This window comes from Acinetobacter sp. 24-47-62 (assembly GCF_056779765.1).
The window spans coordinates 1-115,343 of the sequence record NZ_JBWYIN010000013.1 but is presented as its reverse complement, the minus strand read 5'-3'; the positions used below and the strand labels follow the sequence as shown (position 1 = coordinate 115,343).

Below are 115,343 nucleotides of genomic sequence, written 5' to 3'. Positions count from 1 at the left end.
GCGCTATTGTTAATTCATTAAACATCCTTTATTTCATCTTTCTTTAACCAAGAATATTAAATAAGGGGTGGTTTGTAATTCGAAAAAAATGCTCAAAAGGCCATTTCTGATTCAAACAACAAAATTTTAATGGTATGCAATTACTTGCGAGATAACATCAACAATAGCAGTAAGCGTGTACCCATTTACGGATTAGGTACTATATGACAGCTTCACGTGAAAATTGGAGCGCCAGATCAGGTTTTATTATTGCAGCTATTGGTTCTGCAGTAGGTTTAGGCAATATTTGGCGTTTTCCCTATGTCGCATATGAAAATGGTGGCGGGGCATTTTTAATCCCTTATCTGGTTGCAATTTTTGCTGCCGGTCTTCCACTTTTATTTTTAGATTATGCAGTTGGACATAAATACCGTAAGGCCCCACCTACAGCTTACAAGAAGTTGATGAATGGTGAATCATTGGGTTGGTGGCAAGTCGCTGTGACATTAATTATTGGTATTTACTATGCCAGTGTATTGTCATGGGCGGGTAGTTATATGTTCTACTCATTTGGTCAACAGTGGGGAAGTGATACAGAAAAATTCTTTTTCACCACCTATCTTCAGAATGGTGAAGGCTTAGCATTTGGATTTGTTCCGACCTTATTTATAGGTTTGGTTGTCGTTTGGGCGATCGTTATGTTCATCCTGTATGGTGGGGTGAAGAAAGGCGTGGAATTGTCGAATAAGATCTTTATGCCCTTGTTGGTGGTTTTATTTACGATTCTCGTGATTCAAGCTATTCGTTTACCAGGTGCTGTCCAAGGTTTAAATGCATTCTTTACACCAAACTGGGAAGCGATGGGCAACTATAAAGTGTGGTTAGCTGCATTTGGCCATATCTTTTTCTCGTTATCCGTTGGTTTCGGGATTATGTTGACCTACGCTTCGTATTTGAAGAAAAAAACGAATTTAACTGGTTCTGGACTAGTCGTTGCTCTTGCAAATTCATCTTTTGAAATTTTAGCTGGTATTGGGGTATTTGCAGCATTAGGTTTCATGGCCTACAGTGCGGGTGCTTCAGTTGATGATGTGGTATCTGGTGGTATTGGTTTAGCTTTTATCGCTTTCCCTAAAATCATTTCAAGCATGGGGGCTGGCGGAGACTTATTTGGCTTCTTGTTCTTTGCATCTTTAACAGTTGCAGGGATTACATCCATGGTCAGTATTCTTCAAGTTCCAATCGCAGGTTTTCAAGACAAGTTAGGATGGTCTCGTAAGAAGGCTGTGACAATTATTGCAGGTGGTTCAGCAATTGTTTCAACTTTATTGTTCTCAACTCACAGCGCGATTACCTTTGTCGATATTATCGATTACTTTGCCAATAATATTGGTATTGTCGCGGGTGGCTTATTATCAATTGTATTGGTGTCATGGTTCCGTCGACCATTGTTAAAGCAACTTCAAGAGCATGTAAATCAATATTCTAGTATTAAGCTAGGTGTTGGTTGGAACTTCATGTTGACGATAGTCACGCCAATTTCATTGTTAGCTGCGTTATTGCTAACTTTGAACTCAATATTTACTGAAGGTTATGGCGGTTATCCAATTGAGATTCTATTGCCAATTGGTGGCGGTGTAGTTGCAATCTTTGTATTCTGTGCGGTTGTTTTTAGTCGTCTAAAAGACAATGGACCTGAGGAGAAATAAGATGAATACTTCTGCTTTAATGATGCTTATTATCTCAACAGTGCTGTTATGGGGTGGTCTTATTTTAGCCATGATTCATTTGGCAAAAAACCCAGATGAGCTTGAAGATTAAACTACTTCAGATCAATATTAAAAAAGCCATGACACGAGTCATGGCTTTTTTATATGTCGGTAAATTAGAAATAAACTATCTTAAAAAATAGCATTAAATCTTTTGAATTAAACAATAATAGAATCCATCACCATGACCTTGTTGTGGCAATAACTGACGGCCGTGGATTTGTTCAATTCCCCAATTTACATTTAATTTGATTTCTTGAGCATCTGCATGCGTGTTGAAGAAATCAATCATTTGGTGTTCATTTTCAGCTTTCAAAATCGAGCAGGTAATATAAAGCATTGATCCGCCAACTTTGAGTTGTAGCCACATGTGATTCAGAATTTGTTTTTGAAGTTCAACCGTTTGTTGAATATCGGTAGATTGGCGAAGTAAACGAATATCTGGATGACGTCTTACAACTCCAATAGCAGAACACGGTGCATCAAGAATAATACAGTCAGCCTGTTCAGGTGCAGACCATACCGTAGCATCAGCAGTCAGTATTTCCACTGGTGCATACTGATTAAGAGCAAGACGCTCTAAGTTTTCACTTAGGCGGCTTAAACGTTTTGTATCGTGATCGACCGCATACAGCTTTTTAGGGCGATAACACTCTAAAATATGTGCTGTTTTTCCACCTGGAGCCGCACATGCATCAATTACGATTTTATCATCAAGATTTGGCAATAAGGTCGCGCAAAGTTGAGCATGTTCATCCTGAACAGAAAAACCACCTTCTTCAAAGCCAGGGAGGTGAGGAATATGCACGGATTGATCTAAGATAATGCCGACATCGGACCATTCACATGGATGAGCATCAATCCCTTCTTCATCAAGAATATCTAAATATTCCTCACGGCTTACCTGTCGTTCATTTACACGTAGTGTCAAAGGCGCAGCCAGTTTAAGCTCAGCTGAAAGCATTTCAAGATACTCTGGCCAATCTTTTTTCAAACGCTTAAATAGCCAACTAGGTAAACCATGGGCTTGGTCTAATGCTTCGCCGAATTCTTCAGTTTCACGTGAAACACGACGTAGAATCGCATTCACGACGCCACTTAAAGCCTCAAAACCAAGTTGTTTGGTGGCTGTTACCGTTTCTGAGATAGCCGCATGTGCTGGAATACGCGTGCAAAGCAGTTGATATAAACCTAAATATAGGCAGCTTTCAACGGTTTCATTGTTGAGCGGTTTAGTCAAAAGAGGGAGAGTAATTGCTTTAAGTGCATGCCATTGGCGTAAAGTGCCTAAAGTCAATTCATGAAATAAGGCCCGATCACGCTCACCAACCAATGAAAGATGTTGGGAAAGAACAGAGGTGAGGGATTGCCCATTCTGAACGGCTAGTAATGTTTTAATCACATGTCCGCGTAAATTTAAATGAGAAGATTGTTGGCTCATGCGAAGATCTGTCCTGGCTGCAATTTTTGACTTTGTAGAATTTGTGCAGCATTGAGCGCTTTACCGCCTGGCCACTGAAGTTGAGTGAGGCAAATCACTTGATGATCACCACACACAACGTGAACACCATCCTGATCGACAGCGATGATTTCACCGATTTGTTGAGTTGATGGAGTGAGTGAAGAAAGTTTCGAATTCCAAATACGTAAATTGTTGGTTTCATCAATAGGAGTGAAAGCTACGGGCCAAGGATTGAAAGCACGGATATTTCGATCAATCGTCACAGCATCATTTGCCCAGTTAATTTGAGCTTCAGCCTTCGACAGTTTATGTGCATACACTGTAAGTGATTCATCTTGAACTTCACGTGTATCTAAATAATGCTTTAAAGTGTCTTCACTTTCTAAAACAGCGAGAGTGGCTTCAGCCCCTTGTTGAGCCAGTTTATCATGTAAGGTTGCGGAAGTATCTTCAGCCGTAATAGGACAGATCGTTTTAAACATCATATCACCAGTGTCTAGACCAGCTGCCATTTTCATGATCGTAATACCTGTTTCAGTATCACCTGTCGCGATAGCACGTTGAATAGGGGCTGCACCTCGCCAGCGAGGCAATAAGGAACCATGAATATTCAAGCAGCCGTATTTAGGTGTATCCAAAACGACTTGAGGCAAGATTAAACCGTATGCTGCGACCACCATCACATCAGCATTGAAAGACTTGAGTTCAGCTTGAGCAGCCAAACCGTCCTCAGTCGACGATTTAAAATGTAAAGGTTGGTAAACAGGAATATTGTGCTCAAGCGCCAATTGCTTTACCGCTGACGCTGTCAGTTTTTGTCCACGTCCTGCTTTACGGTCTGGCTGCGTATACACAGCAACAATTTCATGAGAAGTCTTTAGCAAAGCTGCTAATGCACTCGCTGCAAATTCAGGGGTTCCCGCAAAGATGATTTTCACTCAGACACTTCCAAAACAATATAAAGAACATTATATGCCAAAAGCGATTTTCGCCCAAATAAGGTCGTAATTTGAAACGTTTTCATGTGCATTTTGTGCTTAAGGTGTGATTAATAAAATTTATGTATTTTTAAAAAAAGATTCATGAAAGTTTTGTATTACGATTTCAGATAAGGGTTTATAGTAGATCACATCTCTTACATCGATTTAGATCGTTGAGGGCAAATCAGACCTATACGAACAATTGCAAGCAATGGTTAACTGTTAATCAGAAAGCTGTCATAATAGAAGTAAGGTTCAACTGATTTAGCCTTATATTTCAGTATCATTTAGCCAGATTGAATATATATTCATCGAGCTCAGCTTAAGTTGGAAATAAAAATGCCTGACTATCGTTCGAAAACATCAACACACGGAAGAAATATGGCGGGTGCACGTGGCTTATGGCGTGCAACTGGAATGAAAGACGAAGATTTTGGCAAACCAATTATTGCAGTAGTCAACTCATTCACACAATTCGTACCGGGTCATGTGCATCTTAAAGACTTAGGTCAGCTTGTTGCACGTCAGATTGAACAAGCGGGTGGTGTAGCTAAAGAATTTAATACAATCGCAGTAGACGACGGTATTGCAATGGGTCACGACGGAATGTTGTATTCATTACCATCGCGTGACTTGATTGCTGACTCAGTCGAATACATGGTCAATGCACACTGTGCAGATGCAATGGTTTGTATCTCGAACTGTGACAAAATCACACCAGGGATGTTGATGGCGGCAATGCGCTTAAACATTCCTGTGGTGTTTGTTTCAGGCGGCCCGATGGAAGCTGGTAAAGTCCAAATTCGTGGTGGTGAACAAGCGATTGACCTTGTGGATGCCATGATTGTTGCTGCAGATGACAACTACACAGATGAAGAAGTAAAAGCATACGAACGTTCTGCATGTCCAACTTGTGGTTCATGTTCAGGGATGTTTACTGCAAACTCAATGAATTGTTTGACAGAAGCATTAGGTTTATCATTACCGGGTAATGGTTCAACACTTGCAACGCATGCCAACCGTAAAAAACTATTTGAGCGTGCGGGTCAGTTGATTGTTGAAATCACAAAACGCCATTACGAACAAAATGATTACAGCGTATTACCACGCAACATTGCCCCTAAAGCTGCTTATGAAAATGCCATGACTTTAGATATCGCGATGGGTGGTTCTACCAATACAGTACTTCACTTATTAGCGGCTGCGCATGAAGCAGAAGTTGATTTTACAATGGACGATATCGATCGTTTATCACGTAAAGTGCCTGTACTGTGTAAAGTTGCACCTGCGGTTAAAAATGTTCACATGGAAGATGTCCACCGTGCAGGCGGTATCATGTCGATCCTTGGCGAACTAGACCGTGCAGGTTTGTTAGATACTTCTGTACCAACCGTACACGAAAAAACATTAAAAGACGCTTTAGATAAGTGGGACATTATTCGTACTGAAAATGAAGAGGTATATAACTTCTATAAATCAGCACCGGGCGGTGTACCAACACAAACAGCATTCTCACAAGACCGTTACTACACACGTCTTGATGGTGACCGTGAGAAGGGTGTGATTCGTAATGCAGAACATGCATTCTCTAAAGACGGTGGTTTAGCAGTCCTTTACGGTAACATCGCACTTGATGGTTGTATCGTAAAAACTGCGGGTGTAGATGATTCTATCCTTAAATTCAACGGTACAGCACGCGTATTTGAAAGCCAAGATGATGCAGTAGAAGCAATCTTAGGTGGCAAAATCGTTGCAGGTGATGTGGTGTTAATTCGCTACGAAGGCCCACAAGGTGGTCCGGGTATGCAGGAAATGTTGTACCCAACAAGTTACTTAAAATCTAAAGGTTTAGGTAAAGATTGTGCGCTTGTAACTGATGGTCGTTTCTCAGGTGGTTCATCAGGTCTTTCGATTGGTCACGTATCTCCAGAAGCAGCTGAAGGCGGTACAATTGCTTTAGTTGAAGATGGCGACCGTATCGAAATTGATATTCCAAACCGTACGATTCACTTAGCAGTTGCTGATGATGTATTGGCAGCGCGCCGTGAAGTGCAAGAAGCTAAAGGTTGGAAGCCTGCGAAAGAGCGTCCACGTAAAGTATCTAAAGCACTTAAAGCGTATGCAATGCATGCAACAAGTGCTGCAAAAGGTGCAGTACGCGATATCTAATCTGCTTATAAACTAGATCAATCATGATTCAAAAGCATCCTTCGGGATGCTTTTTTAATTACGAAATGTTTGAATTTCATCTGAAAGCGTCAATTACATTAATGACAATATTTGATAGAAAGGTCATAAATATTGATCAATTCTCTTTGTCTTGATATAAGTTTTGCTCGCGTTCAAACTTTTTTAGTTTTAGAAAAAGTGATGAATTCGATACTTTGAGCACATAATTTACCAGTAAAATCATCTGAGGCACATCTCATGTCATTGTTACGCCGTTGGTTTGATCCACTACGATCGAGTTGGTTTTATCAGAAACCAAATCGTCAAGAGGTCTTGTCAACTGAGCAGGGTTTAACGATCTATCTTCGTTTAGATGATGTGTATAGTTATCTTGCAGTCCAGCAATTGGCACAATTAAATGACATTTTAAAAGATGAAATTAAGCCGTTAAAAATTGTTATCTCAGATACTGCTGCTGAAGCTCCAAATGATATGAGTCCTGAAGAGTGGCGAGATTACAGTCTACGTGATGCCCAAATTTTAGCGTACCAGCATCGTTTCGGATTCGATAATGAAAAGCCTGAAATACCAAGTGCTGAAGCGATTCAACAGGCAGAAACGATTTTACGAAATACCCCATTAACAGGTGAAAATTTTCTCTATTTATTGGAAGATGTCTTCCATATGTTGTGGCAACAGCAGTATGGAAAATTACGTACTTTGTATGTCATGGCTAGTCGACATCGAAAAGAACAACAAATCGCTGAGCGAACTTTTGATCACACGCCAGTTTTAGCAAGTTTTTTTGAGCTCGGTAATCGTCGGTATCATGCGGTAGATGATTTATTAAGATTGACCCGCCGTTTAAAACAACAAAGACTCTTGACCGGTAATCCTATTTTTCTCATCAATCATATTGAGTGGCGGGAACACCTAATGAATGATGCTGAAGAATTATCTGAGATTCAGGCGATGAATCCTGAGTTAGACCTCTATATTGCATTAGAAGATCCGATCTCTTGGTTATTATTAGCTTATATTAAAGAGGAACTTGCCGATTATTACGATATCCAACTTACCGTTTATCCATTGCAATATCAGGGACGAGATTTATTTGATTGGAGTTTGGCAACGCGTTTATCTAAACGAACAGAAGTAAAATTTACGCCGTTTTGCCGACCGACTCAGCATGCGACATATGAAATAGCACGATTGTTTTACAGTGTGCCTGAGGATCAACGTCTTGATGCAATGTATGAAATTTTGCAGGCTGTATGGAGTAAAGGTAAAGATCTATCGTATCGACCTCATATTCAAGCCTTAAAACAGAACTTGAATATCACGACGCTCACTGAAGAGTCGATCAGTCAAAAGCTGGAAGAAAATCAATTACTCTGTGAGATGAAATCACAACCTGATTTACCAGTGCTTGAGCTTCGTATCGATGGTAAGAGTTATGTGTTTAATAGCTTATATCGTGTATGGATGATTGAAAGTATTTTCAGTAATGTGTTAGAACAAAAGTACAAAAGTGAAAATGAATCTGAACACAGGGATACCGAATCAATTGAAAATCAATAAAGAAAAATGCGAAACCCTTCAGCAAGCTCGAGCACAAATAGATTCAATTGATCAAGCCATAACAGAATTAATTGGTTTACGCCAATATTATGTAGATCAGGCAGTTCGTTTTAAAAGAACTATCCAAGATGTACAGTCACCTGAACGTGTTGAAATAGTGATTGAAAAAATACGTGAATTGGCTACAAAGAATGGTGTGGATCCATTACTGATGGAAAAAATATATCGAGAGATGATTCAACACTTTATTCAAAGAGAGTTAAAAGAAATACGACCATAACAGTCGGAATTCTTAATAAGAATGAGGAAATTAGTTTCCTCTTTTATTCATTGAAATTTACAAAATATATAGCCGATTTGTGAACTGGTTCAACAAAGCTTAGTGTTACAAAAAATAATATTAAGTTAACATTTGGATACATCACTTTTTAGACTGACGGTCGAAGGCGCTATGGATACCCAGTTACAATTAGAAAAAATAGTCAAGGATCTTGAAAACTATAAAGTAGCCATTGATGCACATTCAATTGTAGCCATAACAGATGCACGTGGCGTCATTACTCATGTCAATGAGAAGTTTTGTAATATCTCACAGTATTCTTATGAAGAGCTGGTCGGATCAACACATAAAATTATTAATTCAGGCTATCACCCGAGAAGTTTTTTTAAATATATGTGGAAAGCCATTTCGAGTGGAGAAATTTGGAAAGGCGAAATTTGTAACCGAGCTAAAAATGGTTCTTTATATTGGGTTGAAACCACGATTGTGCCGCTTAAAGATAATAATGGCGTTTTACAAAACTATATCTCCATTCGAACTGATATCACACAGCTAAAAAATTCCGAAGACCATGCACGTTATATGGCATTACATGATGAATTAACGGGATTGCCTAACCGCCGTTTTATGCAAGAACGCATGTTGGAGGTGATTGAATCATGTAAACAAAATGGTACACATAGTGCACTCATGATGTTGGATTTGGATAACTTCAAAAATATTAATGACACGTTAGGACACGATCGTGGAGATGACCTACTCAAAATGGTCTCGGTGCGCCTTATGGAGTGTGTGGCACAGCAGAATGCAATTGTCCGTCTTGGTGGAGACGAGTTTTTAATTATTCTTTCAGATTTAGATCCAGATGAAACGATTGCTAATCAAGCAGTGATGCAAATCGCTGATAAAGTTCGTGCTGCATTAAATGAGCCTTTCGTATTAAAGGATAATAAAATCCATACTAGCTCTAGTATCGGAATTTTTATTTTCCGTAATTCAAAATTGCCAAAAAATGAGTTGCTTAAGTACGCCGACATGGCGCTGTATCAAGCTAAAGAAAATGGTAAAAACTGCATATGTGTTTTTGATCCTGAAATGGAACAAAGTGTTATTGCTAAAGCTGCTTTATTAAATGATTTAAGATTAGCTTTATTACGAGATGAGTTCCAACTTTATTATCAGATTTTAGTAAATCGTGAAGAGGAAGTGATTGGGTATGAGGCCTTGCTACGTTGGAGTCATCCTGAACACGGTTTGATTTTACCAGGTCGATTTATTGAAGAAGTGGAGAAAACTGATCTCATACATGATGTTGGTAATCGTGTATTAGTATTAGCATGCCAACAGTTAAAAGATTGGAGCCAATACCCAGAATCTTCAAACTGGACGATTTCAGTCAATATTAGTGTCGAACAATTCCGTAAGACTGACTTTGATAAAAATGTGCTTCGGATTATTGATGAAGCAGGAATTGATCCAACATTATTACGTTTAGAACTTACTGAAAGTATGTTCTATACCGATATGCATAACTCAATTGAGAAAATGAAAAAGCTCATCGAGCGTGGATTAAGATTCTCTATGGATGATTTTGGAACAGGATATTCTTCATTGAATTACCTCAAAATGCTTCCACTGGATCAACTCAAAATTGATCGTTCATTTGTAGAAAATATTGTCGGTAATCCACGCGATATTGCTATTGTGAAAACGATTATTGATTTAGCACAAATTCTCGATCTGAATGTGGTGGCAGAGGGTGTAGAAACTGAAGAGCAGTTCCAAGTTCTGAAAGAAAATGGCTGTAATACGTTTCAAGGCTATTATTTTGGTCGACCTCAACCGATTGAAAAAAATCTTAAAATACTTAATTAGAATAAAAAATTAAAAAAGAGAGCATTAAGCTCTCTTTTTTTATATGCGATAGATTTTTAGTTAGACTTTCCACCTAAGCTAAAGAACCAATTCAGGAATAATGCAGCAAAGGTAGCCGTTCCAATACCACCTAAATTGAAGCTACCAAATTGAAGCGCAAAGTCACCAGTACCTAAGATCAGCGTGATCGCAGCAATCATGAGGTTTTTATTTTTAGAGAAATCGACACGATGTTCGATCCAAATTTTAGCACCAGCGATGGTAATTAAACCAAACACCACAATTGATGCACCTGCAAGAATCGCAGTTGGAATGGTTTGAATAATTGCACCAAATTTTGGTGATAAGCCAAGGAAAATTGCGAATACACCTGCGATGGCGAAAATAATCGTGGAATAGACACGTGTCACAGCCATCACGCCAATATTTTCCCCATAAGTGGTCATGCCTGGAGCACCTACACCACCGGCTAATGATGTTGCAACACCATCGGCTACAAACGCTTTACCAATATGTGGGTCTAGATTTTCACCAGTCATGGCAGAGACTGCTTTGATGTGACCTAAGTTTTCAGCCACTAAAATTAAAGCTACAGGAGCAATGATGAGCATCGCGTCCGTACTCAACTCAGGAGCATGAAAGTTAGGCAGACCAAACCATGCAGCTTGTGTAATCGGCGTGAAGTTAATTGGAGTACCGTAACCCATGATATTCGTAATAACAAAGTATACGATATAAGACAGCACCAAACCCACAAGTAAAAGTAGGCGTTGTAGCATCCCTTTGGTGAATACTGCAATTGAAGCCATACACATGACAGTAATCAATGCCATCCACATATTAAATGGATTACCCGCGACACTTTTTACCGTTACCGGTGCAAGATGCAGACCGATGATCATGACCACAGAACCTGTTACGACAGGAGGCATGAGCTTTTCAATCCATCGAGTACCTGTTGCCATCACCAGAAAACCAATTAAGGCATAAAGGACACCACAGGCAATAATTCCCCCAGCAGCTAATGCAATATTCGCATTTGCTCCAGCACCGGCATAGCCCGTTGCCGCGATGACTACACCAATAAAAGCAAAGCTTGAGCCTAAATAACTGGGCACTCGACCGCCAGTGATGAGGAAAAATAACAGGGTACAAATACCTGACATTAATATAGCAAGATTAGGATCAAAACCCATTAATAATGGTGCTAAAACTGTCGCACCAAACATGGCAAAAGCATGTTGAATGCCAAGAACTACACTTTGCGCAGGAGGTAAATATTCGGTCGTGCCAACAGGACGCGTATCAATATCATCCGTGAAGGGACGCCATTTAGGAAACCAACTGGTCATAAAGTGAGCACTCAATAGTTAAATTGTGCACATCATACGCCTGTTTTATGAGAAATCATCTGTTTCTTGAAAAATTATTAAAACTAATGGTCTGACTTTTATTGAATTTTTACCCATCGGTAAAAAAAATATGTTTTAAAAATAAAGTAAAATCAGCCTATTGCAATTCAGCTATATCAAAAAAATCTATATCCATATTGAGTAAAAAATTTATAGGTGCTTTGTTGTTATTACTGAAAATTAGAATAAAGTCTTTAAATTGCTCAAGCCCATAAAGGTACTTGAGCATAGACAGTCGTGAAATCAACCCGTATTACGTAATCCAGCAGCAATACCTGCAATACTTACCATTAATGCATGGTCAACCTCAGTTTGTTCGACAGTTCGTTCAGCTAAATATTCGCGACGTCTTTTCATGAGTTCTGCTTGTAACAGGTGTAATGGAAGAAGATAGGGTTTACGAATCTTCATGGCTTGATCAAGAACTTCATTAGAACTGAGTAATTTAGATTCACCTTTCATTGCCAATAAAGTTTGTACTGCGTCATGTAAGCGTTGGCGTAGTTCCGCACCCAATACTTTAAGATTTTCATCTTGGGTGAGATGAGATTCATAATACAATGCGACATTGCTATCTGATTTAGATAGCACCATCTCCAACATATCAATTAAAGTTTGGAAATAAGGCCATTGTTCTAACATTTCATCTAGCTCAGCTTTGTGACCTTCTGAAATGACTTGATTGATGGCTGCACCAGTACCTAACCATGCTGGAAGCATTAATCGAATTTGAGTCCATGCAAATACCCATGGAATTGCACGTAAGGATTCAATACCACCGCTGATTTTTCGTTTCGCTGGTCTTGAACCCAAAGGTAGCATCTGTAATTCAAGCTCTGGCGTCACGGTTCTTAAGTATTGGACAAAATGAGGGTTTTCGCGGACTGTTTGACGGTAAACATTCACAGAGAGTTCCGTCATTTTGTGCATCAACTCGCGCCATGCTGCCTTGGGTTCTGGTGGTGGGAGTAAAGTCGCTTCTAAGGTAGCTGCGGTATAAATTTCTAAATTTTGCAGTGCGATTTCTTCTAATCCAAATTTGAATCGGATCATTTCGCCTTGTTCGGTCACACGGATTGCACCTGAGATTGAGCCAGGTGGTTGTGAAAATAGTGCTTGTTGGGTTGGAGCACCACCACGACTAATTGAGCCACCACGACCATGGAACAAAGTGAGTTGTATACCATGTTGTTTGGCAATAGCTGTTAACTCTTCTTGTGCACGGTACTGAGCCCAATTCGCAGACATGAAACCTGCATCTTTTGCTGAGTCAGAGTAACCAATCATGACCTCGTGCTTGTTTTGAATATGTTGTTTGTACCAATGCATACTGAATAAAGTATTCATGGTCGAAGCTGCGCCATCTAAATCTTTTAACGTTTCAAATAATGGAACTACACGCAGAGGTTGCTTAATACCTGCTTCTTTTTGGAGTAATAGAACCGCCAAAACGTCACTTGGATATTCTGCCATTGAAATAATATAAGCACCTAGACTTTCAGCAGGTTGTTCTGCCAAAGTTCGCATGGTAGCGAATACTTCTTGAACATCAGGATGCTCAATAAGACTTTGAGCAGATTCATTAAGATGTTTAGGAAGTAAAGGGCGTTTGCTTTGCAGTTCTTGTAATAAGAAGTTTTGACGGGCTTGTTCAGTCCATGTCTCAAAATTGCCAAGTCCAAGATACTCAGTAATCGCTGAAATTGCTTGACGATGACGACCTGACTCTTGGCGAATATCTAGTTTTAATAACTCAATACCGAAACAATTCACGCGATAAATAAAATCGAGTAACTTTCCTTGAGCGATACCGGAAAGGTTTGAATCGACTAATGAGCGATAACATAACAATAATGGCTGCAACAACTCATCTTTGTGATGAATAATCTGGCTACGATCCACATCAGAATGTTGACCTTGTAATTTTGCAGTGAGCCATTCTCTTGTAATTTTTAAGCGTTCACGTGTTGTTCTTAAATATTCACGATAAGGCTCTGGATGAGGCTGACCTAAGGCAGTCTTTAGTTCATCACTGCACGCCTGAACAGAAAGCTCCCAACGTAAATCTTCAATATCTCGGAGGTAGAGATCCGCGGCTTTCCATCGAGATAACCATAAAACTTCTTGAGTCACTTTGTGTGTGACATTTGGGTTTCCATCCCGGTCACCACCCATCCAAGATGCAAACCGCACAGGTGCAATATCTAAAGGTAAAGCTTGAGAACAATGCTCTTGAACCAATTGATTCAATTCACGGACAAACTTAGGAATAGCGTTCCATAAAGTTTGCTCAATGGTAGTAAAACCCCATTTTGCTTCATCAATTGGGGTTGGACGATGTTGGCGAATTTCATCGGTTTGCCATGCTGAACAAACCAATTGTTTTAATTCAGAAAGAACTTGAGCGCGCTGTTTGGGGGTCAGCTTTTGCTGATCAAACTTAGATAAACACTCGTTGATCCCATCATATTTTTGGATCAAGGTGCGACGACTAACTTCCGTAGGATGTGCGGTGAGTACAAGCTCAATATTTAGCTCACAAATTTGTTGATAAAGGGTTTCCGCTGAAATCAGCTGTTGTTGAAATTTTTCAAAAAGGGGAATAAGGACATTTGCTGCAGCACCGTTTTCATCAAACTCATTTTGGCGACGGCTACGTACCACATGATATTGTTCTGCAATATTGGCAAAGTTCAGAAAATGTGAAAAAGCGCGTGTCAGTGGAAGAATCTCATCATCTTTTAAACTTAAAAATAAACTTTCTAATTGTTTTTCAGCTTCGCTATCACCATCACGTGCACCTTTCGCGAGTGCACGAATTTGTTCAACTTGATTAAACAAATCTTGTCCAGCTTGTTCTTTTAAAGTCTCTCCTAAAAGATTACCGAGTAAGCGTACGTCTTCACGTAATGGAGCATCAATTTGTTGAATCATTTTTTTCTCCTTTTCTTGTTCTTTTGACTATACCGCTTATTCATGACATGCCAAGCGATTGCAAAATAATTTAAAGAAAATTAGGTGAAAAATACGCCATTTAAGAATGGAGAGAGCTATTTTTTGTATTTCAGCATAAATAATTCGATGGCTTGATGAATAATTTCATCACATTCTGCTTCACTGGGAACCTGACGAACACCTAATAATACTTCATGATGTCGATGCCCTAAGAGTAAAGAAAGGAGCAAATGTGTTTGCTTTTCAGCATCATCTTTCTGGATAAATCCGTGCTCAATCGCTTGAGCAAAAAAATCAGTCCATACCACAAATAACCGCTTATGAGATGCATTATAAAAAGGTTCAGCCAAAGGATTTTGCTCTGCTGCCAATTCTAATAATAAATGCTCAAGCTTAATGGCTTCAGGAAGATTGACAATTTGCAGCGCTAAACTACATACCTGATAGAAGTCTTCTAAAAAATTGGATTCAGGGTGTAATTGGATTCGCCGAGCATTGATTGATTCTTCGCACGTTTCTGCAATTGCATAGGTAAATAACGATTCTTTATCTTGAAAATGGTTATACACCGTCAGTTTAGTCACGCCAGCTTCTTTGGCAATTTGATTCATGCTTGAACCATGAAAGCCCTGTTTTAGAAACAAACGTTTAGCTGCCTCTAATATTTGTTTCTTTTTAACTAAATCCTTAGGACGTCCAATATTCATTTGCACAAAAAAATCCAAAAAAAACAGTTTAGGTCATACCTTGAAAAATGATTTTTAATTACTGTACCATGCGGTATATTAATTAAAAAATAATCAAATTAATATCCCTAATTTGATTTGCCTAAAAATTGACATAAGAGCAGTGCACATGAGTCCTCAAAAATTTGCCACATACAGTCTAATGCTCATTTGTAGCGTGATACTCACCGCGTGTAGTAAGGATAAACCCACAGAGGAACAAATTCCATTTGTGATGGTTGCCCAGCCGAATACTTCCCAAGATGAACTGAAAAGTTATGCAGGAGAAGTTCAGGCGAGACAGCAAACGGCATTGGCTTTCCGTGTTGGAGGACAAATTACTGAACGCTATGTTGATGTAGGGGATCGAGTCAAAGTCGGGCAAGTCTTAGCAAAATTAGATGTGAAAGATGCTCAACTGCAGTTAAATGCTTCAAAAGCTCAGTTAGAAAGCGCGCAATCTGCAGCCAAAATTGCCGAAGAAGAATACAAACGCTTTAAGCAGTTATTACCTATTAATGCGGTGAGTCGTTCGCAATATGATGCCGTAGAAAATCAATATAAATCGGCCATGTCCAATTTAAAACAAGCACAATCAAATTATGCAGTGAGTAGTAATCAGACGGGATATAACCAACTCATTGCCAATAAAAATGGCGTCATCACTGAGCGTAGTATTGAAGTTGGTCAAGTGATCGCAGCAGGGCAGGCAGCATATCAACTGGCGATAGATGGTGATCGTGAAGTGGTGATTGGTGTGCCAGAACAAGCAGTATCAGAAATTAAAACAGGTCAAAAAGCTTGGGTTACGCTATGGTCAAAACCAGAGGAGCGTTTCGCCGCATATGTGCGTGAAATTTCACCTGCTGCCGACCAATCTAGAACATTTAGTGTCAAAGTTGCTTTGACTGAAGGGCGTTCAGCAATTCAACTTGGACAAAGTGCGCGAGTATTTTTTTCAAATACCAGTTCAAATGTGATTAATGTTCCTTTGACCAGTGTATCTGCAACAGAAGATCAGCCTTATGTTTGGGTTGTGAATCCAGATCACAGTATCCGTAAGGTGAATGTTCAAATAGGTGCTTATGGTCGTGATACGGTACCTGTGACCCAAGGTTTAAAAGCTTCTGATTGGATCGTGGTTGGCGGTGTACACTTACTGCGAGATAAACAAAAAATTAATCCGATTGACCGTCAAAACCGTGCAGTCAATGTGAAAGCAGGACAAGTTGGAGCGAAAATATGAACTTTAACTTGTCAGAATGGGCGTTAAAAAATAAGGGACTGATCCTTTATTTCATGATTTTGATGGGAATATTGGGTGTTTATTCCTACTCAAAACTATCACAAAGTGAAGACCCTCCATTTAGTTTCAAAGTAATGGTGGTTCAAACCTATTGGCCAGGTGCGACAGCGGAAGAAGTTTCATTGCAAGTAACTGATCGCATTGAAAAAGAATTAATGAGTACGGGGCTCTATGATCGTATTGCAGCCTATTCTCGTCCTGGTGAATCAATGGTGACCTTTGTTGCCAAAGACTCGCTGCGTTCCCATGAATTACCGAATGTTTGGTATCAGGTTAGAAAAAAAATTGGAGATATCAAACACCAACTTCCTAGCGGTGTTCAAGGTCCATTCTTTAACGATGAATTTGGTGACACCTTTGGGAACATTTATGTCTTAACGGGTAATGATTTTGATTATGCCATGATGAAGGAATATGCCGATCGCTTACAGCTGCAACTACAACGTGTACAAGATGTTGGTAAGGTTGATTTAGTTGGCTTGCAAGATCAAAAAATTTGGATAGAAATTTCAAATACGAAAACCGCTCAATTGGGTATTCCAGTTTCTGCAATTCAAGAAGCACTACAAAAACAAAATACCATGGCGAGCGCAGGTTTCTTTGAAACAAGCTCAGATCGTATTCAAGTGCGTGTCAGCGGACAATTGAAATCAGTCGAAGATCTCAAGAACATGCCATTACTGGTTGGTGATAAGACCATTCAATTGGGCGATGTGGCTGAAGTTTACCGTGGCTTTAGTGAGCCAGCTCAACCACGTATGCGCTTTATGGGCAAAAATGGTATTGGTATTGCGGTGTCTATGCGTAAGGGTGGTGACATCATTGCGCTAGGGAAAAATCTAGAAAAGACCTTTAATGATCTACAACAAACTTTACCTTTAGGGATGGAACTTAAAAAAGTTTCAGATCAGCCTGTAGCGGTGCAACGCAGTATTCACGAATTTATCAAAGTGCTCGCAGAGGCCGTGATTATTGTCTTATTGGTCAGCTTCTTCTCTTTAGGTTTCCGTACAGGATTAGTGGTCGCTTTCTCTATTCCCTTGGTCTTGGCAATGACGTTCGCAGGCATGAATTTCTTTGATGTTGGACTGCACAAGATTTCTTTAGGCGCATTAATCTTAGCACTTGGACTTTTGGTCGATGACGCCATCATTGCAGTTGAAATGATGGCCATTAAAATGGAACAAGGATATAGCAGATTAAAAGCCGCAGGTTTTGCTTGGAAGTCGACCGCATTTCCAATGTTAACGGGGACGCTGATCACTGCAGCTGGATTCTTGCCGATTGCCACTGCTGCGTCGAGCACAGGTGAATATACTCGCTCAATCTTCCAAGTTGTAACCATTGCTTTAGTGGTGTCATGGTTTGCAGCGGTACTGTTTGTTCCTTATTTAGGTGACAAATTACTGCCTGATTTTAATCAAATGAATCAGAAAGCTCCGTGGTATCAACGCTTATGGGCAAGATTACGTCAACAACCAGAGCCACAACCCGTCGTTCAACACCATGGTGAGCATCACGATCCATATCAAACTAAGATGTATCAAAAATTTAGATCTTGGGTTGAGTTATGTATTACTTATCGTAAAACCGTCATTGCTGCGACGGTTGCGATATTTGTCTTGTCAATTTTGATGTTTAAATTTGTTCCACAACAATTTTTCCCACCATCAAACCGTGCTGAAATATTAGTGGATCTAAAACTAGAGGAAGGTGCTTCTCTAACAGCGACAGAAAATGCGGTTAAAAAAGTAGAAAAATTCTTGTCGACTCAAAAAGGGATCGATAATTACGTCGCTTATGTTGGTACAGGTTCTCCACGTTTCTATTTACCACTTGATCAACAATTGCCTCAGGCGAGTTTTGCACAATTTGTGGTTTTGGCTTCCTCATTAGATGAGCGAGATGAGATTAGAAAGAATCTGAGTGAAGAAATTAGTAAGTTATTGCCTGAAGTACGGACACGTGTATCGCTATTGGAAAATGGGCCACCAGTCGGTTATCCAATTCAATACCGTGTTTCTGGAGAAGATTTAAATACTGTTCGCCAACGAGCACAATTAGTGTCACAAGCAATCAGTGAAAATCCAAATACCGCCAATGTTCATTTAGATTGGGGTGAGCCGAGTAAAATTATTTCACTTGAAATTGATCAAGATCGTGCGCGTCAGTTAGGCGTATCTAGCTTAGATTTGGCGAATTTCTTAAATAGCTCAATAACAGGGGCTGCGATTAATCAGTATCGTGAGAAACGGGAGTTGATTGATATTCGTTTACGTGGCGATCAAGCGGAACGTGTTGATGTGGCATCGTTACAAAGTCTCGCTGTACCGACGAGTCAAGGTACAACAGTTCCATTGGCACAGATTGCGAATATTCAATATAAGTTTGAAGATGGTCTGATTTGGCATCGTAACCGTTTGCCGACCATTACTGTGCGCGCAGATATTCGGACTAAACTCCAACCAGCTACTGTGGTTGGTGAATTAACTGAATCTATTGAGAAAATTCGTGCCGAACTTCCAAGTGGTTATCTGGTAGAAGTGGGAGGCACTGTGGAGGAATCTGCACGTGGACAAACTTCAGTAAATGCTGGCATGCCGTTATTTTTGGCCGTGGTCTTTACCTTGCTCATGATTCAGCTCAAGAGTATTCCACGTTCGTTTATTGTTTTCTTGACCGCGCCTTTGGGTTTAATTGGCGTGGTATTGTTCCTGTTGATATTCAATAAGCCTTTCGGATTTGTGGCGATGCTAGGTACCATTGCTTTATCTGGAATGATTATGCGTAATTCGCTTATCTTGATTGATCAGATTGAGCAAGATATCAAAGCGGGTCATTCTCAATGGGAAGCGATTTTAGAAGCGACAGTACGCCGTGCCCGTCCAATTATTTTGACTGCATTGGCTGCTGTGTTGGCGATGATTCCGCTTTCACGCAGTATCTTCTTTGGTCCAATGGCAGTAGCAATTATGGGTGGACTCATTATCGCAACATTATTAACGCTGTTCTTCTTGCCAGCACTCTATGCGGCATGGTTTAAAGTAAAAAAAGAGTCAAAAACCGCGTAGTTTTATGTGAATACTAGGTGCGAAGCATTGAAAAATTCAATATAGTAGTCCCTAGTTTTTAACACAAAATAACACAGTGGGCTGAGTACATAAAAAAACTGAATGTGCACTCGGTTGAGGTATAAAAAAGCATCCATGGGGCGAGACAATTTAACAAGACATCGTCGATTAATTACGATGTCTTATGTATTCATGTTTCTTGCATTGTTCACTGGTATCAGTGCTGCAATCGCCTATTTTTTAGCGCAAAAAGTGGCTCAAGCGCAAGACGCTGAAGTCTGGATCCATGCTCAAGCATTATGGATTGCACGAAATGTTGTGCTATTCATGATGATGGCCGCATTTGCTGCTCTTTGGTTTATTCCTGCCTGCTTTATCTATTGGGATAGTGTGTTATGGGTGAAAGGGTGTACGGTGATTGGTGTCATTTTTACCACAATTGCATGGCTATTTCTCCTAAATGCATGGCTTAAAGGCTTAGTTAAATATCTCCAGAAAAAAGCCGCTTTTTAAAATAATGATTTAATTTACTTGTAATCTCGGAATATGACCCCAACATATTCCGCAGAGCAGTCATATCAAATTTTTTTGTGGAGCATCGCCAGACATGGCTAAACGTGATTATTATGAGGTTTTAGGGCTTTCTAAAACAGCTAGTGATGATGAAATTAAAAAAGCCTACCGTAAGTTGGCGATGAAATATCATCCAGACCGTAACCCTGATAATGCTGAAGCAGAAGAAAAATTCAAAGAAGCTGCTGAAGCGTATGAAGTTTTATCTGATAGTGAAAAACGCAGCATGTATGACCGCATGGGACATAATGCATTTGAAGGCGGCTTCGGTGGCGGCGGCGGTGGTTTCGGTGGCGGTTTTAGCGCTGAAGACATTTTTAGTCAGTTTGGCGACATTTTCGGTGGTGCGTTTGGTGGTGGCGGTCGCCAACAGCGTCAAAGACGTGGTTCAGACCTACGTTATGTGCTTGAGCTCAGCTTAGAAGAAGCTGTACGTGGCGTAAAGAAAACAATCACTTTTACTGCGCCAGCACCATGTGAAGTGTGTGATGGTAAAGGTTCTAAAAACCCGAATGATGTTGAAACCTGTAAAACTTGTCACGGGGCTGGCCAAGTCCGTATGCAACAAGGTTTCTTCTCAGTTCAGCAAACGTGTAGCACTTGTCGCGGACAAGGTAAGATTATTAAAAATCCTTGTGGCACTTGTCATGGTTCAGGTGTTAAAGATCGTCAACAGACACTTGAAGTTACCATTCCTGCAGGCGTGGATAATGGCGATCGCGTTCGTTTAACTGGAAAAGGTGAAGCGATTCGTGATGGTCAATCAGGTGATCTATACGTAGAAGTTAATGTTCGTGAACATGAAATCTTCCAACGTGATGGCGCGGACTTGTATATGGATGTGCCGATTAGTATCGCTGATGCTGCATTGGGTAAAGAAATTGAGATTCCAACCCTTGATGGTCGTGTGAACTTGAAAGTACCTGAGGGAACACAAACAGGTAAAATGTTCCGTCTACGTGGCAAGGGTGTAAAACCAGTACGCACAAGTATGCAAGGTGATTTACTTTGCCGTATCGTGATTGAAACACCAGTCAACTTAACTGCACGTCAACGTGAACTTTTAAAAGAGTTACAAGAATCTTTAGATGGTGCGGACAGTAAATCTTCACCTAAAAAGAAATCATTCTTCGATCGTTTATTTGACTGATCAGAATGAAATAAAAACCCGACATTATTGTCGGGTTTTTTATTGAGTGATATAAGTTTCAGATATTTAAAGCTAGATAAGTGATACTACCATTAGACAATTTCTTAGTTTATGGGTGTATTCAAGAATTGTTGTAATTCATCTGGTTAAGCCTTTAAGGCCGGAAGTTGAATTTTTAATAGGTTTTATTGGAACTATAATTAAAAAAAGAGGATCTGACGATCCTCATCATGTAATTTTGAAAAAACTAATCCTGAGCATCAATACTCTGACCATTCATCCCTATACTGTCTTCGCCCATTAAATATAAATAAGCTGGCATGATTTGTTCAGGCGTTGCCAATACTTTCGGATCTTCATCAGGATATGCTTTAGCACGCATAGCTGTTCGTGTTGCACCAGGATTAATGCAGTTGTAGCGAATGTTTGGATAGACATTTTCTTTTGCAAAAATTTGACTGACCGCTTCAATGGCAATTTTTGAAACTGAGTATGCGCCCCATTTCGCACGTGCTTCACGACCGACACCTGAGCTTGCAAAAACAACAGAGGCATTTTGAGATTTTTCTAATAATGGAAGTAAATGTTGAGTAAGAACAAAAGGTGCTCTTAAATTTACAGCCATTACATCATCCCACACTTCAGCAGGGTAGTGGGCCAATTCAACGCGCTCACCTAAAATCCCAGCATTGTGCAAAATCCCATCTAAACGACCAAATTGTTGGTCAAGCGTTTCCACAAGACGTTCGTAATCATATGCTGTTGCAGTAGAAAGTTGCAGTGGCAAAATTGCAGGTTGAGGAGCACCTAAACTTTCAATTTCGTCATAGATCACTTCTAACTTGTTCAGCGTTCTACCATGAAGAACGACGGTCGCACCATGTAAAGCATAGCTCAACGCTGCTGCGCGTCCAATGCCATCACCTGCACCCGTAATTAAAATTACTTTATCTTTCAATAAATCTGGGCGAGGTTGATATTCTGAATATTTCATGTGCGACCTCCTTCATTGTTCTAATTAAGCTGTTTTTTGGTGAGATTCGATCAATTCGATTAAGTGTTGATGTAATTCTTGTACATCATTCACTATACAATCTGCCTGCCAAGAATCTAAGTCATCTTTGTGTTCTAATGGTAAATATCCGTAAGCAGCCAAAATCGTGTACATATTTGCGCTTCGACCTGCATCAATATCACGTGGATGATCACCAACATAAATGCATTGTTCAGCTGGAACATTAATTTGTTGAGCAGCGAGATACATTGGTTCTGGGTCAGGTTTAGTGTGCTTAACATCTTCTGGGCATACGAGAACGGCACAACGTTCAGTTAAGTTTAAGGCTTGAAGTAGTGCCTCACTCAGCCAACGAGGTTTGTTTGTCACAATTCCCCATGGAATATCCCGTTGTTCCAAGTTCTCAATTAAAGGATACATTCCTGCAAAAAGGTCTGTATCCACAGCAATATCAGCACCATAGATATCTAGAAAGCGCTGACGATGTGCAAGGAAAATAGGATCATCAACCTGTAATTCAGGATAAACCAATTTCACCATCGCCCGAGCCCCCTCGGAGACCTGAGTTCGGATCAGGGCTGCATCTACGATCTCTCGACCTTCTTCACGACACATTGCTTGAATAATACGAATAAAATCCGCAGCAGTGTCAATTAAAGTCCCATCTAGGTCGAAAAGTACGGCCTTCATTCATTCACCTCATTATGGGTGTAAACCATATAGTTCACATCGACATTTGGGGCTAACCAATAATGTTTAGTTAATGGGTTGTAATGTAAGCCTGTCATATCTTTAAGTTTTAAACCTGCGTTACGAATATCATGCGCTAATTCAGAAGGTTTAATAAATTTATGATAGTCATGAGTTCCTTTTTTCAAAAGACGTAACACATACTCTGCACCGATAATCGCAAATAAATATGATTTTGGATTACGGTTAATTGTGGAGAAGAATACATGACCGTTTGGTTTCACCAGTTTTTGGCATGCTTGAATGATTGACGCTGGATCTGGTACATGTTCCAACATTTCCATACAAGTTACGACATCGTATTGACCAGCTTGTTCTTCAGCCAATTGCTCAACTGGAATTTGACGATATTCGATATTGGTGACGTTTTCTTGTTCTGCATGCAGACGTGCGACATTTAATGGTGCTGCGCCCATATCGATACCGAGGACATCGGCACCACGGCGTGCCATACTTTCAGCTAAAATGCCGCCGCCACAGCCAACATCTAGTACTTTCTTGCCACTAAGACCACCTGCATGTTCATCAATCCAATTCAATCGTAATGGATTGATTTGATGGAGAGGGCGAAACTCAGAGTGTTGATCCCACCATACCGCAGCAAGTGCTTCAAATTTAGCAATTTCTTGTGGGTCAACATTCAGTTGAGTCATTACAGCCACCTTAGCAAAGTTCGTTTTAATGGGTAAAATTTATATCAGATCTTAGTGTATCGCTAATTCCAAAAAAAGCGATAAATCTTGTAAAAAAGTTCACAGAATCAAAACGATTTTCTCATATTTGTTTTATAGTGAAACCATATGCTAATCAGAATGATTTAGAGGATAAAAACTTAATGAAAAAGGTGGTTTTTAGTGGCGTTGCCGCTGCAGTGCTGATGGCACTTTCAACAGGTGCAATGGCGAACTTTGTTGAAGGCAAAGATTATACGGTCGTGCAAAACCCAGGTAAGGTTGATGTCGCTGGTAAATTGGAAGTACGTGAGTTCTTTTGGTATGGCTGTGGTCATTGCTTTACTTTAGAACCTCATATGCAATCTTGGTTACGTAAAATTCCAAAAGATGTGAATTTTGTCCGTACACCTGCTGCAATGAACAAAGTATGGGAACAGAATGCGCGTGGTTACTACGTTTCTGAAGCACTTGGTGTTCGTAAACGTACCCATTTGCCTTTATTCCACGCGATCCATGACAAAGGTCAGCAGATTTTTGACCAAAAATCACAAGCACAATTCTTTACGAAGTATGGTATCCCAGAAGCTAAATTCAATAGTTTATATAATTCTTTCGCAATTACTGCCAAAGTCTCTCAAGCGAATAAATTAGCGCAACAATATCAATTGACGGGTGTGCCAGCTGTTGTAGTAAATGGGAAATATGTCGTACAAGGTGATAATGGCCGTGTGTTACAAGTGGTCGATTATCTATTGGATAAAGAGCGCAAAGCTAAATAATAGAAAACCCGCATTGAGCGGGTTTTTTTTATGCCTCAGTATTATTCCAATTCAAAATCCCTTTAAAGATTAATCGTATTTGGGTAATGGACTGTTTTTTGAGTACTAATTTTTGTAATTCAAGCTCCATACCTGAATATTGACGGCCCAAGCTAATCCAAGACATTGCCCATGTGAAACATAAATTAATTAAAATATTCGACAACATTTTTAGATCATCAGCTTGATGAAAATTTTGTACGATTTCAAATTTTTGTAGGTCATTGGCCAAATCAGAATTTAGAAACTCAATTTCACGAGCAATCGCACGTCTTACCACTTCAGCCCCCCCCCAGCGCTCTGCGATCATAAAAATCCAAGGTTGAGTATTTAAATCGATGGCTTCAAAAAAAAGTTCCATGCTGGTTTCGGCTTTCGCATCAGGGTGGGCCAAACCTTGACCGAGCTGATGAAGCACGGTTTTCAAATATAACGCGACTTGATCCACCAACTCTTGGCCTAATTCATCCATATCTTGAAAATGTCGATAAAAGGCTGTTGGCACCAAACCAACCTCACGTGCAACTTCACGCAGACTAATACTGCTAAATGAACGGCCAGATGTGCTTAAGCGCAAAGCGGCATCCAGTAAAGCCTGACGACTTTGTTGTTTACGTTCATCGCGTATAGACATCTTAAAACCTGAGAAGTGAAGTCGAGATGAGTCTATCAAAAAAATATAAAAATTAAACGACGAATGTCAGTGAACATGTGTTGACTCAATTTCAAAATCAATATAGTGTACACATGTTCACTATTAGAACACTTGTTCACTCAATTAAATTGAAATACAAAAAGAGGAACGTTTGAGATGAGTAGTTATCTGCAATATCGTCCTGAATGGATTCGAGAAGATTTCGTCGATTTTATCGCTGAAAAAATACATCCCACTTTGGCTTGGAAAAAAGTCAAAGCATCGCTCGTGAGTCGTCAGGTACTTAGTCACGATTTCTATGAAATTCATTTATGTCCAAATCACAATTTCGATTTTCAACAGATTGAGGCAGGGCAAAGTGTTTTAGTCACAGTCGTAGTTGCAGGCGTGCGTCTACAACGTAGTTATTCGATTGTGGAAATTTCTGCGACAGGCAATGTGGTGATTGCTGTCCGAGCTCAAGGATTAGTGTCGAATTGTTTAAGCCAATTGGAGATAGGTTCTGTCGTGGAAATTTCTCAAGCGCAAGGTGAGTTTACGCTTGAGCCGACTCAACAGCCAATTGTGTTGTTGGCGTCAGGGAGTGGCATTACCGCCATTTATGCATTGCTTACGAAGGCTTTAAACACATTATCTGTACCTATCTATTTAATTTATTTCTGTCGAGATGATGCGTTCCACGTGAAACTACAACAGCTCGCTTCAAAACATGATCATTTTAATTATCACTATTTTAATACACGACAACATAAACAATATCTGACATTGGCGTTGTTAGAGCAGTTAATGCCAAGTTTTAGGCAAGCACAGATTTATGCATGCGGTGCAACTTCGATGATGCAAGCTGTAAATCAAATTTGTCATGAAACGGGGATCAGCAATCAGCTCAAACAAGAGTTTTTTCAAATCCGTGTAGATGAAGAAATTGAAAAACAATCCGTCACGTTTATCCGTAGTCAGAAATCGTTTGAAGCTCAAAAAAGTTTATTGGTGAGTGCTGAAGAGGCTGGATTAAGACCCGCTCATGGATGCCGAATGGGTATTTGTAATGCATGTGTCTGTAACAAAGTGAGTGGCGCTACTAAAAATATGCTCACAGGTGAAATTGAACATGAGCCAAATCGACAAATTAAATTATGTATTAGTCAGGCAGTAAGCCCTGTTGTGATTAATTTGTAATTTAACGGTATCGTATAAGACTGGAGAAAAATAATGAATATGTCACTTAATACAACATGGCAATCAAAATCTAAACATCTGACCGCTGAGCAAATTGAAGCGTTTGGACAACGCGTTGAGCAGATTAGACTCAGTATTATGAATGATTTGGGTGAACAAGATGCCAAATATATTTATAAGATTCGCAACTTTGTTCGCTATAGCGAGATTGGCTCACGTGCATTGCTGATGTTTGGTGGTTGGATTCCACCTGTTTGGTTGGTGGGTACAGGATTACTGGGCGTGTCCAAAATTGTTGAAAATATGGAACTTGGACATAATGTGATGCATGGTCAATTTGACTGGTTGAATGATCCTAGTTTAAACGGTGCGACATATGACTGGGACACTATCTCAACAGGCGATGACTGGAAATATACCCATAACTATGTACATCACACCTATACCAATATTGTGGGGATGGATCATGATGTAGGTTATGGTCTACTTCGTGTTTCAGCATCTCAACCTTGGGAACCAAGATTTTTGTTTAATATTCCATTAGCGATTCAATTGATGGTGTTTTTTGAATGGTATGTCGGTGTTCAAAACCTACACTTGGAAGACGCGCTTGTTTATAAAACCAAATCTTGGAAACAAGTGTGGAAAGATGCTGAAAAATTAAGAAAAAAAGTAAGACGTCAGGTGGTGAAGGATTATGTCTTTTTCCCGATTATCGCTGGTCCAAATGCGCTTCCTGTCTTCGCAGGAAATGCAGTTGCAAATGTGATTAGAAGTTTATGGTCATCTGCAGTGATTTTTAATGGTCATTTTACTGAAGATGCAGAAACATTTGAGATGGATAATACCGAAAATGAAACGCGAGCAGAATGGTATTTACGTCAAATTCGAGGTTCAAGTAACTTTACGGGAACATCATGGCTGCATATTTTGAGTGGTAATTTGAGTCATCAAATCGAGCATCATTTATTCCCTGATATGCCTGCAAATCGCTATGCAGAAGCTGCGCCAAAAATTAAAGCATTATGTGAGGAATATGGCATTCACTATAATGAAGCTAACTTTATGAAACAATTCTGGAGCGTTTGGGTTCGTTTAGCTAAATGTTCTTTACCAAATGATAAGACAGCTAAAATTTCTCAATCTATAAGAAAATTAATAGGAATATTTGCTTGAGTACCACTATTTAGTTTAATTCATGAAAGGCATGGAGCATTGATCTGCAAGAATAAAAGCACCTTTAGGAATCTGATTCAGGTTGCGTTTGAAAAGCTCGAAATCATGTACTGCACCACGACTCGTGCATAAACTCAGAACTTGCTGTGTTCTATAATGGATAATGGCTTGTACTTTAAAAGTATGTGCCTTCTTCTTACCACCATGGCTTTTCTTCTGTTTTTTTAGGTCTTTGTATTGGAATTTCTGTGGCATCTACGATCACCACATTCCAGTCGATACCTTCGCCGTATTTCATTCGCAAATTATGCATGAATATTTAAAATTATTCGGTACAAATAGTCAGCAAGGGATAGATCTTTTTTTGATTTATGAAAGAGATCTAGTATCTTCTTTCTGAGTACTATTATTTCGAAAATTAAAAGTATAGATGTGAAAAAATGAATATTGGAATCTTATTATTTGATGAGGTTGAGGTCTTAGATTTTGCAGGGCCCTATGAAGTCTTTGCTATTACTACAGATAATCATAATAAAAAGCTTTTTAATGTGTTTACTGTGGCACAAAAACATGAAATTAAAGCAAGAAATGGTCTTGCAGTAAAAAGTGATTACCTCTTAGACAACTGTCCATCTATAGACATTCTCGTGATCCCTGGAGGATATGGTGCTGAAACAGTCGAGCTATATAATACTCATCTATTGAATTGGATAAAATTAAAACACGAAACGTCAAATATCACATTCTCTATTTGCACGGGAGCATTCATCTTAGCGGAGGCAGGGCTACTAGATGGGCTAAATGCTACTACTCATTGGATGGATATTTCACGTCTAGAGGCAGAATACCCTAAAATTACAGTTATGAAAGATGTTAGGTTTGTAGATGAAAATAAGATAATAACTTCTGCTGGGATATCATCAGGGATCAATGCTTCTCTATATGTCGTATCTAAAGTAACGAATAGAGATGTTGCATTGAATACAGCAAGAAGAATGGAATTTGAAACTGACTTATAGATTTTCTAAAATTAAAATAAGACACCTTATGCGAAGTTGGATTAAATCGCTTTTTCTTTTGCTCTCAATGAGCTTTTAGCTATGACTTAATTCTTTCAAAATTTAAGTTTGTCAGATTTAAAACACGGACTTATAACAAAGTCAGATGCCATCAATCTGCTATAATGTGCCCAATCTTTTTTTAAGTAAAAATTAGGACGTATTATGCGTATTGACCAGCGTGCATTAGACCAGTTACGTGACGTTAAAATTACTCGAAACTATACACGTTATGCAGAAGGTTCAGTTTTAGTTGAATTTGGTCATACCAAAGTTCTTTGTACTGCCAGTGTTGATAATTCAGTACCGCGCTTCTTGAAAGGAAAAGGCCAAGGTTGGGTGACTGCTGAATATGGCATGTTGCCACGTTCAACCCATACACGCAGTGACCGCGAGGCAGCTCGTGGTAAACAAAGTGGACGTACTCAAGAAATTCAACGCTTAATCGGCCGTAGTCTACGTGCCATGGTGGATTTGAAAAAATTGGGTGAGAACACGATTACAATCGACTGTGATGTTATTCAAGCCGATGGTGGTACACGTACAGCGTCTATTACAGGTGCTGCTGTAGCCTTGATTGATGCTATGAATTCATTACTTGAGAAAAAGAAAATCAAACAAGATCCACTCAAAGGTTTGGTGGCTGCAATTTCTGTTGGTATCTATCAAGACGAAGTACTACTCGACTTATGTTATGAAGAAGATTCAAACTGCCAAACAGACTTGAATGTGGTGATGACTCAGGGAGGGGAGTTTATTGAAATTCAAGGTACTGCAGAAGATAAACCTTTCACGCGTACGCAATGTAATGCAATGCTTGAAATGGCTGAGAAAGGCATTCAAGAGTTAATTCAAAAGCAACAACAAGCACTAGGTTGGTAATTCGCATCTGATAGCATGCGTTGATTGTAAAAAAGCACCTTGATAGAGGTGCTTTTTTTATTTCATAGATTTGCAATTGAAGCTTCATTGCAGCGTCACGAAAAAAGCGTATCACTGAGTTCGCATAAAACGAGAAGGATAACTACATGCGAGCTTATTTTTTTATACTCATCCTTACACCAAGTATTTTGTTAACAGCTTGTGGGGGAGATGATGATTACCAACCATCCAAACCGCAACCTTCAGATCCAAGCTGTGAAATCTATTGTGCTCCATAACCATAACAAGAATAAAAACAGGATAACTGTATGAATCGTCGTGACTTTATTTTAAATTCGACCAAGACATTATTGGGCGCATCTGCATTAGCGAGTTTTCCGCTGAGTATTCAAAAAGCTTTAGCAATTGATGCAAAAGTGGAAACTGGCACTATTCAAGATGTGAAACATGTGGTGATTTTGACTCAAGAAAATCGTTCTTTTGATAACTATTTTGGAACATTCAAAGGGGTACGTGGTTTTGGTGATCGATTCACCATTCCATTGAGTGGTAAAAGAGCGGTGTGGGAACAGTATGATGCCAACAAAAATAAAATTTTGCCTTATCACCTAGACAGTTCATTGGGCAATGCTCAACGTGTTTCGGGCACACCTCATTCATGGAAGGATGGTCAAGCCGCTTGGGATTGTGGGCGTATGGGTAATTGGGTGGAACATAAACAACCTCAATCCATGGGTTATTTTAAGAAACAAGAGCTCGAGTTCCAGTTTGCGGTGGCGGAAGCATTTACTTTATGTGATGCCTATCATTGCGCTATGCACGCGGGAACTAATCCCAATCGTAAATTTATTTGGACAGGGACCAACGGGCCAACTGCTGCAGGTGTCGCGAGTGTAGTCAATGAGTTTGATAGTATTGGCTCATCAATGATCGGTTACGACTGGACCACGTATCCTGAACGATTACAGCAGGCTGGGATCAGTTGGAAGGTTTATCAAAATATGCCAGATAATTTTACGGATAATCCTTTGGCGGGATTTAAGCAATATCGCAAAGCCAATGAATTATCTGGTAAGCCAGTTAGCCATGCCAATATTTTGTCGCCTGAATATGATGAGCGTATTGATCAACGACAACCTCTCTATAAGGGGATTGCCAATACGATGCCTAAGGACGGCGGTTTATTAGGACAATTTAAACAAGATATCTTAGAGGGTAAATTGCCGCAGGTGAGTTGGGTGGTCGCACCGGCAGCGTATAGTGAACATCCGGGACCATCAAGTCCTGTTCAAGGCGCGTGGTACATTCAAGAACTGTTAAACACTTTAACGGCAGATCCAGAGTTATGGAGTCAGACGGTTTTACTGGTCAATTTTGATGAAAATGATGGTTTTTTTGATCATGTACCATCGCCGTCTGCACCATCAAGAGAAATCAATGAAGCAGGTGATATCGTTAAAGTTCATGGTAAAACCACGTTATCAGAACAAGAGATATCATATGAATATTTCAATCACCCACGTGTATCAGGTTCGACAGCACAGCCTGAATTAAAATTTAAAAATGGTAAGAATGAAAACTTCTGGCATGGTGTGTATGGTCCAGGAGTACGTGTTCCAATGTATATCATTTCACCGTGGAGTCGTGGGGGATGGGTCAACTCTCAGGTATTTGATCATACTTCAATTATTCAATTTCTTGAGCAACGTTTTGGCGTGCAAGAGCCTAATGTTAGCCCTTATCGTAGAGCAGTCTGTGGTGACCTTACGTCGGCGTTTGACTTTAAGACACCTAACTTTAATATTCTGCCAACACTCAATGGGCAAAGAACAAAACAAGAAGCTGACAATACGCGTCGTTCGCAAGAGCAACTCAGCAAGGTTCCAGTCCCAGCAAATCAACAATTTCCTGTGCAAGAATCTGGAATACGTCATTCTCGAGCATTACCTTATTTATTACATACCAGCGCGCGCGTACAGGTTGCAACCCGAAACATACAATTGATTTTCGCAAATGGTGGAGAACAAGGTGCGGTTTTCCATGTCTATGACAAACTAGATTTAAATGCCATTCCTCGACGTTTTATGGTGGAGGCAGGGAAACAGCTGGAGGATGTTTGGGAGCTAGTAGATGATCAATATGATCTTTGGGTACTTGGACCAAATGGTTATCATCGAGCATTTAAAGGAAATCTTCACCATCAAATTGAAAGAGATCATTTGCCGGAAATTCGAATTTGCTATGAAGCCTGTCAACCTAAAATAATTTTAAAAATACGGCATGATGGGGCTGAAACTGTGGAGATGATGGTCAAGGACAATGCGTACTACAATCAAAAAGTGTGGACTGTCAAAACTCAAGCGAATGAGGCTGAACTTCATCTCGATTTAACGGAGTCTTGGGGATGGTATGATTTTAATGTGGTAATCGCCCAACAGCAGGGAGAGCAGGCTTATGAACGTCGATTTGCTGGACGTATTGAAACAGGGCAGCATACATGTACCGATCCTATGATGGGATTATTGCAACCTAAACCTTAAACATGAAGTAAAAAAAGCCGTGAATATTCACGGCTTTTTTCAGAATTGAAAAATTCAGGTATTAAGACAGTTGAAATGAATTAGAGATCCAACCCTTCGGAAGTTGAGGCATTATAAGCTCCTCAGGGCGATTTGGATCTTCATCCAGTTGCTTACCACCATAAATGACATCATTGATCTGTCCATTTTGATTTTGATAGGTTAACCAAGGATAGGTTTTACCAAACCCAACAGGATCTTGGGTGTAATCACAAACACCATCTGGAAAAACTTTTTGTAATCGAATCCATTGATCATCTGTAAAGTTAATATTGGGGTAAAGACGACGTGTGAGTGGTTGGAGTTTACATTTATTGGCGTAGGTACTAATTTGATCACCTGCTACCATTCGCGGTGTTTTATAGACCGGTACACGAAGGTTATTGCAGAACCCAGATCTTCGAATCGTTCCTAATGTGATACATGAGTCGTTAAGATTTACTTTATTGCGAGTGAGTTTCTGTGGCAGAGGTAAATTGCTTGTATCATTTTTTACGCGATCCAACCATTGGTTCATATCATCGAAACTGATTTCTAAACATTTAAGATCGCCAATCATAATGGTATCACCTCCATACAGAAGCTGATTGTGATGATGTCCGTGTGCTTTGTCTAAACGTGCTCTAATCGCGAATGCTCGGTAAGCATCATGGAAGATCGCTGGATCTGGACCACGACAATCAATAATCGCCACTTGATCTAAATTATTGGCAACATTGATTAAACCAGTTCGATAAGCATTTTTTAAACCTTGCTCCGTGGCATATAACCGTTCGGGAATTGGATTAATATCAATATCAACTCCACCGAGGCGTTCATTTAATAAAACAAATTTTTCAGCATTGATCACACCATCAAATAAGGTTTGAAGCCCGTATTGCACACCGACATTATCAATTGGTAGGTTAGCAAACCCAATATTTCGCTGGTTTTCGACAGGACTCCAAATTTGTCTAAGCTGTTGTGTATTTGGATCAACTTCAGTTGGATTTCTGAGACCCAACAAATTTACAGCAGCCTCTTGAATTGAACAGCGTGTCCCATTCGGATTTGAGGTGGCATTGTACAGTTGTGTTTCTGATATTCCGCTACAAATTGTATTTGGTCGAGCAACATCGAATTGCGCAAGTTCACTGACATAACCATTAATCTCAGAAATATGACCTTGAATATGGTTAATTTGATGAGGGAGGAAAGAGCGGCCTTCTGCTGTTTTAAAATAATTGATCATAATATGATAATCAGCAAACTGAGACGCTGTACTCCATGCATCAGGGAAGGAGCACGTTACTAACAAACCTTGGTATACACCTGGATAAGCGTTAGCTACCCATTGAGATGCGAGCGCGCCACCTGAGCAGCCTTGTCCAATCGTGTAGTCTAAAGTGCCGTATTGTTCGATAAAACGTTCTTTGGCCATAATGATTGATTCAGCTTGAACCGCCAAATTACAGTTATGTCCACTGTTGGATAGCGCCGTAGACATGACGCCATAACCTTTGCCCAAAGCCTTGATGGTAATATCTGGCAAAATAGAAGTTGATGTCGCAACCACGGTAGGCGCGGTTGCAGACTGATAATCATTTCCGCAACTTTGCCCATGGGTTACTAACAGCTTATTATTAAATTGGGGTTGTGGATTGAGCGCAGTCCAAGGCTGATTAGGATTAAACAATACAGCAAACCGATATTCATCGCGATTTTGATAGCCGACCTCCTCTCGAATGATAAATGGCACTTCTACGCCTGTATCGGTCTTAATTTTGGAAATCAGACCCGCCGAAGGTGGTTTATCAGGATTATAGGTTTGTAAAGTTCCGATTAAATTCCGATAGTAGTAATTATATTGAATAGGTTTACGGCAAAATAAATCAGTCGAGCCGTTGGTACAGGTCCATGGATTAATTTGAGGTCCAGATAAAAGAGGACCTGTGGTACTGAAATTTTTTAAATATAAATTTTGAATTGCGTTTGGTGTTTCAATTTTTAGTAGATTTTCCCCTAACTGTAATCCATCCAATAGCACTCTATTTTGAGCATTGGAAAAGCGAGATTTGATGTCCTGTCCATTTAAATGAATGCTTATATTTGCGTCATTAAAATTAATCGATGAGTCTAATTCGATCAATACATCATTATCTGTCACAAGATCGGGGCGAGTAGATAAAACAGTCACGAATTCTTTTTCAAGTTTATTCGTTGGATTGTCAGGATCAGTTGGATTGGTCGGAGTTGGCTGTGATCCATTACCACCGCCTGAATTCCCCCCAGATTCGTTGGAGCTTTTACAACCGACGAGTAAGCTGCTACTAATCGCGACGCTTAAAAGCGTATAGATCATTTGCGTTTTCATGTGATTTCCCTAATGTACAACATGGTGGATGCAATCGATCCGATGACTGCATTTCTTTTTATTTATTCACTGACATTCAGCATGGTCTATGCTCTGACACCCTCCTATTATTTAGACAATGCGAACTCATGGGATTAATTGTATTTATTGGCTTCACTATGAATGAAAATCGAACAGTATTCCATGACAGAAAATTGAATAATTGTAAAATTACGGCAAATAAATAATTGAAATTTAATGATTTACTTTGCATTCTATAGGTTTATTATGATTTTGATTAAAAAATAATCTGAAAGCGTGGAGGGTATCAACTAGGACCATATAAATTCAAATTTTTTTGTATTCTTGCGATAAAGTTAATGTAGCATCACAGTTTTAAGCAAATAAAAAAGGAGCAAAGCCCCTTTTTTATTGAGAGATAGGATTGAATCAATTAAGCGTTAAAGCGCATAGATAAATCGATGGCTTTTACATCTTTAGTCAGTACACCCATTGAAATAAAGTCGACGCCTGAAGTAGCAACTTCACGTAAGTTGTCGATGGTAATATTACCTGATGCTTCCAGTTTACAACGACCAGCCACATGCTTGACTGCATCAATCATTTGTTGTTGGGTGAAATTATCTAACATAACGATATCGGCACCAGCATCTAAAGCTTGGTTTAACTCATCCCAAGTTTCAACTTCGACTTCCACAGGTTTACCTGGTGCAATGGCATGCGCTTTGTCGATTGCTTGCTGAATGCCACCCGCAGCCATAATATGGTTTTCTTTAATTAAAAAAGCATCGAATAAACCTAAACGATGGTTTTGACCACCACCTACACCCACCGCATATTTTTGCGCAATACGTAAGCCTGGTAATGTTTTACGTGTATCCAGTAGTTTGGTATTTAAACCTTCCAAATGTTTCACATATTCAGCCGTTTTTGTAGCAACAGCAGAAAGGGTTTGTATAAAATTAAGTGCTGGGCGTTCAACGGTTAACAGACTGCGTGCTGAGCCGGCAAGTTTTAAAAATGCCTCATTGGCTTGAACTTGATCGCCATCTTGCTTTAACCAAATCACATCAACGCTTGGATCATAGGCTTTAATTAGAGCATTGACCCACGGTTGCCCTGCAAGAATCATCGTTTCGCGACTGATAATGGTTGCTGTTGCTTGTTCATCTTCAGGTGTCAGCAATGCGGTGATATCACGCTCACCAATATCTTCTTGCAATGCTTGTTGGATATTGATTTGAATTGATTGTTCAAGCAAAGATTGCGGTATGCTCATAAAATCCCTATTGTAGGCACCAGAAAAATGAGCAATATATTACCATTGCACCTCAAGTAATGGTGCTGTTTTTTTCGTCCAAGTCTTTTCCAAAGATGAGCGTGGATGAATTGTCATAAGTTGCAAACACGGATTGAGATCACACATGTCGAATGTACCCAAGCTTCAAGTGGTAGATGGTGTATTACAAGGTGCAAGATTTATTGCTTCACCAAATTTTAATCAAAGACCAGACCATACTGACATTCAACTGGTGGTCATCCACAATATTAGCTTACCGCCCTCACAGTTTGGAGGAGGCTATATTGAGCAGTTTTTCCAAAATAAATTAGATTGGGATGCACACCCTTATTTTAAAACCATTGAAGGGATGCAGGTCTCAGCACACTTATTGATTTTAAGGTCAGGCGAAATTTTACAGTTTGTTAATTTTAAAGACCGTGCTTGGCATGCAGGACGCTCTACGTACATGGCAAATCCAGAATGCAATGATTATTCGATTGGCATTGAACTCGAGGGTAGTGATGATCAAGATTATACGGAACAACAATATCAAGCTTTAGTTGAGGTCGTGGCAACACTTCAACACGCTTATCCTAAAATTAAAAGTCATATCGCAGGGCATTCAGATATTGCACCTGGACGAAAGACCGATCCAGGACCGCATTTTCAATGGTGTTATTTTAGAGCTCAATTAAAACAACGAAAATATAATGCTTTGTCGAATGAAATAACAATTTAAAAGCGAAGTTTTATTACAATATCGTCAATCTTTTTAAGTGGTGAATATGATGGCGCTTTGGCGATCCACCTTTATTGTGAGTGCAATGACCATGTTGTCTCGTGTCATGGGGCTTATTCGAGACATGGTGCTGTTAAATGTGTTCGGGGCAGGTAAAGACTTCGATACTTTTGTTGTAGCGTTTCGTATTCCCAACTTTTTTAGGCGTCTTTTTGCCGAAGGTGCATTTTCCCAAGCATTTATTCCTGTTCTCACAGAATATAAAACCACCAAACTCCATGCTGAAGTTCAGATCCTAATTAGTCGGGTATTTGGATGTTTGCTTACCGTGATGACTGTATTAACTTTGCTGTGTATGATTGTTGCACCTGCGATATTGTATGTTTATGCGCCAGGATTTCATGCCGATGCAGCCAAATTTGATTTATCAGTCGACTTATTCCGTCTCACCATTCCCTACCTGATGTTTATGTCGCTGACGGCATTTGCCAGCAGTATCTTAAACAGCTATGGCTCGTTCACCACACCGGCATTCGCGCCAGTATTGTTGAATATTGCAATGATTGCAGGGGCTTTGTGGCTGTCACCATATATGGAAACACCCATTATGGCATTGGGTTGGGCAGTGGTGTTTGCTGGTATTTTGCAATTAGCCCTACAAATTCCGGAGCTTTGGCGCAAAAAACTCCTGATTCCACCCAAAGTTGATTTTAAGCACGAAGGTGTCGAGCGTATTTTAAAACTAATGTTGCCTGCACTGTTTGGGGTTTCAGTCACACAAATTAATTTGCTGCTCAATACCATTTGGGCGTCTTTTATGCAAAATGGTTCTGTGTCATGGCTTTATACAGCAGAACGGATGACCGAATTGCCTTTAGGCTTAATTGGTGTAGCCATCGGAACGGTGATTCTGCCTGCACTCTCTGCGCGTAAAGCTGAACAGGATCAAACTAAATTTAAGGCTATGTTAGATTGGGCTGCACGTGTCATCGTATTTGCTGGTATCCCAGCCAGTATCGCTTTATTTATGTTGTCTACACCGATTATTCAAGCGCTGTTCCAACACGGTGCTTTTGATGCACGAGCGACAGAAATGACCGCTTTGGCATTACAATGTATGAGTGGTGGTGTCTTGGCATTTATGTTGATTAAAGTCTTTGCTCCTGGATTTTATGCGATTCAAGATACCAAAACCCCAGTACGTGTTGGCCTAATGGCAGTTGCAGCAAACGCCATCCTCAATGTGGTTTTTATTGGTATCTTCAAATGGATGGGCTGGGAAGAACTCCATATGGCATTGGCGTTGTCATCTACAGGTTCTGCTTTAGTCAATGCAGGGATGCTATATTTCTATTTACACAAACGTGAAATATTCCGATTTGGTCCGCATTGGAAAAAATTATTTTTCCAATTTATGGTGGGTAACGCCGTGATGATCGCAGCTTTATGGTATGGTCTCAGCTGGTATAACCCAGATGTAGCACCGTGGATGCGTGTATTTGAAGTGCTTGCTCTTTGTGTATTGGGTGTGGTTGCTTATGTATTGGGTTTATTTACGACTGGCTTTAGACCAAGACAGTTAAAACACGGCTAATGCTTCAAACAGACTCTCAATAAAAACATAAAAAAACATCGCGGAAGCGATGTTTTTTTATAAGTCATGTGAACATTAAGGCAAAACTTTTAAAAGTTCGACATCAAAGATTAAGGTGCTGTTCGGCTCAATCGCATCGCCCGAACCGATCTCACCATAGGCCAAATCAGCAGGAATAAAGAAGCGGTATTTAGCACCTTCCTTCATGAGTTGTAAGCCTTCAGTCCAACCCGGAATGACTTGACTCACTTGGAATTCAGCCGCTTGATTACGCGCGATCGAACTATCGAATACTGTGCCATCGATCAAACGCCCTTCATAATGAACTTTCACTTTTGACGTCGCTTTAGGTGTTTTGCCTTGACCTTGCTGAATCACTTGATATTGCAGCCCTGTTGGTCGTGTGACAATACCTGCTTTTTTGGCATTCTCTTGTAAAAATTGCTGCCCAGATTTTAAATTTTCTGCAGCCAATTTTTGAAATTCGATCAGCTGTTTGGATTCACTCTGCTTTTTGTATTTGGTTAAAGCCTGCGCCATTTCTTGATCGGTTAAACTCGATTTTTGACCAGTTGAGCCTTGTTTCAATCCTTCAATAAAGGCATCCAAATTAATATCTTTTAATGTATCCGCATTAGTGCGTCCCATCACATAGCCATAGCTATATCCGAGCTGATCTTTCTCAGTACTTTTATTGCTAATGTTTGCCGCAAATGAGCCAGAGCTGAGGATTAGCAGACTGCTTAATATAGAGATTTTTTTCATCTTTCAAATCCAAAAAAGGAGAGCTGAAGGCTCTCCTTTTGATTAATTTATTTGACTTCGATTAATTCAACATCAAAAATGAGTGTGCTGTTTGGTGGAATCGTACCAGGAACACCCTGTTCACCATAAGCCAGATTCGATGGAATATATAAGGTTGCTTTACCGCCTTCCTTCATCAATTGTAGGCCTTCTGTCCAACCAGGGATGACCTGATTCAACGGAAATTCAATTGGTTCGCCACGTTCAACCGAGCTATCAAAGACTTTGCCATCAAGTAATTTACCGGTGTAATGCACTTTAACCACAGAACTTGCAGCAGGTTGTTTGCCTGTACCTTCTTTGCTGACGAGATACTGCAAACCAGAGGCAGTTGTTTTAACATTCGGTTTTTTGGCATTTTCAGCAAGGAAGCTATTGCTTTGTGCATTGGCAGCTTTAGAGTCTTCGACTTTCTTTTCTTCTAATTCTTTTTGTAAAGCGACGTAGGCAGTTTGCAGTTCCTCATCGGTATAGGCACGTTCTTTTTTAGCATGCGCTTCACGGACACCGACAATAAATGGATCAATCGCGACTTCAGGAGGAGTTTGGCTGGCAACTTCATAACCGAGTGCATAACTGATTTTATCAATCGGTTTTGCATCAGCAGTCATGCTAGAAACTGTCGCAGATGTTGGATGTTGACTTGCATAATAAACAGGGACGAGCGCAGCACCGCCTAAAACGACAGCAACAGCGATGGGTAAAGCTTTACTCATGAGATTTCCAATTTTTTTCAATTATACGTGCGACATTCTAAAATCGCGGAACCAAAACAGCATAGCGTCAATTCACTTTCAGCGATATAGAATTTCAATGAAATCAACAAAATTTCACAAATATACAGTGCTTGATCGGCATAAAAAAAGCCTGAATAGATCAGGCTTTTAATCGACAATAATTAATCATTGTCCTTTGACGCTTTATACGCATACGCATAGTTATAACCATAGCCATAACCTGCTGCATTACGTTGAATGTCATTTAAGATAAAGCCATTCACTTTAACACCGGCTTGTTCGAAGCGATTGACTGTGATTTCGAGTTCTTTCATTTGTGTCTTCGCATAGCGAGCAATGACGATATTCACACCTGCATATTGCGAAATGATAATACCGTCAGTCACTGCAAGCACAGGTGGCGTGTCAATAATCACATGATCAAACTGTGTTGAAAGTTGTTCAAGCAATTGTTTGAATTTTTCAGAACTCAGCATTTCAGACGGATTAGTCGGACTCTTACCACGAGTGATCACACTTAAACCAGCGACTTCAGTGTCTCGAATAATATTTTGTAGAGAGTGCTGATCAGTCATGTAATCAGTCAAACCTGGCTGTGTTTCAATATTGAAATATTTGTGTAGATAACCACGACGTAAGTCAGCATCAATAATCAAAACACGTTTGTCAGCTTGCGCTAATATCGTGGCTAAATTGGTTGAAATAAATGATTTACCCACTTCAGGTGCAGGACCAGAAATCATAATCACATTATTTCGAGCTGAACTCAGCGCAAAATGAATCGCCGTGCGCATACTGCGTAAACTTTCAATCGCAATATCATCGCTATTCTTAATCGCCAGAATTGGGATTTTCTTATGCTTTTTTAGCATCTTAATTCGGCTTTCTTGCACTGGAGAACGCGGTACCGTTGCATAAACCGGCAGATCCAATTCATTTTCAATTTGACTAGAATCTTTGATGCCTGAACGCATCATATTACGTAACAGCGCCAGAAGTGTCCCGAGGAAACCACCAAGGAAAATGGACAGAATTAGGATCTGTAATTTTTTAGGCTTAATTGGTTCAATCGGTTCTACGGCAGTATCAACAATACGAACATTACCAATTTCTCCCGCTTTCGCAATGCGAAGTTGTTGGTACGAATTCAGCAAAGCTGTATACAACTGTTGTTTGACTTCAACTTCACGGAATAACTGTAGATAGCGACGTTGCAAGTCTGGGAGTTGTTTTAATGTGCCATCCAATTCATTAATTTTTTTATTGATCGCGCCGAGTTGAGCGTTCATTTGTTGCATGATCGGATGTTCGTTGGTGTATTTCGCACCCGCTTCAGCCACTTTTTGCTCAAGTTCAGCTTTTTGTGTTTCTAAGGCAACACTTTGTGTGAGATATAATTCAGATTCTTTGGTGACATCAACCGTATTAAAGCCTTGACGGAATTTGTTAAATTCGCGTTCTGCGACATCCAGTTGTTGTTTCAGTTCTGGGAGTTGTTCATCCAAGAATTTGAGCGTTTGCGCAGTTTCAGCAGAACGTCGCTCTACATTTTGCTGACTATACGCATTTAAAATCGTATTCAGAACTTTGGTAATATGCTCTTTATCTTGACCTTGATAGTTTAGCCCTAGCACACCAGTCATTTTCCCTTTTTCAGCCACTGAATAGTTGGCCAAAAGTGATTTCATCGCAGCAGGCAAAGACTGTTTGGTGATGAGATAGCGGTCATTTAATTGATCTTGTGTGCGAATCTCAACTTTCCATACGCCATCGCGGGTAGAGCGTTGATTAAGTTGGTTTACTGAACCTTTTAGCACCACTTCTTCGGTTTTTATATCCGTCAGGGTAAATTGTTTCTCAGTAAAATTAAGTGCCAATGCACGGTCACGAAATTTCTGAGGAATATGAAAATGAGGAATAGCAAAAGATTGTTCGTCATCGTTAAAAATCACAGATTGACGTGAATAATTGGTCGAATAGTCATGTGGCGAAAATAAACGATCAAAGAAAGAGTTTTGTGTACCAGATACTCTAAGATCTAGATTTAAATTCTCAATCACTGAACCGAGGACTAATCGAGATTTCAAGATTTCAATTTCTGCTTGAGCAGGTTGTTTCTGCTCAATCATACTTGAGAGATCACCCAAAAGTGCTGCTGAAGTCCCTTTGCTTTCCTCAACTTGAACCAAAGCATCAACAGCGTAGGTATCTGGTGTTGTACGTAAGTAGAGTAGGGCACAGACCAGACTCAAAATCACACACAAGGCAATCAGTTTCCATTGTGCGATTAATGAAAAAAATAATTCTTTTAAATCAATTGTATCTTCGGTATTCGCGGTTTGACTCATAATCTTTATTCAAAATATTAAAGGTGTTTTTTCCAATCAGCGATACAATCCTGAATCAACTGACAGGTGTCATTAAAGAATGCTTGATCGTGTTGGTAAGGATCCGCAATATTTTTTTCACGCCAGTGCCCCAAGCGAAAGGTTTTTCCTTTTGCGTATGGCCATGTTTGTTCGATATGCTTCTGTTGGTTCTGGCTCATGACAAGAATCAAATCCGCATTTTTGACCAATTCAGCATTCAGTTTACGCGCCACATGATCTTGCATATTTATACCGAAGTTTTGCATACATTGTAATGCTTTATCATCTGCTGGATGGCCAACTAGACCAGAAATACCAGCAGAGTGAATTTTTCGATCAGGGTATGCATCTTTTAGGAAATACTCTGCCATGGGGCTTCGACAGATATTTCCAATACAGACCACTAAGATATTTTTAAAATTCATCAATTCCCCAAACGATCTAAATTATATAAAGCATTGGAGAAAGGTATAACCTGGTTGACCACACGTTGCCAACGCGTTAGACCCGTTGCATCGACATAAACAATATCATTACTTTGCATTTTAAACTGATTGGCGAGACCAAAATTAGCAATGCTGGACAGATCCATATGGAAGATTTCAGTCATAGGTGAGTCACTTTGACTTCTGACGACGTAAATTTTACTGCTGCTTGCTGACAATGGATTCAGGCCTAAGCTCTCCCCAATCACATCACTCAAAGTCATGCCTTGATCACGCATCGGCAGGGACTGGTTTTTACCTGACTCACCCATGACATAGATTTTTTGGTTTTCGCGCGAGTTGACGTAGATCGTATCATTGGCTTGAACCAAAAGATTGTGTAGCGAAAACCCTGCTTTCTCCAGCTCAATCGAGTTTAAGTTATAGGTTTGACCATTTCGAACGAGGCTAATCGAGGTATTTGCACCAAATTGAGTGTTGATGCCACCTGCTAAACCAAGTGCAGTATAGATACTGGTGGGTTGGTCATTCAGTGAATATTGACCACCTTTCATGACATTGCCTTGAACTGAATAGCGTTGACCTTGGTAAGACAAAACTCGGGCGATGACATCTGGGGTTTTTAAATAGCGGGCAAGTAATTGACGAAGTTCTTGATTGACTTGATCTAAACTTTTGCCAGCCGCTTTATACCGTCCAATAATCGGAAATTGAATATAACCACGAGAGTCGATTTGAAAGCCATTCGCTTTAATGGCTTCTTCATTACTAATGGTATTTGTTGGTGGTGTAATTTCTGGATATGCCCATAGATAAATGGATAATACATCACCAGGACTAAGTAGATATTGTTTTTGATTTTGTAGGAACAAATGTCCCAAATCTTGGTGAACATTGACTTGTGCTGGTTGAACAGCAAAAAGGGACTCTTGAGTGAGTTTGATGACATTGACTTGCGTGCCTAAGACGGTCTGAAAAACACCTTCCTCTGGCAAATCATAAGTTTGCAGACCTGAAGTCACAGCGCAACCTGTAAAACTTAAGCTGAGTGCTAATAATAAACTATAGCGGTAGTAACTCACTCGAATTCCTATATTGTATACATTTATGATTATTCAAAAATTAATTTTAACTTAACTATATAAAGTTAAGGAGGATTTTATACTAAATATAACAATAAATATATATAATTGCATGGTGGAGAAGAGTTGTGTAGATACAATTTTTTAACGATAAAAGGAAAATTTGTGAATAATGTTGAATCTATTGTTGTATGTGCAAGACGAAGTGATATTGTGTTGTGCGCAATTTGAACTATCAATTAAATTTATCTAATGAGGTATAGCCTGAAGTATGAAATTTATATCAGGTAAAATTTTTTCAAATTCCTTATGGATGATGTTAGAGAAATTCATCGCAATATTTGGTCTAATCTTTGTAAACTCATATATGGCTAAATATATTGGTCCCGAAAATTTTGGAAAATTAGTCTTTACAACATCTATATTTGTTTTTGTACAAACTTTTGCTTGGTTTGGTGCACAAAATATTTTATTTAAGCGTTTAAGTGAAAAGGTTGTATCTGGAATTCGCCTGGCACTAGCAACTCAAATGATGCGTAATATTTTTTATGCTATTGCTTCTATAATAGCACTTATATATTTGTGGGTGAATACAGATGCTATAACTTTTATATTTGGTATTGGAAATTGTATAGCAAGTTATTTTATTGTTAATGATATTTATACTATACATAATAATAGTCAATTGATTTCTATAGTAAATGCGCTAACAAATACATTGGGGTTAGTTATAGCATTGATATTGCGTTTTTTTTTAGTTTTTTATGAAGCTAATGCATATACTATGATATTTCCTATTATTGTTTTTGCATTAATTCCTTATTTATTACGAAAAATTTATTTTTTTAAAAAAAGTAATTTTATTCCAGTCGTATTAAATAAGAAAAAATATAGTAAATATCTATTGTTAACGGGGGGTAGCCTTGTACTTTCGACATTATCGATTGTCCTATATACACAAATATCAAATATATTCTTAGCGAAATATGTTTCTTTCTCGGATTTGGCAATTTATAATGTGTCGCTTACATTAGGTGGTTCCTGGTGTTTTGTAAACGCTGCTTTAATTACTAGTTATTTTTCAAAAATATATACAGTTAAAGATGAAGTTCAAGAACTCAAATATCTGAAAAACATTCATTTGATTGTGATGGGTATTTCTATATGTGTATGTGTTGGTGTATTGTTATTAGGTGAGTGGATTATTCAGCAACTCTATGGGGCGGTATATTTAGAATCTGCAAAAATTTTACCATATATTGTTATTGGGTCTATGCTTTCTGCATTGGGGACGATTAGTTACCGTTATATGATTAAATTTAACGGGTATAAGTATTTATCCATTAAAATGTTTTTGGTTAGTTTATTGAGCATTCCTTTATCTTATTTTTTTATTCGTTCATATGGTATTTCAGGTGCTGCAATATGCTTTATTTTGACTGAATTGTTTTCTTTGACAATCGCGAATTATTTTTTTAAAAAACGCTTGATTCTAAATATGCATTTAAAGGTTATAGGTGGTTAATTAAAAAATGAAAATTTTTCTGAAATCTCTAATTGATTTTTTATGTAAAGGTCTACCTCCGACTTTAAAAATAAAAATGGATTATTTTAGACAGTATAAGAAATGGCCAAATACTATTTCACCTCAAACTTTTAATGAAAAAGTTTTAAAAAGGATTATTTATGATAGAAATGAACTTTATCCTATTTTTGCAGATAAATATCTTGTAAGAGATTTTATTGAAAAAAATATTGGTAATGATGTTCTAATTCCTTTGATTGCTGCAACTGAAAACCCAAAAGATTTATTAGAAATTAGTGATTGGTCAAATTGCGTTTTAAAGCCTAATCATGGTGCAGGTATGGTAAAAATATTTGATCAAAATCCTGATATTGAACTAAAAAAATCTACATTAAAACTTGCTGAATCTTGGTTGTTAGTAGATTTTTCTAGGGTTTCTGGTGAATGGCATTATTCTAAGATTAAACCTTTATTATTATTAGAGAAAAAAATAACTAAAGGTAAAGAAATTCCTAGAGATTATAAGTTTCACTGTTTTAAGCAAAAAGACGGTTCTTTAAAATATGTGCTTCAATTGGTAGATGGTCGTTTTGGCACAGAGTCTCGTGGATATTATAATAACTCATTTAAAGAGTGTGTGTGGTCTCACGGGGCAGGAAAGCATGAGTTAACTATTGATGAGCAAAGATTTTTACCAAAAATGCTTGAGTTTAATCAAAAGATATTAAATAAAGTGGATATTAACTATATACGTATAGATTGGTACTTAATTGATGGGAAAATTTATTTTGGAGAGTTAACATTAACACCAGGTGCGGGGCGATCTAAAGAGTTTGGTGACAACTTAGAAAATATTATGAGTGATTATTGGATTGATTAATATGAATATTACTGTTGTAGGTACAGGCTATGTAGGTTTATCAAATGCTGTGCTATTTGCACGTCAGCATAGAGTAACAAGCTTAGATATTAATGTTGATCGTGTAGAGTCAATTAATAACCTTAAATCGCCTATTGCTGATGAATATATTGAAAAAGCGTTGCAAGAAAATCAGCTTAATTTAGTAGCAACTGTAAATGCGAAAGATGCTTATGAAAAAGCTGATTACATCATCATAGCAACTCCTACGAACTATGATTCTGATACTAACTACTTTGATACATCTTCAATCGAAAGTGTCATTTCACAAATTTTACCAATTAATTCAACTGCTACCATAATAATTAAATCTACGATACCTGTAGGCTATACCGAGCAAATTAAAGCAAAATTTAAAACTGAACAGATCGTTTTCGCTCCAGAGTTTTTACGTGAAGGAAAAGCGCTTTACGATAATTTGTATCCATCGCGAATCATTGTAGGTGAGAAGTCGGAGCGAGGAGAAGCAATTGCTCGGCTTTATTTGAATGCTACTGTTAATCAAGATGCTCCAACACTTTGTATGAATGCAACTGAAGCTGAAGCTGTTAAGTTATTTTCAAATACATATCTAGCAATGCGAGTTGCATATTTTAATGAACTAGATACTTACTGTGCAAAGCAAGGTCTAAGCACTTTAGATATCGTCCAAGGTGTAAGTTTGGACCCTCGTATTGGTCAGCATTATAACAATCCATCGTTTGGGTATGGTGGTTATTGCTTACCAAAAGATACCAAGCAGTTATTGGCTAACTATAAAGATGTACCACAAAATTTAATCCAAGCAATTATTCACTCTAATAAGACTCGTAAACAATTTATTGTAAAAGAGATTTTGAAAAAACGTCCAAATATTGTAGGCGTTTACCGTCTAACAATGAAAGCTGGTTCAGATAATTTTAGAGATTCAGCTATTCAAGATATTATTCGTGAATTAGAGGAATATAATATTGAAATTCAAATTTATGAACCGACCCTAAATCAAGAAAAATTTGAAGCCTATGCGCTACAAAATGACTTAAATCAGTTCTTGTTAAGTTCGGATGTTATCCTTGCGAATAGAATGAGTGATGATCTGAAGCAAGATGCTGATAAGGTTTATACGCGAGATTTGTTCGGGGAGAATTAGGAATGACTGCATTGGTAAGTGTCGTTATCACTACTGTTGGAAATGAGTATGTTTATAGGAGTATAGAAAAAGTACTCAACCAATCATATAAAAATATAGAAATATTGGTAATGTATGATGGCGATAATTTTGAAAAATTCAAAATGGATTTTGAAGGAAAAGAGTATATTACTGCAAAGTTGTTTAATGTTGGACCATTCAATAATGCTAACCACGCTAGGAATCGTGGTATTGAATTATCTAAGGGTAATTATGTTGCACTGTTGGATGATGATGACTTTTGGGATGTAGATCATATTGAAAATTTGGTAAATTATTCCAAAAAAATTTCAAATGATAGGGTTTTATTAATCACTGGCTCTAAAGTTTATAGTGAAAAGAAAGGTGTAATTAAGAAAATTCCAGCTAAAACTTATCTAAATAATAGAAGAGATATTTCAAAAATCTTATTCTGTGAAAATGGTTTTATGCAAACATCATCATACTTTTTTACTAAGAAATTAGGTGAAGATATAAAGTTTGATGAAAATTTGCGGATGCACCAAGATTATGATTGGTTGATAAAAATACAAAATAGTGACCTCGATATTTATGTCAAGCAGTTAAATATCTATACAAACTATTATAGTGCTGATGCTAATAATAGTTCTATTTCAAAAAAATCTAAGATATTAGATTCATTAAATTGGTGTTTTTTAAAAATAAATATTGATTTTTATAAGTTTTATTTTTTGTATAATGTATCCACTAATTTTTTACATAATAGTAAACTGAAGGATCTCATTCGATTTTATATAAAGATTTTTAGCTATAAGGGGTTTTCCGCTAGTCAAAAATTATTTTTGATGTTGCGTGGTTCTTTTGTATATAGTAAATCAAAACTTAAACAAATTTTATCTGCAATTGGTGTGATTTAATGTATTTTAAGCTATTTAGTCCCTTTTTGATTTTACTTGTATATCAATTGATTGGTTTTTTTGTTTTAGATGATTTTGATTATGTAGGTAATGACTATATTAATTGTTTGGTAGTTTTTTCATATCTACTTTCAATTTTCTCTATTCTATTTTCATCTTTTTTTTATAAAAATGATAGAGCAGATTTTTTAAAAAATGAGAAAAAAAATAATCTTAAAAATATAAATTTTTTTGTTATATTTTTAACATTATTTTTTATTATAAAGCCGACATTAGTATTGATTGCTATGAATATTGAATTGGGTGCGGAGCAGGTGCGCCAAATTTACTATAATGAGCCGGGTATTTATAATAAAATCTATGGTATTGGCTTTCTCGGGTCTATAACAAATTTTTATCTAGTCCCATTTTTTTGGTTATACTCTTTATTAATATGTGATAGGCAAGATAAGTTGTCTGTCTTTACCTTTTATTTTTTGGTTATATCACTTGCAACTTATAATGCTAGTTATGCTGGTAGATTTTTTATGTATTTTGCTTTGTTAGTGATGTATATGAGATTTACTTTATTGGGTGTGAACTTTTTAAAATTTTTATCTAGGTTATTTTTAATAATAGCTATAATTTTTTATGTTTCTTTAATTATTGTAGCAAATAGAAGTGGTCGAGAGAACCTTCAATTATTAGAGTTATTCGAATCGGTTGGTATTTATCATTCTGGTGGTATATTCTTCTTAGCTCATAAGATGGAACAGTTTTCTCCGTATTTATCAACTGATTATTATCCTTTTAGAATTTTAATTGAGAATTTGATTGCACCAATAAAATTTATTTTGGGTGGATCAATAGCGGATATGACTTATGTAGATCATGTTTCAGGGACACTTGCTAATCCAACTTTGTATAACTTTGAAAGAGGGACATATTTTAATGCATTTTCAACTTTTTTTTACTTTTTGTATATAGACTTTTTAAATTTAACTCCTATATTTTCTTTTATTTACATATTTTACATTGTGCTTTCTGCAAAGCTTATAAGCAATAATACACTACGTTGGAAATATCTTTCTTTTGTGGCCTTAGTTCTATATTTCAGTTTGTTCCAGGCTCAATTATTCTCTCCAGGTTATACTTTTATAATATTTTTATTTCCAATTTTTATATTTCTGTTCAATAGTTTTAAATTGACTTATTCAAAAGGTTAAGTAATCCAAATGAAGTTGAATATTTATGTTGTCTCTTTAGCTAAATCTATTAGAAGATTAAGTATTAACAAAGAGCTTGCAGGACTAAATTTTAGTTTTTTAGATGCTGTTTATGGTAAAGATTTAGGTGAAAAATATCTAGAAAATGTCAACTCTCAACAATGGGTTAATGAGCGATATAAACGAGCTCTTACTTATGGTGAAATCGGTTGTTCTTTAAGCCATTTAAAAATTTATAAAGATATGTTGGATAAAGATATTCCTTGGGCTATCATTTTTGAAGATGATATATCTATTAAATCCCCATTTTATGATGTTTTACTAAATAATATAGATAAATTTAATCCAAATGATCTATATATATTGGGAGCTCAGGAAGGGTTAGCTTGTAATGACTATGTTATTTTATCTAATAAAAATTCAATAAATCTGAATGGTTTTATAAAATTTAATAAAACCATTGATAGTGAACGATATATCTATCGAACAGCAGCGTATCTGATATCGAAAAAAGTTGCAGAAAATATTTTAAATTTTACTGAAAAAAAATTCTGTTTAGCAGATGATTGGTCTTGTTTTAAGAAGCATAACTTATTTAATGAATTGTATATGAGTGATTTTATTTCACATCCTGTTGATTTGACACAGCAAAGTTTGTTGGAGTTGGAAAGAAGTAGTAAAATGAAAAAAAATTGGAAAAGTAATAACCCAGTAACTTATGAAATTTTGAAAAAATTTTATATTGGTTATCGTAAGTTTAAAAACTTTGGCAAATAAACTTTTTAGGAAATTTGAATGATTCCATTTTCAATAGTTATTCCATATTACAACTCTAGCAATTCACTAGATCGGCTTTTTATAACTTTAAATGATTATTTAAACCAAAATTGTGAAATAATTATTGTTGATGACTGTAGTCAGGAAAAAGAACTCGATCTTTTAAAAGAAAAAATTGATGTTTCTGGTGCAAAAAACATAATTTTAAAGGAATGCAAAATTAATAATGGTGCTGCTTTTGCTCGTCAATTGGGTGTTAATTATGCAACTGGTGAATATGTTGCTTTTTTAGATTCTGATGATGGTTGGGTATTAAATAGAATATATTTTCTTGTCGATTTTATGAAGGCTAACAAGGTGGATATAATTGGAGGAGCAACTATCATTATAAATGATTTAGATTTTTGTGAAAGACGTAATTCTGATATTTACACTAATGGTAAAGAAGTTAGTTTTACAAATTTTCTATTTAAAAATTTTTTTTCAACACCATCCGTAATTGTAAGGAAAGAGATTTTTCAAAAAAATAAATTTAATATCACTATGCGTTATTCGGAAGATTTTGAGTGTTGGCGCAGAATTGTGTATTCGTCTAAAAGTTTTTTAATGTATGAATCTGGATGTTATAGCTTTAAACATAGTTATATATCTAACAATAAAAATAGTTTAAGTGCTGCTACTAGAAAAATGTCTATAGGGGAAATAAAAGGTTTAATGTATTTATTTAAAAACAATAACATAAATTTAATATATAAACTCCTTTTGCCTTTTGCAATATTATATTCTTTTATAAAGGCATTGTATCGTGAAATTCGTATTTTGAAGGTGTCTAAATGAAAAAAATAATTTTAATAGGTACGGTTGCTTCAAGCTTTTACGGGTTTCGTTCAGATCTTATTAAAATGCTTTTAAAAAAAGGTTATGCTATATATGCATTCACTTCTGAATACACTCAAGATGATTTAATAAAAATTAAATCTCTTGGTGCGATTCCAGTTGCTTACGATTTGAACCGTGGAGGCCTAAATCCACTTTCAGATATTATATCGACTTATAAATTGTCAAAGAAAATAAGAGAAATTAAACCAGATTTGGTTTTCTCTTATTTTTCTAAACCAGTCATTTTTGGTACACTTGCAGCAAAATTTGCTAAAACTAGCAATGTATTTGGGATGTTGGAGGGTCTAGGTTATGCTTTTACTGAACAACCAAATGGTTTAACAAACAAGATTAAACTAATTAAGTATATCCAAGTATTCTTATATAAAATTTCACTACCATTTCTAAATAAAATTATTTTTTTGAATCCTGATGATCCAAGAGATTTATTAGAGAGATACAATATTCAGGTTAAGAAAACTGAAGTGCTAGGCGGTATTGGACTAAATTTATCCAATTATTCATATGAAGCTGTAAAGAATTATAATCAGGCTTTAAATTTTTTATTTATTGGGAGACTACTTAAAGAAAAGGGTATACATGAATTCGTTGCAGCAGCAAAAATTGTCAAATCTCTATATCCCACAACTACATTTACAGTCCTAGGCGCTATAGATCACTCCAATCTTGGTGCATTGACGCAGGATGAACTCAATGAGTTGGTTGATTCTGGCATAATTGAATACCCTGGTTATGTTTCAAATATTACAGATTGGATAGCTAAAAGCCACATTTTTGTTTTACCTTCGTATCGTGAAGGTGTGCCTCGGAGTACGCAAGAGGCAATGGCTATTGGTCGTGCTGTTATTACTACTGATGTACCAGGCTGTAGAGAAACAGTTGTTAATGGTTTAAATGGTTTCTTAGTGCCGAAGTGGAACCCTGAAGCATTGGCTGATAAAATGATTTACTTTATTAAGCATCCTGAACAAGTTGAAGCTATGGGTATTGAAAGTCATAAAATCGCTATTCAAAAGTTTGATGCGGATAAGGTAAATGAAAAACTGATAAAAATTTTGGATCTATAGATGTTAAAACGTTTTCTAGACATTACCATTGCTTCTACCGCCTTAATCTTACTTTCTCCTCTATATTTTTTTGTTGCTTATAAAGTACGTAAAAATTTAGGCTCTCCCGTATTGTTTCGTCAAGTACGCCCAGGTTTACATGGTAAACCATTTGAAATGGTTAAGTTTCGTACTATGACTGATGAGAGAGATGCTCAGGGTAATTTATTACCTAACGAACAACGTTTGCCAAAATTTGGAAAAATGCTGCGTGCAACAAGCCTAGATGAAATGCCAGAGCTTTGGAATGTAATTAAAGGTGATATGAGTATTGTTGGCCCCCGACCATTACTCATGGATTATTTGCCATTATATAATGAAGAGCAAGCGAAGCGTCATAATGTACGTCCTGGCATGACCGGTTATGCTCAGGTAAATGGAAGAAACTCTATCAGTTGGGAAGAAAAATTTAAGCTTGATACATGGTATGTCGAAAACCGTTCCACTTGGCTTGATTTTAAAATTATGTTTCAAACAGTAAAAAAAGTTTTGATTAAAGAAGGTATTAATCAATCTGAAGAGGTAACCATGACTCGTTTTACTGGAAACAAAAATGAGCAGTAATAAAATATTGTATGCGATTTATGGGGCCAGTGGCTTTGGTCGTGGTGTTATGCCCTTAGCTAGAAAACAATTGAGCCATCTAGCTATAAAAGATTATGAACTGGTTTTTATTGATGATGGTGAAAATAGCACCTTAATTAATGGTCATAAAGTATATAACTTTGAGGAATTTAAAAAATTACCTGCTCAAGATAAATATGTTGCTATAGCAATAGCCAATAGTAGAATTAGAGAAAAACTTGTCTTAAAGCTCGATTTGGTAGGAATTAAAGCTTGGTCTGTTTACGCAGATACAATGATTATGATGGATGAGGTAAAGATAGGTGAGGGTGCTGTTTTATGCAACCACGTCCACTTTACCTCAAATATCCAAATTGGTAAGTATTTTCATGCTAATTATTTTAGTTATGTCGCGCATGACTGTGTAATTGGTGACTATGTTACATTTGCTCCAGCGGTAAAATGTAATGGTAATATCCATATTGAAGACCATGTTTATATTGGAACAGGTGCGGTAATAAAACAGGGTACACCAGATCGACCATTGATTATTGGTAAAGGTGCAGTTGTCGGTATGGGTGCGGTGGTCACTAAAAGCGTACCCGCAGGCGTGACAGTTGTGGGTAATCCCGCACGAATTTTAGAGAAAAAATAAGTTTTATTTAGGAAGTATCATGTTAAACACTGCATTTGAACCATGGCCAAGCTTTAGTCAAGATGAGGCTACTGCTGTATCACAAGTCTTACTTTCCAATAAAGTCAACTATTGGACGGGACAAGAATGTCGTGAGTTTGAAAAAGAGTTCGCACAATTCGTTGGGACTCAATATGCAGTGGCACTTGCAAACGGTACCGTCGCGCTCGATGTTGCGTTAAAAGCATTAGGTATCGGGGCAGGGGATGATGTAATTGTCACCTCACGTACTTTTTTAGCATCAGCAAGTTCGATTGTAACCGCAGGTGCAAATCCAATTTTTGCCGATGTTGAGCTTGATTCACAAAATATCTCACGCCGCACCATTGAAGCAGTACTTACAGCAAATACGAAAGCCATTATTTGTGTACATTTGGCAGGTTGGATGTGCGATATGGATCCAATTATGCAGTTGGCTCAGGAAAAAGGTCTTTATGTGATCGAAGACTGCGCACAGGCACATGGTGCGAAGTATAAAGGTAAATCTGCTGGTTCAATTGGGCATATCGGTGCTTGGTCATTTTGCCAAGATAAAATTATGACCACAGGCGGTGAAGGTGGTATGGTCACCACCAATGATGAAACGCTTTGGAAAAAAATGTGGTCATATAAAGACCACGGTAAAAACTTCGACAGTATTTACAACAAACAACACCCACCAGGTTTCCGTTGGTTACATGATTCATTTGGTACTAACTGGCGCATGATGGAGATGCAAGCGGTCATTGGTCGTCTACAGTTAAAGCAAATGCCAGAATGGACTAGAAAACGTACGGCAAATATGCAAAAAATTTATAGTGCTTTTGCCAATAGCCATTACTTTACTGTGCATCAACCCTCAGAAGACTATCTACATGCAGCCTATAAGTGCTATGTACAAGTCAATCGCGATGTTCTACCTGAAGGATGGTCACGTGATCGAATTATGCAGGAGATCAATGCACTGGGCGTGCCATGTTATAGTGGTTCATGTTCTGAGGTATATTTGGAGCATGCATTTGATGATACACCGTGGCGTCCTGAACAGCGTTTAGCGAATGCTAAACGCTTAGGTGAAGAGAGTTTAATGTTCTTGGTTCATCCGACATTAAGCAAAGAGAGTATGCAAACAACAGTCAATGCCATAACGGAAGTGATTCAAAAAATATCGGGATAAAAGTGATATTGTAATATCTAAATTTGAAGGCATGGAGGGATATTCTCAATACCCTTCCTAAATAGCGATCATATAGAGTGATAAGATCTAGACTGTGAAATCAACGATTATAAATTTAGCATCAGCACCAAGGGGGACCAAACAGCTTTTTCTAGTCTGTTTGGATTTTTTAGTATTTCCAATTCTGATTTGGCTGTGTTATGCCATTCGCCAATTTGACTTGGGTGCTGAAGTAGTGCCGAATCTGGCTTTTGGATCTCTTTGGGTGTCGTTGATTGCAGTCTGCGCACTAGGTTTAGCACGGATCTACAGCTTTATTGTAAGAGCCTTCAATGAGGCCTTTATTTTCCAGTTGGGTTTAGCGACAACACTCACTGTTTTGGCACTATATGCTTTAGCTTATTTTACTCATGCATTTATTCCGACCTCAATTCCGTTGATGTTTGGGTTTATGATGTTTGCATGGATTTGGCTTAGTCGAGGGATCATTAGAGCTTTAGTTAAATATGTATTGCATGCAGATATTCCAAGAAAAAGAATTGCAATTTATGGGGCTGGTTTTGCGGGTCAACAAGTCGCGGCTATGCTGAATAATTCTGATGAACATTTACCTGTGCTTTTTTTAGATGATGATGTCACCCTTGCAGCAAAAAATATTGGTGGAATAAAAGTCTATCATGCAGAGGATGCACAAAAAGTGCTGAACAAGCATCAAGTCAATGAAATTCTGATTGCTTTGCCTTCGGTGGGTCGTCAACGTAAAACCGAAATTATTAAAAATTTAGAACCTGCACATTTAAAAATTACAGAGATTCCTGGCTTAACAAAACTGGTTGATGGCGAAATAAGACTGTCGGATATTCAAGAAGTCGATATTATTGACTTGCTCGGTCGCGATCCTGTGCCTCCTGTTGCCCATTTACTTTCAAAAAATATCACCAATAAGATTGTGATGGTTACGGGTGCGGGCGGATCGATTGGTTCTGAACTATGTCGTCAAATTATCAAAAACCAACCTAAGCTGTTGGTGTTATATGAACTGACAGAATTTGCATTGTATAGTATCGACAAAGAATTACGTCAAAAAACAGAGTTAACCATTATTCCAATCTTAGGCACAGTACTGGATCAGCAGAAGCTCGAGCGTGTCATCGCACAATATCAAGTACAAACCGTTTATCATGCAGCGGCTTACAAACATGTCCCTTTGGTGGAATGTAACCCGATTGCGGGTGTGAAAAATAATGCAGTCGGTACAGCCTTTAGTCTAAATGCTGCTGTACGAAATCAAGTGGAAACATTTGTGCTAATTTCAACGGATAAAGCAGTTCGCCCAACCAATGTGATGGGGGCAACTAAGCGTATGGCGGAGCTCTATTGTCAAGCGATGGCAGAGGCTCAAGATCACACTCAGGTGAGTATTGTGCGTTTTGGAAACGTGTTGGGATCATCGGGTTCAGTGGTTCCGCTCTTCAAGCAACAGATTGCCAAGGGTGGTCCAATTACAGTGACACATCCTGATGTTACACGTTACTTTATGACCATTCCAGAAGCTTCTCAGTTGGTGATTCAAGCCGGCGCTTTAGGTGAGGGTGGAGACGTATTCTTGTTGGATATGGGAGAGCCAGTCCGTATTCAAGATTTGGCGCGACAAATGATTTCACTCAGTGGATTAACGGTTCGTGAAGAAGGATCACAAACAGGTGATATTGCGATTCAATATTCAGGTTTACGTCCGGGTGAAAAGTTATATGAAGAACTATTGATCGATCAAGAGGATACACAGATTACCGAGCATAGTCGGATCCTCAGATCGTTTGAAAAATCGTATCCTTTGAATGAAATTTTACCTGTATTTGACCGTTTCTATGATTTAACTGCAACACATGAAGATGTTGATTGGGTGTTATCTCAATTAGAATACTATGTAGATGGATATCAACGCGGTGCTGAAATACGCGTTAACTAATTAAGTAAATTAAATATTTTGTAGAGCTTTAAATATGTCGATCAAAAAAGCGATTCTTCCTGTCGCAGGTCTTGGTACACGTTTTTTACCCGCTAGCAAGTCGATTCCTAAAGAAATGGTAACAGTAGTCGATCGTCCTGCAATTGAATATGTAGTCAAAGAAGCGATTGCTGCGGGTATTGAACAAATTATTTTAGTAACACATTCTTCAAAAGCATCCATTGAAAACTACTTCGACCGTAGTTTTGAGCTGGAAACGACCTTAGAACAAAAAAAGAAATTTGATTTATTGAAAGAAATTACCGAAATTTTACCTAAGCATGTCAGTGTGATCAGTGTGCGTCAGCCACAACCTTTAGGTTTAGGACATGCCGTACTCTGTGCAAAAGATGTGGTAGGTGATGATGATTTTGCCGTACTACTTCCTGATGTTTTAGTCAAAGATTCGTCAGCGACTAATGACTTGAGCTTAATGATTCAACGCTTTGATGAGACTCAAGCATCACAAATTATGGTCGAAGCTGTGCCTGATCATATGGTCGATCAATATGGGATTGTCGATGTTGCATCTACACCTGCAGAAGGTCAAAGTATCCCAATGCAAGGCATTGTAGAAAAACCACCAGTGGGTAGAGCACCATCAAATTTATCTGTGGTTGGTCGTTATATTTTGCCTGCAAAAATTATGCAATTGCTTGAGCAAACACCAAAAGGTGCGGGCAATGAAATCCAACTCACCGATGCGATCGCGATGCTTCAACAAACAGACGTGGTAGAAGCCTATCGTATGAAAGGTCAAACCTTTGACTGTGGAAGCAAGTTGGGTTATTTAAAAGCGGTATTGCATTACGGTATGGATCACCCAAGTTTAGGTGAAGCTTTTAAAGTCATGATTAAAGACTTAAAACTTTAAAACGAGTATCGCTATGAATATTGCAGTATTTGGTCAGACCTTGTATGCAGGGGTGATGGCAGCATTGTTGGCTGAATATGGTCATCAAGTCTTCTGGTGTGATCTTTTAAAAAAACCAGCATCGGAACAGGTATATGCTCAGGATCAATCTGTACAAGACTTGCTTGAGAAATTACATCAGACTGGTGCAATAAAATACTGCACATTTGCAGCGATTCCCCTTGATGTGGATGCCTATTTTTTTAGTTTTAATCCGACTGAGCAATTGCAAGGCATTGAAATAATCAAAGCCCTCAAACAACGCACAATCAGTCACCCTAAATTAATGATTAATGCATCCACATTGGGTTTACATGGAACTCAAAAATTTGCTGAACTGTTGCCTGAAGATGATTGGGTCTATGTACCAGATGTGATTCAAGAAGGAAATGCATTACGTAGCCTGACGCAAACATCACAACTGGTTGTTGGTTGTGAAAGTGATCGTGCTAAACGTGTATTACAAGAGTTATTGCGACCGCTCTTTCCACGTGAGCAACAATATCTATTTATGCCAGTGTTAGATGCGGAATTTACCAAGTTAAGCGTATCTGGCATGCTGGCGACCAGAATCAGCTATATCAATGATTTAGCTGTTGTTGCCGAAAAATTAGGCATCGATATCGAGCATGTACGCCAAGGCTTAGCGGCAGACAGCCGTATTGGTTCTTCTTATTTATATCCAGGTGCAGGGTTTGGTGGGGAAAATTTCTCGCATGATGTGCAAACCTTGGCGAGCACCGTTTCTGGTACTGGAGCTAAGAGTCAGCTTTTAGCACAAGTTTGGGAAATTAACGAACAACAAAAGGAAATCCTCTTTCGAAAATTATGGAATTATTTTCAGGGGGATCTGAAAGACAAAGTCGTGGCGGTTTGGGGGGCTTCTTTTAAAGAAAATACGGCTCGTATTCAACAATCCCCGATTCATGCCATGTTAAAAGCTTTATGGGCACAAGGGGTTGTGGTTAAACTTCATGATCCACAAGCCTTGAGTGAAATTAAAAAGGTGTATGGTCAGCGCGATGATTTAATTTATTGCCAAGATCAATATGAAGCAGTAGATGATGCGCATGCGCTTTGTATCCTCACAGCGTGGAAACAGTATTGGTGTCCAAACTATCAAATCCTTAAGAAAATCATGCAACATGCTTTAATTTTAGATGGTCGTAATATTTTAAATCCCGAATATGTGAAGTCGCAAGGCTTTGCTTATAAAGGAGTAGGGCGTTAATGGAACAGCCAAATCAGGAATGTAATCCAGTCTCTGTTGAACAAGCGCTTTCTAGTCTCGAGCTTTTAAAAAAACAACTTACACGTCAGCATTTACGTGATTTTTTTCAGCAAGATTCTAATCGCTTTCAAAATTGTGCGATTCATTTCGAGCCACTCATTTTTGATTATAGTAAGCAGCGTGTTGATCGCGCTGTACTGGATGCCTTAGTCAATCTAGCTCAAAGCTGTGACTTATCGGGTTGGATTAAGCGCTTATTTTCTGAAGAGCGGATCAACTACACTGAAAGTCGAGCAGCCATGCATTGGGCATTACGTTTGCCGCAAGATCATGCTGGACATTCACAGATCGCAAATCAAGTGCATCAGCAACTTGATCGTATGTATGCGTTGGTTGAGAAGATACATATGGGGCAGTATCGTGGTGCATCAGGTGAAGTGATTCAAGATGTTGTCAATATTGGGGTAGGGGGATCGGATCTGGGTCCACTGATGGTCAGCCATGCGCTCTCGGATTTTAAGCAAACCACTCAAAAACCATTGAATGTGCATTTTGTATCGACTATGGATGGAAGTCAGCTGTCTGACTTGCTGCATAAACTGCGCCCTGAGACCACGCTCTTTATTGTTTCTTCCAAGTCATTTGGTACCATTGATACCTTATCCAATGCACAGACGGCGCGCTTGTGGCTTGAAAAAGCATTGGGTGAAGAGCTTGCTATTCTTAAACACCATTTTATTGGGGTGTCAACCAAGCCTGAGAAAATGACCGAATGGGGAATTTCCCCTGAAAACCAGCTGTTGCTTTGGGATTGGGTGGGTGGTCGTTATTCACTGTGGTCATGTATTGGATTACCAATCGCATTAAGTATTGGCGTAGAGGGGTTCAAGCAACTGCTCGCAGGGGCCTATGCGATTGACCAACATTTTCAAAGCACCGCCTTTTCACATAATATTCCGGTGTTGATGGGATTGCTAGGAGTGTGGAATAGTAACTTTCTAGCAACGAAAACCCATGCAGTTTTACCCTACGATGGACGACTTAAATATTTTGCTGCGTATTTGCAACAATTGGAAATGGAGTCCAATGGTAAATCTGTACAACGCAATGGTGAGAAAACTACGTTAGATACCTGCCCGATTGTATGGGGTGAAGTCGGTCCGAATGCTCAACATGCTTTTTATCAGTTACTGCATCAGGGTACACAAGCGGTCAGCAGTGATTTTATAGCGCCTGTCAAACGTTATAATGGTGACCAATATACTTATGTAGATAATGCCGAGGCGCTTAAGCAACAGCATTATCTCGCATTATCCAATTGTTTGGCGCAGTCACGATTATTGGCCTTTGGCAATGATGCTTTAAATCCTCAAGAACTTGAAGGTTTACCGCTCTATAAACAATATGAAGGTAATCAGCCCAGCACGACAATATTGATGGATGAGCTCAATCCTTATAGTTTGGGTATGTTGATTGCTTTGTATGAGCATAAAGTGTTTGTGCAATCTGTCATTTGGAATATTAATCCTTTTGATCAATGGGGTGTTGAAAAAGGCAAGGAGATTGCCAATCAACTCTTGCCGATTTTAAGTGGAGAACAAACAGATGTATCGAATCTTGATGCGTCGACACAAGGTTTAATCCAAATATTAATGGGAAAAGACAATGTCTAAAGTTTTAGTGACGGGTGGTGCAGGTTATATTGGTTCACATACCTGTGTGGAGCTCCTCAATGCAGGACACGAGGTTGTCGTATTGGATAATTTATCCAATAGCTGTAAAGAATCCTTAAATCATGTTCAAGCTTTGACATCTAAATCTTTAGACTTTGTTGAAGGTGATATTCTTGATCAAGCGATTTTGGATCAAATTTTTCAAGATCATCAGATTGACGCCGTGATTCATTTTGCAGGCTTAAAAGCGGTCGGTGAAAGCCAGCAAATCCCGCTGAAATACTTTGAAAATAACATTTCAGGCTCGATTAGCTTAGTCAAAGCGATGGAGCGCGCCAATGTATTTAATTTGGTGTTTAGCTCGTCTGCAACCGTTTATGATGAAGCCAACGTCTCTCCACTCAATGAAGAGATGCCGACAGGCATGCCAAGCAATAACTATGGCTATACCAAACTGATTGTTGAGCAGTTATTGCAAAAACTTGCACAAGCTGATGCACGCTGGTCGATCGCATTACTACGTTACTTTAACCCTGTTGGCGCACACAAAAGTGGGCAGATTGGTGAAGATCCACAAGGCATTCCAAACAATTTAATGCCTTATGTGACCCAAGTGGCTGTGGGTCGTCGTGAAAAATTGTCGATTTTTGGTAATGATTACGATACGGTTGATGGTACTGGAGTGCGTGATTATATCCATGTGGTGGATTTGGCGAATGCCCATTTATGTGCACTGGAAAATCGTTTAAATGCACAAGGCTGTCGTGCTTGGAATATTGGGACAGGCAATGGCTGTTCGGTGCTAGAAATTAAAAATACCTTTGAGAAAGTCAATGGTATTGAGATACCTTTCGAATTTTCACCACGTCGTGCAGGGGATGTCGCAACATCATTTGCAGATAATGCGCGTGCAGTTGCTGAATTGGGTTGGACGCCAAAATTGAATTTGGAAGATATGTTGGCAGATAGTTGGAATTGGCAAAAACAAAATCCAAATGGCTATCATGAATAAAAAAATGGAGCGTTACAACGCTCCATTTTTTATGCGGTTTTAAGCCTGAATGAGTTGAGTGAGCTCATCGACATAAGCTTGCATCGGCTTTGGATTTTTGTCTTTACGGCTTTCAATATTTAAACGGAGTAAAGGCTCTGTATTTGAAGCACGTACATTTAAACGCCAAGCACCAAAATCTAAACTGACGCCATCCGTTTCATCTATGGCTGGATTTTGATTTGCGTAATGATTAAAGATTTTTTGAATGGTTTCTTTTGTATCCGCAACTTTAAAGTTAATCTCGCCAGAACATGGGAATTTTTCAATCATTTCCTCAACCAGAGTAGAGAGTGGTTTTGCCGTTTCAGAGACAACTGAGATTGCTAATAACCATGGAATCATGCCACTGTCGCAATAGGCAAAATCACGGAAGTAGTGGTGTGCTGACATTTCACCGCCATACACTGCATTGTGTTCACGCATTTTATCTTTAATGAAAGAATGGCCTGATTTCGATTGCACAGCTTCGCCTTGATATTGTTCAACGATATCGAAGGTATTCCACACCAAGCGCGGATCATGCACAATTTTTTCACCTTTTTGTTTCAGTAAAAAGGCTTGTGCCAAGAGACCGACGATGTAATACCCTTCAATAAATTGACCTTTTTCATCAAAAAGGAAACAACGATCAAAGTCACCATCCCAAGCGATGCCCATGTCAGCATGATGTTGCAGTACAGCATTGGAGGTACTTGCACGGTTTTCGACTAAGATGGGGTTGGGAATACCATTTGGGAAGTTGCCATCTGCTTCATGGTGAATTTTGATGAATTCAACTGGAATATTCAGGGTTCTAAATTTTTCTTCGATCGCATCGATCACATGACCTGCAGCACCATTCCCCGCATTGACCACGAGTTTTAAAGGTTTGATTTTTGTAGGGTCAATATAGGTCATCAAATGATCAATAAATTCGGGCAAGATATTATAATGCTGAGTTGTACCTTTGATTTCGACTTCTTTAAACTGATTTTTTTCAGCAAGAAGTTGGATATCTTTTAAACCTGAGTCTGCACCAATCGGACGAGCATTTTCGCGTACAAGCTTCATGCCGTTATAGTCCATTGGGTTATGGCTGGCTGTTATTTCGATCCCGCCTTGCACATCAAGATGGAATGCACCGAAATAAACTTCCTCAGTCCCCGTCATGCCTAAATCTAAAACATCAACGCCTGCATCATTCAGTCCATTGATGGTGGCTTGTTTCAGTGCTTCACTGGTTAAGCGAACATCGCAACCGACTACCACTTTTTGAGGTTGATAAATTTCGCCATAAGCGCGTCCAACACGGTATGCGATATCCTCATTGAGTTCTGTGCCCAATTTTCCGCGGATATCATAGGCTTTGAAACAGGTTAATTTTTCCATGTTAAGGTTCTAGTCTATTGAGCAAATTGAATACGAAAATTATAGCGATTTTATGTAAGTACGGCATGGGTTGAGATGAAAAATTACATTTAAATTCAGTAAATTAATTTACTTTATGATGCTTATTTTTAATTGTAAATAAAGCAGTGCTCATAAGTGGATGAATTTTTTTAGAAAAAGTGCAGTAAAAGTTTATTGGTTGTAAAAAATTGAATTTATAAAAAATTTTAATAATAAAAAAAACCCTGATCAATATCAGGGCTTTTTTGAATCTGGAGCGGGAAAGGAGACTCGAACTCCCGACCCCAACCTTGGCAAGGTTATGCTCTACCAACTGAGCTATTCCCGCGGAGTCTATCAATTTTTTAAGTGAAAAAACTGAATGAAAAAATTTTGAGCGGGAAAGGAGACTCGAACTCCCGACCCCAACCTTGGCAAGGTTATGCTCTACCAACTGAGCTATTCCCGCATGCCGTGTATAATACAGCATGAAAAATCAGGGTCAACAACTTTATAAAAAAATATCGTGTGATTGAATAAAATTAAAGCATTTCAATGTATTTCGCTTAATTTTTGATAGGTCTTAAGCTCAACATCAAAGCGCATCTATCCAATGGCTGTGTGGTTTATTTACTTTTTATTCTAAAACTTCACGGTATACTGCTGGCAACCAATGAATGCGTGTGGAATGTAAGCATGACTTTAGAGCAACAATTAATTGAACGTTTACAACAATTGTCTCCTGTGCACTTGGACGTGGTGAATGAGTCATCAGGTCATGGTGGCTATTTCCCTGGTAAAGAATCGCATTTTAAAGTCACTGTTGTAAGTGAAGTGTTTCAAGGCTTACGTTTAGTACAACGCCATCAAAAAGTATATGCACTGGCGGGTGACCTATTGAGTCCAGGAAAGATTCATGCTTTGGCGATTCATGCTTATGTGCCAACTGAATGGACTGGTCAAGCGCCAAATAGTCCTGAATGTGCACATGCACCGAAAGCTTAAATTTTAAAAGTAGGAGAGTGGCTGAAATGGATACACACTTAGTCATTAAAATCGTGCATATGTCGAGTTTGCTCTTGTTGATTATTGCTGTATTAGCACGTGCGACAACCTTATATGTTGGCGTCCAAAATCAACAACCCAACCCGAAAGGACGTAAGGCTTATGTTGCGCTTCAACATTTGGCATTTACTTTGGTTATTGGGACAGGCTTGATTTTATTGTTTTTGAATAATTTTCAAGTTCAACCTTGGTTCTATGCCAAAGTGGTCTTGGTGATCGTGATGTTATCTTCATTAATTAAAGCATATCGCCAAGATGCGTCTGTACTATTAATTCAACGTCGTGCGGGGGTATTGATTAGTTGTGTCGCATTTATGGCCATTATCGGCATCGTGATGATTAAGCCAACTTTCGGTTAATTGTTAGACACAATCGCTTAGGCTCTCACCCCTCTAGGTTAAACTTGATTCATATAATGAATTGAGCCTAGAGGGAATGATGCGTACACGTGTGGTGTTTAATCAAAAAGGTGGCGTTGGTAAATCCAGTATTACAGTAAACTTGGCTGCACTGAGTGCACATCAGGGTTTTAAGACGCTTGTCATTGACCTCGATGCTCAGGCCAATTCCAGTCAGTATCTATTGGGGGATGATGCGACTTATAATGCCGATAAACCTGCACTAGAACCCAATATTGAAAATTTTTTCGAAGATGTATTGGCGAATCAGTCGAGCAAAGGTTTGATTGGTCAAGCCATTGGAAATTTACTCAAAAATAAAAATAAAGGCTTAGAAGCCTATATACATCAGTCACCATTCCCATCTCTCGATGTTTTGCCTGCAAGTCCCTCGCTTGGTGCTTTAGAGCATAGCCTCGAATCCAAACATAAAATTTATAAGCTGCGTGATGCGATTCAGCATCTAGCAGGGACTTATGATCGGATCTATATCGATACACCGCCTGCATTTAATTTTTTTACTTTGTCGGCATTAATTGCAGCAGACCGAGTGTTGATTCCATTTGATTGTGATGTCTTTTCTAAGCGTGCTTTAAACACGTTGATTGAAAACATTATAGAAACTCAAGATGATCATAATGATCGCTTGGAAATTGAAGGTATCGTCGTTAACCAGTTTCAAGCGCAAGCAAAGCTTCCTCGTGAAGTGGTACAGCAGCTTAGAGATGAACAACTACCTGTGCTCAATGCGATGTTGCCACCGTCGGTATTAATGAAAGAGTCTCATCATAAAAATATGCCGTTAATCTATTTAAATACAGATCATAAATTGACGCAGGCCTACCAATCATTGTTCAATGAAATCGAGAATAAATAAGATTTGAGAAGAGTATGAACTCACGCGCGATGAAAATGGTCATGCAACTTAGTGCATTCGGTACGGTTGCTGTATTGATGACTGCTTGTGCGACAACGGTTAAACCGAGTTATGTTTCTCCGACGCAATATCAAGCATTGAACTGTGTACAACTTGGTGCTGAATTCAATCGTATTCAGCAGTACATCAATAATGGTGTACAACCGCCTAAACGTACAGGTGTTGGCGTTGGTCTAGGTGTTGGTGGTGGCTGGGGCCGTGGCGGTTGGGGCTTTGGTCCTTCAGTTTCCGTCAATATGGGACAGTCATCGAATACCAAAAATACTGAATTGTCGCGATTATATGGTGAGCAAGATGCGATCTCACAAGCGGCAACATTTAAAAATTGTCCTTATGTTCCTAAGCGTCAACAGCAAGCTCAGTAATTTAAAAGGGCTGTTCAATCTGAGCTTGAGCAGCTTTTTTTTTAGCAAAATGTTTCAATGTAAATTTATTAAAATCAACTCTTTAGAAAATTATTAACTGAAAATAGACGCGACATTCATCATTCTTTCACTTTAAAAACTTGTCTTTAAATTCGTTTTTCGTTTAAGGTGTGCCTCCTCTAAATCTCTGATTTTAATCTATGGTAGAAAGTTGGCTTTATATTTTTGCAGTGTTCGCGGTATTACTTATTCCCGGTCCAACCAATGCATTATTGGCTAGCGCAGCACATCACCATGGCGTATTAAAAGCATTCTATTTCGTACCTCTTGAATTACTGGGTTATATCTACGGCATTAGCATTTGGGCACTGTTGGTGCATTTAACCCTACCAATTTGGCCAATGCTGATTCATATCTTACATTTGGTGAGTGCAGTTTATGTGATTTGGATGGCTTTTCATTTATGGAAAGCTTCACACCTTAAGCAATTGAGCCAAAAAAACATTCGAATGAGTCGCAGTCATCTTTTTAAATCGACTCTGAAAAATCCAAAATCTATTTTGTTTGCAGTTGGTATTTTTCCAGCATGGACTTGGGATTCTTTTCAAAACTATTTTTTAGTTTTGGGTGTATTCACCTTATGTTTAATTCCATGTGCTTTATTTTGGATGTATTTTGGTCGTAAAGTCTTGGCAGGGAATCAGACGGTGGTCAGCGCAGATCGCTTATACAAAGGTTCTGCCATGTTACTTATGCTCAGTATGTTACCTGTCATTATTGGATTTTTCTAAGCCATTCAATATTTTGTAGTGATAAAAAAAGCAGATTCTTGGTGGAGAATCTGCTTTTTGAAGCCTAAGATCATTACATCATTTCGGGATTTTTCTTTGGGAAAAACTTGTGGCGAATAAAGCCAATGATCCCCGGCAATACGCTTAGAATAATGATTCCGAAAATTAAATGGGTGAAATTGTCTTTCACGATCGGCATATTACCGAACAAATAACCCAAGGTGATAAACGAAGAAATCCACAAGAAAGCACCAACGACATTGTAAGTAATGAAGTATTTGTAGTTCATGCTTCCTGCACCAGCGACGAAGGGTGCAAATGTACGCGCGAATGGGACAAAACGTGCAAAAATAATGGTTTTACCGCCGTGTTTTTCGAAGAATTTTTGCGTATAAACCAAATGTTTTTTATTGATAAATCGAGATTCAATCTCAAAAACACGTGGTCCGATATATTTTCCAATATGATAATTTAAGGTATCACCCAATACTGCTGCCGTGAATAACAACACGCCCAAAAGCCACGGATCCATTGCACCTGTTGAGGCTGCTAAAGCACCTGCTGCAAACAGTAAACTGTCCCCGGGTAGAAAAGGCATGACCACTAAGCCCGTTTCTACGAAAATAATCAGGAATAAAATTCCGTAAATCCAAATGCCATAATTGGTAATAAATTCAAGTAGATGATCATCTACATGCAGAATAAAATCGATTAAATCCATGAGGGGTGAACTGAGCAAAAATGTGTTCAAATGCTAACAGCCAACGGCGCTGATGTCAGTAGTCAATTGATTTAAATTATAGGTGAATGATTGTTCTGATTATGCAACGCTGATTCTTTATATTGATTATATATCCTAAAAATAAAAGCTACTAATCTAAGGTCATTATCAAAAACAAAACATAGATAGGTCAACCCAATGTTTAATCCAAATCAAGTGATTCAAAAAATTGTTACTCAACCCACAGTGCATGCAACTTTAACCCTCGTCGCACGTGTCCTTTTAGCATATATCTTTATCGTGGCGGGGTGGGGGCAAACTCGCAGGTTATAGCGCGACAGTTGGATATATGGAAGCAAGGGGTGTGCCAGGTGCATTATTGCCAATAACCATTTTGGTTGAACTGGGTGGAGGCTTAGCACTGTTGTTTGGGGTGCAAGCACGATTATTCGCAGCAGCTTTAGCTGGTTTTAGTTTAGTTACCGCATTTCTTTTTCATGGTACAACTGAAGATTCGATACATTTCATGAAAAACTTTGCTATGTCGGGTGGTCTAGTCTTCCTCGTATTGCATGGTGCAGGTCAATGGAGTGTTGATCAGCTTTTTGAAAAATAAATGACAAATAGGCAATGCAGGTGAAATGACAGAATTATTCGCCTGCTGCATCCTGATCTGAATGTAACTCCAAGGCTTATATGATCAGATCAATCGACTGAAATTGTTGAATAAAAAGACAATATTTAATAATAATGTATTGAAATATAGAAAGATTTGAATAGTGTGCGTAAGCTTAATAAAAATGATAGAATAGCGCGCTAATCCTTCGTTAGCCTTTCATAGTTGTTATCATGACTACCAATACTCAAATTACCGAAGATCGTATCCTGATTTTGGATTTCGGCTCTCAATATAGCCAATTGATCGCACGTCGTGTACGTGAATCAGGCGTATATTCTGAAATGTATGCTTTTGATATGTCGGAAGAGGACATCCGCGCATTTAATCCAAAAGGGATTATTCTTTCAGGTGGTCCTGAGAGTGTTCACGTTGAAGGCAGCCCACGTGCGCCAGAAGTTGTGTTTAACTTAGGCGTACCAGTATTGGGTATTTGTTACGGTTTACAAACGATGTCTGCTCAGTTGGGCGGTAAAGTTGAACCGGGTACAGTTCATGAGTTTGGCTATGCTGAAGTCGATATTAAAGTACGTGATGCTTTAATTGGCGATCTTGAAGATTCAGCAGACAAATTGAAAGTATGGATGAGCCATGGCGATAAAGTGACTCAAATTCCAGAAGGTTTCCAAATTACTGCAAGTACACCAAGCTGCCCAGTGGCAATGGTGTCTGACGAAGCTCGTCGTTTCTACGGTATCCAGTTCCACCCTGAAGTAACACATACTGCTAAAGGTAAAGAGTTACTTGAGAACTTTGTACAAAAGATCTGTGGTTGCCGTAGCCTATGGAATTCTGAAAACATCATTGATTTACGTGTTGAACAATTACGTGAACAGATTGGTGATCAGAAGGTTCTTCTTGGTCTTTCAGGTGGTGTAGATTCATCTGTTGTGGCTGCATTGCTTCACAAAGCAATTGGCGATCAATTGACATGTGTATTCGTTGACAATGGTCTTCTTCGTTTAAATGAAGGGGATCAAGTGATGGAAATGTTTGCGAAAAACATGGGTATCCGTGTGATTCGTGCTGATGCTGAACAACGTTTCCTTGACGCTTTGGCAGGTGAAGTTGATCCTGAAGCAAAACGTAAAATCATTGGTCGTGAGTTCATCGAAGTATTTGCTGAAGAAGCACGTAAGCTTGATGGCGTGAACTTCCTTGCGCAAGGTACGATTTATCCTGATGTGATTGAATCTGCTGCAAGCAAACAAGGTAAAGCACATGTGATTAAATCACACCATAACGTGGGTGGTTTACCAGAAGATCTCGCTTTTGAATTGGTTGAGCCAATTCGTGATTTATTTAAAGATGAAGTACGTCGTTTGGGTACAACTTTAGGTTTACCATTTGAGATGCTTTATCGTCATCCATTCCCAGGACCAGGTCTTGGTGTTCGTATTTTGGGTGAAGTGAAGAAAGAGTATGCTGATATTCTTCGTTTAGCCGATGACATCTTCATGCAAGAACTTCGTGCAAGTGGTTGGTATGATAAAACTGCACAAGCATTCGCTGTATTCCAACCAGTAAAATCTGTGGGTGTAGTCGGTGATGGCCGTCGTTATGCATGGGTGATTGCACTTCGTGCGGTTGAAACGGTTGACTTTATGACGGCTCGTTTCGCACATCTCCCTTATGATCTTGTTGATAAAATTTCGACGCGTATCATGAACGAGATTGCAGAAGTTTCACGTGTTGTTTATGACGTATCGTCTAAACCACCTGCAACGATTGAATGGGAGTAATTTAGGGCTTTCAAGAAACAACGTTTCTTGCCTAGATTACGCCAAGGGCTGTCCCAGCGGCAGTGAGGGATTTCGGACAGCATGGCTATCCGCTTGAATTACTCCAAGCGCTGCGTGCGCGGCAGTATCTGAATCAAGACATGTCCCAATAGAAAGGACGCTTAGGCGTCCTTTCTATTTATTATCTAAAATTTAATTTAGAAGAATTCTATGTTTGAAGGAATAGTCAAAATACGTAAAGCATAGGAAGTCATTAGCCCAAATAACGTTGTTTTAAGAAATTCCCCAAACTCTTGTTGTGGCAATGCAAGCAATTTGATTGCTACTTACTTAGAATCAAAAGGATATGGTGAATTCCAATATATTTTAGGAAAAAATATAAAGGAAACAGAAAGTCTGCTTGGCTTTTAAATGTACGAAGTAGATATATATAGTTGATCTAACAGCAGATCAATTTAGATTGGATAAAATTATTTATACGTTAGAGCATGAGTATCCTTTATCACAGTTATTTCCAAAACTATTAAATCAAGGGCAGGCAAGCATTCTATTTTTAATACATACAAAACTCTAATTGTCCTACCTATAGTATTCAGCGTATTAAGTCTAAGGTGGTTCAATTTGCATGACCTTGTTAATATCTATAACAAAGATAGCCATTTGCCAAACTTTTAGGATAACAACATGACCAATAATACTTATACCGAATTGTCTCATTCAGAAGACTGTGAAAAGCACGCCAACCAATTTATTCAGGAATTTCCACTGCGCCGTGCAGAAATTGGTCAAGGAACAGTGATCAAACGCGCTTTACCAAGTCGCCATAAGCGTATGATTGGCGCATGGTGCTTCTTAGATCATGCAGGTCCTGTGACATTTGAAGCTGGACAAGGTCTAGATGTTGGACCACATCCACACATTGGTCTACAAACCTTTACTTGGATGATTGAAGGGACCATGTTGCATAGCGACAGCTTAGGGACAACAGATCAGCTGATTCAGCCCAAGCAAGTCAACCTCATGACCGCAGGTCGAGGTATTTCACATACTGAAGTCGCGCCAGCGAATGAAACAAAAATGCATGCTGCACAACTTTGGATTGCATTGCCTGATGACAAACTTACCATCGATCCAGCTTTTAACCACTATCCAGAATTACCCGTGGTTAATCAGTCAGGTATCGAATTTACGGTATTGGTCGGTGAGTATCTAAATACCGTATCACCAGTCAAAGTACATACAGAGCTTTTAGGTGTTGATTTATTTGCGCAAGCAGCCACAAAAGCACGTTTACCTTTAAATCCAAAGTTTGAATATGGATTTATGGCGCTTGAAGGTACAGCAACCATCAATGGTCATCATTTAGATGAAGACAATATGGTAATTTTAGAGCCAGGGCTAGAATATGTGGAAGTAGATATCCATGACAATAGTCGTGTACTGCTTTTGGGCGGTGAGCCATTTGAATCACCAATTTTATTATGGTGGAATTTCGTTGGACGTACGCAAGAAGAAATCAAAATTGCACGTGATCAATGGATAGCAGAAGATCCACGTTTTGGGTCAATTCCATCATATCAAGGCGAACGTTTGAAAGCTCCGACATTGCCAGATAGCATGCGCCCATCTAAATAATAAGACACAGAAGGAAAATAAAATGGCAACGATCGCAAATGCAAAGGTCACCACACTACCTGAAAAATGGGGTGGTGAAATTCAATCTGGTCAGCACACATTTCTCACCGATAAACCTGAATCATTCCAAGGTTTAGATCGTGGGCCTGCACCGTATGATTTTATTTGTTCAGGATTAATTTCCTGCACAATGATCACATTACGGATGTATGCAGAGCATAAAGGACTGGATTTAGGCGAATTTAGTGTTGAGGCAGATTTTAAAGCCAATAAAGAAGGGCTGGAATGGATTGAGCGTCGTTTAAGTTTTAAAACTAACTTGGATGAAGCACTACAAGAAAAAGTTTTAAATGTGTGCCAAAAAACACCCGTCACTAAAACATTGCTCAGAAGCGTCGAAATTAAAACAACAATTGTTTAAATATAGACAACTTAATAGGCATCAACATTCTGTATTTTTGTAATTTACAGCTAAAAAGAAGACATTTTGTGTAAAGCAGGATGTCTTTTTTTTATTCAAAATGGCTATATAGAGAGAAATAAAATTAGGTGGTCTTATGCTGACATTACATCATTTAGAAAAATCACGTTCTTCAAGAATTATTTGGGCGCTAGAAGAGTTGGGTGCTGAATACCAAATTCAACATTATAAAAGATTGCCAACTTACGCCGCTCCACCAGAATTGAAGAAGGTTCATCCTTTGGGGAAATCACCAGTGATTACTGATGATAATTTAGTGATCGCAGAATCTGCGGTGATTTTAGACTATCTGGCAGATCGCTATGATACTCAGCATCAATTTAAACCCCAGTCACAGCCGGACTTAACACAATATCAGTATTGGATGCATTACGCTGAAGGCTCATTAATGCCACTTTTAGTGATGACCTTAGTTCTCTCGTTTGTACCTCCTAAAGTACCTTTTGTGATTCGACCAATTGCCAATAAAATTATTGATGGGGTGACTGATGGATTTATACAACCGCGTCTCGCTGAACATATTGAATTTTTAGAACAGCATTTGGCGCAACATGAATTTTTTATATCTCAGTTTTCATTTGCAGATATCCAAATGAGTTTTCCCTTGATCGCGATGGATGAGCGCTTAAATGGAAAATATCCGAACATTCATGCGTATGTAAAACGCATAAAACAAAGACCTGCTTATCAGCGAGCGGTCATCAAGGGTGGTGATTAAGATGGCAGATCAGGCAGTGAAATTAATCTTCCTGCCCGGAGCATCTGGCAGTACTGCATTTTGGAAACCTGTTCAATCACATTTTGAATCTGAGTACGACACGCACATCATTGCTTATCCCAGTTTTGGTGAATATCCTGATCATCCACATGTAAATTCAATGTCAGATTTACAAGATTATGTATTTGATCATCTTCAGCGCCCAAGTATTCTGATCGCTCAATCTATGGGTGGGGTCATTGCTGTTCAAGCGGCGTTGAGGTATCCAAAATTGATTCAAGGTTTGGTGTTGGTCGCTACGTCAGGTGGCGTTGATTTAACACCATTTCATGTTAAAGATTGGCGTGCAGAATATCAAAATGAATATGAAGTGCCGCACTGGTTTATTGATGATGAAACCAAATTAGATGAACGGCTTGCTGAAATTGAGTGTCCTGTACTATTAATCTGGGGCGGAGATGATGACATTAGTCCTGTTGCAGTAGGTGAGTACTTAAATCACGCTTTTAAGTATTCAGCGCTGAATGTGATCCCGAACGGACAACATGATTTAGCTAAAGTTTATGCGCCAGAGTGTATTTCTTTTATTCAGCGCTACTTAGCAAAATTTTAGGTTTGCTCTAGACTAAAAAAGGATGCTAATCGCATCCTTTTTTTTGATTATCGTTTTACAACGATTGAATCAATACCGCTGTGTTGTAGGGTTTGCTGAGCGATAACAGCTGCTTCTTGAGAGTCATAAGGTCCAGAGACAACACGATACCAAGTTTGTCCGCCTTCTGTGGTTTTAATGACATCTGCAGATAAGCCGTTGAGAATAATTTCAGCACGACGTGCATCAGCACTGTCTGGATCTGGATAACTTCTGACTTGTAAAAGGTAGCTACTCGCCACGGGTTGAGGTTCTGCATTTTCAATCAGTTCACCCTCGGTTGTTGTAGCATCAGTAACCACAGGTGCTTCCACGATGACAGGTGCGGTGTTCACTTGCTGATTTTCAGGTACAGCTTGATCGGGGATTGGAGTCACTTGTTGTTGAGGCAATAAATCGTAGAAGCGATAATCTTTATTCGTATCTTCTTGATAATGTTCAGATTGAATATCATTGCTTTTTGGTTGGACTGGCGCCCACGGTTTCCATAGCATTAAGGCTACGGCAAAACTCAGTACAATTAAAATCAGAACAAGCATACCTAACCATTTTGGTATTAATGGTTGTTTAGGTTTGTTAGGTCTTTCTGATACACCACGCTGCGTTTTTCCAAACACTTGGAAACCTCTCTTATTTTAAGATCATGCAATGGAAAATTGGATTACCATCACATGGAATTTTTATCTCATTTTTTTCAATAATAAAAGTCTAAAGAGGTGAATCTTTTAAAAAGATTCACCTTCGATGACTTACATACTTTCAGGTGCAGAAACGCCTAAAAGCTCTAAACCATTTTTCAAGACTTGACGAACATTTACCGATAACAACAAACGTGCTTGGGTCAGATCAGCATCATCACCGAGTACTTTATTTTCGTTGTACCAACCATGGAACAATGCTGCAAGTTCTTTTAAGTAGTTACCTACTTGATGCGGTTCATGGCTGTTTGCAGCACGTGCAATAATTTCAGGGTAGGCTGCAAGTTTTGCTAAGATTTCAGTTTCAGCTTCTAATTCAAGCTTTGCGGCAAAACCACGCGCAGTGGTCACATCGAAGTTGATGTTCAAGCTGCTTGCTTTTTCTAGCATACGACAAATACGTGCATGAGCATATTGAATGTAATACACCGCATTGTCTTTACTTTGAGAAACCGCGAGATCCAGATCAAAGTCGATGTGCTGTTCAGACTTACGCATGACATAGTAGAAGCGAGCAGCGTCGTTGCCGACTTCTTTACGTAGATCACGCAATGTGACAAATTGACCTGAACGAGATGACATTTGAACCATCTCACCACCACGCCATAGGCTGACGAATTGTACTAATAACACAGTCAGTTTTTTTGAGTCATATCCCATCGCATCAATCGCCGCTTTTACACGTGCGATATAACCGTGGTGGTCTGAACCCCAAATATCAATAATGTCAGTATAACCACGCTGAAGTTTATTCAGATGGTAAGCAATGTCAGAAGCGAAGTAAGTGGTTTGGCCATTACGACGTTTTACAACACGGTCTTTTTCATCACCAAATTCTGTTGATTTGAACCAAATGTTGCCATCTTTCTCATAGAGGAAGCCGCGTTGATCAAGTGTTTGTAATGCTTCTTCAATTTTTTCAGTCAATGATGCTTCACTGAACCATTGGTTGAAAGTCACACCAAATTCACCAAGATCATCTTTAATATCATCAAGAATTGCTTTTAACGCAGCTTGATGAAAAACGCGATAACCTTCACCTATTAACGTCTGCGAGTTAAAAATTAGACCATCAATGTGTTTTTCTTTATCGCCAGAAATTACAACCTTGTTGCCTTCGGCATCAAGTTCTTCAGCATACTGCACATCTTCTGGCACATCTTTAAAAACATCAGCTACAGGGCGAACATATGCATCGTCGTCTTGATCAATAATGCTTTGTGCAATTTCTTTAACGTAATCGCCTTGGTAAGCATTTTTAGGGAATACTAATGTTTGACCAGTTAACTCAAGGTAACGTAGATAAGTAGACGTCGCTAAAATGTCCATTTGACGACCAGCGTCATTCACATAGTATTCACGATCCACTGTAGCACCAGTTGCTTCAAGTAAATTCGCAACCGTCATGCCATATGCTGCGCCACGACCGTGACCCACATGTAAGCTTGATGTCGGGTTCGCAGAGACAAACTCAACTTGGATTTTTTTCGTAGCATTAACTTGCGTACGACCAAAATCATTAGCTTGTGCCTGAATAGCATCAAGAACAGCAAAACGTTGGTCTGCATTCAAGAAAAAGTTGATAAAACCAGGACCAGCGATTTCCGCTTTACTGATATCTGCAACTTCTGGGAGTGCAGCAAGAATTTTTTCTGCTAATTCACGAGGCTTCATACCTGCAGCTTTAGACGCGATCATTGCGATATTCGAAGCGAAGTCACCATGGCTTCGGTCTTTGGTTCGCGTTAAGTTTCCGCTGTTGTTAAAGTCAGATGGGAGGACCCCTTCAGCTTGAAGAGATTGCACTGCATGATCGAGAGCTGCTTGTATTGCCGTATTCATAATTTATCGAAAAATTAATGTCGCAGAAAAACGACAAATATAGCAAATTTAGCGCTCATTAGCGAAGCAGATTTGCGTTGAATAAAACTTATCCGACATAAAAAATAATAAAATCAGTTTTTTTAATCACTATGCGCTATTTGCAGAATTAACGATGATGAAATTAATCTTTTACATCTAATGCATATCGATGATTGAATTGAGCCTGATTGTCTTTATCTCATTTAATGTGAATTTAAATAGAAATCAGGCAATTTTATGACTCGAAATTAAGCCATACACGTGACAGGCTTATTTAGTAATTCTGCTTTACCATTTGGGAAAGTGTATAACTTAGATGCATGGAAGATTTTAATGGTTTTGGCCTTTTGAGCAGCAGTTTGAAATGTCGCTAAATTTTTTTGATTCGCCAAACTAAAAGGATTTCCGTAATTCTTATTGTCGAGTAGTACTTGGATCGTTCCAACTTCAGGCTGAAGACTATTTAAAATTTCCGAACCTTCCACATTTTGTATGCTGAGACTTGGTTTTTGGACACTATTCTTACAATTTAAACGCAGGAACAGCATGTGACCATCAACTGCTTTGTTTTGTAAGTCATAAATTCCTTGAAGGTCATTTTCGATATATACCCACTGACCAATCGGCATATTTTGTTTAAGTTTCTCAATTTGCTCGAGGGTGGTTTTACTAATATCAACAATGCCTTTTTTATCAATTTCAGGGGTTTTATCAGCGCGGGCTAAGCCCACCATTGAAAGTGCTTTATCACCGACCTTTGAGGTCGTGTCAGTGATGGTTTGACAACCCGTCACATTTAGCAATGAAATAATAGTCAATGGCAAAATGGCAATTTTAGCTGTAATTTTCATGTGGATCTAATAATGAAGTAAAATACGATTGAATCCGATATTAGCTGAATCGTTCAGATTAGTTTGCAAAAAAAAGTTAATAAGCATGAATAATACATTTGAAATGTGATAGTTTTATCTATTTCTCTATCAATAGAATGATGGATTGAAGTTATAAAATTTAAAAATACTGCCAATATTATTATCAATTTTATAAATATACATTTGTCTTCATTTCGGCTTAAGCTATTTCTTAAATAAATGGTAAAAATGAAATGAAAAGGGTCTGAATTTAGGCCTGATCCATGAGATTAGAGATGACAACTGAACACACTGAAGTGAAACACCCTCTTTATACCCCTTATGCTGGCTTTACTTTGCTTGAACTACCTCTCCTTAATAAAGGCTCTGCGTTCACTGAGGAGGAGCGAGCAAGTTTTAATCTCAATGGTTTACTACCTCATGTGATTGAAACGATTGAAGAGCAACACCAACGTTCATATCAACAATTTACGTCATTTCATGACGACATTAATAAGCATATTTATCTGAGAAATATACAAGACACCAATGAGACTTTGTTTTATCACCTCATAGAAAATCATTTATCAGAAATGATGCCGATTATTTATACCCCAACGGTAGGTGAGGCTTGTCAACGATTTTCTGATATTTACCGCCGTCATCGTGGTGTATTTATTTCATATCCTGATCGTGCCAACATTGACGATATTTTACAAAATGTGAATAAGAACAACGTCAAAGTCATTGTAATCACAGATGGTGAACGCATTCTTGGGTTAGGTGACCAAGGGATTGGTGGGATGGGAATCCCAATCGGAAAATTATCTCTCTATACCGCATGTGGTGGTATTAGCCCAGCGTATACACTACCCATTACATTGGATGTAGGTACCAATAATGCACAGTTGCTAAATGATCCAATTTATTTAGGTTGGAATCAGCCTCGTATTAGTGGCGATGAATACTATGACTTTGTGGATGACGTACTTCGTGCGATTAAACGTCGTTGGCCAAAAGCTTTAATTCAATTTGAAGATTTTGCTCAAAAAAATGCAATGCCATTGTTGGAAAAATATCGTGATCAATATTGTTGTTTTAATGATGATATTCAAGGTACTGCTGCTGTTGCGGTCGGCAGCTTAATCGCAGCAAGTCGAGCTGCAGGAAAACAATTACGTGACCAGAAAGTGGCATTCTTGGGTGCTGGTTCAGCGGGCTGTGGTATCGCTGAGCAAATCATTGCGCAAATGGTGGCTGAAGGTTTGAGTGATGCTGAGGCAAGATCACGAATTTATATGGTCGATCGTTTTGGATTATTGACCGATAATCAACCAAATCTTTTAGATTTTCAGCGTAAACTGGTTCAAAGTTCAGAAAATGTATCCGCGTGGGCTGATGCGGAAGGCATCATTTCATTGCTAGATGTTGTAAAAAATGCACACCCGACTGTGTTAATTGGTGTCTCTGGACAACCGGGTTTATTCACTGAAGAAATTATTCGAACTATGGCATCCAACTGCGAGCATCCTATTGTATTGCCATTGTCGAATCCAACGTCGCGTGTAGAAGCTGTACCAGCAGATATTATTCAGTGGACGGACGGTCGCGCTTTGATTGCAACTGGTAGTCCATTTATGCCAGTTAATTATCAAGATAAGCTACACAATATTTCTCAGTGTAATAACTCTTATATTTTCCCAGGGATTGGCTTAGGGGTGATTGCTGTGCAGGCAACGCGTGTTACAGACAATATGCTGATGGCATCAAGTATGGCGTTGGCAGATTGCTCTCCAAAATTGCAACACCCTGACGACGACTTACTTCCTGATCTCAATGATTTGCAGAAAGTCTCCCGAATCATCGCGTTCAAGGTTGCAAAAGCGGCGATTGAGGATGGTGTTGCCTTGCCATTGAGTGATGAGCTGATCGAAAAAAGTATTGAAGATAATTTCTGGAAACCGGAATATCGCCGTTATAAGCGAATTCCATTTTAAAAAACTTGAATTTTCAATATAAATTCATTGGAAATAAATAGGAATCAATATGTTGGTTCCTATTTTTTGTTTAGAATAATTACAATATTTAAAAGCAAGATTGAGCGGAATACGCTACAATTTTCAAAAATCATAATAATAGCTTTAATCATTCTATGCTCAATAATATCAATTCAATTATAGAAGGCTTGGGTCTGAGCCCGCAAAAGCGCGCGTTACATATTAAATTTTCTAATCCTATATTAGATAGCCAAGTTTTCATTCAACGAATTCAGGGTCAACACTTTATTAATCAAGGCTTAAAAGCTGAAGTATTATGCTTATCGACGAATGCGCATTTACAACTTAAGCAATTCATTGGTTGTTTAGTGGCTGTCGATCAAGTTACGGATCTTGGAAAATTAGCTCGGACTACTGGGATCGTGACAGGGGTGAGCCAAGGTCAAAGTGATGGAGCGTTGACCTTATATAAGTTGACTGTTGAAGATGCAACTTCACTTTGGCACAAACGCCGTAACAGTCGCGTATTTATGAACAAATCCGTGGTTGATATCACTGAGATTATTTTTAAAGAGTGGCAGACGAAAAGCGTGTTATTTAGTGCCGCTTTGAGTCTGTCAACGGCGGGTTTAAAAGCATCATATGATATACGTCCATTTGTGATGCAAGCCAACGAATCAGACTATGATTTTCTAACACGCTTATGGCGGAGTGAAGGCATTAATTGGTTGATTGATGAGACAGATCAAACTGTGCCATTTTCAGCGAAAGAAATTCAATCACAAAAATTAAGGCTAATAGATGAAAATAGCCAGTATGAGCCTTTAGATCGACGCACGCTCAGATTCCATCGCAGTCATGCAACAGAACGTTTTGATACGATTACCAGTTTTATTGCTCAACGCTCAATACAATCTACAGCAATTCAGGTGCAACGTTGGCAGGGCGATATACTTGCGCAAGATCAAGATGATTATCAACTCAGTGCTCATCAACATAGTGACCAGTTGGATAATGAAACGTTAAGTCTAGAACAAGCATGGACTGTGAGTCCTGCTTGGATTGCTGATTTAAAAGGTGAAGATCAAGCCACTCTATCAAACAATTCACAACTACAAAAACTGAATACACAACTCAATCAATACCAAGATTTGCAGGCTAAATACTTTACTGCGGTGAGTAGCGTTCGAGATGCCAATGTTGGGTATTGGTTTGAATTTATGGGTCATCCAGAAATAGATCAACATCAAGGGGCAGATCGCCAATTTATTATTTTAGGAAAACATTTTTTTAATCAAAATAATTTACCTAAAGATTTAAATAATCAAATTGAAACATTAATTGATTTAAGTCGTTGGAAAAAGACAAAAACAGATGAGCGTTTATCTACAGAACTGAGTTTAGTGCGCCGAGCTATACCTATTGTTCCAGAATATGATCCATTGAAACATCGTCCAGTTGCTTATCCTCAACGGGCAAAAGTGGTTGGTCCTGAAGGTGAAACGATCTATGTGGATCAATGGGGGCGTATTAAGGTTCGCTTCGTATTTACACGTAATGATGACCATCAACATGATGGTGGTGCAGGGTCGAATGATAATGATACAGACTCTGCGTGGGTTGATGTTTTAACTTCTTGGGCTGGGGAGGGTTATGGATCAAGATTTCATCCACGTATAGGTGAAATTGTTGTCATTGACTTCTTTGATGGAAATGTTGATCGACCTTTCGTTGTTGGGCGTTTACATGAAGCAGAACGTCATCAAACCATGTTTGATGTTAAGGGACAGTTACCGGACACCAAAAAACTCAGTGGGATTCGCACGGCAGAAGTTGGTGGTTCTGGATTTAACCAACTCCGATTTGATGATACGACAGGACAAATTAGTACTCAGTTGCAAAGTAGTCATGCGGCAACTCAATTGAATCTGGGTAATTTGAGTCATCCTAGGGATAAGGAAAAAAGTGATGGACGTGGAGAAGGATTTGAGCTGAGAACTGATGCTTTTGGTGCTGTTCGTGCAGGGAAAGGAATGCTCATTACGACTTATGCACAAGAAAAAGCAATTGCTGATCATCTTGAAGCTACACAGGCTCAATCTCTGTTGAGTCAGAGTGAGCAGAGTATGAAAATGCTCAGTGAAATTGCAGTAAAACAACAATCGGATGCATTAAATGTAATTAGTAGATTACCTAAATTTATTCAATCATTAGAAATCAAAAGTAGTGCTCAAGCTTTGCAGTCTACAGTGAATTTATTCAAAGAGGGAATAGCGAAGGATCCATTAAATGCACTGAAAGATTGTGGTGGTTTTATTAAGGATATTGGTACTTTAGGTGGTAATACTGCTGGAATTGTGGATGAGTTTAATAGTTACTTTGAGCATGCTCAAGAAGCGGTTGATAATCTCAAGGAATTTATTGATAACGTACAAGAATATGGTTCTGAAGCGATAAAGAGGAAATTTGAAAGTATTAAAAATGGGATTAAAGATAACCCATTTCAAGCACTTCAAGATGTGAGTAAAGCAATTTCGAGCGTTGACTTGAATATGGAAGATCAACTGGTGTTATGCACTGGTTTTGGTGGTGCAAACAAAAAAGATGATATTAATCCAGTAAAAGCCTTAAGCACACTGACAGGTTTTATGGAGGGATATACTCAAGGATTAGAAAATAGTTCTGATCAAAAAAAACAAGAGCAAGGACGTTTATTTAGACAGGCACTCATGCTTTTGGCTTCACCCAATGGGATTGCATTAACAACGCCTGAGGACATTATTCTTCAAGCATCACAAGATATTGCGGAGAGTGCACAGGGTTCAATTAATTTAAGTGCGCAAAAAAATATTGTAGGGCATGCTCAAGACAAGATCAGTTTGTTTGCTGCACAGAAAGGATTTCGAGCGTTCGCAGCTAAAGGTAAAGTTGAATTACAAGCGCAAGATGATGCGATTGAAGCTATTGCACGTAAGGTAATTAAGCTTATTTCAACCGAAGATAAAATTGAAATTACCAGCCCTAAAGAAATTGTACTGACCGCAGGTGGCTCGCAACTCAAGATTAATGCTAGTGGAGTATTTAGCACGACGGGTGGAAAATTTGAGAGTAAGGCAGGGCAACATTTGTTTACGGGTGGGGCAACTGTAAATGCGCAATTACCTAAGATGCCTGAGAGTGGGATATTTAGTAGAAGATTTGATTTTAGTGAACTAATTTCAAAAGAACTTTTAAAGAATGGCTATAAATATAAAGTCGTTAATCATGATAAAAAGACAGAATATATAGGTTTTCTTGATGAAAATGCTCGCACAGAGAGAATCTTTAGTGAGAACCCTGATAATGTTGAAATAGTACTATTGGGTAAATCTGAGGATGAATCAGATAAGTTGCTTCTAATTGAGGAAGAATTTACTCAAGATAAAAGTGATAGTTCAGATGAAGCATGTTGTGGAGGGCATGATGAAGATGATCATGACTATCATGATGAAGAATTTAATGATGAAAGTGATTTAGAAGCTGATTTCAACAGTTTTGGACTTTAAGGTGGATTTATGAAAAAACTAAAAAAAATAATGACTATGTTCGTGTGCTTAAGTAGCCCAACACTATATGCTGAAAGTTCGAAAGAGTGTATGAATTATTGGAATCAACCAATAAAAAAGATCACGGTATTAGAAGAAGTTGAATGTGATCATATCTGGGATTTTGGTAAAAGTAAAAATAGTTTGAATCGCTTCAAAGTGGTAAATAATTTAAATCTTAAAACAACTAATACACAATGGATGTCAACAGGGCAGTGTCAAAAAGTATCATACAATAAAAAACAGTTTAATATTTACAATTCAGAGTACAAAGAATATGGGCACAATATTTGGCTAATTTACGATGACAAAAATGCTTTTGCATATTTTAGAAAAGTGAATAGTAAAGATCAATCAGTGGAGGTGAGTTGTGCTCAAGAGGGGGCGGACACAAATTTGAAATTTATACTCAATACTTATTTAAAAAATAATACATCTGTAAGTATGCAAAAATATAAAGCAAATGATTGGTATAAAGAGTAATAAGAATGAAAAAAACAATAACTTTTAAAGATGGGACAACTAGAACGTTTGAAACAAATTTGGAGGGTTTTATTCAAGCTGTAAGTTTTAAAGAATCTTCATCAGATTTGTCTTTGCCATTAAGCAATCCAGTCAATATAAGGTGTGCAAGAAAAGTAAACGAGGCAGGTTATTTGGGCCTATTTCAATGGGGAGAGTCTGCTCTGTATGAGCTGGGGTATTATTTAGGGGATAAAGGAATTTCCTATGATGATATTAAAGATGCAAGAAGAGGATCTGCTTTACACAATAGTTGGAAGAGTCAATTTGACTCTAATAATTGGTCGGGTAAGTGGTCAGGTAAAAGAAATATAAATTCCAAATCTGATTTTTTAAATAATCCTAAGGTTCAGTATGAGGTTATCAAAGAATGGATTGGTTATTTATGTAAACAAATAAGAAATAATAATTTAAATGAGCATTTTGGTAGAACGATTCAAGGCGTTGAAGTCAATGAGTCTGGAGCAATTGCTGGGATGCATTTGGTTGGTATAGGAGGTTTGGGTGCTTTTTTAGGGTTTTCAAAATTTTCTGGTGAAAAACAAACGGATGGTAATGGAACACATATTAAGAAATATATTCAAGACTTTGGTGGCTTTGATCTGGAGCAGTGCTGTAATCGGAAAATATATATAAATTTGAAGGATAAAAATGATAATGTATTACCAGATAAGGAAGTTACAATTGTCTCAAAATATTCTGGAAAAAGTTTTTCTGGTGAGACCAAAGTTAAAATAAAAAGCGATGAAAATGGATATCTTCCTGTCATTGTTAGGCATCCATCAACTGAAATTAAAATTGTGGCTGATGGCAAAGAGTCAAATCCTATTATTCAGAAAGCTGACCAAAAACAACGTGCAATTTTAAAGGATTTTGAAGTTTCAAAATTTCCAGCAACCTTAGAGCAAAATAGTAATCCTCAGCCTAAACCTCAACCAGATAAAACACCTCAACAAGTAAGAAATGAGAAAAATCAATCTGAAGCTAAGCAAGAAGGAGCTGCTGAAAATAACAAAGATATTAGTTTCAATATTCAAATTGTAGAGGGTGATACAGGGAAACCAATCTCTAATATGAATTTTTTTCTTACATATAAAGAAAATAAGAAAAAACATACAGCGAATGATCAAGGTATTAAGCAAGGTATTATTGCTGAAGTTGGACAAGACATAGAAGTTTCAGTTTCAGGTGAAGTAGGAAATCAAAAAATACACCACTTTAAAGTCGAACAAACTTTGTCTAATCAGACAGTTAAAATTAAGTTACCAGTTCAAGCTTTCAAAATAATTGTAAAAAAAGACAATAGATTGGTGCCGAATTTACCAATAACATTATTTTATAGAGGGCGGGAGATTCCTAAAAAAACTAATGCATTAGGTGAAGTTTCTGTAAAAATGCTAGTTGGCTTTGTATATGGATTTGGTACTAGTAGTAAGTCTTTTATTAAAGTAAGGGCGATATATGGGAATACATCGCGAATATTTCGAATAAATGAAGGTTTTGAAAAACTTTCTAAACAAAATACTACAACTCAGACTAAACTGAATAATCAACAAACAAATTCAGGATCACAACCAAATAATACAACAACTCAAACTAAACAAGCTGAAGTCAAGCAGGAAACACCGAAAGCAATACAACAAAATACGCATACAGAAAACGGTGGTAAGCCTTTAACTAAAGTTAGTAATCAGTCCCCACCTACAAGTGATACAACGCGTTATCACATTTATCATGATGGGAAGATTAAAAGAGAGAACAAATCAGCTACAGGTTTCGCAGAATATATTTATTATGATTCTACAAGTAAGTCTCATAATTTAGGTAAATCAAAATATGTTGTAGCAAAAAGATGGTCTTCTAAGGGCGTCTTAGGCAGTGGGAATGTTTATTTAATCGATGTAAGACATTTTCAGAAATATCGCTCAGGTGTAGTCGGTTATAAAATGTTAATGAATTCTGGACAGCAACGATATTATTTAGGTGGTATAGAGTTAGCAGCATTTTTAGGAGCACTATGCAAATCCGGGTATGATGACATTTCCTTTAATGGTTTTAGCAGAGTCAATGGTGATCCTGGTGAAAGTAAATCTCATATTAATGGTGAAGCAGGAGATTTGAGATATTTAAGAACTGATAAGAAGGCTTTATCGGTTATTTTACAAGATGCTAATTATGACCATGAAAGAACTTTAAATTTGATTAATAACTTTATAAAATTTGGCTGGGGTAAATCAAAAAAAATGCTAAGTGAGTATTTCACAAACTCTAAGGCTGGAGTCAAAAGTAATTATATTTTCCCAAATTGCAATCATTTAGCTAAACCAAGGCACAATAATCACCTTCATTTACAAGGGCTGTCTCCAAATCTAGAGGATATTTAATTTATGAAAAAATTATATTATATTTTTTCTATTTTATTATGTTGTGGTTGTTCAAATAGTCAAAGTAATTCATCTGACTTACATAGTATTAAGAGTAAAGAAAATGAATTAAACGGTATTAAAATAGGAGATAATTTAGACGCGTTGAAGAGTAGATTTAAGGGGGATATAATTATTCAAAAATATAGTGATATTACAGACTTAAAAGAATGTCAAAACAGAAAAAATATTTTAGTTAATAATACTCTTACTAGTGTTGATGTTGATAATAATGAAATTGTCACCTCTATTCATACTCGAGATGTTAAAGCAGTTGATGCTAATAATATAAGTATTGGTAAGGGTGAAATTAATGTTGCGAAATTAAATAATAATATCAAACCAAAAAAAGTTTTTAGTGGGGATGAATCACTAGACCTATTTTTATATAAAATCCCTATGAAAGAAAGTAAAGGATATTTTATATATAATATCAATAATAATAAAATTGAGTCTATCTCAATTGAAAGCTTTGATCACATTTCCTGTAATTTGGAATGATTTGAAGTTGAGTCAAAATTTTCAAATCTAGTTTTAAATTTTAGAAATTAAAAATGAAATACTTTTTTAAAGTTAAATCTTAATAAAGCCGACTCTCGTCGGCTTTATTGATTAAACTTCTAAAATTTCTTCTAACAATTCTTCACTCGGAGCAAAGTAGTATGCTCCATCTAAAGGCGCAACAAAGTGCAATAAGCGATCATGAATACCATCGCCACTAGTTCCAAACATACGTGTCAGCATGCGATCAATACGTGTTAAATCTTTCGTATAAGCGATAAAATACAAACCTTGATCACCACGTCCATCGCCATACGGTAAAGAATGACGAAGAATTTCAAGCTCCTCACCTTCATCATCTTCAACAACGGTGCGAGCCACATGTGCATTGTCAGGTTTAACATCGTCATCAAGCTCTATGCTTTCGAGTTTGGTGCGCCCAATCACTTGCTCTTGTGCATCAACTTTAAGTTTTTTCCATTTATCTAGATCATGACGATAACGTTGAGCAAAAACGAATGAGCCATCAGTGAAAATTCCTGCATCTTCACCTAGTAAAGCTGTTTCAGCGCGATCATCTGGAAATTGAGGGTTTTCGGTGCCATCAATAAAACCAGTTAAATCTCGACCATCAAAATTTCGGAAGCACACGCGCTCATCTAAAACCTCAACCAAATCCTGAATTCCTTCAAAAAAAGCTTGGCTTAAGGCAAAGCAAATATCAGTACGCTGTGCTGCGATATGGATTAAAACATCAGCAGGGACCACAGGCATGGTGAAAGAGCCTTGAATTGGTTCAAGCTGTTTAAAACCTTCTGGTTGGTGAGGGTAAAGTTGTGACCAAAGTTCTGGTCCAAAAGCCACCGCAGTTTTAATTTGGGCATGATGATGTTGAGTAATTAAGCGATCACGAGTCGTAAAGAGATCTTCAAGTTTTTCTTTTAGTTGATCTATTGATAAATCTTTTAAACGCAAAGTGATAAAGCGAGCATGATCTGAGGGTAATGGTAAGATTACGGATTGGGAAGTCATTCATGGCTCCTGAAATTATAATATCCTAATTTTGCTGATCACATTGTGCCTGATCATCATAGTGCTGAACAGACAGACGTTTAAAAAAACATTCAAATTTTAAATCTTAAAAAAGTCGAATTGTCATATAATCTCATCAAAATAAATCTCCCAAATCGTTATGTCTTATCAAATGTGGTTTGCCTACATGCTTGCATGTTGGGTTATTAGTATTTCGCCTGGTGCAGGTGCTATTGCATCTATGTCTAGTGGTTTGAATTATGGATTCAAACGAGGTTATTGGAATGCAATTGGTCTGCAGCTTGCACTTTTGGTTCAAATTGGAGTTGTCGCTGCGGGAGCAGGCGTACTTTTTGCTACGACTCCTTTGGCATTTTTGATCGTCAAATGGTTTGGGGTTGGGTATTTATTATATTTGGCATATTTACAGTGGAAAGCCCCAGTGCAGTCCATAGAAATTCAGTCTGATTTAAAGCAAAAGTCAGCGATGAAGCTAGTAATCAGCGGTTTCTTTGTCAATATGAGTAATCCAAAAGCAATTGTATTCTTATTGGCAGTATTGCCACAGTTTCTGGATCTTTCAAAGCCTCAATGGCCACAATACCTCATCATGGCTTGTACAATGATTGCTATCGATCTTATCGTTATGGCTGGATATACAGGTCTTGCAGCGAAGGTATTGCGTTTACTTAAATCACCTCGTCAACAAAAAGTGATGAATCGTACCTTTGCAGGTTTATTTGCAGGTGCGGCTTTTTTATTGAGTTTAGTGCATCAATAAGACACAATAAAATAACGATTGAGGGTTATTTTATTGAAAATTATAATATTAATTTTGACTATTCTGTTAGGGCTTGGCTTAATCTCAACTCCCTATATCTGGGCGTATTTTTATTTACAGCCTGAAAGTGTGTGGGAATGGATCAAGTTTGTGATGTGGGGCGCGGGTGTTGGCATATGCGCCACATTTGGACTTACAGTGATTTTAATTTTGGTCACCACCCTTATAAAAAAAATGATTGTGGATGATACTTCGCGATATAAGATCTTTTTCAAACAAATGGTTTATTTGATGTGGATCAATGTGGTCTTATTTATGACGGCTGCAATCGGTTTACTATTCGAATGGTTACCTTTCTATATTGTTGAATCTTGGTTTATGCCCGAGACCTTTTTTGGCTTTTGGCATGTGTTATGGATAAAAGGCCTCATTAATTTATTGGTTATGGTGGTTTTTATATTCTCTTGTTATATCTTTCTCTGTCTTCATAAATATTTTACAAAGCAGCAAGATTAATGAATAGCCTAAATAATTCAGGCTATCTTTTTAAATTTTTGAATGATAAAAATCACAGCAAATACGATTGCCATGGTTAATACAATGCTTAAACCTGTCGCAATATTTAAACCTGCACTCGACCATAAACCCACAGTCACACCAATTTGAGCCACAAGAAAAGACCATAGCACCATGTGTTTAGGTGAGTGTGCTAAAAGTCTTGCAGTTAATGCAGGTATAACCAATAAAGCACCCATGAGTAATGAACCTACTGCACGTAACGCAAGTACTGTAAATAAGGCAAGAAGCAGCATAAAAATAAGGCGATGCCATTTCGCATTCACACCTTCGCTTACCGCAATATCAGGATCAATCGCTATTTGAATTTGAGATTGCCAACTTTTATAGAGTACAGTGAGTGCAATGACAATCACCATTGCAAATGTCGGTAAGTCGGACCAAGATATTGTTAAAAGATCGCCAAATAAATAACTGAGCAACTCTGGTCTTAGCGCAGGGAGGTGTTGGATGACCAATAGTCCTGAGCAAAGCAGCGTTGCTGAACATAACGCAAGTAATGCATCGTTGGGCAGGCGAGGATCATGCAATACCCAAAGGACTGCGACCAAGAGTAACGCGGTAAACGTAACCCCCATCCATAAGGGGAGGGTGAGTAAGCCAGCAATCGCCACACCCAAGAGAGTTCCATGCGCCATTGTGTCTGCAAAGAATGACATACGACGCCATAACATAAGACAACCAAGCGGTGCAGTTAGAAACACTAACAATGTTCCCATAATCCATGCAGGTAATAGAAGTTGTAACCATTCCATCATGATCTAAGCTTCCGGTTCTGGATGAATATGAGGACGAGGATCATGTTGACATGGCGTTGCTGTATCACCATGTGCACAATGATCGTGATGATGTTGGTAGAACACCCGATTAGTGCCGAAAATAGCCTGATACTCAGGGTCTTGTTGAATATTTTCAGGCAAACCGCTACAACATATATGTTTATTGAGGCATACCACACGCTGTGTACCTTGCATCACCCACTGCAAATCATGAGAGACGATTAAGATCGAGCAGCCGTAGCGCTCAGGTAGACTTCGAACATAATCATAAAGTTCAGCTTCAGATTGAATATCTAAGCCTTGCATCGGTTCATCGAGTACCAATAAGTTGGGTTGGCGCAGTAGAGCGCGTGCTAAAAGTACACGCTGGCGTTCCCCACCAGACAGCTGTTGGACTTTCGAATCTTGTAATTTTATGATCCCAGTATCTCGAATAATTTCTTGTTTAATCGCAAGATCACACTTTTCTAAATCGAGTAAATCTTTCACTCGAAGTGGCAAGCTGTGAGATGGATTGAACTTTTGAGGGACGTAAGCAAGCTTTAAGGCTTTATGATGTTTAATTTGACCAGAATTGGCCTTCACAATTCCGAGAATCACTTTGATAAGCGTAGATTTACCCGCCCCATTGGGACCAATGAGGGTAATAATTTCTTTGTCATGAATCTGAAAGTCAACATTCTTTAAAATGTCTCTTTCATCAATTCGCACATTAATTTGCTGCAATTCAATTAATGGCAATGCAGAACTTACTGAGAGCACTGCTGACATAATCCTGAAATCTCAATAATGCTATGTTGAGCCTGAAAATGATCAGAGGAAGCCAATTGATCAAGTTGTTGAATCAAACCAAGAGCTGAAGCCTCTTTCACTGTATTGCATTTAGAGCAAATGAGAAAAGCGGCTTGATGTCCAGCACGAGGATGGCAACATGGAATATAGGCATTAATTGAAGTTAAACGATGAATAAAACCTTTTTCGAGCAAAAAATCGAGGGTGCGGTAAACAGTTGGAGGTGCTGCTGGACGTTCAGCATTACCTTTTAATTTCGCCAACAAGTCATAAGCGCCCATGGGCCCTGAGGCCGTTAAAATTAACTCTAAAACTTCTTTGCGAAGCGGAGTCAATTTAGCGCCTGAAGCAGCGCAGCTTGCTTCAGCTTCTAATAAACGAGCTTCAACATTCGGGTGATCATGCACACCGTGTAAAGTATCATGATGTTCGTGTGAACATGCGCTCATGGACTGACCTCAAGACTTCGAAAAGGGAAGGGGATATCTCATAAATAGTATCATGAGACCTTGCAACTTACGAACAGCATAGGCATTTTTAACTGTTTGTTATATTATAACGTCAAAATTCGAGTGGTAATTAATTTCATGTTGCGTCTGCTAGCACTATGCTTTACAGCATTATTCACAACCTTGGCTTGGGCACAAGCACCCTTGGTGGTTTCGACACACCCAGTGTATTTGATTGCAAAAGAAATCACTCAAGGAATTGAAGAACCAAAATTGTTGCTAGAAAATCAAACAGGGCATGATGTTCATCTGACCCCTGCGCACCGTAAATTAATTCAGGATGCTGGATTGGTTATTTGGCTTGGTAAAGCGCATGAAGCGCCATTAGAGAGTATTTTGGCGAAAAACTCTAAAGCAGTTGCCTTATTGAATACAGGAATATTGCAAACATTGCCGCTTAGAAATAGTCGAGGGGACGTAGTAAAAGGAACTGTCGATACTCATGTATGGTTAGAACCAAATAATGCAGTTCGTATTGGCTTTTTTATAGCGGCATTACGCTCACAACAACAACCTGAGTTTAAAGACAAGTATTGGAGTAATGCTAAACTTTTTGCACATGAGATGCTGAAAACCTCACAAAGTGTAAAACTCAATCATGGTGTTCAGCCGTATTGGTCATTACATGATGCATACCAATACTTGGAGCGTGCGCTGTTGCTAAAATTCGCTGGTGCGATGACAGAAGACCCACATATGGCACCTACAATTGCTCAAATCAAATATTTAAAAGACAGTCGCCCACAGCAAAAGATGTGTCTTTTGGCTGAAACTGTAGCTAATAAGAATCAATATAAGTCTCTAGGTCATGTGAATTTTCTCGCAGTTGATGAGAGTTTTGCTAAACACCAGAATTTTATAACAGCATGGCAGACTCTAGCGATACAAGTACGTGCATGTGTAGAAAAAGCACAAAAGTGATGTAAAAACAGCCGATAATTGTATAAGTGCTCAGCAATAAACGATCTAAAAATACCAGACTTAGGTCGGGAAAAGATTGCATGTTCAGGGGGCTAACTCTATAATGCCTGCGATAAAAAACGATCATCAGTTGAACTTGTCAAGCATTAATGCTGTGAGTGGATAAAAAAATGAGCCGAACTAGTCGCTTGATTGACCGACGATTAGCTAAAGCTTTGGTCTTCTTACAAGCATTCATGATTCCAGTTTCAGCCCTGATAGCGTGGGTCTTGAAAGACTCAACGGCTGCCTTAAGCGCTGCACTTGGTGCTAGTGTTTGTTGGTTGGCAAGTTGTTATTTTTCATGGCAGTCGTTTCGAGCAGCAGGTGCACGAGCGTCCAGACAGGTTCTTTCGAACATGTATAGAGGAATGCTCGGTAAGTTTGCAATCGTGATCGTAGGATTCATTTTAATTTTAAGCAATGTACAGCCGTTATCCCCGGTGGCATTGTTTTGTGGTTTTATGCTCGTTCAAAGCATGTCGTGGGTTGCGCCATTTTGGGTGTCACGATTACAAAAACGAGTCTAAACGCAGCAAAAATTGAAAAGTTTTTCAGGAATAGGCGAGATATCAAGCAGCACGCGATGTTCGTTTGTTCTATTAGTTTTTTTACATTGACCAGGTGTGATTTATGGCTGCTGAAGAACATGCCCTTACTTCGACCGAGTATATCAAGCATCACTTGACCAATATGACCTATGGCAAAATGCCAGACGGTTCATGGAAGTTGGCTGAGTCTGCTGAAGAAGCTCAACAGATGGGGTTCACTGCTATTCACTTGGATTCAATGGGTTGGTCTATCGGACTTGGTCTGATCTTCTGTTTATTGTTCTGGATTGTTGCGAAAGCTGCAAATTCAGGCGTGCCTGGTAAATTCCAGTCAGTAATTGAAGTGATTATCGAGTTTGTGGATTCAAGTGTACGTGATACCTTCCATGGGAAGTCTCGATTAATTGCACCCTTAGCATTAACCATTTTCGTGTGGATTTTCCTCATGAACTTGATGGATTTAATCCCTGTTGACTTTATTCCTTATGTAGCTCAACAGGCGATTGCATCTATGCTGGGTGTGGACCCTCATCAGGTTTACTTTAAAATTGTTCCGACTACAGATCCAAACATTACCTTAGGTATGTCTATTTCTGTATTCTTCTTAATTATTTTCTATAGTATTCGTGAGAAAGGTGTTGGCGGCTTCGTTGGTGAGTTGGCACTTAACCCATTCAACCCAAGTAATCCAGTTGCTAAAGTGCTTTTAATTCCATTCAACTTATTGTTGGAATTGACTACTTTCTTGGCGCGACCAGTTTCATTGGCTCTACGACTGTTCGGTAACATGTATGCGGGTGAGTTAATCTTCATTCTTATCGCGTTATTACCGTTCTGGATCCAGTGGGCATTGTCTGTGCCTTGGGCGATTTTCCACATTTTGATTATTACGCTACAAGCATTCATTTTCATGATGTTGACTATCGTGTACATGAGCATGGCAAGCGAAAAGCATTAATGGTATGGCCTAACTGTCATCGGGCGGTTGGGCACACAATTTTTTAACTTAATTTGGTATAAAACCTAACCTCTGAGGAATTATCATGGAACTCACTTTAGGTCTAGTTGCAATTGCATCTGCTATCTTGATCGCTTTCGGTGCTTTAGGTACTGCGATTGGTTTTGGTCTTTTAGGCGGTCGCTTCCTTGAAGCTGTTGCTCGTCAACCAGAATTGGCTCCACAACTTCAAACTCGTATGTTCTTAATCGCAGGTCTTCTTGATGCTGTGCCTATGATCGGTGTTGGTATTGGCTTGTTCTTCATCTTCGCTAATCCATTTGTAGGTTAATCAGCTTAATTCCGAAATTCACTATTTGAGGAATTTGCAATGAATATCAACCTCACATTGTTTGGCCAAGCGATTGCATTTGCGATTTTCGTCGCATTCTGCATGAAGTTTGTATGGCCACCACTAATCAATGCGATTAGTGAGCGTCAGCGTCGTATTGCTGACGGCTTAAATGCAGCTGAGAAAGCCAAAGCTGATCTTGCCGATGCGCAAGCTCAAGTGAAAGCTGAATTAGATGCAGCTAAAGCACAAGCGGCTCAATTGATCGAACAAGCGAATCGTCGTGCAGCACAATTGGTAGAAGAAGCGCGTACCCAAGCATCTGCTGAAGGTGAGCGTATTCGTCAACAAGCGAAAGAAGCTGTTGATACAGAAATCAATTCTGCTCGCGAAGAATTACGTCAACAAGTAGCTGCGCTTGCAGTAACTGGTGCAGAGAAAATTCTTAGCCAGCAAGTTGACGCAGAAGCTCACAATGCCATGCTGACTCAGCTGGCTGCTAAACTTTAAGAGAGAGGCAGATTATGGCTGAACTCTTGACGTTGGCACGCCCATACGCTAAAGCAGCATTTGCTTACGCTTCTGAGCAAGGTGCAACTGACAATTGGTCAACAGCACTTAACTTGCTCAGTGCTGCGGTGCAAGACGAAGCATTTTCAGCTTACTTAAATCGCCCTGAGCTTACGCCTGCTGAGCAGGTGAGTATTTTTGCCAAAGTTTTAGGTGAAGACCAAACTGCAGCAGTGTCAAACTTTTTGACATTGCTTGCTGAAAACAACCGTTTGGCTTTGCTTCCTGAAATTCAAGCAGAATACGAACAGCTCAAATCACAGAATAACAATACTGTGGATGTTGTGATTGAATCAGCATTCCCATTGACTTCTGTACAAGAACAAATTCTTGCTCAAGCGTTAGAAAAACGTTTCGCTGCGGCAGTAAATGTTTCTGTAGAAGTGAACCCAGCGTTAATTGCGGGTGTGGTTATTCGTGCAGGCGACCAAGTGATAGATGATTCTGCGCTTAACAAGCTTGAAAAAATGCGGACACGTCTTTTAGCTTAATTGCGAAGACTGAACTAATAAAAGATTGAGGTATAGCGCAATGCAACAACTGAATCCATCCGAGATCAGTGCGCTCATTAAACAGCGTATCGGCGATCTGGACACCAGCGCGACCGCTAAAAACGAAGGTACCATTGTTATGGTATCCGACGGTATTGTGCGCATTCACGGCCTTGCTGATGCAATGTACGGTGAAATGATCGAATTCGACGGCGGCTTATACGGTATGGCACTGAACCTAGAACAGGATTCAGTGGGCGTCGTTGTTTTAGGTAACTACTTAAGCCTTCAAGAAGGTCAAAAAGCTCGTTGCACAGGTCGTGTATTAGAAGTTCCAGTTGGTCCAGAACTTTTAGGCCGTGTAGTAGATGCTCTGGGTAACCCAATTGATGGTAAAGGCCCAATTGATGCAAAATTATCTGATGCAGTTGAAAAAGTTGCACCAGGCGTAATTTGGCGTCAATCGGTAGATGAGCCTGTACAAACTGGTTATAAATCAGTTGATACAATGATTCCAGTTGGTCGTGGCCAACGTGAATTAATCATCGGTGACCGTCAAACTGGTAAAACAGCAATGGCGATCGATGCGATCATCGCACAGAAGAATTCTGGCATTAAATGTATCTACGTTGCAGTTGGTCAAAAACAATCAACTATCGCAAACGTTGTACGTAAGTTAGAAGAAACTGGCGCTATGGCGTATACGACTGTTGTAGCAGCAGCGGCAGCGGATCCAGCAGCAATGCTTTTCCTTGCTCCGTACTCTGGCTGTACAATGGGCGAATACTTCCGTGACCGCGGTGAAGATGCGTTAATCATTTATGATGACTTATCTAAACAAGCAGTTGCGTATCGTCAAATTTCATTGCTTTTACGCCGTCCACCAGGTCGTGAAGCTTACCCAGGTGACGTATTCTATCTTCATAGTCGTCTACTTGAACGTGCTTCTCGTGTATCTGCTGACTATGTTGAGAAATTCACTAACGGTGAAGTTAAAGGCCAAACTGGTTCATTAACTGCATTACCGATTATTGAAACTCAAGCGGGTGACGTATCTGCATTCGTACCAACGAACGTAATTTCGATTACTGATGGTCAGATCTTCTTAGAAACATCATTATTCAACGCAGGTATTCGTCCTGCTGTGAACGCGGGTATCTCTGTATCTCGTGTTGGTGGTTCTGCTCAAACTAAGATCATCAAAAAATTGTCTGGTGGTATCCGTACTGCTTTAGCACAATATCGTGAATTGGCTGCGTTTGCTCAGTTCGCTTCTGACCTTGATGAAGCAACTCGTAAGCAACTTGAGCATGGTCAACGTGTAACTGAATTAATGAAGCAAAAACAATATGCTCCATATTCAATTGCTGACCAAGCTGTGTCTGTATATGCATCTAACGAAGGCTACATGGCTGACGTAGAAGTGAAGAAAATTGTAGACTTTGATGCTGCATTAATTTCTTACTTCCGTTCTGAACATGCTGCGTTAATGCAACAGATCGATGAAACTGGTGATTGGAACAAAGACATCGAAGCAGCATTCAAAGCTGGTATTGAAAGCTTTAAAGCGACTCAAACTTACTAATTTTCAAACTGTTGAAATTTAGTGTCGGTTTGGTTCACGGAATCAACCTTCGAGGGCTCGAAAGGGCCTTCGAATACTAGGTTAAGCGTATGGCAAATTTAAAAGAAATTCGCGCCAAAGTAGCTAGTATCAAAAGCACGCAGAAAATTACTCGCGCGATGCAGATGGTAGCAGCTTCTAAGATGCGTCGTGCGCAAGAGCGCATGGCTCAGGGCCGTCCGTATGCCGAAAATATGCACCGTGTAATTGCTCATTTAGTACAAGCGAACCCTGAATATAAACATCGTTATATGGTTGAACGCCCAGTTAAGCGCGTTGGCTATATCATCGTGTCATCAGATCGCGGTCTTGCTGGTGGTTTGAACATTAACTTGTTCAAGAAAGTGGTAAAACACGTTCAACAGCAACAAGAGCAGTCAATTGAAGTTCAATTTGCTTTGATTGGTCAAAAAGCGGTTTCGTTTTTTAAAAACTACGGCGGTAAAGTACTTGGTGCAACCACTCAAGTGGGTGACACTCCAAGTCTTGAACAGTTGTCTGGTTCTGTACAAGTCATGTTGGATGCATACGATAAAGGCGAATTAGATCGCATTTATTTGGTGTCTAACGGCTTTGTGAATGCCATGACTCAAAATCAAAAAATCGAACAACTTGTTCCTTTAGCAGCTGCTGAAGATGACAAGACTCTTAACCGCCAATACGGTTGGGATTATATCTATGAACCAGAAGCTGAAGAGCTTTTAAATGGTTTATTGGTTCGTTATATCGAGTCTGTGGTATACCAAGGTGTGATCGAAAACATCGCGTGTGAGCAATCTGCTCGTATGGTTGCAATGAAAGCTGCAACGGATAACGCGGGTGAATTGATCAAGAACCTACAACTTATTTATAACAAGCTGCGTCAAGCCGCGATTACTCAGGAAATTTCTGAGATCGTTGGTGGTGCCGCTGCCGTTTAACATTATTTTGAATTGAGGAGACAGCAATGAGTAGCGGTCGTATCATTCAGATCATCGGCGCGGTTATCGACGTCGAGTTTGAACGCAACAGTGTTCCTAAGATCTATGACGCTCTTCAGGTTGATGGCACTGAAACTACATTAGAAGTTCAGCAACAACTTGGTGACGGCGTTGTACGTACAATTGCGATGGGATCTACAGAAGGTCTTAAGCGTGGTTTGAACGTAACTAACACTAACGCTCCGATCTCTGTACCAGTTGGTCCAGCGACGCTTGGTCGTATCATGGACGTTCTTGGTCGTCCGATCGATGAAGCTGGTCCTGTTGCAACTGAAGAGCGTTTACCGATTCACCGTCAAGCGCCTTCTTATGCAGAACAAGCTGCTTCTACTGACCTTTTAGAAACTGGTATTAAAGTCATTGACTTACTTTGCCCGTTCGCGAAAGGTGGTAAAGTTGGTCTGTTCGGTGGTGCCGGTGTTGGTAAAACTGTAAACATGATGGAGTTGATCAACAACATCGCTAAAGCGCACTCAGGTTTATCTGTATTCGCTGGTGTTGGTGAGCGTACTCGTGAAGGTAACGACTTCTATCACGAGATGAAAGACTCTAACGTTCTTGACAAAGTAGCAATGGTTTACGGTCAGATGAACGAGCCACCAGGTAACCGTTTACGCGTAGCGTTAACTGGTCTTACTATGGCTGAGTATTTCCGTGATCAAAAAGACGAAAACGGTAAAGGCCGTGACGTATTATTGTTCGTAGACAACATCTACCGTTATACACTAGCAGGTACTGAAGTATCAGCACTTCTAGGTCGTATGCCATCTGCAGTAGGTTACCAACCGACACTTGCAGAAGAGATGGGTGTTCTTCAAGAACGTATTACTTCTACTAAGTCTGGTTCGATTACATCTATCCAAGCTGTATACGTACCTGCCGATGACTTAACGGATCCATCTCCAGCGACTACGTTCGCTCACTTGGATGCGACAGTTGTATTGAGCCGTGACATCGCTTCACAAGGTATTTACCCTGCGATCGATCCACTTGACTCTACTTCACGTCAATTAGATCCATTAGTTGTTGGTACTGAGCATTACGAAATCGCTCGTTCAGTTCAAAACGTTCTTCAACGTTATAAAGAATTGAAAGACATTATCGCAATTCTTGGTATGGACGAATTGTCAGAAGAAGACAAACTTACTGTATACCGTGCACGTAAGATTCAACGTTTCTTCTCTCAACCGTTCCACGTAGCAGAAGTGTTTACTGGTGCTCCTGGTAAACTTGTACCGCTTAAAGAAACTATTCGTGGCTTTAAAGGTCTTCTAGCTGGTGAATACGATCACATCCCAGAACAAGCGTTCTATATGGTTGGTGGTATTGACGAAGTTATTGCTAAAGCCGAGAAACTTTAATTAGCTACCTAATTTAGGAGGTTCTCATGGCGACTATGCAATGTGACGTTGTAAGTGTTAAAGAGTCTTTGTACTCAGGCACTGTAACTATGCTAATTGCTAAAGGTGCTGGTGGTGAGTTAGGTATTATGCCTGGCCATGCTCCACTAGTAACTTTACTTCAACCGGGCGCGATTCGCGTTCAGTTGGAGAATGGTACAGAAGAATTAATCTATGTATCTGGTGGTGTTCTTGAAGTTCAACCGCATGTTGTTACGGTTCTTGCAGATACTGCAGTCCGTGCAGAAAACTTAGATGAAGCTGCAATCGTTGAAGCACGTAAAAATGCTGAAACTTTGTTAGCAAATCAAAAGAGCGATTTGGACGCTGCTGCTGCTTTGGCTGCGCTTGCAGAAACAGCTGCACAGTTGGAAACCATCCGCAAAATCAAAAACCGCGCTCAATAAGAGACGGTTCGAGATTGAAAAACCACCCGAAAGGGTGGTTTTTTTATGGGTTATTGTAAGTTTGAAAAACTTGTGCTAAACATAATTTACTGATAATAAGTTAAGGGTTTTACAATGAAAACAATCAATGATTCTATTGTGGATAATCCTGTCATAAAAATAATTTCAATAATTGTACTAATGTTACAGTTAGTTTTTTTTATGTGTTTAGCAATATCTAATTTGACACAAGGAAATTTACATTTCATTTCAGATATTTCTAAGTTTTTTCTAGCATTTTATTTCATGTATCAGTTAATTGAAAATCCGAACTTTTTTAGAAAAACACATGATTTAAAATCACTAATTCGTTTTCTGAGAAAAAAAATTAATTTCATAATGGTAAATCAAATCAAAAACCTCGCTCAATAAAAGACAGTTCAAGATTGAAAAACCACCTGTAAGGGTGGTTTTTTTATAAATGTTATCTGAAATTCAATAGTTAAGTAACAGACTGAGAGATTGTGTAATATTCATCCTTTTTCAAAGATTTTAATGATAGCTTGGATAAGTAAGCATGAGGGTAATAAATTATTTTCATGTTTGATAATGAAGGATTGTTTTGATCCAAAGCATTAATAAATTTATTGGCATGAAGGGAAGAATTATGAGTTATAAATCCATTAACCCATTTACCAATACTGTATACAAAGAATATCCATCACACCAACAACAAGATATTGATCGTGCTTTGGATTCAGCCGAATCTATTCTTAAATCAGATTGGGTAAAAAATGTAGATGATCGCGTAAAAGTTTTACAACGTTTGGCAGCATTATTTAGAGAGAAAAAGAGTGAATTAGCCAAACTCATTACTTTAGATATGGGTAAGCTCATTGAGCAAAGTGAAGGTGAAATCGAATCCTGTGCTCAAATTGCTGAGTACTATGCAAAAAATACTGAACAATTTCTGAAATCAGTCCCCTATAAAACTGAGTTAGGTGAAGCTTGGGTGGAGCATCATCCATTAGGTATTATCATGGCTGTCGAACCATGGAATTTCCCATTTTATCAATTGGTCCGTGTATTTGCACCAAACTGTGGTATTGGAAATCCCGTATTGGCCAAACATGCAGGTATCGTTCCGCAATGTGCTGAAGCATTTGAAAAACTTGTATTAGAAGCAGGAGCGCCTAAAGGTGTTTGGACTAATCTATTTATCAATACCGATCAAGTCTCAGATATTATTGCAGACAAACGTGTGCGTGGTGTTGCATTAACTGGTTCAGAAGGAGCGGGTAGTGCGGTCGCTGCGCAAGCAGGTAAACACATTAAAAAGTCTACGCTTGAATTGGGTGGGAATGATGTCTTTATCGTGCTGGATGATGCGGACTTAAACAAAGCGATTGAGATTGGTTGTAAAGCACGTGTAAATAATACAGGGCAGGTGTGTACTGCAGCAAAACGATTTATTTTGCATAAAGACATCGCTGATCAGTTTAGAACGGGTTTAATTGAAGCATTTAAAGCGCTGAAAATTGGCGACCCATTAGACCGTAGTACCACACTGGGACCACTCTCATCGGAAAGTGCGCTTAAAAACTTGATTAAACAAGTGGATAAAGCAGTTCAGCAGGGTGCATCATTGGTTATTGGTGGAAAAGCAATTGATCATGATGGTTATTTCTATGAGCCGACAATTTTAGAAAATATTAGTCGAGATAATGAGGCTTGGTACGAAGAATTCTTTGGGCCAGTTGCTCAGATTTATGTTGCGGAAAATGAGGATGAAATCGTTGAAATCGCCAATGATTCTAATTATGGTCTTGGGGGTGTCATTCACTCTCAAGACATAGAGCGTGCAAAAAAATTAGCTTCGAGAATTGAAACAGGAATGGTGTGGATCAATTGGTTAACGGATACTGCTCCAGAATTACCATTTGGTGGCGTAAAGAATTCTGGTTATGGTCATGAACTGGCAGATTTAGGTTTTCATGAATTTGTACAAAAAAAATTAGTGGTGGTGAAACAATAGAGTCTTTGAAATAAAGCGATCTTCGGGTCGCTTTATTATTTGGAGTCTAAGATTAAATGGTGATATTCACCTGCACCTTTTATCTTAATATGATGTATTTCATCAAACCCTTCCTCAAAATCAGGTACTTCTAACTTCTTATATGTTGCTCGAACACCGACTTCAGGAATATTGGCTTTACCGCTTCGTTGACCATTGCGTTCTAGCGTACTTTTCAAATCTGTTTCAAAGTAATATGAAATCACTTCAAAACCTGCTGCTTTGGCACGTCGAATATAACGAGCGCGATCTGCTTTGGTTGGGTTGGTATTGTCGATCACCGTTTTGGTTTTAGAGGCTAGACAGGTTTCAAAGATCATGTTTTCCCGATGGCGAGTTTTTAGCATGTCTAAGTTAATTCTTAAATGTGAATGTGCCAAATGTAAAAGATAGTAGCTTGATTTGCCCGAAGCTTGAACTCCAGTGAAGATGATCAGTTGCATGGTTCAATTACATTAAAAGTATAAAGCTGAATTAAATCACGGCTTAGACTTTGCTACAATTCAGGTATAAGTCTAATAAATCCAAATAAAATAATGTATGGTCAAAGTCTAATTATCGCGCTAAGCATATTCACCTTCAGTCAGCTCACCGCATGTCAAAATTATTATTTAAGTCAGCCCAATGAACCTACTGAAGCGGCCTTGGTTGCCAACTCATATAAAAATGGTTTAAGTGCTGAAATTGAGTTGGATTATCTCAGCGTATTTCAAAATCTGAGACAAGCATATCGTCGATGTATCGGTTTCACACGTGATGATGATCTAGTCTTTACTGAAATAAGCTTGAAGAGCATATTGAAATGGCAACCCTATTTGCTCGAACAGAACGTGGTGAATATGTTCATAAGGCAACTGTAGAAAAGCTATCACCTACGTTGACAAGATTTACCTTGTATTTGCCTCAACGTTATCCTTTTCCCAATGCACGTTTTGAACAGGATAGTAAACGAGCATTGGGCAAAGATGAATACTGTAATATTTAAACCTTGTTAAGCCCCATCTGAACTCATTTGTTCAGGATATTCCTTGCGTTTACCACCTTCATAGCTGGCAAAACGAGGTGTTTCACGTGAAAACGTTGGAGCATCGCTTGGCCAAGGCCAGTCACCAAAATGGGTCTCACGATATCGTTTGAATGCAACATCAAGTTCTTCTTTGCTGTTCAATACAAAAGGCCCTCGCATTGCAACTGGTGCACCAATAGGTTCACCTTCTAACCATAAGATTCTAGCTTCTTGATCACCTGCTTCAAGTTGAATTTCGGTGTCAGCTTTAAGCTCTACAAGATGTTTAAATTGAATGGGTGAATCAGCAATATTTAAAGTTGAACCCTGATAAAAGTAAGCAAATCGAGTAGAGGTTGCGGTCGTGGCTGGAATTTCAAGGTGTGCGCCAGCTTCTAAAGTAATTAAGTATATATTCACTTTATTTTCTGCTGCAGCTGCCCAAGAGTGTGGTGGGCGACTTAATGCATTTTGATTTTGATATTGTCCTGAAATAACTCGTACATCAATGCTGCGAGACTGGTGATCAGTCACTTTCACATGAGTAATTTGTTCACGCCAAAACATTTTATAATCAGCAGGTTGTTTTTTTTGTTCTGGAGATGAGTTAAACCAAATTTGAAATAATTCAAAAGGATTCTCTCGATCCTGATGAATTAACGGGAACATTTCACAGTGTTCAACACCATTTCCCGTACTTAGCCATTGCACATCGCCTGCAGCATATCGTCCACCATTACCCAAGGAATCAAAATGGTCGACATAACCTTGTTCCACCAAAGTAATGGTTTCAAAACCCGTGTGCGGATGTTCGGGAAAGCCGGGAACAACACTACCATAATACATATTGAATTCTTGATTGATTGCAGGATGAACTGGTCCCATTTCAGCATTCCCGGCAGGGTAGTGATCAATATGATGAGCAGTAAAGATGAAAGGATCTTTTAAATCTAAACGAAAAGTAATAGGAGTTATATTATAGATGGGTGAGGTAGACATGCCGACTCCATGATATTTGAATTATTTAAGATTCAAATTAAAGAGAAATCCCTCACTCCACCGTGTCTATTTTGTGAGAATAATGTATATCAATCCTCGGCTTGATTATTTTCTGTAGATGATCCGGACTGAGTCAAAAGCATACTGGCTAATTTCACCATTTCACCTTGGATATTACCCATTTGCTTTTCTAAAGCTGCAAAATCGATGTTGTTTAAATTCACTTGGCCGTTTAGTAATGGTGAAGCTAATACATTTTGATTTGCCGTTAAAATATTCGAACGAATCTGGGAAATTTCTTGGCTTTTTAGATCAAGTCCTGTCAATGCCTCATTAAAGCCCAGTAATTGAGATTTTAAACTTTGCACTGACTGATCTAACTTTTGTGGATCTTTATTATTTACAGCTTCTTCTAAATCAGATTGTAGCTGTTGAATTTGCTCAATATATCCACCTGCTTTAAGTTGTACATCTGCCACATCACGCACAATATAAAACATATTGCCTGATTTTAAGTCAGTAGGATCAGTGACTTGGACAGGGGAAGATTCTTCAACATTAGCTGCTGTTGATTCCTTTTCTTGATCGGGTTGTGATTGCGGCTGACAACCTAACACCACGAGACCGAAGCCAAATAATGCAAAAGGGGTAACAATGCTTTGAAATACTTTCATTAATAAAACCAAATCGTTAATCACTTCATTCCAAGATACGATACAAATATGAGTTAAATCTGAATATTTGCAAAGCAATAACAAAAATTTTGATGTGAAAGAGTAACTTATGATTTTGACAGATTAATGAAGATATTTATTGAATTGAATAAGAAATAATCAAGTGACAAGATCGTCACTTGATCTTGATGAGATTATTTCGCCAGTTCAGCATTAATTGCATCAACAATACGCGCATCATCTGCAGTGATGTCTGGTGCAAAACGAGCAACGACTTCCCCTGTTTTTGAAACTAAGAATTTCTCAAAATTCCATAATACTTCAGGGGGATTATTAGGCGTTAAACCATAATCAACCAGATCTTTCCACCAAGGCCCCTCACCAATACGCTCTGGAATGGCATTTGTTAAAGTTTCATATAGCGGATGTTTATTCTCCCCAACCACTGGAATTTTCGCAAAAAGAGGGAAGTCCACTTGATAATTCACTGAACAAAATTGTTCAATCTCTTCATTGCTTCCTGGTTCTTGTTCAAGAAAGTCATTGGAAGGAAAGCCAAGAATTTCGAATCCTTGTTGTTTTTTTTCACTATAGAGTTTTTGCAGACCTTCGTACTGAGGGGTAAGGCCACATTTAGACGCTACATTCACGATCAATAATACTTTGCCTTCGTATTGCGATAAATCAACAGGCTGCCCCTGAATTGTATTTACTGGAATGTTATAAACTGAAGCCATTTCAATGTCCTAATCATAAAGTACTTAAAATATGTAGATTGAAAATACCATGGCATATAGATCTCACCAAGGTGTCTACAGTGAAAAAAAACAGGCCTGACGGCCTGCTTTATGAGTTAAGATTTTGTCCCGACTTGGTTTTTAAGATTCTGCATGTCCTGTAACAAGCTTTGTTGTAACTCAACAGCTTTCTTTTGAAGTTCAGTGATTTCATTCATATCAGGCTTTTCTTTAACACCTGCTTCTGCGAGGTCCAATCCAAGCTCATTCGATTCTTTCATTTTATCTCGAAGAGATGCACCTTCAATACTTTTGAGCGCAAGTTTGTCTAGATCATCATTAAATTGATCCACATAGTTATCCATCTTCTCAACCACTGCGTCTAATTCAGCTTTATTATTGTTTTGCGCAGCTTGTGTCACTTCGTTTTGAAATGCCAAAGCCTCTTGAGCTTTTGTATTTGAAATTTGATCCAGTAAATCTAAGTCATGTTGAATATCTGCATTTACATTGGTACTTAATGTATTGCTTTGAACCGTTTCAGCGGCAGTAGGTGAGGATTGATCGTTAGACTTTTTATCACAAGCGGTTAGAAAAACAGCTGTAGTGTATAGTGATGCAATGAGAAGTTTTTTCATAATTTATCCTTTTTATATGCTCGGTTCAATGCACTTACATTCACGATGAAGCACATTAAAAAATATTCAGTTAACCCGTTGATGGGAAAATTCAAGCATTTACGATCTCATAGCTCACACACAGCTTCTAGTGTTGTTTTGTAGAGGAATCCCTGTAAAAAAGTGAAAAGTGTTTTAAAATAGAACAGCACTCTACTTAATTTTTTAAGTAAAAATCTCAGACTTAGATGGCTGTTCTGCAGTCACTAACAATGAAGGGGAGTGTGTTTCATGGAATGAAAAAGTCTAAAAATTGATGAAAACTTGATCTTAACGATTAAATAAAAATTAGGATGAAAATATGACATTTGAAAAAAAGCATTTGCTCTGGGCTTTATCATTGCCAGTCATTGCTGTATTGATTTGGTCGTTGAATATAGCCATTACACGATATGTTGCAGAGTATATTTCACCTGTCAGTATTAGTTTTTATCGTTGGATTATTGCCTTTTTGATTTTAACACCCTTTATCCTGCCTAAAGTCATCAAACAGCGGAATCTGGTAAGACAAAATATAGTGAAATTAGCAGTGCTGAGTGCATTTGGTATGGTGCTTTATCAGGGGTTGGCTTACACCGCAGCACATTACACAACTGCAACCAATATGGGCATAATTAATGCCTTTATCCCAATTTTCACCATTTTTGTTTCATTGATGATTTTAAAAGAGTTTCCAACTCGATTTGCAGTGGTGGGTAGTATTTTATCATTTATCGGGCTGATTTATGTTATCGGTCAGGGGCGTCTAGATACACTGATGCATCTGGGTGGGCATTGGGGCGACATGATTATGATCGTCGCGGTATTCTTCTATGCTTTTTATGGTGTATTTCTCAAAAAGTGGCAACTCGAGCTCCCTTTAATGATTAGTCTTTATATTCAGATTGGTTTTGCAGTGTTGTACCACTTACCATTCGTTGCCGTATTGGGTCTCGATGCAATTGATCTGAATAACGGCTTAAGTGTGTTATATGCGGGAATTTTCCCTTCGATTATTGCGCCGTTAGTATGGATGTTGGCTGTTCAACATTTAGGCCCAAATCGAACCAGCATCTTTATGAACTTAATGCCAATCTTTACCGCCATTATTGCTTACGTTTGGTTAAAAGAAGCATGGACGATTTATCACAGTTTAGGCGGAATCATGATTTTGATAGGTATTGCTTTAGCACAGAAAAAAACTTCATTCATAAAGGCTAAGAGTGTTTAAAAAACAGACAATCGATTTATTTTTTTATTATACTTAAAATCTATAAAAGCTTATTGATCTAAATTAACTATCATTAGGCTTTTTAAAAAGTAAAATTAATAATTAAAAATAGGTACTTAATTATATCAATTGAACTAATAATTAATCTTTATAAGAAAAATGATGATTTGAAACTCTAAGTCTTAGTAATTGTGTAATATTTTTTTTTGTAGCATAATATGCGTACTGCAGAGAAAGCGATAATACACTCTTTTTCTGTACAGATGAATTTCTGAACCCTCTGGATGTGATTAGCACATCCTTTTATATGCTCAGTCAATACCTTTATGACTGAGCTTTTTTTTGTCTTAAATAATAAATTTTAAGTCTCAGCATATCATGCTTTTTAAGCACGAATGACATCACCAGTTTCTGCATCTAATATTCGGCTAGGTTCTTGGCTCAGGCCTAAATCTCCATTTAAATAATTTAATTCAGCACCAAAGTACTGATTGACTTCTTGCAATGAGCGAGCGGGGTCTAAACCAACAGGATTTGCACTGGTTGAAACAATAAACCCATCAAATGCGTTGCACAGTGCGATGCAAAGAGGGTGGTTGGTGACTCGAATAGCAACCCTAGGATGTTTGCCTCGAATCCAAAGTGGTATTTGCTCATCAGCAGGGAGAAGCCATGTTGTGGCGCGATCTTGATAAGATGTTTGTGACCAACTTTCAATTACCGCATCACGGCGGTCTTGAGGAAGCTTTGATAATAAATGTTCAACCTGACTGACTTGACCAGCCAGTAAGATCACCCCTTTTTCGATAGGGCGTTGTTTTAATCTTAAAATTTCTTTAAAAGCATTTTCATTAAAAGGGTCGCAACCTAAGCCCCATACTGCTTCTGTAGGATAAGCCAAAACTTGACCTTGTTTTAGACATTGAGCAGCCTCAGCAACTGAGGTTGTTAACATAAGCGTTCACCATTCTCTTGATTGAAAAGACTATTGTGAACCTTAATTTTAATTACGGCAACGAAGGTATAACCCAGATTGTTGAATACAGCGTCCTAAAAGTTCTAACTCCATCAAGTGACTGGTGAGTGTCGCTGTGTCTAAATTAAGGGTTGCAGCAATTTGATCGAGATCGCGTCCAACCCAATCTAATTGTTGAAATACAGCTAACAGATGTATAGGAATCGAATGCTCATCATCCTCATACTTACTTAACTTTGGATGGTCTACTGAATGAGCTATTTCGTCATTTTGGACTTCATTAGGATTGTTTTTTCGTGACAGTGATGCTTGTTGATGTTGCCATTGAGTCGGTAGGGCTAAATCTTCAATGATCTGCTCAGGATGATCAACTAAGATGGCACCTTCACGAATCAACTGATGGCAACCTTGATGAAATTCACTATAAATATGACCTGGAATTGCAAAGGTCGTTTTACCTTGATTTGCAGCAGCTTGGGCCGTAATTAATGAACCACTGCCCAATTGAGCTTCCGCTACCAATATCCCTAAACTTAAGCCACTTACGATTCTATTTCTGCGTGGAAAATTATGCTGAAGCGGTTTTGTACCGGGTAAAAACTCAGAAATGATGGTCCCGTTCTGCTTCAAGATTTGATCATGTAATGGGCGATTTTGTGATGGGTAAATTAAATCTAATCCTGTACCGATAACGGCGATTGTTCTGCCATGTTGCAAAGCACCCTGATGGGCTGCTGCATCAATGCCTTGTGCTAAGCCACTCGTGATATAAAAACCTTGATCACTCAGATAATACGCAAAATCATATGCGACTTGTTTGCCATGTGGACTTGGTTTACGGCTTCCAACAATGGCAATTTGTGCTTCAGATAAATGTTGTGCTTTACCTTTCCCAAATAAAATTGGGGGGCGGTCATGATAGGGCATCAATTGCTGAGGATAGTCTGGATCTTGCTCAGTGAGCATAAAATCAGAATGTTGATGAATTTGATGCAGAATTCGCTCAAATTCTTGTTGCTGTTGATCAGAGAAAAATTGAGATGCACGCTCGATATGGTTTTTATGTAGGTTGAGCTGATGCCATTGATGTAGATGATTTTTCTGTACAGCATCTTGAGCTGAACCAAAATGCTGAATAAGTTTTTGATAAGCACTGAGTGAATGTTGAACGAGATACCAGAGTTTAATATAAGCCAACTGATGGTCATTAATCTCGTTCAACATATCCGCACCTAATTTTAATTTTCAACCATTGGTGATGGTTCTAATACAGCACCTACTTTAATTGGAAGTGCGCTGTCTAGCACGTAAGCGTAACTTAGTTGATCGAAAGTTTTAAAAATCATTAAGTTGCCCACACGCTGATTAGGCAGTTGAATATTTTCTTTGGTCTTCGGGTCTTTAACCACTTCGCCTTGTTGGAAAATACTTAACACGTGACCATTTTTTGCACCGTGAACGCTTCCGCGGTTAATGGTGACAACACTATGTTGAGCTGCTGTACCAATAGAACCCATAACACGAATCACTTGACCGCCTGGCTGAATATCCGTTGTTGCCGTTGGATAGAAGAGGCTTGGTAATTCATTTTGAAATTTAGGTAAAACGTAATCACCGCGACGAACTTCAGCATTAAAACTTTGTTTAAGTTCTAAAGTTGAAATTTCATTTTCGTTGGCAACAGCGACTGCAGTAGCTACCTCAATCAGTTCAAGTGCACCTGTGTACTTTTTCCCTTTTTCATCTAAGAAAACATACGGTTCAGCTTCACGATAAACACCGTAGCTTTGTCCAGGATTAATCCCTTGACCACGTGCATATACTGTTTGGCCTTCCCCAGCAACGATACGACGATCTGCCGAACCGAGAATATAAGGTGTGCTTTGCAAAGCATCAGGCGCAACGATAATACTTCTTTCTAGCCAAGGTTGAATATCATCCAAGGGAATAATTGGAATGGTATTCCCTAAGCTTTCAACACGTACTTGAGGTTTTAGATTGATAGCACCAAGATGACGACGAATAACACCTTCACAACCGTCACCTTCGTCTTTACCAATCAGTGGACGCCCATCTAATGTACAGAGTAGTAAGCGATCACCTGGGTAGATCCAGTGTGGATTTTTGACATGTTTATTGGATGCCCAAATTTCTTTCCAACGCCAAGGTGAACGCAAAAATTTACCTGAAATGTCCCACAAAGTGTCGCCTTTTTTGACCACATAAACGTGAGGAGCACCGGCCTTAATTGATGGTGGGCTTACATTTGGACTGGCTTGTGTTATTTGCGCGGTAAACAAGCCCGCACTTATGCAAATTGCAAGTGAAAGGCAATGTTTCTTTAACCCCAGAGCATGTGAAAAAGCCATGCCATTGAAAACCTTTTTCATTATCATAATTCCTAAAATTATGTATCTATTTGCGCTATAATACGCATATTACACGTATTATTTGATGAAGCATTAACTTCATTTAATTTTTAAGATCAATGGCATAGCCGGTGAGGAGCAGCATGGCCTTATTACCAATTTTAAGTTTTCCTGATCCCCGTTTGCGTACTATTGCCAAACCTGTAGAGGAAGTGACGGATGAAATTCGTCAACTTGCTGCAGACATGTTTGAAACCATGTATGAAGCACCAGGTATTGGTCTAGCTGCAACCCAAGTTGATCATCATATTCAGCTTATCGTCATGGACTTGTCTGAAGATAAAAATCAGCCGATGGTTTTTATTAATCCTAAAGTCACCCCATTAACTGAAGATACCCAACCTTATGAAGAGGGTTGTCTATCAGTTCCACAAATATACGATAAAGTTGAGCGTCCGTCACGCGTCAAAATTGACGCAATTAATTTAGAAGGGCAAGCTTTTGAATTAGAAGCTGATGGTCTTTTGGCAGTATGTATCCAGCACGAAATGGATCATCTGAACGGGAAATTATTTGTTGATTATCTATCTCCTTTAAAACGCCAAAGAGCGCGTGAAAAGGTAGAAAAAGTCGTTCGTCAGCGTCAAAAAGAAAAAGTTGCTGTAAAGCGTTAATTTTCTAAGAACTTTAAATATATTGATAAAGCCCAATTTCGATTGGGCTTTGTTATAATTGCTCAAATTTTATTTGGAATGACAATTTGTTCCGCAATGGGTTGCTGCTGAGTTTCGCAGCAGTATTATTACAGATCGCTGTTTTTCTTCAGCCTTTGCTTCCAGCGCAATATCAAATTGCGCCGGTCTGCGAAACGATCACCCGTGCCTTATTCGAACAGCCTAATCATTCTAGTATTACAACGCTCGCTCATCATGGTTCCACTTCACATGCGTTACATGAACATCATGAGTCTAAGCGCTATGTTGAATCCTCGCATAGTGGGCACGATCATCATGACCCAAACCATCAATGCCAATACTGTACTGTATTTGGTAATTTGATTTTGCCACCTGAGCTGAATGTTAAAGAAGTTTTTGTACGTTTGAATATACGTTTGATCGCATTCCAAAAAGCGTTCAAACATATTTATTTCGACTTACAGCGTTTATTCCTTTTACCTCAAGGTCGGGCACCACCACTCTTTTCTTAAATATTGTCTTTATTTTAGGGTCTTGAATGACTCTAGCATTGTCATATTTAAATTTTGAGTGAATATATCATGGCTCAGCCAAAATTCTATTTACAGCCACTAGCGGCTGCGATTTATATTGCCTTTATTTCGCAAACTTCATTTGCTGAAGTCCAATCTACAACTTTAAATCCAACACCTGATACACGCACGACGAACTTAGCGCCAATTGTTGCTACAGCTCTACAAGGTAATGATGCTAATGGCTTGATTGTACGGGCAAACCCGAAGCAACCCATTCAGCCTATTCCTGCGTCGGATGGCGCAGATTACTTACAAAGTATTGTAGGGTTTAGCAGCGTAAATAGTGGTGCAGGTACGAACGGTGATGTGACCTTTCGTGGAATGTTTGGATCACGAATCAAAATTCTAACAGATGGAACTGAAAATTTAGGCGCATGCCCGAGTCGTATGGATTCACCGACTTCGTATATCTCACCTGAGAGCTATGATCGAATCTCGGTGATTAAAGGTCCCCAAACTGTCCAGTACGCCAACACAGGTTCAGCAGCAACAGTGATTTTCGAGCGACGCCCAGAACAATTGAATGATGAAAAAAATTATCGAGGTCAGGCAAGTGTATTAATGGGCTCTTTTGGGCGTTTAGACCAAAATATTGAGGCAGCGGTAGGAGATGAACAAAAATATATTCGAATCAATAGCAACCGATCAGTCTCAAATAGTTATCAAGATGGTAATGGGGCGACCGTACCATCAGATTGGAAACGATGGAATGCAGATTTAGCATTGGGCTGGACACCTAATGCAGATACATGGATCGAGTTAACTGGCGGTAAGGCTGATGGTGAGGCTGTATATGCTGGGCGAGATATGGATGGTTCTAAATTTGCCCGCGAGAGCTTGGGATTAAGATTTGAGAAAAAGAATCTCTCAGAGGTAGTTAAAAAAGTTGAGGCGCAAGTCAATTACAACTTTAATGATCATGTGATGGATAATTTTAGTTTGCGTGATGTCGATGGCGCAGATCGCGCTATGAATGTGACACGTCGTACTTTAAATGCACGTTTAGCCACAACGATGGAGTGGGATAAAGCAATATTCATTACGGGTGTTGATACTCAGAATAATCAACATGCTGGCGGAATGTATCATTCAAGCATGCCAATGATGAATACTCCACTGACAGAGGATATGAAGTTTCAATCTTATGGTGGGTTCACTGAATTATCATATCCATTGAATGATCATAATAGGTTGGTCACAGGTGTTCGGGTTGATCAAGTTAAGATTAAAAACTTAACAATGGTTCAAGAACGTCAGGAAACATTACCAAGTGGTTTTATACGGTTTGAAAATCAGCATCCAGAGCATGATGCTAAAACCTATGTTGGTCTAGGCTATGTAGAGCGCGTACCAGATTATTGGGAGTTGTTTAAGACAGATTATCAAGGCAATGCTGTTTCTACTTTCAAGGATTTAGAAACAGAAAAAACCTTACAGTTGGATGTTGGATACCAGCATAATCACGGGGCACTCAGTTCATGGGCATCAGCTTATGCCGGTTTGATTAATGATTTCATATTATTGAATTATGACCCAGCAAAAATGACTGGTCATGGTAAAAATGCTGCTGATTCTAGAAATGTCGATGCGACAATCGCAGGGGCAGAAGCTGGAATAGGTTATCAATTTACCGATGCTGTTCAGGCAGATCTTAGTGCGATGTATGCTTGGGGAAAAAACACAACTGATTATCAACCTTTACCTCAAATATCTCCGCTGGAAGCTCGTGTAAATTTAAGATATGTGCAAGAGCGCTTTAACTTAGGTTTATTGTGGCGTGTGGTAGATGGGCAGGATCGTGTCAGTATTAATCAAGGTAATATTGTAGGTAAGGACTTTAAAACGAGTTCAGGTTTCTCAACGCTGTCTTTAAATGGTACTTATCAAATTCATCAAGGTGTTGATTTGAGTATTGGAATTGATAATGTTCTGGATAAAGTTTATACGGAACACTTAAATAAAGCAGGTAGTGCTGGATTTGGTTTTGCACAGAATGAGCAATTTAATAATATAGGACGTAATTATTGGGCGCGTGTGAGTATGAAGTTCTAGTCATATTCAGTTTATTTGACGTATTAAGCCTAACACCCATTTAGATCGCCGTCTGAATGGGTGTTTTCTTTAAAATTGTCAGACATAAAATATGAATGTCCTTAAATGATATTGTGATGAGGTTATCATTATTTTAAAAATAATAAAAAAGATGTAATGGATAATAAAATGACAACAATGAGTCAAGTTCATCAACTACATGGTCGTAAAGTAAAATTTGATTTCAATCATATTCCAAAGCATTGGATTGAAAATGACCCTGTTTCCACCCATATGTTGAATACAGCACATATGATTTTACCTGCGGGTGAGTTTTGGTTTTGCCGTGTATTTAATAAAGCTTTACCGTTCGTCAAAGACGAACAATTAAAAGCTGACGTGAAAGGTTTTATTCAGCAAGAAGCGATTCATGGTCGTACTCATCAACATGCACAAGTTTATTTTGATCAACATGGATTAGATGTAAAGCCGTTCATTCAACGCATGCATTATCTTTTTGAAATCCTTTTGGGAGAAAATCCAGTAGGTATCAAAATGATGAAAAAAGTGGTTGGTGAAAAACGTTGGTTAATCTTCCGACTGGGTGTGATTGCAGCCATTGAGCACTATACTGGTGTGGCAGGGCAGTGGAGCTTGGACAATACTTCATTGGATAAAGCTGATCCAATCATGGCTGATCTATTCCGTTGGCATCTTGCTGAAGAAGTTGAACATCGTACGGTTGCGTATGATTTGTTTAAACATATGTTTGAATCAGAGTTTAATTTCCAAATTTCAAAAAATGCTTTGATGACCTTTATCTTCCCTATTATGGCAGCGGTTTGGGTTGAAGGCGGCAAAACAATTTTGAAACAAGATAAAGATGCAGGTAAGTTTAGACATATGGGTACTTTAAGACTCATTATGCAAATGGAAAAAATTAGTCGTAAGACCGATCATATTCCTACCTTCAGTCATTTAACTTTAGCTACCATCCGTTGGTTTAGTCCAAAGTTTCATCCTGTGCAAGAAGGTAATACTCAACAAGCTTTGGATTATCTAGCACGCTCTCCATCAGCACTTCGAGCTGAGCAAGAGGCAACATTAAAAATGGCTTAAAAATATACATGCAAAAAACCGAGCCTTAGCTCGGTTTTTTATTTATTGATGCATACTTGCCAGCTGTTTTCCTGCATTTTGATATAAATCGAGAGCTTGTTCTTGTTGTGATCGCCCTTTACGCTGTAAATAAAGATCAAGCTTTGGTATTTTTTTTGCGCCAGCATAAATCACAGTATTTTTGGTCAGTAGATACAGTGGATACCACGGCAGTATTCGAGGCTTAAGCCCTAAATTTTTCATTTTTTTACGGCCCATAAAGATTTGGGTAACATCTAAGTGATTCTGGTAGGCTTTCTTCTGCATGAAACGTTTAAAATGTTTATATTCGCGTTCAAATGGTTCTTTGGATAGGCTTACTGCAAGCTGACGACTACTTTCATCCACTTGAGGATGAGCATAATTCATCCATTGCAATAATTTCCAGCCTTCAGACTCTTTATCAATCAGCCATTGTTCGTCAACACCCATTAACCAGCCTGTATATTTCCAAAAATGCATAATCGCATCGACTTCAGTTTTAGTTGGAAAAATACCGATTGCTCGAATACCTAAAAGCATCACACCGCTGAAAGCAATATTTGTCATTGCCTGATCATATTGGTTAATCGGCATTCCCCAAATATCCCAGTCCCAATCTTTGGATTTTTTTAGATGGTAGCGAACTAAAGAATGGATGAAACGCACAAAAATTGTTGAAGTAAAGCCATCATTAAAGCGTTGAAATCCATTCGGCTTAGTAACATCTAGCCACCATTTATGCGTTTCTGCTAAGCGCTTGCCTGCATATTTGCTTAGAGCACCTGTTAAAATCAAAGGTTGATTAAAGCCAGGGTATTGATATCCAGTCATTAGCGCGAGATCACGCATAATAAAAGTGACATTTGCGCCTAAACGATGCGTGAATTGAATTGCACGATCAATTTTTTCTTGATCGAACCAAACAGGCTGTTGTTCCACGAGATCAAAGAATGCTTTGATTTCAGGGACTGGTTTGGGAAGAGCATCTAAGCCTTGATATAACGCCGTTTCAAAAAGCTTTCGATTTTCGCGTGGATTGGTCATCACCCAATCCATTAAGCGATCCATCGGCACATCACCCGTATGTAAACTTTCATTTAACTCTAAATATTCAGCATAAGTTGGAATGAAGTTTTGATCGGTCATTTTATGTAGAAGCTTAGACAATAGATCGCTACGCTTCATTCGCTCATATGAAGCCATACGTTTTGGAATGCTTAAATTTGACATGGTGTAATTAATCTGGTTATTGTTTGATCAAAGATTAATATGAATATTTATTCGCATTCAATTCGCATTATTAGAATGGCAGCTATGAGAAAAAGACCCCAACAACAAAGAGCAAAGCTGGTAGTCGATAGTATTTTGGAAGCGACTCTGATATGCATTTCTGAAATGGGCCTAGATCAAGTTACTACGCCAAAAATATCTGAAAAATCAGGGGTGAGCGTAGGCTCTATCTATCAATATTTCGAAAATAAAGATCAGATAATTTTAGAATTGTTACGCCGTAAGAGTGAAAACTTAGGTTTGTCACTTAAAGCGCTGGCGATGAATCAAGAAGAAATGGATTTAAAAACCTTAGTCGATGTTAGTCTTCAATTCGGATTTGATGTAATGAGAGAAGATAATGGTTTCTTCTTTGAAGTCCTGAAACATTGGCATGGCTACAACAATTCAGAAGCCGCAAAGGTTTTAGAAAAGCATTTTTTGGAAGTTGGTTTATATGTATTCAATCGTTTTTATCGTCATTGGGACTTTGAAACACTCAAGCATAAATCTTTTGTGATTATTAATAGTACCTTGTTCACAATGATGAGGTTTGTAAGCAATAATGATTTTCTTATTTCAGAACAACAGCTTAAGCGGGAATTAAGTGCAATGATTTTGTCTTATTTAGACAGCGACAAGAGTTAAAAGCTCACGCAAATAAAATTATATATAAAAAACATATAGTTAATTTATGGTTGGTTTATTAACTATACAAACAAATAGAAAATATTGAAAAAATAGTTGCGTAAGAAAATAAATGGCCTATAATGCACATCCATCGGCGGTGATGTTGATTAAAACTTGTTGAAAAACAAGGATTTAGCTGAATAGGTTGGATCTAGGTTTTGAGAATGGGTTGGAAAATAAATTAACATTTCTAGTTGACTTTCTGAAAAGAAAGGGTAATATAGCCGACCTAGCTTGATGCTGACGAAGCATTAAGAAGATCA

The 115,343-nt window shown here is 38.6% G+C and carries 105 protein-coding genes, 2 tRNA genes and 1 pseudogene; 71 read left to right on the top strand and 37 right to left on the bottom strand.

The features are described from left to right. Nucleotides 1-203: 203 nt before the first annotated feature. Together AC1M87_RS11560 and AC1M87_RS11555 are read left to right on the top strand one after the other, a co-directional pair. Entirely contained in the window at nt 204-1,688 is a 1,485-nt protein-coding gene (locus AC1M87_RS11560) for a sodium-dependent transporter (RefSeq protein ID WP_481589409.1), read from the top strand. Nucleotide 1,689: 1 nt separating this feature from the next. After that, nucleotides 1,690-1,800 carry a methionine/alanine import family NSS transporter small subunit gene (locus tag AC1M87_RS11555; protein ID WP_081403317.1) on the top strand — a complete coding sequence of 37 codons (111 nt, stop codon included), beginning with the start codon at nt 1,690-1,692 and terminating at the stop codon, nt 1,798-1,800. 93 nt (nt 1,801-1,893) lie between these two features. On the opposite strand, the gene rsmB is transcribed toward AC1M87_RS11555, so the two are convergent. Beyond that, nucleotides 1,894-3,189 carry a 16S rRNA (cytosine(967)-C(5))-methyltransferase RsmB gene (gene rsmB / locus AC1M87_RS11550; protein ID WP_481593776.1) on the bottom strand — a complete coding sequence of 432 codons (1,296 nt, stop codon included), beginning with the start codon at nt 3,187-3,189 and terminating at the stop codon, nt 1,894-1,896. Then, nucleotides 3,186-4,148, bottom strand: coding sequence for a methionyl-tRNA formyltransferase (gene fmt / locus AC1M87_RS11545; protein WP_481593775.1), 963 nt, complete (start codon nt 4,146-4,148; stop codon nt 3,186-3,188). Before fmt ends, rsmB begins: the two co-directional genes overlap by 4 nt. A gap of 381 nt (nt 4,149-4,529) precedes the next feature. On the opposite strand from fmt, the gene ilvD reads away from it, so the two are divergent. From ilvD to AC1M87_RS11525, 4 genes are all read left to right on the top strand, one after another. Continuing rightward, on the top strand, nt 4,530-6,359 hold the full coding sequence (gene ilvD / locus AC1M87_RS11540; protein WP_481593774.1) for a dihydroxy-acid dehydratase: 1,830 nt from the start codon (nt 4,530-4,532) through the stop codon (nt 6,357-6,359). Between the two features lie 258 nt (nt 6,360-6,617). After that, nucleotides 6,618-7,940, top strand: a complete 1,323-nt coding sequence (locus AC1M87_RS11535; protein WP_481593773.1) for a hypothetical protein — start codon at nt 6,618-6,620, stop codon at nt 7,938-7,940. Continuing rightward, nucleotides 7,933-8,220: a chorismate mutase gene (locus AC1M87_RS11530; protein WP_035270424.1), complete on the top strand. Its 288-nt coding sequence runs from the start codon at nt 7,933-7,935 to the stop codon at nt 8,218-8,220. The genes AC1M87_RS11535 and AC1M87_RS11530 overlap by 8 nt, the downstream gene beginning before the upstream one ends. 171 nt (nt 8,221-8,391) lie before the next feature. Then, entirely contained in the window at nt 8,392-10,095 is a 1,704-nt protein-coding gene (locus tag AC1M87_RS11525; RefSeq protein WP_092768001.1) for a putative bifunctional diguanylate cyclase/phosphodiesterase, read from the top strand. Between the two features lie 56 nt (nt 10,096-10,151). Here the strand turns inward: AC1M87_RS11525 and AC1M87_RS11520 are convergent, their stop codons facing one another. From AC1M87_RS11520 to AC1M87_RS11510, 3 genes are all read right to left on the bottom strand, one after another. Further along, complete coding sequence (locus tag AC1M87_RS11520) at nt 10,152-11,447, bottom strand: solute carrier family 23 protein (RefSeq protein WP_481593772.1); 1,296 nt, start codon at nt 11,445-11,447, stop codon at nt 10,152-10,154. A gap of 303 nt (nt 11,448-11,750) precedes the next feature. Then, entirely contained in the window at nt 11,751-14,441 is a 2,691-nt protein-coding gene (gene ppc, locus AC1M87_RS11515) for a phosphoenolpyruvate carboxylase (protein WP_481593771.1), read from the bottom strand. Between the two features lie 116 nt (nt 14,442-14,557). Further along, on the bottom strand, nt 14,558-15,175 hold the full coding sequence (locus tag AC1M87_RS11510) for a TetR/AcrR family transcriptional regulator (RefSeq protein WP_035268797.1): 618 nt from the start codon (nt 15,173-15,175) through the stop codon (nt 14,558-14,560). 142 nt (nt 15,176-15,317) lie between these two features. Here AC1M87_RS11510 and AC1M87_RS11505 point away from each other — a divergent pair, with 142 nt between their 5' ends. The 4 genes from AC1M87_RS11505 to dnaJ all read left to right on the top strand — a co-directional run bounded on the left by AC1M87_RS11505 (nt 15,318) and on the right by dnaJ (nt 21,287). Beyond that, on the top strand, nt 15,318-16,433 hold the full coding sequence (locus AC1M87_RS11505) for an efflux RND transporter periplasmic adaptor subunit (RefSeq protein ID WP_035268798.1): 1,116 nt from the start codon (nt 15,318-15,320) through the stop codon (nt 16,431-16,433). Next, the gene (locus tag AC1M87_RS11500; RefSeq protein ID WP_481593770.1) at nt 16,430-19,564 is read left to right on the top strand and encodes an efflux RND transporter permease subunit; all 3,135 of its coding nucleotides are present in this window, start codon (nt 16,430-16,432) and stop codon (nt 19,562-19,564) included. Before AC1M87_RS11505 ends, AC1M87_RS11500 begins: the two co-directional genes overlap by 4 nt. A gap of 135 nt (nt 19,565-19,699) precedes the next feature. Then, entirely contained in the window at nt 19,700-20,077 is a 378-nt protein-coding gene (locus tag AC1M87_RS11495) for a hypothetical protein (RefSeq protein WP_035268802.1), read from the top strand. Nucleotides 20,078-20,171: 94 nt separating this feature from the next. After that, entirely contained in the window at nt 20,172-21,287 is a 1,116-nt protein-coding gene (gene dnaJ, locus AC1M87_RS11490; protein ID WP_481593769.1) for a molecular chaperone DnaJ, read from the top strand. Nucleotides 21,288-21,534: 247 nt separating this feature from the next. Here the strand turns inward: dnaJ and AC1M87_RS11485 are convergent, their stop codons facing one another. Genes AC1M87_RS11485 through ubiG form a run of 3 tightly spaced genes read right to left on the bottom strand, consistent with a single transcriptional unit; the run spans nt 21,535 to nt 23,705 of the window. After that, nucleotides 21,535-22,281 (bottom strand): YciK family oxidoreductase, encoded by a 747-nt coding sequence (locus AC1M87_RS11485; protein ID WP_035268812.1) that lies wholly within the window; start codon nt 22,279-22,281, stop codon nt 21,535-21,537. 24 nt (nt 22,282-22,305) lie between these two features. Next, nucleotides 22,306-22,992, bottom strand: coding sequence for an HAD family hydrolase (locus tag AC1M87_RS11480; RefSeq protein WP_481593768.1), 687 nt, complete (start codon nt 22,990-22,992; stop codon nt 22,306-22,308). Continuing rightward, complete coding sequence (gene ubiG, locus AC1M87_RS11475) at nt 22,989-23,705, bottom strand: bifunctional 2-polyprenyl-6-hydroxyphenol methylase/3-demethylubiquinol 3-O-methyltransferase UbiG (protein WP_035268814.1); 717 nt, start codon at nt 23,703-23,705, stop codon at nt 22,989-22,991. The genes AC1M87_RS11480 and ubiG overlap by 4 nt, the downstream gene beginning before the upstream one ends. A 182-nt stretch (nt 23,706-23,887) precedes the next feature. Here ubiG and AC1M87_RS11470 point away from each other — a divergent pair, with 182 nt between their 5' ends. Beyond that, nucleotides 23,888-24,505: a thiol:disulfide interchange protein DsbA/DsbL gene (locus tag AC1M87_RS11470; protein WP_180000355.1), complete on the top strand. Its 618-nt coding sequence runs from the start codon at nt 23,888-23,890 to the stop codon at nt 24,503-24,505. A gap of 28 nt (nt 24,506-24,533) precedes the next feature. Here the strand turns inward: AC1M87_RS11470 and AC1M87_RS11465 are convergent, their stop codons facing one another. Next, nucleotides 24,534-25,178, bottom strand: coding sequence for a TetR family transcriptional regulator (locus AC1M87_RS11465; RefSeq protein ID WP_481593767.1), 645 nt, complete (start codon nt 25,176-25,178; stop codon nt 24,534-24,536). Between the two features lie 177 nt (nt 25,179-25,355). Between AC1M87_RS11465 and AC1M87_RS11460 the strand changes: the two genes are divergently transcribed. Next, the gene (locus tag AC1M87_RS11460) at nt 25,356-26,378 is read left to right on the top strand and encodes a flavin reductase family protein (RefSeq protein WP_481593766.1); all 1,023 of its coding nucleotides are present in this window, start codon (nt 25,356-25,358) and stop codon (nt 26,376-26,378) included. 33 nt (nt 26,379-26,411) lie between these two features. Continuing rightward, nucleotides 26,412-27,554, top strand: coding sequence for a fatty acid desaturase family protein (locus AC1M87_RS11455; protein ID WP_481593765.1), 1,143 nt, complete (start codon nt 26,412-26,414; stop codon nt 27,552-27,554). A 15-nt stretch (nt 27,555-27,569) separates the two neighbouring features. Here the strand turns inward: AC1M87_RS11455 and AC1M87_RS11450 are convergent, their stop codons facing one another. After that, nucleotides 27,570-27,809, bottom strand: a complete 240-nt coding sequence (locus AC1M87_RS11450) for a transposase (RefSeq protein WP_481593764.1) — start codon at nt 27,807-27,809, stop codon at nt 27,570-27,572. A gap of 185 nt (nt 27,810-27,994) precedes the next feature. Between AC1M87_RS11450 and AC1M87_RS11445 the strand changes: the two genes are divergently transcribed. The 4 genes from AC1M87_RS11445 to AC1M87_RS11430 all read left to right on the top strand — a co-directional run bounded on the left by AC1M87_RS11445 (nt 27,995) and on the right by AC1M87_RS11430 (nt 32,034). Continuing rightward, entirely contained in the window at nt 27,995-28,573 is a 579-nt protein-coding gene (locus tag AC1M87_RS11445; protein WP_481593763.1) for a DJ-1/PfpI family protein, read from the top strand. Nucleotides 28,574-28,777: 204 nt separating this feature from the next. Further along, on the top strand, nt 28,778-29,494 hold the full coding sequence (rph, locus tag AC1M87_RS11440) for a ribonuclease PH (RefSeq protein ID WP_481592138.1): 717 nt from the start codon (nt 28,778-28,780) through the stop codon (nt 29,492-29,494). 146 nt (nt 29,495-29,640) lie between these two features. Continuing rightward, on the top strand, nt 29,641-29,772 hold the full coding sequence (locus tag AC1M87_RS11435) for a hypothetical protein (RefSeq protein WP_481592139.1): 132 nt from the start codon (nt 29,641-29,643) through the stop codon (nt 29,770-29,772). 30 nt (nt 29,773-29,802) lie between these two features. Further along, complete coding sequence (locus tag AC1M87_RS11430; protein ID WP_481593762.1) at nt 29,803-32,034, top strand: phosphocholine-specific phospholipase C; 2,232 nt, start codon at nt 29,803-29,805, stop codon at nt 32,032-32,034. 61 nt (nt 32,035-32,095) lie between these two features. On the opposite strand, the gene AC1M87_RS11425 is transcribed toward AC1M87_RS11430, so the two are convergent. Both AC1M87_RS11425 and nadC read right to left on the bottom strand, forming a co-directional pair. Then, nucleotides 32,096-34,426, bottom strand: a complete 2,331-nt coding sequence (locus AC1M87_RS11425) for a DUF6351 family protein (protein WP_481593761.1) — start codon at nt 34,424-34,426, stop codon at nt 32,096-32,098. 433 nt (nt 34,427-34,859) lie between these two features. Continuing rightward, nucleotides 34,860-35,705, bottom strand: a complete 846-nt coding sequence (nadC, locus tag AC1M87_RS11420) for a carboxylating nicotinate-nucleotide diphosphorylase (protein ID WP_481593760.1) — start codon at nt 35,703-35,705, stop codon at nt 34,860-34,862. A 145-nt stretch (nt 35,706-35,850) separates the two neighbouring features. Between nadC and ampD the strand changes: the two genes are divergently transcribed. Together ampD and murJ are read left to right on the top strand one after the other, a co-directional pair. After that, nucleotides 35,851-36,447, top strand: a complete 597-nt coding sequence (ampD, locus tag AC1M87_RS11415) for a 1,6-anhydro-N-acetylmuramyl-L-alanine amidase AmpD (RefSeq protein ID WP_481593759.1) — start codon at nt 35,851-35,853, stop codon at nt 36,445-36,447. Nucleotides 36,448-36,487: 40 nt separating this feature from the next. Further along, nucleotides 36,488-38,041, top strand: coding sequence for a murein biosynthesis integral membrane protein MurJ (gene murJ, locus AC1M87_RS11410; protein ID WP_481593782.1), 1,554 nt, complete (start codon nt 36,488-36,490; stop codon nt 38,039-38,041). Nucleotides 38,042-38,116: 75 nt separating this feature from the next. Here murJ and bamJ (AC1M87_RS11405) read toward each other — a convergent pair whose 3' ends face one another. The 5 genes from bamJ (AC1M87_RS11405) to AC1M87_RS11385 all read right to left on the bottom strand — a co-directional run bounded on the left by bamJ (AC1M87_RS11405) (nt 38,117) and on the right by AC1M87_RS11385 (nt 43,479). After that, entirely contained in the window at nt 38,117-38,806 is a 690-nt protein-coding gene (gene bamJ / locus AC1M87_RS11405) for a BamJ family beta-barrel-assembly machinery protein (RefSeq protein WP_481593758.1), read from the bottom strand. 47 nt (nt 38,807-38,853) lie between these two features. Continuing rightward, nucleotides 38,854-39,561 carry a BamJ family beta-barrel-assembly machinery protein gene (gene bamJ, locus AC1M87_RS11400; protein ID WP_092767963.1) on the bottom strand — a complete coding sequence of 236 codons (708 nt, stop codon included), beginning with the start codon at nt 39,559-39,561 and terminating at the stop codon, nt 38,854-38,856. A 182-nt stretch (nt 39,562-39,743) separates the two neighbouring features. Next, a complete protein-coding gene (locus AC1M87_RS11395) occupies nt 39,744-41,930 on the bottom strand; it encodes a polysaccharide biosynthesis tyrosine autokinase (protein ID WP_481593757.1) in 2,187 nt (728 codons plus the stop codon). A 17-nt stretch (nt 41,931-41,947) separates the two neighbouring features. Beyond that, a complete protein-coding gene (locus AC1M87_RS11390; protein WP_092767959.1) occupies nt 41,948-42,376 on the bottom strand; it encodes a low molecular weight protein-tyrosine-phosphatase in 429 nt (142 codons plus the stop codon). Next, nucleotides 42,376-43,479 (bottom strand): polysaccharide biosynthesis/export family protein, encoded by a 1,104-nt coding sequence (locus AC1M87_RS11385; RefSeq protein WP_481593756.1) that lies wholly within the window; start codon nt 43,477-43,479, stop codon nt 42,376-42,378. Before AC1M87_RS11385 ends, AC1M87_RS11390 begins: the two co-directional genes overlap by 1 nt. Before the next feature lie 271 nt (nt 43,480-43,750). Between AC1M87_RS11385 and AC1M87_RS11380 the strand changes: the two genes are divergently transcribed. The 16 genes from AC1M87_RS11380 to galE all read left to right on the top strand — a co-directional run bounded on the left by AC1M87_RS11380 (nt 43,751) and on the right by galE (nt 61,208). Continuing rightward, entirely contained in the window at nt 43,751-45,004 is a 1,254-nt protein-coding gene (locus AC1M87_RS11380) for an oligosaccharide flippase family protein (RefSeq protein ID WP_481593755.1), read from the top strand. Between the two features lie 7 nt (nt 45,005-45,011). After that, nucleotides 45,012-45,884: an ATP-grasp fold amidoligase family protein gene (locus AC1M87_RS11375; RefSeq protein ID WP_481593754.1), complete on the top strand. Its 873-nt coding sequence runs from the start codon at nt 45,012-45,014 to the stop codon at nt 45,882-45,884. A 1-nt stretch (nt 45,885) separates the two neighbouring features. Continuing rightward, nucleotides 45,886-47,052, top strand: coding sequence for a nucleotide sugar dehydrogenase (locus tag AC1M87_RS11370; protein ID WP_481593753.1), 1,167 nt, complete (start codon nt 45,886-45,888; stop codon nt 47,050-47,052). Between the two features lie 2 nt (nt 47,053-47,054). Next, on the top strand, nt 47,055-47,969 hold the full coding sequence (locus AC1M87_RS11365) for a glycosyltransferase family 2 protein (RefSeq protein ID WP_481593752.1): 915 nt from the start codon (nt 47,055-47,057) through the stop codon (nt 47,967-47,969). Beyond that, nucleotides 47,969-49,174 (top strand): O-antigen polymerase, encoded by a 1,206-nt coding sequence (locus AC1M87_RS11360; RefSeq protein ID WP_481593751.1) that lies wholly within the window; start codon nt 47,969-47,971, stop codon nt 49,172-49,174. Before AC1M87_RS11365 ends, AC1M87_RS11360 begins: the two co-directional genes overlap by 1 nt. Before the next feature lie 9 nt (nt 49,175-49,183). Beyond that, entirely contained in the window at nt 49,184-49,951 is a 768-nt protein-coding gene (locus tag AC1M87_RS11355; protein WP_481593750.1) for a glycosyltransferase family 25 protein, read from the top strand. A gap of 18 nt (nt 49,952-49,969) precedes the next feature. After that, nucleotides 49,970-50,788, top strand: coding sequence for a glycosyltransferase family 2 protein (locus AC1M87_RS11350; protein ID WP_481593749.1), 819 nt, complete (start codon nt 49,970-49,972; stop codon nt 50,786-50,788). After that, nucleotides 50,785-51,918 carry a glycosyltransferase family 4 protein gene (locus AC1M87_RS11345; protein WP_481593748.1) on the top strand — a complete coding sequence of 378 codons (1,134 nt, stop codon included), beginning with the start codon at nt 50,785-50,787 and terminating at the stop codon, nt 51,916-51,918. Before AC1M87_RS11350 ends, AC1M87_RS11345 begins: the two co-directional genes overlap by 4 nt. Beyond that, nucleotides 51,919-52,521: a sugar transferase gene (locus tag AC1M87_RS11340; RefSeq protein WP_481593747.1), complete on the top strand. Its 603-nt coding sequence runs from the start codon at nt 51,919-51,921 to the stop codon at nt 52,519-52,521. After that, complete coding sequence (locus tag AC1M87_RS11335) at nt 52,511-53,176, top strand: acetyltransferase (protein ID WP_481593746.1); 666 nt, start codon at nt 52,511-52,513, stop codon at nt 53,174-53,176. The genes AC1M87_RS11340 and AC1M87_RS11335 overlap by 11 nt, the downstream gene beginning before the upstream one ends. Nucleotides 53,177-53,195: 19 nt before the next feature. Beyond that, on the top strand, nt 53,196-54,371 hold the full coding sequence (locus tag AC1M87_RS11330) for a DegT/DnrJ/EryC1/StrS family aminotransferase (protein WP_481593745.1): 1,176 nt from the start codon (nt 53,196-53,198) through the stop codon (nt 54,369-54,371). A 94-nt stretch (nt 54,372-54,465) separates the two neighbouring features. Continuing rightward, a complete protein-coding gene (locus AC1M87_RS11325; RefSeq protein ID WP_481593744.1) occupies nt 54,466-56,340 on the top strand; it encodes a polysaccharide biosynthesis protein in 1,875 nt (624 codons plus the stop codon). A gap of 34 nt (nt 56,341-56,374) precedes the next feature. Next, on the top strand, nt 56,375-57,253 hold the full coding sequence (gene galU / locus AC1M87_RS11320) for a UTP--glucose-1-phosphate uridylyltransferase GalU (protein ID WP_481593743.1): 879 nt from the start codon (nt 56,375-56,377) through the stop codon (nt 57,251-57,253). A gap of 13 nt (nt 57,254-57,266) precedes the next feature. Then, nucleotides 57,267-58,523, top strand: a complete 1,257-nt coding sequence (locus AC1M87_RS11315) for a nucleotide sugar dehydrogenase (protein WP_481593742.1) — start codon at nt 57,267-57,269, stop codon at nt 58,521-58,523. Next, entirely contained in the window at nt 58,523-60,196 is a 1,674-nt protein-coding gene (pgi, locus tag AC1M87_RS11310) for a glucose-6-phosphate isomerase (RefSeq protein WP_481593741.1), read from the top strand. Before AC1M87_RS11315 ends, pgi begins: the two co-directional genes overlap by 1 nt. Next, on the top strand, nt 60,189-61,208 hold the full coding sequence (gene galE / locus AC1M87_RS11305; RefSeq protein ID WP_481593740.1) for a UDP-glucose 4-epimerase GalE: 1,020 nt from the start codon (nt 60,189-60,191) through the stop codon (nt 61,206-61,208). The genes pgi and galE overlap by 8 nt, the downstream gene beginning before the upstream one ends. 39 nt (nt 61,209-61,247) lie before the next feature. Here galE and AC1M87_RS11300 read toward each other — a convergent pair whose 3' ends face one another. From AC1M87_RS11300 to AC1M87_RS11290, 3 genes are all read right to left on the bottom strand, one after another. Beyond that, the gene (locus tag AC1M87_RS11300) at nt 61,248-62,618 is read right to left on the bottom strand and encodes a phosphohexomutase domain-containing protein (RefSeq protein ID WP_481593739.1); all 1,371 of its coding nucleotides are present in this window, start codon (nt 62,616-62,618) and stop codon (nt 61,248-61,250) included. A 273-nt stretch (nt 62,619-62,891) separates the two neighbouring features. Then, nucleotides 62,892-62,967, bottom strand: a tRNA-Gly gene (locus AC1M87_RS11295). 47 nt (nt 62,968-63,014) lie between these two features. Then, a tRNA-Gly gene (locus tag AC1M87_RS11290) sits at nt 63,015-63,087 on the bottom strand. A gap of 227 nt (nt 63,088-63,314) precedes the next feature. Here AC1M87_RS11290 and AC1M87_RS11285 point away from each other — a divergent pair. The 5 genes from AC1M87_RS11285 to AC1M87_RS11265 all read left to right on the top strand — a co-directional run bounded on the left by AC1M87_RS11285 (nt 63,315) and on the right by AC1M87_RS11265 (nt 66,174). Further along, the gene (locus tag AC1M87_RS11285; protein WP_035268950.1) at nt 63,315-63,623 is read left to right on the top strand and encodes a BolA family protein; all 309 of its coding nucleotides are present in this window, start codon (nt 63,315-63,317) and stop codon (nt 63,621-63,623) included. A 26-nt stretch (nt 63,624-63,649) separates the two neighbouring features. Further along, nucleotides 63,650-64,042, top strand: coding sequence for a SirB2 family protein (locus AC1M87_RS11280; protein ID WP_481593738.1), 393 nt, complete (start codon nt 63,650-63,652; stop codon nt 64,040-64,042). A gap of 79 nt (nt 64,043-64,121) precedes the next feature. After that, nucleotides 64,122-64,958 (top strand): ParA family protein, encoded by an 837-nt coding sequence (locus tag AC1M87_RS11275; RefSeq protein WP_481593781.1) that lies wholly within the window; start codon nt 64,122-64,124, stop codon nt 64,956-64,958. A gap of 35 nt (nt 64,959-64,993) precedes the next feature. Beyond that, nucleotides 64,994-65,383, top strand: a complete 390-nt coding sequence (locus AC1M87_RS11270; protein ID WP_481593780.1) for a hypothetical protein — start codon at nt 64,994-64,996, stop codon at nt 65,381-65,383. 200 nt (nt 65,384-65,583) lie between these two features. After that, nucleotides 65,584-66,174 carry a LysE family translocator gene (locus tag AC1M87_RS11265; protein WP_092767920.1) on the top strand — a complete coding sequence of 197 codons (591 nt, stop codon included), beginning with the start codon at nt 65,584-65,586 and terminating at the stop codon, nt 66,172-66,174. 73 nt (nt 66,175-66,247) lie between these two features. Here the strand turns inward: AC1M87_RS11265 and AC1M87_RS11260 are convergent, their stop codons facing one another. Then, nucleotides 66,248-66,895: a DedA family protein gene (locus AC1M87_RS11260; protein WP_035268957.1), complete on the bottom strand. Its 648-nt coding sequence runs from the start codon at nt 66,893-66,895 to the stop codon at nt 66,248-66,250. 198 nt (nt 66,896-67,093) lie between these two features. On the opposite strand from AC1M87_RS11260, the pseudogene AC1M87_RS11255 reads away from it, so the two are divergent. The 6 genes and pseudogenes from AC1M87_RS11255 (at nt 67,094) to AC1M87_RS11230 (ending at nt 72,760) form a co-directional block, all read left to right on the top strand. Further along, nucleotides 67,094-67,511, top strand: a pseudogene (locus AC1M87_RS11255) (DoxX family protein). A gap of 233 nt (nt 67,512-67,744) precedes the next feature. Beyond that, nucleotides 67,745-69,313, top strand: coding sequence for a glutamine-hydrolyzing GMP synthase (gene guaA, locus AC1M87_RS11250; protein WP_481589363.1), 1,569 nt, complete (start codon nt 67,745-67,747; stop codon nt 69,311-69,313). Nucleotides 69,314-69,997: 684 nt separating this feature from the next. After that, nucleotides 69,998-70,948, top strand: a complete 951-nt coding sequence (locus AC1M87_RS11245) for a pirin family protein (protein WP_481593737.1) — start codon at nt 69,998-70,000, stop codon at nt 70,946-70,948. 22 nt (nt 70,949-70,970) lie between these two features. Then, nucleotides 70,971-71,369: an OsmC family protein gene (locus AC1M87_RS11240; RefSeq protein ID WP_481593736.1), complete on the top strand. Its 399-nt coding sequence runs from the start codon at nt 70,971-70,973 to the stop codon at nt 71,367-71,369. A gap of 136 nt (nt 71,370-71,505) precedes the next feature. Then, complete coding sequence (locus AC1M87_RS11235) at nt 71,506-72,147, top strand: glutathione S-transferase family protein (protein WP_092767910.1); 642 nt, start codon at nt 71,506-71,508, stop codon at nt 72,145-72,147. Nucleotide 72,148: 1 nt separating this feature from the next. After that, nucleotides 72,149-72,760, top strand: a complete 612-nt coding sequence (locus tag AC1M87_RS11230) for an alpha/beta fold hydrolase (protein ID WP_481593735.1) — start codon at nt 72,149-72,151, stop codon at nt 72,758-72,760. Between the two features lie 47 nt (nt 72,761-72,807). On the opposite strand, the gene AC1M87_RS11225 is transcribed toward AC1M87_RS11230, so the two are convergent. The 3 genes from AC1M87_RS11225 to AC1M87_RS11215 form a co-directional block, all read right to left on the bottom strand. After that, the gene (locus AC1M87_RS11225; protein ID WP_179999966.1) at nt 72,808-73,416 is read right to left on the bottom strand and encodes an SPOR domain-containing protein; all 609 of its coding nucleotides are present in this window, start codon (nt 73,414-73,416) and stop codon (nt 72,808-72,810) included. Nucleotides 73,417-73,548: 132 nt separating this feature from the next. Beyond that, the gene (gene argS, locus AC1M87_RS11220) at nt 73,549-75,339 is read right to left on the bottom strand and encodes an arginine--tRNA ligase (RefSeq protein ID WP_481593734.1); all 1,791 of its coding nucleotides are present in this window, start codon (nt 75,337-75,339) and stop codon (nt 73,549-73,551) included. A gap of 269 nt (nt 75,340-75,608) precedes the next feature. Beyond that, the gene (locus AC1M87_RS11215; RefSeq protein ID WP_481593733.1) at nt 75,609-76,211 is read right to left on the bottom strand and encodes a hypothetical protein; all 603 of its coding nucleotides are present in this window, start codon (nt 76,209-76,211) and stop codon (nt 75,609-75,611) included. 296 nt (nt 76,212-76,507) lie between these two features. Between AC1M87_RS11215 and AC1M87_RS11210 the strand changes: the two genes are divergently transcribed. The 5 genes from AC1M87_RS11210 (at nt 76,508) to AC1M87_RS11190 (ending at nt 85,238) form a co-directional block, all read left to right on the top strand. Next, on the top strand, nt 76,508-78,208 hold the full coding sequence (locus tag AC1M87_RS11210; protein ID WP_481593732.1) for an NAD-dependent malic enzyme: 1,701 nt from the start codon (nt 76,508-76,510) through the stop codon (nt 78,206-78,208). Nucleotides 78,209-78,363: 155 nt separating this feature from the next. Further along, nucleotides 78,364-81,753 carry a type VI secretion system Vgr family protein gene (locus AC1M87_RS11205; RefSeq protein WP_481593731.1) on the top strand — a complete coding sequence of 1,130 codons (3,390 nt, stop codon included), beginning with the start codon at nt 78,364-78,366 and terminating at the stop codon, nt 81,751-81,753. Nucleotides 81,754-81,762: 9 nt separating this feature from the next. Further along, on the top strand, nt 81,763-82,275 hold the full coding sequence (locus AC1M87_RS11200) for a hypothetical protein (RefSeq protein WP_481593730.1): 513 nt from the start codon (nt 81,763-81,765) through the stop codon (nt 82,273-82,275). A gap of 5 nt (nt 82,276-82,280) precedes the next feature. After that, nucleotides 82,281-84,698 (top strand): hypothetical protein, encoded by a 2,418-nt coding sequence (locus AC1M87_RS11195; RefSeq protein WP_481593729.1) that lies wholly within the window; start codon nt 82,281-82,283, stop codon nt 84,696-84,698. Between the two features lie 3 nt (nt 84,699-84,701). Continuing rightward, nucleotides 84,702-85,238: a hypothetical protein gene (locus tag AC1M87_RS11190; RefSeq protein ID WP_481593728.1), complete on the top strand. Its 537-nt coding sequence runs from the start codon at nt 84,702-84,704 to the stop codon at nt 85,236-85,238. A 111-nt stretch (nt 85,239-85,349) separates the two neighbouring features. Here the strand turns inward: AC1M87_RS11190 and AC1M87_RS11185 are convergent, their stop codons facing one another. Next, a complete protein-coding gene (locus tag AC1M87_RS11185) occupies nt 85,350-86,270 on the bottom strand; it encodes a Dyp-type peroxidase (RefSeq protein WP_481593727.1) in 921 nt (306 codons plus the stop codon). A gap of 160 nt (nt 86,271-86,430) precedes the next feature. Here AC1M87_RS11185 and AC1M87_RS11180 point away from each other — a divergent pair, with 160 nt between their 5' ends. Beyond that, nucleotides 86,431-87,051, top strand: a complete 621-nt coding sequence (locus AC1M87_RS11180; RefSeq protein WP_481593726.1) for a LysE family transporter — start codon at nt 86,431-86,433, stop codon at nt 87,049-87,051. Between the two features lie 33 nt (nt 87,052-87,084). Beyond that, nucleotides 87,085-87,567: a hypothetical protein gene (locus AC1M87_RS11175; protein WP_481593725.1), complete on the top strand. Its 483-nt coding sequence runs from the start codon at nt 87,085-87,087 to the stop codon at nt 87,565-87,567. Between the two features lie 17 nt (nt 87,568-87,584). Here the strand turns inward: AC1M87_RS11175 and znuB are convergent, their stop codons facing one another. The 3 genes from znuB to AC1M87_RS11160 are packed head-to-tail and all read right to left on the bottom strand — an operon-like array spanning nt 87,585 to nt 89,647. Beyond that, nucleotides 87,585-88,385, bottom strand: coding sequence for a zinc ABC transporter permease subunit ZnuB (znuB, locus tag AC1M87_RS11170; RefSeq protein WP_481593724.1), 801 nt, complete (start codon nt 88,383-88,385; stop codon nt 87,585-87,587). 3 nt (nt 88,386-88,388) lie between these two features. Further along, a complete protein-coding gene (gene znuC / locus AC1M87_RS11165) occupies nt 88,389-89,177 on the bottom strand; it encodes a zinc ABC transporter ATP-binding protein ZnuC (protein ID WP_035268168.1) in 789 nt (262 codons plus the stop codon). Further along, nucleotides 89,156-89,647 (bottom strand): transcriptional repressor, encoded by a 492-nt coding sequence (locus AC1M87_RS11160; RefSeq protein WP_035268172.1) that lies wholly within the window; start codon nt 89,645-89,647, stop codon nt 89,156-89,158. The genes znuC and AC1M87_RS11160 overlap by 22 nt, the downstream gene beginning before the upstream one ends. Nucleotides 89,648-89,785: 138 nt before the next feature. On the opposite strand from AC1M87_RS11160, the gene AC1M87_RS11155 reads away from it, so the two are divergent. The 11 genes from AC1M87_RS11155 (at nt 89,786) to AC1M87_RS11105 (ending at nt 99,993) form a co-directional block, all read left to right on the top strand. Then, a complete protein-coding gene (locus AC1M87_RS11155) occupies nt 89,786-90,628 on the top strand; it encodes a metal ABC transporter solute-binding protein, Zn/Mn family (RefSeq protein ID WP_481593723.1) in 843 nt (280 codons plus the stop codon). A 170-nt stretch (nt 90,629-90,798) separates the two neighbouring features. Continuing rightward, a complete protein-coding gene (locus AC1M87_RS11150) occupies nt 90,799-91,197 on the top strand; it encodes an ATP synthase subunit I (protein ID WP_004970147.1) in 399 nt (132 codons plus the stop codon). A 103-nt stretch (nt 91,198-91,300) separates the two neighbouring features. Then, nucleotides 91,301-92,176, top strand: coding sequence for a F0F1 ATP synthase subunit A (gene atpB / locus AC1M87_RS11145; RefSeq protein ID WP_004970145.1), 876 nt, complete (start codon nt 91,301-91,303; stop codon nt 92,174-92,176). Between the two features lie 85 nt (nt 92,177-92,261). After that, nucleotides 92,262-92,507 (top strand): F0F1 ATP synthase subunit C, encoded by a 246-nt coding sequence (gene atpE / locus AC1M87_RS11140; RefSeq protein WP_000424060.1) that lies wholly within the window; start codon nt 92,262-92,264, stop codon nt 92,505-92,507. Nucleotides 92,508-92,546: 39 nt separating this feature from the next. Then, nucleotides 92,547-93,017 carry a F0F1 ATP synthase subunit B gene (locus AC1M87_RS11135; protein ID WP_004970142.1) on the top strand — a complete coding sequence of 157 codons (471 nt, stop codon included), beginning with the start codon at nt 92,547-92,549 and terminating at the stop codon, nt 93,015-93,017. Between the two features lie 14 nt (nt 93,018-93,031). Further along, nucleotides 93,032-93,568 (top strand): F0F1 ATP synthase subunit delta, encoded by a 537-nt coding sequence (locus tag AC1M87_RS11130; RefSeq protein WP_004970141.1) that lies wholly within the window; start codon nt 93,032-93,034, stop codon nt 93,566-93,568. A 40-nt stretch (nt 93,569-93,608) separates the two neighbouring features. After that, the gene (gene atpA, locus AC1M87_RS11125) at nt 93,609-95,153 is read left to right on the top strand and encodes a F0F1 ATP synthase subunit alpha (protein WP_035268197.1); all 1,545 of its coding nucleotides are present in this window, start codon (nt 93,609-93,611) and stop codon (nt 95,151-95,153) included. A gap of 89 nt (nt 95,154-95,242) precedes the next feature. Next, nucleotides 95,243-96,112, top strand: coding sequence for a F0F1 ATP synthase subunit gamma (gene atpG / locus AC1M87_RS11120; protein WP_035268202.1), 870 nt, complete (start codon nt 95,243-95,245; stop codon nt 96,110-96,112). 26 nt (nt 96,113-96,138) lie between these two features. Next, nucleotides 96,139-97,533, top strand: coding sequence for a F0F1 ATP synthase subunit beta (gene atpD / locus AC1M87_RS11115; protein WP_035268203.1), 1,395 nt, complete (start codon nt 96,139-96,141; stop codon nt 97,531-97,533). Between the two features lie 26 nt (nt 97,534-97,559). Next, nucleotides 97,560-97,979, top strand: coding sequence for a F0F1 ATP synthase subunit epsilon (locus tag AC1M87_RS11110; RefSeq protein WP_035268205.1), 420 nt, complete (start codon nt 97,560-97,562; stop codon nt 97,977-97,979). Nucleotides 97,980-98,625: 646 nt separating this feature from the next. Continuing rightward, nucleotides 98,626-99,993, top strand: a complete 1,368-nt coding sequence (locus tag AC1M87_RS11105; RefSeq protein WP_481593722.1) for an NAD-dependent succinate-semialdehyde dehydrogenase — start codon at nt 98,626-98,628, stop codon at nt 99,991-99,993. A gap of 35 nt (nt 99,994-100,028) precedes the next feature. Here AC1M87_RS11105 and AC1M87_RS11100 read toward each other — a convergent pair whose 3' ends face one another. Further along, entirely contained in the window at nt 100,029-100,475 is a 447-nt protein-coding gene (locus AC1M87_RS11100) for an AAA family ATPase (RefSeq protein WP_035268211.1), read from the bottom strand. Nucleotides 100,476-100,834: 359 nt separating this feature from the next. On the opposite strand from AC1M87_RS11100, the gene AC1M87_RS11095 reads away from it, so the two are divergent. Continuing rightward, nucleotides 100,835-101,017, top strand: a complete 183-nt coding sequence (locus AC1M87_RS11095) for a hypothetical protein (protein ID WP_481593721.1) — start codon at nt 100,835-100,837, stop codon at nt 101,015-101,017. Between the two features lie 6 nt (nt 101,018-101,023). On the opposite strand, the gene AC1M87_RS11090 is transcribed toward AC1M87_RS11095, so the two are convergent. From AC1M87_RS11090 to AC1M87_RS11075, 4 genes are all read right to left on the bottom strand, one after another. After that, nucleotides 101,024-102,037 carry a pirin family protein gene (locus tag AC1M87_RS11090; protein ID WP_481593720.1) on the bottom strand — a complete coding sequence of 338 codons (1,014 nt, stop codon included), beginning with the start codon at nt 102,035-102,037 and terminating at the stop codon, nt 101,024-101,026. Between the two features lie 89 nt (nt 102,038-102,126). After that, a complete protein-coding gene (locus tag AC1M87_RS11085; protein WP_481593719.1) occupies nt 102,127-102,711 on the bottom strand; it encodes a hypothetical protein in 585 nt (194 codons plus the stop codon). A 194-nt stretch (nt 102,712-102,905) separates the two neighbouring features. Then, nucleotides 102,906-103,448: a glutathione peroxidase gene (locus AC1M87_RS11080; protein ID WP_481590704.1), complete on the bottom strand. Its 543-nt coding sequence runs from the start codon at nt 103,446-103,448 to the stop codon at nt 102,906-102,908. Between the two features lie 116 nt (nt 103,449-103,564). Then, nucleotides 103,565-104,086, bottom strand: a complete 522-nt coding sequence (locus AC1M87_RS11075; RefSeq protein ID WP_481593718.1) for a hypothetical protein — start codon at nt 104,084-104,086, stop codon at nt 103,565-103,567. Nucleotides 104,087-104,426: 340 nt separating this feature from the next. Between AC1M87_RS11075 and AC1M87_RS11070 the strand changes: the two genes are divergently transcribed. Further along, nucleotides 104,427-105,335: a DMT family transporter gene (locus tag AC1M87_RS11070; protein ID WP_481593717.1), complete on the top strand. Its 909-nt coding sequence runs from the start codon at nt 104,427-104,429 to the stop codon at nt 105,333-105,335. Between the two features lie 385 nt (nt 105,336-105,720). Here the strand turns inward: AC1M87_RS11070 and tsaC are convergent, their stop codons facing one another. The 3 genes from tsaC to AC1M87_RS11055 are packed head-to-tail and all read right to left on the bottom strand — an operon-like array spanning nt 105,721 to nt 108,701. Further along, a complete protein-coding gene (gene tsaC / locus AC1M87_RS11065) occupies nt 105,721-106,290 on the bottom strand; it encodes an L-threonylcarbamoyladenylate synthase type 1 TsaC (RefSeq protein ID WP_481593716.1) in 570 nt (189 codons plus the stop codon). 48 nt (nt 106,291-106,338) lie between these two features. After that, on the bottom strand, nt 106,339-107,535 hold the full coding sequence (gene dprA, locus AC1M87_RS11060) for a DNA-processing protein DprA (RefSeq protein WP_481593715.1): 1,197 nt from the start codon (nt 107,533-107,535) through the stop codon (nt 106,339-106,341). A gap of 14 nt (nt 107,536-107,549) precedes the next feature. Further along, nucleotides 107,550-108,701, bottom strand: a complete 1,152-nt coding sequence (locus AC1M87_RS11055) for a LysM peptidoglycan-binding domain-containing protein (protein ID WP_481593714.1) — start codon at nt 108,699-108,701, stop codon at nt 107,550-107,552. Nucleotides 108,702-108,823: 122 nt separating this feature from the next. Here AC1M87_RS11055 and def point away from each other — a divergent pair, with 122 nt between their 5' ends. From def to AC1M87_RS11035, 4 genes are all read left to right on the top strand, one after another. Beyond that, a complete protein-coding gene (def, locus tag AC1M87_RS11050; RefSeq protein ID WP_035268228.1) occupies nt 108,824-109,354 on the top strand; it encodes a peptide deformylase in 531 nt (176 codons plus the stop codon). A 71-nt stretch (nt 109,355-109,425) separates the two neighbouring features. Continuing rightward, complete coding sequence (locus AC1M87_RS11045) at nt 109,426-109,887, top strand: DUF2946 domain-containing protein (RefSeq protein ID WP_481593779.1); 462 nt, start codon at nt 109,426-109,428, stop codon at nt 109,885-109,887. Nucleotides 109,888-109,956: 69 nt separating this feature from the next. Then, entirely contained in the window at nt 109,957-112,002 is a 2,046-nt protein-coding gene (locus AC1M87_RS11040; RefSeq protein ID WP_481593713.1) for a TonB-dependent copper receptor, read from the top strand. A 168-nt stretch (nt 112,003-112,170) separates the two neighbouring features. After that, the gene (locus AC1M87_RS11035; protein WP_092768017.1) at nt 112,171-113,100 is read left to right on the top strand and encodes a metal-dependent hydrolase; all 930 of its coding nucleotides are present in this window, start codon (nt 112,171-112,173) and stop codon (nt 113,098-113,100) included. Nucleotides 113,101-113,142: 42 nt separating this feature from the next. Here the strand turns inward: AC1M87_RS11035 and AC1M87_RS11030 are convergent, their stop codons facing one another. After that, nucleotides 113,143-114,351 carry an oxygenase MpaB family protein gene (locus tag AC1M87_RS11030; RefSeq protein ID WP_481593712.1) on the bottom strand — a complete coding sequence of 403 codons (1,209 nt, stop codon included), beginning with the start codon at nt 114,349-114,351 and terminating at the stop codon, nt 113,143-113,145. 84 nt (nt 114,352-114,435) lie between these two features. Between AC1M87_RS11030 and AC1M87_RS11025 the strand changes: the two genes are divergently transcribed. Next, nucleotides 114,436-115,038 (top strand): TetR/AcrR family transcriptional regulator, encoded by a 603-nt coding sequence (locus tag AC1M87_RS11025; RefSeq protein WP_481593778.1) that lies wholly within the window; start codon nt 114,436-114,438, stop codon nt 115,036-115,038. Nucleotides 115,039-115,343 lie beyond the last annotated feature (305 nt).

Excerpts from the sequence above, each read along its gene's own strand:
- AC1M87_RS11560 (WP_481589409.1), top strand. The coding sequence starts at position 204 with ATGACAGCTTCACGTGAAAATTGGAGCGCCAGATCAGGTTTTATTATT.
- AC1M87_RS11555 (WP_081403317.1), top strand. The coding sequence starts at position 1,690 with ATGAATACTTCTGCTTTAATGATGCTTATTATCTCAACAGTGCTGTTA.
- rsmB (WP_481593776.1), bottom strand. The coding sequence starts at position 3,189 with ATGAGCCAACAATCTTCTCATTTAAATTTACGCGGACATGTGATTAAA.
- ilvD (WP_481593774.1), top strand. The coding sequence starts at position 4,530 with ATGCCTGACTATCGTTCGAAAACATCAACACACGGAAGAAATATGGCG.
- AC1M87_RS11535 (WP_481593773.1), top strand. The coding sequence starts at position 6,618 with ATGTCATTGTTACGCCGTTGGTTTGATCCACTACGATCGAGTTGGTTT.
- AC1M87_RS11525 (WP_092768001.1), top strand. The coding sequence starts at position 8,392 with ATGGATACCCAGTTACAATTAGAAAAAATAGTCAAGGATCTTGAAAAC.
- AC1M87_RS11520 (WP_481593772.1), bottom strand. The coding sequence starts at position 11,447 with ATGACCAGTTGGTTTCCTAAATGGCGTCCCTTCACGGATGATATTGAT.
- ppc (WP_481593771.1), bottom strand. The coding sequence starts at position 14,441 with ATGATTCAACAAATTGATGCTCCATTACGTGAAGACGTACGCTTACTC.
- AC1M87_RS11505 (WP_035268798.1), top strand. The coding sequence starts at position 15,318 with ATGAGTCCTCAAAAATTTGCCACATACAGTCTAATGCTCATTTGTAGC.
- AC1M87_RS11500 (WP_481593770.1), top strand. The coding sequence starts at position 16,430 with ATGAACTTTAACTTGTCAGAATGGGCGTTAAAAAATAAGGGACTGATC.
- AC1M87_RS11495 (WP_035268802.1), top strand. The coding sequence starts at position 19,700 with ATGGGGCGAGACAATTTAACAAGACATCGTCGATTAATTACGATGTCT.
- dnaJ (WP_481593769.1), top strand. The coding sequence starts at position 20,172 with ATGGCTAAACGTGATTATTATGAGGTTTTAGGGCTTTCTAAAACAGCT.
- AC1M87_RS11485 (WP_035268812.1), bottom strand. The coding sequence starts at position 22,281 with ATGAAATATTCAGAATATCAACCTCGCCCAGATTTATTGAAAGATAAA.
- AC1M87_RS11480 (WP_481593768.1), bottom strand. The coding sequence starts at position 22,992 with ATGAAGGCCGTACTTTTCGACCTAGATGGGACTTTAATTGACACTGCT.
- ubiG (WP_035268814.1), bottom strand. The coding sequence starts at position 23,705 with ATGACTCAACTGAATGTTGACCCACAAGAAATTGCTAAATTTGAAGCA.
- AC1M87_RS11470 (WP_180000355.1), top strand. The coding sequence starts at position 23,888 with ATGAAAAAGGTGGTTTTTAGTGGCGTTGCCGCTGCAGTGCTGATGGCA.
- AC1M87_RS11465 (WP_481593767.1), bottom strand. The coding sequence starts at position 25,178 with ATGTCTATACGCGATGAACGTAAACAACAAAGTCGTCAGGCTTTACTG.
- AC1M87_RS11460 (WP_481593766.1), top strand. The coding sequence starts at position 25,356 with ATGAGTAGTTATCTGCAATATCGTCCTGAATGGATTCGAGAAGATTTC.
- AC1M87_RS11455 (WP_481593765.1), top strand. The coding sequence starts at position 26,412 with ATGAATATGTCACTTAATACAACATGGCAATCAAAATCTAAACATCTG.
- AC1M87_RS11450 (WP_481593764.1), bottom strand. The coding sequence starts at position 27,809 with ATGCCACAGAAATTCCAATACAAAGACCTAAAAAAACAGAAGAAAAGC.
- AC1M87_RS11445 (WP_481593763.1), top strand. The coding sequence starts at position 27,995 with ATGAATATTGGAATCTTATTATTTGATGAGGTTGAGGTCTTAGATTTT.
- rph (WP_481592138.1), top strand. The coding sequence starts at position 28,778 with ATGCGTATTGACCAGCGTGCATTAGACCAGTTACGTGACGTTAAAATT.
- AC1M87_RS11435 (WP_481592139.1), top strand. The coding sequence starts at position 29,641 with ATGCGAGCTTATTTTTTTATACTCATCCTTACACCAAGTATTTTGTTA.
- AC1M87_RS11430 (WP_481593762.1), top strand. The coding sequence starts at position 29,803 with ATGAATCGTCGTGACTTTATTTTAAATTCGACCAAGACATTATTGGGC.
- AC1M87_RS11425 (WP_481593761.1), bottom strand. The coding sequence starts at position 34,426 with ATGAAAACGCAAATGATCTATACGCTTTTAAGCGTCGCGATTAGTAGC.
- nadC (WP_481593760.1), bottom strand. The coding sequence starts at position 35,705 with ATGAGCATACCGCAATCTTTGCTTGAACAATCAATTCAAATCAATATC.
- ampD (WP_481593759.1), top strand. The coding sequence starts at position 35,851 with ATGTCGAATGTACCCAAGCTTCAAGTGGTAGATGGTGTATTACAAGGT.
- bamJ (WP_481593758.1), bottom strand. The coding sequence starts at position 38,806 with ATGAAAAAAATCTCTATATTAAGCAGTCTGCTAATCCTCAGCTCTGGC.
- bamJ (WP_092767963.1), bottom strand. The coding sequence starts at position 39,561 with ATGAGTAAAGCTTTACCCATCGCTGTTGCTGTCGTTTTAGGCGGTGCT.
- AC1M87_RS11395 (WP_481593757.1), bottom strand. The coding sequence starts at position 41,930 with ATGAGTCAAACCGCGAATACCGAAGATACAATTGATTTAAAAGAATTA.
- AC1M87_RS11390 (WP_092767959.1), bottom strand. The coding sequence starts at position 42,376 with ATGAATTTTAAAAATATCTTAGTGGTCTGTATTGGAAATATCTGTCGA.
- AC1M87_RS11380 (WP_481593755.1), top strand. The coding sequence starts at position 43,751 with ATGAAATTTATATCAGGTAAAATTTTTTCAAATTCCTTATGGATGATG.
- AC1M87_RS11375 (WP_481593754.1), top strand. The coding sequence starts at position 45,012 with ATGAAAATTTTTCTGAAATCTCTAATTGATTTTTTATGTAAAGGTCTA.
- AC1M87_RS11370 (WP_481593753.1), top strand. The coding sequence starts at position 45,886 with ATGAATATTACTGTTGTAGGTACAGGCTATGTAGGTTTATCAAATGCT.
- AC1M87_RS11365 (WP_481593752.1), top strand. The coding sequence starts at position 47,055 with ATGACTGCATTGGTAAGTGTCGTTATCACTACTGTTGGAAATGAGTAT.
- AC1M87_RS11360 (WP_481593751.1), top strand. The coding sequence starts at position 47,969 with ATGTATTTTAAGCTATTTAGTCCCTTTTTGATTTTACTTGTATATCAA.
- AC1M87_RS11355 (WP_481593750.1), top strand. The coding sequence starts at position 49,184 with ATGAAGTTGAATATTTATGTTGTCTCTTTAGCTAAATCTATTAGAAGA.
- AC1M87_RS11350 (WP_481593749.1), top strand. The coding sequence starts at position 49,970 with ATGATTCCATTTTCAATAGTTATTCCATATTACAACTCTAGCAATTCA.
- AC1M87_RS11345 (WP_481593748.1), top strand. The coding sequence starts at position 50,785 with ATGAAAAAAATAATTTTAATAGGTACGGTTGCTTCAAGCTTTTACGGG.
- AC1M87_RS11340 (WP_481593747.1), top strand. The coding sequence starts at position 51,919 with ATGTTAAAACGTTTTCTAGACATTACCATTGCTTCTACCGCCTTAATC.
- AC1M87_RS11335 (WP_481593746.1), top strand. The coding sequence starts at position 52,511 with ATGAGCAGTAATAAAATATTGTATGCGATTTATGGGGCCAGTGGCTTT.
- AC1M87_RS11330 (WP_481593745.1), top strand. The coding sequence starts at position 53,196 with ATGTTAAACACTGCATTTGAACCATGGCCAAGCTTTAGTCAAGATGAG.
- galU (WP_481593743.1), top strand. The coding sequence starts at position 56,375 with ATGTCGATCAAAAAAGCGATTCTTCCTGTCGCAGGTCTTGGTACACGT.
- AC1M87_RS11315 (WP_481593742.1), top strand. The coding sequence starts at position 57,267 with ATGAATATTGCAGTATTTGGTCAGACCTTGTATGCAGGGGTGATGGCA.
- pgi (WP_481593741.1), top strand. The coding sequence starts at position 58,523 with ATGGAACAGCCAAATCAGGAATGTAATCCAGTCTCTGTTGAACAAGCG.
- galE (WP_481593740.1), top strand. The coding sequence starts at position 60,189 with ATGTCTAAAGTTTTAGTGACGGGTGGTGCAGGTTATATTGGTTCACAT.
- AC1M87_RS11300 (WP_481593739.1), bottom strand. The coding sequence starts at position 62,618 with ATGGAAAAATTAACCTGTTTCAAAGCCTATGATATCCGCGGAAAATTG.
- AC1M87_RS11285 (WP_035268950.1), top strand. The coding sequence starts at position 63,315 with ATGACTTTAGAGCAACAATTAATTGAACGTTTACAACAATTGTCTCCT.
- AC1M87_RS11280 (WP_481593738.1), top strand. The coding sequence starts at position 63,650 with ATGGATACACACTTAGTCATTAAAATCGTGCATATGTCGAGTTTGCTC.
- AC1M87_RS11275 (WP_481593781.1), top strand. The coding sequence starts at position 64,122 with ATGCGTACACGTGTGGTGTTTAATCAAAAAGGTGGCGTTGGTAAATCC.
- AC1M87_RS11270 (WP_481593780.1), top strand. The coding sequence starts at position 64,994 with ATGGTCATGCAACTTAGTGCATTCGGTACGGTTGCTGTATTGATGACT.
- AC1M87_RS11265 (WP_092767920.1), top strand. The coding sequence starts at position 65,584 with ATGGTAGAAAGTTGGCTTTATATTTTTGCAGTGTTCGCGGTATTACTT.
- AC1M87_RS11260 (WP_035268957.1), bottom strand. The coding sequence starts at position 66,895 with ATGGATTTAATCGATTTTATTCTGCATGTAGATGATCATCTACTTGAA.
- guaA (WP_481589363.1), top strand. The coding sequence starts at position 67,745 with ATGACTACCAATACTCAAATTACCGAAGATCGTATCCTGATTTTGGAT.
- AC1M87_RS11245 (WP_481593737.1), top strand. The coding sequence starts at position 69,998 with ATGACCAATAATACTTATACCGAATTGTCTCATTCAGAAGACTGTGAA.
- AC1M87_RS11240 (WP_481593736.1), top strand. The coding sequence starts at position 70,971 with ATGGCAACGATCGCAAATGCAAAGGTCACCACACTACCTGAAAAATGG.
- AC1M87_RS11235 (WP_092767910.1), top strand. The coding sequence starts at position 71,506 with ATGCTGACATTACATCATTTAGAAAAATCACGTTCTTCAAGAATTATT.
- AC1M87_RS11230 (WP_481593735.1), top strand. The coding sequence starts at position 72,149 with ATGGCAGATCAGGCAGTGAAATTAATCTTCCTGCCCGGAGCATCTGGC.
- argS (WP_481593734.1), bottom strand. The coding sequence starts at position 75,339 with ATGAATACGGCAATACAAGCAGCTCTCGATCATGCAGTGCAATCTCTT.
- AC1M87_RS11215 (WP_481593733.1), bottom strand. The coding sequence starts at position 76,211 with ATGAAAATTACAGCTAAAATTGCCATTTTGCCATTGACTATTATTTCA.
- AC1M87_RS11210 (WP_481593732.1), top strand. The coding sequence starts at position 76,508 with ATGACAACTGAACACACTGAAGTGAAACACCCTCTTTATACCCCTTAT.
- AC1M87_RS11205 (WP_481593731.1), top strand. The coding sequence starts at position 78,364 with ATGCTCAATAATATCAATTCAATTATAGAAGGCTTGGGTCTGAGCCCG.
- AC1M87_RS11200 (WP_481593730.1), top strand. The coding sequence starts at position 81,763 with ATGAAAAAACTAAAAAAAATAATGACTATGTTCGTGTGCTTAAGTAGC.
- AC1M87_RS11195 (WP_481593729.1), top strand. The coding sequence starts at position 82,281 with ATGAAAAAAACAATAACTTTTAAAGATGGGACAACTAGAACGTTTGAA.
- AC1M87_RS11190 (WP_481593728.1), top strand. The coding sequence starts at position 84,702 with ATGAAAAAATTATATTATATTTTTTCTATTTTATTATGTTGTGGTTGT.
- AC1M87_RS11185 (WP_481593727.1), bottom strand. The coding sequence starts at position 86,270 with ATGACTTCCCAATCCGTAATCTTACCATTACCCTCAGATCATGCTCGC.
- AC1M87_RS11180 (WP_481593726.1), top strand. The coding sequence starts at position 86,431 with ATGTCTTATCAAATGTGGTTTGCCTACATGCTTGCATGTTGGGTTATT.
- znuB (WP_481593724.1), bottom strand. The coding sequence starts at position 88,385 with ATGATGGAATGGTTACAACTTCTATTACCTGCATGGATTATGGGAACA.
- znuC (WP_035268168.1), bottom strand. The coding sequence starts at position 89,177 with ATGTCAGCAGTGCTCTCAGTAAGTTCTGCATTGCCATTAATTGAATTG.
- AC1M87_RS11160 (WP_035268172.1), bottom strand. The coding sequence starts at position 89,647 with ATGAGCGCATGTTCACACGAACATCATGATACTTTACACGGTGTGCAT.
- AC1M87_RS11155 (WP_481593723.1), top strand. The coding sequence starts at position 89,786 with ATGTTGCGTCTGCTAGCACTATGCTTTACAGCATTATTCACAACCTTG.
- AC1M87_RS11150 (WP_004970147.1), top strand. The coding sequence starts at position 90,799 with ATGAGCCGAACTAGTCGCTTGATTGACCGACGATTAGCTAAAGCTTTG.
- atpB (WP_004970145.1), top strand. The coding sequence starts at position 91,301 with ATGGCTGCTGAAGAACATGCCCTTACTTCGACCGAGTATATCAAGCAT.
- atpE (WP_000424060.1), top strand. The coding sequence starts at position 92,262 with ATGGAACTCACTTTAGGTCTAGTTGCAATTGCATCTGCTATCTTGATC.
- AC1M87_RS11135 (WP_004970142.1), top strand. The coding sequence starts at position 92,547 with ATGAATATCAACCTCACATTGTTTGGCCAAGCGATTGCATTTGCGATT.
- AC1M87_RS11130 (WP_004970141.1), top strand. The coding sequence starts at position 93,032 with ATGGCTGAACTCTTGACGTTGGCACGCCCATACGCTAAAGCAGCATTT.
- atpA (WP_035268197.1), top strand. The coding sequence starts at position 93,609 with ATGCAACAACTGAATCCATCCGAGATCAGTGCGCTCATTAAACAGCGT.
- atpG (WP_035268202.1), top strand. The coding sequence starts at position 95,243 with ATGGCAAATTTAAAAGAAATTCGCGCCAAAGTAGCTAGTATCAAAAGC.
- atpD (WP_035268203.1), top strand. The coding sequence starts at position 96,139 with ATGAGTAGCGGTCGTATCATTCAGATCATCGGCGCGGTTATCGACGTC.
- AC1M87_RS11110 (WP_035268205.1), top strand. The coding sequence starts at position 97,560 with ATGGCGACTATGCAATGTGACGTTGTAAGTGTTAAAGAGTCTTTGTAC.
- AC1M87_RS11105 (WP_481593722.1), top strand. The coding sequence starts at position 98,626 with ATGAGTTATAAATCCATTAACCCATTTACCAATACTGTATACAAAGAA.
- AC1M87_RS11100 (WP_035268211.1), bottom strand. The coding sequence starts at position 100,475 with ATGCAACTGATCATCTTCACTGGAGTTCAAGCTTCGGGCAAATCAAGC.
- AC1M87_RS11095 (WP_481593721.1), top strand. The coding sequence starts at position 100,835 with ATGGCAACCCTATTTGCTCGAACAGAACGTGGTGAATATGTTCATAAG.
- AC1M87_RS11090 (WP_481593720.1), bottom strand. The coding sequence starts at position 102,037 with ATGTCTACCTCACCCATCTATAATATAACTCCTATTACTTTTCGTTTA.
- AC1M87_RS11085 (WP_481593719.1), bottom strand. The coding sequence starts at position 102,711 with ATGAAAGTATTTCAAAGCATTGTTACCCCTTTTGCATTATTTGGCTTC.
- AC1M87_RS11080 (WP_481590704.1), bottom strand. The coding sequence starts at position 103,448 with ATGGCTTCAGTTTATAACATTCCAGTAAATACAATTCAGGGGCAGCCT.
- AC1M87_RS11075 (WP_481593718.1), bottom strand. The coding sequence starts at position 104,086 with ATGAAAAAACTTCTCATTGCATCACTATACACTACAGCTGTTTTTCTA.
- AC1M87_RS11070 (WP_481593717.1), top strand. The coding sequence starts at position 104,427 with ATGACATTTGAAAAAAAGCATTTGCTCTGGGCTTTATCATTGCCAGTC.
- tsaC (WP_481593716.1), bottom strand. The coding sequence starts at position 106,290 with ATGTTAACAACCTCAGTTGCTGAGGCTGCTCAATGTCTAAAACAAGGT.
- dprA (WP_481593715.1), bottom strand. The coding sequence starts at position 107,535 with ATGTTGAACGAGATTAATGACCATCAGTTGGCTTATATTAAACTCTGG.
- AC1M87_RS11055 (WP_481593714.1), bottom strand. The coding sequence starts at position 108,701 with ATGAAAAAGGTTTTCAATGGCATGGCTTTTTCACATGCTCTGGGGTTA.
- def (WP_035268228.1), top strand. The coding sequence starts at position 108,824 with ATGGCCTTATTACCAATTTTAAGTTTTCCTGATCCCCGTTTGCGTACT.
- AC1M87_RS11040 (WP_481593713.1), top strand. The coding sequence starts at position 109,957 with ATGGCTCAGCCAAAATTCTATTTACAGCCACTAGCGGCTGCGATTTAT.
- AC1M87_RS11035 (WP_092768017.1), top strand. The coding sequence starts at position 112,171 with ATGACAACAATGAGTCAAGTTCATCAACTACATGGTCGTAAAGTAAAA.
- AC1M87_RS11030 (WP_481593712.1), bottom strand. The coding sequence starts at position 114,351 with ATGTCAAATTTAAGCATTCCAAAACGTATGGCTTCATATGAGCGAATG.
- AC1M87_RS11025 (WP_481593778.1), top strand. The coding sequence starts at position 114,436 with ATGAGAAAAAGACCCCAACAACAAAGAGCAAAGCTGGTAGTCGATAGT.